This window comes from Actinomycetota bacterium (assembly GCA_040881665.1).
Lineage (GTDB): Bacteria > Actinomycetota > UBA4738 > UBA4738 > HRBIN12 > JBBDWR01.
The window spans coordinates 230,686-344,509 of the sequence record JBBECT010000005.1 but is presented as its reverse complement, the minus strand read 5'-3'; the positions used below and the strand labels follow the sequence as shown (position 1 = coordinate 344,509).

Here is a 113,824-nt window from a genome sequence, read left to right as displayed (position 1 = left end):
CGGTCCACCCACGTCGAGAGGGACGAAGCCCTCGAAGCGCAAGTCGTAGACACGCTCGAGGCCCGGCAGGCAGGTGGGACGGAGAGGACACTCCGGGGGTCCCCCCAGCACGAATCGCGGACCGAGATCGTGCAGATCGCTCACCCTGCGCAGGTCGTGCTGTTCGGCCGTGGCGCGGGTGACGGCGAGCGCATCCCGGTCCTCGGCGGGGGCGGCGGCGAGCGCCCGCAGTCCGATCGGGGCCAGCGCTTCCGACAGCCGCGCGCGCGTTCCCTGGGTGCCGATCCCCGATGCAAGCCGGTCCGAGTAATACTCGAGGGCTGCCCCCGCGTACTCGGGGACCAGCTCGAGCATCCCGAGCTCGAGCGCCGGGAGGACGATCTCGCGCGGTCCGATATCCAGCCGCCGTTCGACGCGGAATCCCCCAGCCTCGAGCGCCTGACCGTAGAGCTCGGCGAGCAGGAGACTCTCGTTGAAGTTGAAGGCGCCGATCGTGACGGTGTCATCGCCGAGGGCGCTCCCGGTCGTCCCGACGGGGGCGTCGTTCGCGTCGTTGCTGAGGCCGGCCGTGCACCCCGCCCCCACGAGTGTCACGAGGGCGAGGGCTGCGAGCATCCGGCCGAGTCGATTGAGAGGTCCGAGCATCCGCACCGATGGTAGGCGCTCGGGCTCGACCGGGCGCAGACTGCTCTCGGGTACCCTGCCCGGCGATGGGAACCGGCCGGATGCACGTGCACCGCGGGCTCGACGCCTCGCCGCTCGACGTCCCGGCATCGGTGGTGACGATCGGGTTCTTCGACGGGGTCCACCTCGGCCACCAGACGGTCCTTCGCACGGCGGTCCGCGCGGCCCGGGCCCGCGCGGTTCCGGCGGTGGCGGTGACCTTCGACAAGCACCCGCGGGAGATCCTTACGCCGGGCAAGGAGCCGCGGCTGCTCACGACCGTCGAACGCAAGGCCGCGCTGATCTCGGAGACCGGTATCGATCACCTCGTGGTCCTCGAGTTCAGCGAACGCCTCTCGAGGTGGACGCCCGAGGCATTCATGCAGCGGGTCTTGAGCCAGGGGCTCCACGCGTGCCATGTGGCGATCGGAGCGAACTTCACCTTCGGGCACAAGGCCTCCGGCACGATCGAGACGCTGCGAACCGAGGGCGAAAGATTCGGATTCACCGCTGAGGCGGTCGATCTGATCGACGTCGACGGTCGCCGTGTGTCGTCCTCCTCGATCCGCGAGGCGCTGGCGGCGGGCGACCTGGACTGGCCGACGACGGCTCTCGGACGTCGATTCGTGCTCGACGGCGAGGTGGTTGCCGGCGCAGGTCGTGGAAAGGGGCTCGGGTACCCCACGGCCAACCTTCGGACCTGGCCGCGGCTGCTCCTACCCGGCGCCGGGATCTACGCGGGCGCCGCGAACGTCGCAGGCGGTCGGTTCGTTGCGGCGATCAGTTGCGGGACCAACCCGACGTTCGGGTCCGAACCCCTGCACGTCGAGGCCTACCTGCTCGACTACGCGGGGGGCGAGCTCCGTGGTGGTCCGATCGCCGTGGAGTTCCACGCGCGGCTGCGCGACGAGACCCGCTTCGACTCAGCTGATGAGCTGACCCAGGCGATCGCGGTCGATGTGGCTCGCACCCGAAAGCTCGTAGACCTCGGCGGGGAATGAGAGCCGTTGACCTGCGCTGAGCGCGAGTGCCGACCGTCTACGGGAGCTTCACGTACGACTTCAGGAACGAGCGCACCCCGGTCGTGTCGAGCCGCTGGGTCTGGTCCAACGCCTGGCAGGAGCCGTCTCCCCAACTCGTGACCGAGGCGATCACGGTGCCCGTCCCGACGAAGTGCGGGCCGCCGGAATCGCCGAAACATGTGCCGCCACCGCCGGTCGCGGCGTTGTTCATGTGCAGTCGCAGGTGGACCGTGTCGAGACCGAGGGCGGGCGAGGTCGAGTACCGGCGTGTGCCGTCATAGACGATCGTGGACGGAATCGTGGATGCGTCCAGCGTCCCGCCGTATCCGACATTGGTGAAGCTCTGGGAGGTCAGAGTCCCCATCTTCTTCATCGTGCCGAGCAGATCGGCCTTCGGCAACGACGCGGGCGTGATGCCACGAACGGCCTTGTCCAACAGGACGACGGCGACGTCGTTCTCGCCGCGGGCCTCATCGAAGCCCGGGTGCGAAACGTATCTACCACCGAAGAAGGTGCCGCGCGTGGGGTCGAAGACCGGATCGAAGGTGACCTTGATATCGTGCACGCCGAGCGCGGGCAGCCCGACCGTGCAATGGGCGGCCGTCAGCACGATCTTCGGCGCGATCAGTGTTCCGGTGCACCACGCGCGCATGCCTCCCTGCGGGTCCGGGATCGCGAGCACACCGACGTTCGGGTGCGCCTTCCCATCCACCGTTCCGTGGGTGATCGCCGATGCGGGGAGTGCGGCCGACACGACGAGAGACGCCATCGCCAGGACAACGGTCGAACGGATCGTTCCACGCACTGGAAGTCCTCTCGGTGAACCGGGTCAGGGGAACCGCTGGGCATCGGAACCGTCGATCGCCGCCGATCGCGTCTCCGAGCCGCCGAAGGACACGGTACTGCAGCGGTGGGGCGGAGCGCTTCCGCCGCAGGTCGATGATCGCTAGGTCGTCGGTCCTGGGCCGCCCGAGGGACGCGGGCCGGGAACGGACCAGGATGAGGCACGGGCCGGCGACCCTCCCCGGTCACCGGCCCGCTCAGCTCCCCCTGGGGCTCAGCTCAGGAGGCCTGTCCCCCGATCGTAGCGAGCCGAGCCCGGCTCGGCCTCCGGCGGAAGGCTCGATCGCCTCGGTCCTTCGTCCCTCGGTGTCCGGGACCCCTGCCCTGCACGTCCGTCCCGGATCCGTGCGCGCGACCGATCGTGGGCCAGGCGTGAGCTGGTAGCCTTCCCCCTGCATATGGCGCTGACGACGGAAGAGAAGACCCAGCTGATCGGTGAGCACCGACGGTCGGACACCGACACCGGTTCCGCCGAGGTACAGATCGCGATCCTGAGCAAGCGGATCGCCGACCTCACGGAGCACCTGAAGGCCCACGCCAAGGACCACGCGTCCCGGCGCGGGCTGCTCCAGATGGTCGGTCGCCGCCGAAGGATGCTCGAGTACCTCAAGGGTGAGGACATCGAGCGCTACCGCGAACTGATCGCCCGCTTGGGTCTGCGGCGCTGACGCGGCTGCCGGGGCGACCCCGAGAGGCCCGTCGCACGAGGAGGAGATGCCGCAGGACCAGCCCTGAACCATCCGAGGGCGGACGGTACCGGGTCGGTTCTCAGTAGCGAGTCCCCGAACGCGCCCCCGCGGCGCTCGGAGATTCACCACTGACAACTGGCCGCGCCGCCGCTTCTCCCGCAGTCCACCCACCACCATCGCGCGCCGGACGGGTGCGCCGCTATCCAAGGAGGAATGGCCGATGGCCATCACCAAGCTTTCCCGACAGATCGGGAACCAGACGATGACGCTCGAGACCGGGCTGCTCGCACCGCAGTCCCAGGGAGCCGTCGTCGTCACCTACGGCGAGACGCAGGTGCTGTGCACCACGAACTCCGCCAAGCCCCGCGAGGGCCTCGACTTCTTCCCGCTGACGGTCGACGTCGAGGAGAAGATGTACGCCGCCGGGAAGATCCCGGGCAGCTTCTTCCGCCGCGAGGGACGCCCCGGCGAGACCGCCATCCTCACGGCGCGTCTGACCGACCGCCCGCTGCGGCCAAGTTTCAAGGAGGGCTACAACGACGATGTTCAGGTCGTGATCACGGTCCTGTCCGTCGACATGGTGAACCCCTACGACATCCCGGGCATGAACGGCGCGAGCGCCGCGACGGTGCAGGCGGGGTTGCCGTTCGAGGGGCCGATCGGCGCCGTCCGGATGGGCCTGATCGCCGACGGCTGGGTCGTGAACCCGACGTTCCAGGACGCCGAGGAGGCGACCTTCGACATCGTCGTCGCCGGCCGCCGCAACGACGCGGGTGAGATCGACGTGCTGATGATCGAAGGTGAGGCGCCCGAGAACACGTGGACCCTGATCGGCGACGGTGCGACCGCCCCGACCGAGGAGATCGTGGCCGAGGGACTCGAGGCCGCGAAGCGCGCGATCGCCGAGGTGATCGACTTCCAGAGCGAGTTCATCGGGATGCTCGACGTGGAGCCGCAGCCGTTCGAGCCGAAGAAGGCGTTCACCGACGAGGTCTGGGCTGCGGTCGAGGCCTTCGCCAAGAGCCGCCTGCCGGGCGCGCTCGTGCCCCAGAAGAAGCAGCGTGAGACGAAGCTATCCGAACTCAAGGACGCTCTGAAGGAGCACCTGCAGCAGACCTGGGGCGAGGAGAAGTTCGGGGAGGTCTCCTCGCAGATCTCTCCCGCCTTCAAGGATCTGCAGAAGAAGGTCATGCGCAGGAAGGTGATCGACGAGGGGATCCGGCTCGACGGCCGGACGCCGACGGAGCTGCGGCCCCTGTCGGCGATCGTCGGCCTGCTCCCCAGGGCGCACGGCTCGGCCGTCTTCCAGCGCGGTGACACGCAGGCGCTGAACATCACCACGCTCGGCATGCTGCGGATGACCCAGATGATCGACACGCTCGATCTCGAAGAGACGAAGCGCTACATGCACCACTACAACATGCCGCCGTTCGCGAACGGCGAGACCGGGCGGATCGGCAGCCCGCGGCGTCGTGAGATCGGTCACGGCGCCCTCGCCGAACGTGCGTTGATGCCGGTGATCCCCTCCGACGAGGAGTTCCCCTACACGCTGCGTCTCGTATCCGAGATCCTCAGCTCGAACGGGTCGACATCGATGGCGAGCGTGTGCTCGTCGGCGCTCTCGCTGATGGATGCGGGGGTGCCGATCAAGGCGCCGGTCGCTGGCATCGCGATGGGCATGATCGCCGAGGGAACGACCTACGTGACGCTCACCGACATCCTCGGTGCGGAGGACGCCTTGGGCGACATGGACTTCAAGGTCGCCGGCACCGACGAGTTCGTCACCGCGATCCAGCTCGACATGAAGGTGACCGGGCTTCCCTCGGCCGAGCTCGTGAAGGCGCTCGGCCAGGCGAAAGAGGCGCGGACGAAGATCCTCCAAGTGATGCACGACGCGATCCCCGGTCCGCGCACCGAGGTGAACCCGAAGGCTCCGCGCATCCTCACGGTGACGATCCCGGTCGAGAAGATCGGCGAGGTGATCGGACCGAAGGGCAAGCGGATCAACGAGATCATCGCGATGACCGGAGCCGACATCGACATCCAGGACGACGGCACGGTGTTCATCGGCTCGCGCGAGGGAGCCGGGGCCGACGAGGCCGCGAAGATGATCGACGAGATCGCGAATCCCCGTCCCTTGTCGGTGGGTGAGGAGTTCGACGGCCATGTGGTGAAGACGACGACCTTCGGGGCGTTCGTGAACCTCGTTCCCGGACGCGACGGGCTGGTCCACATCTCGAAGCTGGGCAAGGGAAAGCGCCTGAACAGCGTCGAGGAGGCCGTCAAGGAGGGCGACACGATCCGTGTCCGCATCGAGGACATCGACGCGATGGGCAAGGTCAGCCTGAAGCCGGTGGGTCCCGAGTGGGACGCGCCCGAGGGATCCGGCGGTGACGGGGGAGATCGTCGGCCGCGCGATCGAGACCGGGGCGGGGATCGCGGCGACCGTGGCGGCGATCGCGGTGGAGATCGCGGCGACCGTGCCGGTGACGGACGACGCCGACGCCGCCGGCGGCCGGGCGGGGACCGCTCCGAAGGCGGGGCGCCGTCGGGCGAGTCCGGTGGCTCCGGCGACGTGGAGAACTGAGCCCGGCCCGGCGTGGCGATCCAGCGAACGGGGTTCGACTCCGGACTGCGGGTGGTCACCGATCGCATGCCCGCCGTGCGATCGGTGGCGATCGGCTTCTGGGTGCTGGCGGGCTCGCGCGACGAAGAGCCCCGGATCAGCGGTGCGTCCCACTTCCTCGAGCACCTGCTGTTCAAGGGCACGAAGACGCGTAGCGCGCTCGATATCGCCGAGGCGTTCGACGCCGTCGGCGGTGATCTCAACGCGTTCACGGCGAAGGAAACGACGTGCTTCTACGCCCGTGTCCGCGATCGCGATCTGCCGATGGCGATCGATCACCTCGCGGACATGCTCCAGCACAGCACGGTCCGGAAGGCGGATCTCGACGCCGAGCGGCAGGTGATCCTCGAAGAGATCAACATGCACGAGGACGCGCCCGACGAGGTCGTCCACGACCTGTTCACCGAGACCCTCTGGCCCGGCCACCCCTTGGGACGGCCGATCCTCGGGACCCGCGACACGATCGAGAACGCCACCGGTGAACGGATCCGCCGGTTCTACGGGAAGTACTACGTGCCCGGGAACGTGGTGGTCGCGGCGGCCGGGAATCTGCAGCATGACCAGCTGATCGCCGAGTTGCGTCGGAGGGTGGACACCGGCCGCATCCTCCGCGGGGGCGGGACGTTCAACCGGCGGGCCGCAGGGGAGGCACCGGTCTCCTCGGCTGCTTCACTCGTCCGCCGCCGGAAGACCGAACAGGCACACATCTGCATCGGAACCGATGGCCTGTCACGCACCGACCCCGATCGGTTCGCGTTCCTGGTCGTGAACACGGCGCTCGGGGGCGGGATGTCCTCGCGGTTGTTCCAGCAGATCCGTGAGAAGCGCGGGCTCGCCTACGCGGTCTACAGCTACCAATCGCAGTTCACCGAGGCAGGCCAATGGGTCGCCTACGCCGGCACGACACCCTCCCGAGCGCAAGAGGTCGTCGGGCTGATCCGGGCGGAGATCGATGCACTTGCCGGCGGGGGTCTGCTCAAGGACGAGTTCGAACGCGCGAAGGGGCACGTGAAGGGATCGATCGTCCTGTCTCTCGAGGACCCCAGCAGCAGGATGTCGCGGATCGGAAAGTCGGAGATCGCACAGGGCGAGATCCTGACGGTCGACCAGACCCTCCGTCGGATCCAGGCGGTGACGATCGACGATGCGCGCCGGGTCGCGCAGCGGGTACTGTCGCGACCGATGACCCTTACCGTCCTTGGACCGTTCGGCGCGCGGGCGTTCGCGAGCGCAACGCCGTCCCGGCGCGCCGCGAAGCGGAGCTCGGAGGGGAGCGGCCGAGCATCGTGATCCGGGTCGGGGTGATCGGGGCGTGCGGGCGGATGGGGCAGATGGTCTGCCGCGCGGTCGTCGACGACCCGGAGCTGGCACTGGTCGCCGCCGTCGATCGCTCTCGGACCGGAGAGTCGATCGGAACCCTGATCGGCCATCCGAAGCTCGACGTCCTCGTCACCGACGAACTGGACGTGTTGCTGCAGGAGGAGGTCGAGGTCGCGGTCGATTTCACCCATCCGGATTCGGTGCTGGACGACGTGCGGTGGTGTGTCGCGCACGCTGTGAACCTCGTGGTCGGCACGACCGGCCTCGGGCCCCGCGACCTCGACGACGTCGCGAGCCAGCTCGCATCCGAGGGCGGCGAGTCGAACGTGGTCGTCGCTCCCAACTTCGCGCTCGGCGCCGTGCTCATGGAACGGTTCGCAGCGATGGCCGCCCACGTGTTCCCGGCCGTCGAGGTCATCGAGCTCCACCACGACGGGAAGGCCGATGCTCCGTCGGGGACGGCGATGGCGACCGTGCGACGGCTGCTCGACGAGCGAGGCGAGCCCTACCGAGGACCCGAGGGTGAGGTCGTCCCCGGCGCTCGAGGCGGGGACGTGGACGGGGTCCGCGTGCACTCCGTGCGGCTCCCGGGGCTCGTGGCGCACCAGGAGGTCATCTTCGGAGGGCAGGGCCAGACGCTCAGGATCCGACACGATGCGATGGATCGTTCGAGCTTCATGCCGGGGGTCCTGCTCGCGGTCAAGGCCGTTTCGACCCGCCCGGGACTCACCGTCGGACTCGAGCCGCTGCTCGAGCTTCCGGAGGGCGGAGGACGGAACGCGTGAGCGGGGGCTTCGCCGTGGTCCTGGCCCACCCGGACGACGACACATGGGGGATCAGCGGAACGGTCGCCCAACACGCGGACGACCCCGGCTTCGCGTTCACCCTGATCCTCGCGACGAGTGGGGACGCTGGCGAGATCGCCGACGGGAGCCTGGCCACGCCCGAGACCCTGGCCGGTGTGCGCGAGGAGGAGGACCGGGCCTCGTGGAGGACCCTCGGTCGCGAGCCGGACCGGCTCGAGTTCCTGCGCTACCGGGACGGCGCGCTCGCGGACGCGGATCGGGGCGAGCTCGTCGGACGGATCGCGGACATCCTGCGCGAGGCTCGTCCCGATGTCGTCGCCACGTTCGGTCCCGACGGGATCACGGGCCACGCTGACCACGTCACGATCGGCGAGGCCGCGACCGAGGCCTTCCACACGATCCGGGCGGAGGGCGGCAGCGGATTCTCCCGGTTGCTGTGGAACGTGGTGAGCCAGAGCGAGATCGATGCGATGAACGAGTGGCTCGTCGCGAGCGGGCAGGAGCCGTTCGATCCCACGCAGCCGTTCACTCCGCGCGGGGTTCCCGACGAGACGCTCGGTGTGCTCGTGGACACCTCGTCGGTGTGGCCGCGCAAGCTCCAGGCGCTGCGCGAACACCGCACCCAGGCCGACGGGCAGGGGTTCCCCGACGGGATCTGGCCCGAGGTGTTGGGCCGCGAGCGGTTCGTGATGGCGTGGCCCGAACGCGCCCCCGGCGCTCCGGTGCTCGGCGACGTCTTCGAGGCGCTCTGAGCCGGGTCAGACCGTCCGTAACTCCTCGACGCGCAGCACGTCGCCCTCGGTCGTCACGAGGATCCCCTCGCATTCGGCGAGCGCCTCGATCGCCGAGCCGGTGAGCCCCTCGGCCGCATGCTCGATCAGCGGGGTGTGGGAGACGGCGAGGGCGCGGCCACCCTCGGGCATCTGATCCAGCAACGCGCGGACCGTTGCCGACATCCCCTCGGGGGAGGGGTCGCCCGGCTCGGCGCCGGCCAGTCCCGGGACGACGGCATGGTCGGCGGGAAGCGGCTCGCCACGTCCCCGCAGGAACCACGCCAGCGTCTCGGCGGCGCGCTGCGCCGGTGACACGAACGCCGCCGTGTAGCCTCCCGGCAACTCGCGCCCGACGTCTTCGGCTTGGGCGCGTCCCTCGGGCGAGAGCCGGTCCGCGTTCGGATCGCGCCTCGCGTGGCGGCGGAGTTCCAGCGATTTGATGGTGGCGTGCGCTCCTTCGGGTCCGTTCCTGTGGAGGGGACGGGAAGTCGTGTAGCATGCCCGCCTCGTGAGCACTCTCCGCAGGTACCTCGCGTTCTCGGTCGCCCTCGCGGCGGTCGTCGCCCTCGTCGCGGGATGCACGGACGAGGCCGAACCGACGCCCAACGACTCTCCCTCCTCGACCGCTCCCGAGACCCCCGGACCCGAAGGATCGGTCGCGCTCAAGGGTAAGTACCTGTATCAGAATGCCGGACTCCGTGTGACGGCGGACTTCGACGGTAACGTCGGCACGCTGCTGATCATCAACAAGACGGGGCGCGACGTTCCCGAGCCCTCCCTCTACATCCGAGCCGCCGACGACGGCGCCCGCGTCCAGGGGACGGTCGAGGCTGCGAGCGGGATCGAGGACGACAAGCGCAAGGAGTTCGCCTTCGAGTTCCCGCCGACCGTGAACCCGAACACGATCGGGTTGCTGTTCCTCGTGATGGGCGAGGACGACTACGGCGCCTTCGTTCCGCCCACCGCGGGCTGAGCCCTCAGTCGTTGGCGCGGCTCGCCGGCTCGGTTTCTCCGGCCGCCCATCGAGCGAGCACGAAGAGCAGATCGCTGAGCCGGTTGAGGTACCGCTGCACCTCGGGGTTGATCCCGCCCGGCGGCGCATCGAGCAACCCTGTGGTGAGGCGCTCGGCGCGCCGCACGACCGCACGGGCCAGATCGATCCCCGCGCTCGGCGCGTTCGTCCCCGGAACGATGAAGACGTTCGGCAGCGGATGTTGCGCCACGAGCGCGTCGATCCGTCCTTCCAGGCGCCGTGTCATGTCCTCGGTCACGAGCGAGACGCCCGGTTGCAGCTTCTCGCGCTCGGACGGATTGGTTGCCAGGTCGGCGCCGACGACGAACAGCTCGCGCTGGAGCGTCAGGAGGTCGCCCGCGAGCGCCGGATCCTCACACGCGGCGCGCGCGAGGCCGATCGCGGCCACGGCCTCGTCGATCGTCCCGTACGCATCGGTGATCGGGTCGGACTTCTGCACGCGCCCGCCGTAGAGCAGGCCCGTCGTGCCGTCATCTCCGGTCTTGGTGTAGATACGGGGCATCGGCCGCTAGGATAGCCCCCGGGGCACTCCCCGGAGCGGTGCCCCCGGAGGGAGGGAGCCGCATGGCCGGCAGGTTCGGAGCGGTCGTCACCGCGATGGTGACGCCCTTCCACGAGGATCACACGCTCGATCTCGACGGCGCCCAACGACTCGCCCGCCGTCTGTTCGACACCGGGACCGATGCGATCGTCGTCGCGGGCTCTACCGGTGAGGCCCCGACGTTGACCACCCGCGAGAAGCAGGATCTGTTCACGGCGGTCGCCGAGGCGTCGGCGGACAAGGGCAAGGTGATCTGCGGTGCAGGCACCTACTCGACCGCCGAGACACTCGAGCTCAGCACCGCGGCGCACGAGGCCGGCGCCGACGGGTTGCTCGTCGTCACGCCTTACTACAACAAGCCTCCGCAACGCGGGCTCGTCGCGCACTTCGAGGCGGTCGCTGCCGAGACCGATCTCCCGATCATCGCTTACAACATCCCGGGCCGGACGGCGACGCGTATCGAACACGAGACCCTGCTCTCGCTCGCCGAGATCACCAACATCGTCGCCGTGAAGGACTCGACCGGCGATTTCCAGGGGATCTCCAAGCTGATCGACCAGGCGCCGCCCGACTTCGAGGTCTACTCGGGGGACGACTGGGCCACGTTCGGCTACATGTGTCTTGGTGCGAAGGGTGTGGTCAGCGTCGCGAGCCATCTCGTGGGTTCTCGGATCGGACAGATGATCGACCTGATCGAGACCGGAGACGTCCCCGCGGCGCGGAAGATCCACCAGGAGCTGTCGCCCCTGTACAACACCCTGTTCATCACCTCGAACCCGATCCCGATCAAGGCCGCGCTCGAGATCCTGGGGCAACCGAGCGGTCCTCCCCGCCTCCCGCTGGTTCCCGCCACCGAGCAGGAACGCCAACGCGTCCGTGTCGCGCTGGCCGACGCGGGGCTCATCTAGGAGCTGGGAGCGGCCGGCAGGGATTGCCTTGTCCTGCATCGACCGGGTAGCGTTCCCGCCATGCCTACTCAGAGCAACCCTCACCCCTCGCGTCCGATCGGCCTCGGGAGATCCGCTCGCGGTCTGCTGATCGCGACGCTCGCGTTCTCGGTTTCGCTCGGCCTTCTGGCAGCACCGGCGTCAGCGGGGATCGGCGATCTCGATCTGCAAGGAACGACGGGCCGAGAGCTCTCGCCCGCAACCCCGATCGCGGGCGGTCCGGGCGGCGACCCCGCGCCCCGCGGGTCCCAGGACCTGGTGCTCACCGCGACGCCGGTGAAGGTTCCCCTCGGTGGGAAGACCGAGTTGGAGGTCGAGCTCGCCGCTTTCGACGGCACGAATCTCGAGGTCGAGCTGTACCGCCGCACACACGGAGGCTCGGAGCAGTTCCTTCGCACGATCACCGTCGGAGCGCAGGGCAGGGGCACGGCGACCGTGAAAGACCTCAAGTACGACACGCGGTTCCGCGCGGCATGGACGGGTGACGCCACCTACGGCCCGGCCGAGGACATCGCGAACGTTCGCGTGAAGGCGAAGGTCACCGGCAAGCTGCTCCGCTTCCAGAGGAAGCAGGGCAGGACCCGCTTCTACAAGCAAGGCAAGCCCGTCTTCTACGTCGCGAAGGTGGCCCCGAACCACGCGAACGACCCGGCCGTGATCCGCCTGCAGGCGCGCGTCAACGGCAGATGGCGCAACCTCGACGTGTTCAAGGGCAGGCTGAACGCCGACAGCTTGATCGGTGTCAAGCTCGGGGGAACGAGCGGGGCACCGACGGGGGTCACGTTCCGGTTCCGGTGCGAGTTCGGTGGGGGGCACGGGAACCTGCCCGACAACAGCCCCTGGGCGAACTTCCGCTTCTTCGCCTGATCGCGCCTTCGGTCGGTCGGCGTCCGGGAGCGTACCCAGCTCGGGCGGTCCTGGTCGCGCGAGCTAGGATGGGCGCCGATGAGTGACCGTCCCCAGCGTGGAACCGGCCGGCACCCGGCTGCGCCCGCGCAGCTGGTGTTCCTGGGTGGCGTGGGCGAGGTCGGCAGGAACATGGCTTGCCTCGAACTGGACGGACGGATCCTGTTGATCGACGTCGGGCTGTCATTCCCGAACGCGGACATGCCGGGCGTCGACCTCGTGCTCCCCGACTTCGAGTACGTGCGAGATCGTGCCGCCGACATCGAGGCGGTCGTCCTCACCCACGGGCACGAGGACCACATCGGAGCCCTGCCGTATCTGCTCCGCGAACTCGACGATCTGCTCCCCGTCTACGCGACACCCTTCACACTCGCGCTGCTGCACGGCAAGCTCGAGGAGCACCAGGTGCGCGACCACGCGGACTTCCGCGAGGCCGAGGTGGGGGGTGGGGCCAGCATCGGTCCGTTCACGATGCGCTTCCTCCACGTCACGCACTCGATCCCCGACGGGATGGCGGTGGCGATCGACACCCCGTTCGGCTCGATCCTCCACACGGGCGACTTCAAGATCGATCAAACCCCGCTCGACGGGCGTCCGACGGACCTGCACGGGATCGCGCGCGAGGCAGAGCGGGGTGTGCACCTGCTGCTGTCGGACTCCACGAACGCGGAGGAAGCCGGGTACACCCAGAGCGAACGCAGCGTCGGCCCCGTGCTCGACGACATCGTCGCGGGCGCCGAGCAGCTCGTGGTTGTCGCGTGCTTCTCGAGCCACATCCACCGCGTGCAGCAGGTGGTCAACGCAGCCCGCGAGAACGAGCGCGTCGTCGCCTTCCTCGGTCGATCGATGCACCAGAGCGTGCGTGCCGCGCGCGAGCTCGGCATCCTCGACGTGCCCGAGTCGGATGTGATCCTTATCGAGGATCTCGACAAGATGGACCCCTCGCGTGTCGTCGTCGTATCGACGGGGTCACAGGGTGAGCCGTTCTCGGCCTTGTCGCTGATGGCCGCGCGCGAACACAAGTGGGTGAAGCTGTCGGCGGGGGACACAGTGGTGCTGTCCTCGTCGCTGATCCCCGGCAACGAGCCCGCGATCCATCGCGTGGTCGACGGGCTCTATCGCACGGGCGCCGACGTGTTCCACGTCCCGGCAGCGCAAGTGCATGCGTCCGGACACGCGAGCTCCGAGGAGCTGCGATTGATGTTGAACATGGTCCGCCCTCGTTGGTTCATCCCGATCCACGGGGAGCGCCGGCACCTCTCGCACCATGCGCGCATCGCGGTCGAGACGGGGGTCGAGGCCGACCACGTGCTGATCGCCGAGGACGGCGACATCGTCGACATCGACGATCAGGTCCGGATCACCGGCCGGGCGCCCGCGGGGATGACCTTCGTTGACGGTCTGGGGATCGGAGATGTCGGAGGAGAGGTGCTGCGCGACCGCCGCAAGCTGTCGGGGGACGGGGTGGTCGTGGCGGTCGTGACGATCGATGCCCACCACGGTGAGCCGGTCGGCGATGTGGAGCTGGTCAACCGGGGGTTCGTCTACGACGAAACCTCCGCGGACATCCTTGAAGAGGCACGGAATCGCGTCATGCTGTCCTTGGAGGGAAGCGCCAAGGACGAGGTGACCGACCGCACGGTCCTGCAGCAGAACGTCCGGCGCGTCCTCGCGAGATACTTCTTCGAGGTCACCAAACGCAAGCCGGTGATCCTCCCCATCGTCATGGAGGTGTAGGTGTCCCCGAAGCGGAAGGCTTCCCCCAAGCGCTCCTCCGCTGCGTCGAAGAAGGGGTCGGGACGCTCGAAAGGCTCACCCAGCCGCACTCCCGTCCGGGCCCACCTCGCCCCGTGGGCGCGCGATGCGTTCGGGATCGCGCTCGTGGTCCTCGCGCTCCTGTCGGTGCTCGCCCTCTGGTTCGACGCCGCCGGGGTCGCGGGCCGCGGCATCGAGTGGGCGCTCGAGGGAGCCTTCGGCCTCGCGGCGATCGTGTTCCCGGTCGTCGGGATCTGGTGGGGGATCGTGCTCCTGCGAGGATCCGAGGAGGAGGAGCGTCTTCGGATGTTCATCGGCTTCGCGCTGGCGACCGCCGGCATCCTCGGCATCGTGTCGATCGTGAACGGCAACCCCGCGCCCGCCGACGGCTGGGACGGTGGCGGCGGAACCGGGATCGCCGAAGCGGGCGGTCTGCTCGGCGCTCTCGTCGGATGGCCGCTCGCGACGACCCTGTCCGCGCTCGGGGGCGGCATCGTATGCGGCGGACTCGCGTTCCTCGGACTGCTGATCTTCTTCGGGACACCGCTGTCGCAGATCTGGGTGCGCGTCAAGGAGATCGCCGCGAGTGAGGCGATCTCCAGGGCGTTCGGCTTGCGGGCGGGCGACGACGAGCAAGGGCTGATCGACGACCCGACCGAACCGGTCCACGGCCGGCGCGTGCTGCGCAGCGACGAGGACGACGCGTCGAACACGATCATCGTCCCGGATGCGGGCGATGCCGGGGTCGTCGCCGAGCCCGCTCCCGCGAAAGTCCCGCTCCCGGTCGACGAGCTCGAGTCCGAGTCTCCGGCGCCCGTCGCTCCCACCGTTGCCGCCGCCGCCGCGACGAAGATCCCGCAGGACGCCTACGAGCTCCCGCCGTTGGACCTGCTCCGCGCGGCGCCGTCCAAGGAGGCCGACACCAGCGACGAGGAACACACGATGGACGCCCTCGAGCGGACCTTCTCCACGTTCGGGGTCGAGGCACGAGTTCCCACCGCCCACCGCGGGCCGACCGTAACGCTGTACGAGGTCGAGGTCGGTGCCGGAACGAAGGTGAACAAGGTCCTGAACCTGTCGGACGACATCGCCTACGCGCTCGCGACACCCGACGTGCGCATCATCGCCCCGATCCCCGGCAAGTCGGCGATCGGCGTCGAGGTGCCGAACAAGGTGCGCGACTTCGTCACCCTCGGCGACATCCTCCGGAGCAAGGTGGCTCGCGACGACACGGCACAGCTCGCGGTGGCGCTCGGCAAGGACGTCCACGGCCGGGCGCAGATGGTCAACCTCGGGAGGATGCCGCACGTGCTGATCGCCGGGGCGACCGGAGCGGGCAAGTCGAGCCTGATCAACTCCTTCGTCACGTCGATCCTGATGCGGACCGATCCCGACGAGGTCAAGCTCGTGCTGATCGACCCGAAACGCGTCGAGCTCTCGCACTTCGCGGATCTGCCACACCTGCTCTCACCGGTGATCGTCCACCCCAAGCGCGCAGCCGAGGCGCTCGGATGGGTCGTCCGCGAGATGGAGAACCGGTACGAGCTGCTCGCGATGTGTGGCGTCCGCGACATCGACGGGTACCGCGAGGGGCTCCAGGAGGGGACGCTGCGGATCCCGCCCGGCCAAGAGGAGAAGTTCGTCGATTTCCCCTACCTCGTCGTGGTGATCGACGAGCTCGCCGACCTGATGATGGTCGCGCCGCGCGACGTCGAGGACGCGATCTGCCGCATCGCGCAGATGGCGCGGGCCGTCGGGATCCATCTCGTCGTCGCCACCCAGCGGCCGTCGGTCGACGTGGTCACCGGGTTGATCAAGGCGAACATCCCGAGCCGGATCGCGCTCATGACCTCGAGCCAGGCGGACTCGCGGGTGATCCTCGATTCGAACGGAGCCGAGAAGCTCGTCGGTCACGGCGACATGCTCTACGCGCCCGCGAACGCGAGCAAACCGAGCCGCCTGCAGGCCGCCTGGGTGACCGAGAAGGAGATCCACGCGGTCGCCGAATGGATCCGCGCGCAACGGGAGGTCGTCTACGAGGCGACCGTCGAAGGCCTGGGCAAGGCGCCGACCGCCGAGGAGGAGGCCGCCGCTGTCACCGGGGGAGTGGGGGACGACGATGACCTGCTCCGCCAGGCCGCCGAGCTCGTGATCCGCTCCCAGCTCGGCTCGACCTCGATGCTGCAGCGCAAGCTGAAGGTCGGCTTCGCGCGCGCCGGCCGGCTGATGGACCTGATGGAGGAGCGGGGCATCGTGGGCCCCTCCCAGGGGTCCAAGGCCCGCGATGTGCTCCTCACGTGGGAGGAGTGGGAGCAGTCCCGCTCGACCGCCCGCAGCGCCTGAGCGGCTACGCGTTCGTCGCTTCGGCCGGCTCGGGACGTGCGGCAGCACGGTCCGGTGGGTCGATGAATCGAGGTTCACGAAGGTCCAGTCGCATCCTCCGTGCGGCGCGGTCGAGCGCTCCGAGCAACGGACGCCCGAGCACGAGGACCATCGCCGCGTTCCCGAACGCCCGGAACGTGTCCCACACGAACGATGTGGTCATGTAGTAGGTCGCGTAGTGCTGCACGTTCTCGGACAGATCCTCTTGGGGGACCCAGCCGATCGCGGTGCCCGCAGTCGTGAACGGCCACGACCACAGGTTCATCACGATCCCGAACGCGTAGCCGACCACGAACCCGTACGCGGCCAGCGCGCCCAGGCGGACTCGCCAGGATGTCTCGGTCCCGGGTAACAGACCCGCGCCCAGACCGACCCACCCGACGGCAGCCATCTGGAACGGAAGCCAGGGTCCGATCCCGCCGAGGAACAGCCCACTCGCGAACAGCCCGATCGCGCCGAGCACGAACCCGAACGCCGGTCCGAAGGCGTTCCCGGCGACGAGCACGATGATGAACATCGCCGAGAATCCGGCCACGAACCCCGGGAGGCGGAGCGCGACCATCGCGGCGCCCAAGACGCCGATCAACGCCACGCCCTTCGGGCCGATCCCTCCCCGCCCCAGGTCGAGGAACAGCACCACGGTGAGACAGCCGAGGACGGCGAGCAGCAGGAACGGGGCGTCCTCCGCGTGCGGGGAGCTCTCGCCGAGCAGTCCGGGAACCAGGAACGGCCAGAGGAACGCGAGCGCGGCGATCACGTTCGCGAGCACGAGCAGCGCGATGCGAAGGCGTGTACCGCGAACGGTTGCGGTCGCCGCCACGCTCACCGGACGACCTCTGTCGGTTGCCCGCGCGCCCCGGTCGCCTCGGCGACCTGCTCGGGGGTCAGCCAGCCCGGGCCGAACACGCGGGTCATCTGCGGCGCGAACACGTGGGAGTCGCCGAGCACCTCCGAGGGGCTGCCGTCCGCGATCACCTCGCCGCCAGCCAGCAGCACCACGCGCGTCGCGAGGGCCGCCACGAGCTCGACGTCGTGGGTGGCGAACAGTACCGTCCCTCCCTCCCGCGCGTGGGCGCGCAGGAACGTCGACAGGCGCTGCTTCGCCTCGGGGTCCAGACCTCTGGTCGGCTCGTCGAGCAGCAGCGCGGGAGCGCCCGACGCCGCCACAGCCGCCGCGGCCACCAGCAGGCGCTGTCCGGAGGACAGGTCTCTGGGATGGCGCCCCGACAACCCCTCGAGGGCGAGCCGTTGGAGGTGAGGGGCGGGTTCGCCGCTCCGGCCTCGGGCTCGCAGCGACGCGTGGATCTCGTCCTCGACGGTCTCGGCGAACAGCACGGTCTCGGGCTCCTGGGGGCACAGCGCCACGTCGATGCCTGGTCGGGGTGGTCGTGACGGGACCTCGACGCTTCCGCGCGCCGGCGCGTGCACGCCCGTCAGGCAGCGGAGCAAGGTCGTCTTGCCGGCGCCGTTGCGGCCCATCAGTGCGACGATCTCGCCCTCGCCGAGCTCGAGGTCCACGCCGTGGAGCACTCCCGCGCCCGAGTAGCCCGCGTGCAACCCGCGGGCCCGCACCAAGGGAGCTCCCGGCGTCACGGTCGGTGGGGACGGACCGACTCCGAGCGCGAGCTCACGCGCCAACGCTCGAGCCTCGCGGACGGTGATCGGAGCGGGATCCCATCCTAGGAGATCGCCGAGCCGTGTTACGGGCGGTCCACCGACGACCCTTCCGAGGAGGTCGGAGGGCGCGCCGGAGGTGACCGCTCCGTCGTGGACCGCGACGGCGATATCCGCGAACCCGGCCACCCGCTCGAGGCGGTGCTCTGCCAGCAGAACCGTCATCCCGAGGTCGTGCACCATGCGCTGGAGGGCGGCCAGGACGTCCTCTGCCCCCTGGGGATCGAGCTGACTCGTCGGCTCGTCGAGGACGAGCAGGCGCGGACCCGCCGCGAGCGCCGCCGCGATCGCCACACGTTGGCGCTCGCCACCGGAGAGCGTCCGGACGCTGCGGTCACGGAGCGGAGCGATGTCGAGCAGATCGAGCGTCTCCTCGACCCGGCGCCGCATCCGACCGGAGGGGACCTGGAGGTTCTCCATCCCGTAGGCGAGTTCCTCCTCCACCCGGTCGAGGACGAACGACGCGCCGGGATCCTGCGGGACGAACGCGACGGCGTCGGCGAGGTCGCGCGGTCGGTGCGTCGTCGTGTCGCGGCCGGCGACCGTGACCCGGCCGGCGAAGGCCCCGCCGGTGAAGTGAGGAACGAGTCCGTTCGCGGCGCGCAGCAAGGTCGACTTGCCCGCACCCGTCGGTCCCGCCGAGAGCGCGAAGGATCCCTCCGCGATGTCGAGGTCGACGTCGGTGATCGCGGATCGCTCCGAATCGGGGTAGTGGAAGGTGACCCGTTCGTAGCGCAGCGCGGGGCTCATCGTCGTTCGTCTCTCCGGGGGAGCAGCCCGGGGACCGCCAGGAGGAGTACCACGCCGACGAGCCAGGGGGTCGCCTCCGGCCAGGTGAGGGGATCGGTGATCGGGATGAGGTCCGGACGATGCGCGATCGCCTGCGAGACGAACACGCTCCCCGCGATCAGTCCGGATGCGGCGGTCACGACGGCGCCGGGGCTCCAGCGCTCGGGGCGGTAGCGCGACCGGCGCCCCCGGCCGTGACCGCGGGCGTCCATGCTCTCGGCCAGCGTCATCGCCTCTTCCATGCCCGTCTCGAGCACCGGGACCGCCAGCGCTGGGAGCGAGCGCCACTTCCGCAGTCGGAACCCGCGCAGCTCCTGTGCCTCACGGACCCGTCCGGCGGCGGCGATCGTGCGCGGCGCGATCGACAGCGCGAGCGCCGCCGCCAACGCCGGCTCGTGGAACCTCCGCGGCGCGAGCCGCAGCACCCCGAACGGATCGGTCACCGAGTTGAAGGTGCCGAACACGACGAGGAGCACGCCGAGGCGGAGCCCTTCGTAGGCCGCGTACACGACGTTGGACGCGTTCACCGTGCCGAACAGAACTAGTCCGGTCCGCAGGACGATCGCGATCACCGCGAACGTCAGGAACATCCGGAACGAGCGCGCCCATGGTCCATCTCGCTGGTGCGCGGCGTGGACGAACCAGGCGACGCCGACGAGCGGGAGCAGGTACCACGGGTTCGCCGTGCTGAACGCGACGAAGGCCGCTCCGCTCGCCCACGCGATCCACGCGACCGGGTACATCGTTAGCCGACGCGGCGCTTCCAGGTTAGGAACGCACCCGCCCCGATCAGCACCGCGAGCGCGACGAGGCTGACCACCGCGCCGGCCGCACCCGAGCTGCCGTCCTCAGCGTCGCCGAGCGCGACCGCGTTCACCGGTGTGGCGGAGGCGGCGACCGCTTCGTCGGTCATTGCCGTGTCGTCGACCCCCGTTCTCGGAGGCCGGTCGTCCTCGGGGCGGGCGTTTCGATCGTTACCGTCGTTGCGTTCCTCGCGTCGCCGCTCGTCGTCGGAACCGTTCTGGTTCCCGTTACCGTTCGCGGGTCCGCCGTTGCCACTCCCGCCGGCGTCCGATGCGGTTCCGCCCGAGCCACCGCTCGCCCCGCCAACGTTCGATCCGCCGTTGCCCCCGTTCCCACCGTTCCCGGGCGGGTCATCCGGTTCGCATACCGAGGTGAACGGGGTGACCGGGGGAGCGGGGTGGTTGGAGCCGTCCTGCCCGCTGCCCCAGCTCCATCCCTGGACGTCTCCCGGAGAGACCGAGACCGATCCGGCCCCTACGCTCGACCAGCTCCATCCGCCGGAGGGCGCGCCGCGCCAGTAGCCCCAGAAGCGAGGGAAGTCCGCGAAGCAGTCGCCGCCGCTGACCCCGACGCCCGCGATCATGCAGACGGCTTCCCCGCCGAACCCGAGGGAGTACGAGAGTCCGTACTGGCGGCTCGCGAGGCGCAGCAGCTCGATCCCGTCGACGGTTCCGGGGATCGCCACGCAGTAGGAGAGCTCCTGACCGCCCGTGTCCACGACGAGGGCGGCGTGCTGATCGCTGTCGGCACAGGCGGGCGCGGCCGAGAGCAGGGCCGGTGCCGGTGCCAGCAGCGCGACGAACAGGACGGCCGCGAGGAGCCGGCCGAGTCGCCGGCCCCCCGCGGATGTCGTTGCTTCGATCGGGGTCTGCATCGATCCGCTCCTACGCTGGGCAGGCGGGCGTCGAAGGTGCGGCCTTGGTCACCGCGGCTTCGGCGATCGGATACGGGCGACCGAGCAAACCGACGATGCCCGAGATCGTGGCGCCGGGGTCGGGTGGGGTCTTCGCCGCGCCGTTCCAGGTGAACGCGAACGCGCCGCAGCGCTTGTACTGGAGCGCCTTCAGGGCCTTCACACTGCCCGCCGGGGTTGTGGTGGCAGCAGCGGCGTACGCCTGCAGGACCAGCCCCGTGGAGTTCGCGTCGGTCGTCTGGAACCCCCACGTGTAGCCCCAGCCGCCACGAGCCGGATCGCGGATCTCGGTGAAGAACGCGAACGGGTTCTCGTCGGGCGCACCGGCGCCGGCCGCCTCGAGCGCCATCACGGCGTAGGAGGTCGTGTTCGTATCGGAGGAGAAGAAATCGTTGCCGGGATCGGCGATGCTCGTGCAGTGCTCGTCGTTGCCCGCGGTCCATCGGGCCGAGTACTCCCATCCGCCGTCCGGGCACTGCGCGTCGACGAGCCAGTCCTTCGCGCTCGCGGAGGCTCCGGAGCCCGATGCCTCCAGGGCGAGGATGCCGAGGGCCTGATCGAACACGGCGGTTCCCGCACCGAGCCGGCCGTTCGGCCGTTCCCTGTCCGCGATCGCGCCGACGAGGTCCTCTCCTCCGAAGTTCTCGGGGTTACGGCCGCCGGCCACCGCGGCGAGCGCCACCTTGGCCTGGAGCCCGGTTCCGGTCGTGTTGCCGTTCTCGGTCTGGAGCGCGAGGAAGTTCAGGGCCTTCGTGATGTTCCCCTTGCCGCGCTTGACCGCGACCAGTGAGGTGACGGCGTCGGCGGTGGAACCGATCGGGGAGAATCCGGGGAACGATCCGTTCTGCTTCTGCTGCGAAGCGAGGTAGCCCGCTGCGGTCCGTGAGCGTTTCACCTCGTCGGATGGGGCCGCGGTGGCCGGAACGGCGGTGGCCAGCGAAAGTGCAGCTACGACGAGCAGGCCGAACGACCTTCGGAGGGCGGTGCGCATGTGGAGCTCCTTCCCGGGCGTGTCCTCGCGCCCAACGGGAACGACCCTCCGCGATGGGAGGGTCGGCGCGTCGGGCGGGGCCCGGGGGCGCGACCTTCCTCCGCGGGAAGTCGTTCAGCCCTCGTGACCGACAGGGCGACCGGGCTCGCCCACCCTCGCGGATGGACCTACCGTTGCGGGACAGCGCCGGACTCTGACCGGACTTCGCCTGTCATCACGTGGAATATGTGGTTCGTGGGGAGCCTAGCAGCATCGGCACGACCTTTGCACGACCTACGAACCGGCCTGTAGACGTGCGCGCGCTTCGGCGATCACGTGTAGGGCGGCCTCGCGTCCTTCGAAGCCCTTGGTGTCGACCTTCTTGTCCTCCAGGTCCTTGTAGACCTGGAAGAAGTGCTCGATCTCGTTCAACAGGCTCGGGGGGATGTCTTCGATCCGCTCGACCTGGGACCACATCGGATCCTTGAGGGGAACGCAGAGGATCTTCTCGTCGGGACCCTTCTCGTCGGTCATGCGGAACAGTCCGACCGGTCGCGCCACGATGTGACACCCGGGGAAGGTCGGCTCACCGACGAACACGAGCGCATCGAGGGTGTCGCCGTCGCCGCCGAGGGTGTCGGCGATGAAGCCGTAGTCCGCCGGATATTGCATCGACGTGAAGAGCATCCGGTCGAGCACCATCGCTTGGGCCTCGGCGTCCCACTCGTACTTGTTCCGCGATCCCTTGGGGATCTCCACGACCACCTTGACCAGGGCATCCTCGCGCATGACCGGGAGTCTACCCTCGGGGTCGGCGCGGCCCTCGCGCTATCATCGGCGGCGTCCGAGACGTGGAGGAGAGACACGAGCCCGTGGCGAACCCGATCGGCGTCGGACCGGCGCTGCGCAAGGCCCGACTGCGACGCAACGTCACGATCGACGAAGCGAGCCGCGGGACGCGGATCAGAGCCGACTCCCTCGAGGCGCTCGAGGATGAGCGGTTCGGCGCGCTGCTGGGCGAGGTGTACGTGCGAGGAGCTCTCCGCACCTACGCTGCCTACCTCGGGCTCGATCCGGACAAGGTGTTCGAGGTCTATCAGCGTGGCACCGGCGTAGGGGCTCCCTCGCGGCCCGAACCTCCCACGCAGATCCGGCGCGCGATCGGAACCCACCGGCGGCGGGGAACGCATCGGCTCGCCTGGCTCGTCGTGGCGATCGTCGTGATCGTCGCCGGTGCGTTCGGGTTGCTGTCGCGCTCGGGTTCGACGCCCGCCCCCGCGGCGTTGCCCGCGTCGCCGGTTCTCGTCGACCCCGAGACGTCGAACGTCGTCGTGGGGATGACCTCGCGATCGGATCTGACCGTCGAGGTGGACGCCGACGGCGCCACGAGCACCGTCGAGGTTCGCCGGGGGGAGGAACGCACCTTCGAAGCGGACGATCTGTTGACGCTCGGGCTGCCGGACGGCGGTCCGGCGACGATCACGATCAACGGGACCGGGCCGATCGAGGTCGCGAAGGGGGAACGCGCGTGGAGCGACGCGTTCAGCGATACGAGCGTGATCCCTCCTCCGGAGGATGGACGGATCCGGGCGACCCGTGCCCTCGGAGCGATCGCCGCGGCTCGAGAGGCCGCCGCGGAGGCCACGTCGGATCCCGACGGCACCAGTCCCACCGCCGATCCGTCGATGCCCGCGGAGGATCCGGCGTGAGGGCAGAGCTGATTGGGGTCGGGACCGAGCTGCTGCTCGGACAGATCGCGAACACGAACGCGCAGTGGATCTCGCAGCGACTCGCCGCGGTCGGCGTCGACGTGCTCCACCATCGGGTCGTGGGCGACAATCGCGAGCGGATCGTGGATGCCCTCCGCGGCGCGGCCGCCCGTGCCGACGTCGTGGTGGTGACCGGCGGGCTCGGACCGACCGAGGACGACATCACGCGAGACGCACTCGCGGAGGTGCTCGGCACGCCGATGGTGCGCCGCGCCGAGATCGAGACCTATCTCCGCGAACGTTTCGCAGCTCTCGGTCGCGAGATGCCGCTACGCAACCTCCGACAGGCCGACGTCCCTGAGGGGACGCGCTACCTCATGCCGACGCGCGGGACGGCGCCCGGACTGATCGCGGACGTTCCGTCGGGCGGCACCGTGTACCTGTTGCCCGGCGTTCCCTCGGAGATGCGCGAGATGATGGACGACCCGATCCTTCCCGAGCTCGCCTCGGCGACCGGTTCGGTGATCGTGTCGCGGATCGTGCGGTGTGCGGGGATCGGTGAATCGTCCGTGGCCGAGCAGCTGGCGGATCTGTTCGACGTGTCGGAGAACCCGACCGTCGCCTACCTCGCGAGCCTGGGCGAGGTGAAGGTGCGGCTGACCGCCAAGGCCTCCACGACCGCAGAGGCCGAGGAGCTGATCGCACCGGTGCTCGCGCAGGTCCTCGACCGGCTCGGCGACGTCGTGTTCACCGTCGATGACGAGACGTTGGAAGAGGCGGTCTCCCGGCTCCTGTTGGCGGCGGGGACCCGGATCGCGGTCGCGGAATCCCTGACCGGAGGAGGCGTCGCCGAACGTCTGACCCGCGCACCGGGGAGCTCCCGGACGTTCGTGGGTGGCGCGGTCACCTACGACGTCGATGCGAAGATGCGCGTGCTCGGCGTGACTCGCCTCACGGTCGAGACGCACGGGGTGGTGAGTCGCGCCTGTGCCCTGGAGATGGCGTCGGGCGTTCGCAAACTGCTCGGAGCGCCGCTCGGCCTGTCGCTGACCGGTGCGGCCGGTCCCGAACCGCACGACGGTGCCGCGCCGGGAACGGTGTGGATCGCGCTCGTGGACGACGCCACGGTGCACGCCCGCGGGTTCGCCTCGCCCGGCGAGCGCGATCAGGTACGGCGCTGGGCAGAGCAAGCGGCCCTGGACCTCGTCCGACGCCACCTCGAGGCACGGCCCCTCCCGGGATCGGACCTCGACGCCTAAGGCGGGACCGGGATGCCGAGCGCCCGCACCGGCGAGGACAAGCGCGTTCGGCTGTTCGTCGGGGTGGAGCTGCCCGACGCGGCTCGCGGCGATCTGGCGACGTCGATCGAGGTGCTGCGAACATCGGTTCCGGTCGGTCGTTGGACCCCCGCGGCGAACTGGCACGCGACCGTCAAGTTCCTGGGATGGGTCCGGCCGTCGATCCTGCCGATGGTTCGGGAGGCGGCCGAATGGATCGCGCGTTCCGAGCCCCGCTTCACGACCCGGCTCACCGCCCTCGGGACGTTCCCTCCGGGGCGACGGCGCTCGCGTGTGCTGTGGGCGGGGATGGACGACGAGGGTGGTGGGTTCGCGCGGCTCTCGGCCGCGCTCAACGCCGCGCTCACCCCGGTGATCGAGCCGGAGGGGCGCGCATTCACCCCCCACGTCACGCTCGCCCGGTTCGACCCGCCGATCGCGTTGCCGGCCGAGCTCCCGCCGCTCGTCTCGGAGCCGTTCGAAGTGGCCCACCTGGTGCTGTTCCGCAGTCACCTGCGGGGCCGGGCACCCATCTACGAACAGATCGCCTCGTTCCCGCTCGGGGTCTGAGTGAACCGAGCCGCGCGCGGGGATCACCGCCCGCCGAGCTGAACCCATCGGGGACACGAGCGCACGTGGTCGTTGACCATCCCGACCGCCTGCATGAACGCATAGACCGTCGTCGGTCCGACGAATCCGAACCCACGGCGCTTGAGTTCGCGGCTGATCGTCGCGGACGTCGGTGTCTCGGAAGGGATATCGTCGATCGTGTCGAACCGATCGATCAGGGGCGCTCCACCGGCGAGCCCCCAGAGGAACGCGTCGAACGAGCCGAACTCGCGCTGGATCTCGAGGACGCGAGCCGCGTTGTTCACGGTCGAGGAGATCTTCCCCCGATGCCGCACGATCGAGGGGTCGGCGACCAGGCGGTCGATCGCGTCCTCGTCGAAGCTCGCGACCCGGGCGGGATCGAACCCGGCGAAGGCTGCGCGATAGCCCGCACGCTTGTGCAGGATCGTCGACCACGACAGCCCCGCCTGCGCCCCCTCGAGCGTGAGCATCTCCAGGAGGCGCGGGTCCTCGTGCACCGGGACGCCCCACTCATCGTCGTGGTAAGCCACGTATGCAGGATCGTCGCTCCGCGCCCAGGCGCAGCGCACCCCGGACGAAGGAGCCTCACTCGGCATGGGGCAACGCTAGCGCGCACCGACGACACGCGGGCGAGGGCTACGGGCCGGGAGGCGTCGGGTCGGAGGCCACCACGTCGTCGAAGTTGTAGGTCGCCGTCTTCTCGTTGTCGTCGCCGATCTGGACCCGGCCGATCCCGAGCGCCCCGAAGTCGGCCGCGAACGTTCCCAGCGGCGTGTCGTTGAGCTCAGCCGTGATCTGACCGGCGGGGCCGTCGCCGCACAGCTCGAGCGTGTTCCAGCCCGCGGGAAGCTTCACTCCGGCAACGGTGTAGGTGATGTCGGAGAGGTCGGCGCGGACCCGGATCCTGCGGTCCGCGTCGATGAAGATGCGTGCGAGTCCGGTTCCGTCCTGCTCGCGGAGCCGCAACAGCGTCAGGGAGTCCGCGTGCGAGACGACGTTGACCGCCGCCTCGAAGCACACGTCCGGCTCGGGAGCTCCCAGGTCGCGGAACGCGAACGCCTTGTCGAGGGTGAGCGCACTCCCCGCGCTGGGGGTCGCGGCACCGAACGATGCAGCGTCGATCGAGAAGCCCTTCACGGAACTCCAATGCTCGAAGGCGTCGGTGAAGTCGTCGGCGAAGGGCAGACCCTGGCCGGGTTCGGGGAGTGCTGCGCCCTCCGCGAAGGCCGCGAATCCGCGGCGAGGAGCGCCGGAGACGATCGTGAAGTCCCCGCCGATGAACAGATGGGTACCGCCCGACATCGCGAAGACTCCGTGCACGCTGTTCGCGAACGCTCCCCATTCGACCCGCGCGCCGTCGGTCGAGACCGCGGCGATCTTGTTCTCCGGCTGTCCGGTGAAGATCTCGAAGTGTCCACCGACGTACACGATCCCGTCCTGCGCGTGGACGGCCTGGACGTCACCGTCGCCTCCGACCGCCCACATCTGCTGACCGGTCGTCATCACGTGCTTGGTCACTTCGTTCGAGCGCGAACCCACGTAGACGTGCTCGCCGAGCGCCGAGAGCGCGAGCACCTGATCGAGAGGGGGCGTCGCCCACGGCTTCACCTTCGCGCCCGTGTGCGTGACCGTGGCCACGAACGGCCGGGAGAACGCGCCGATCGATCCGAAGGTCCCTCCGATCACGAGCCGCGTCGGCGTGACGGCGAGCGCCCGCACGCTGCGGTCGACGTCGCCCGGGTACCACGTCTTCATCACCTTGCCCGTCGTCGCGTTGAGGGCCGCGAGGCCGCGCCGGGTCGTTCCCGAGATCGTTCCGAACGTTCCTCCGAGGTACAGACGCGTCCCCCAGGTCGCCAGCGCGCGAACCGGAGCGCTCACCTTCGGCCGCCAACCCGCCACCGCCACACCGGTGATCGGGTCGACCGCCGCGAGGTTGAACACCTCGGCGCCGCCGACCGAGCGCAGCTGCCCGCCGATGAAGATCCGCGAGCCGTCGGGCGCCGCCGCGAGTGAGAACACCTCATCGTCGGCGCTCGGGTCCCAGGCGGTCGGCTCGCCGGTCGTCAGGTCGATCGCGGCAAGCCGGGAACGCGGGAGGGAGTTTCCGTTCCCGTCGTGCACCTCGGTGAATCGGCCGCCGAGGTAGACGGTCGTGCCGACCTGGACGATCGCGTTGACGCGTCCGTTCGTCTGCCAGGTGGGATCCGGCGCCGCCTCGACGAACGCGGGCGCCGGCCCCGCCATGATCCCGGCGAGCAGCAACGCGGACACCAGCAGACCGCCCGCACGCAGGCGTCGTCGAGATGGGGTGGTCGTCACTGCCGCGCTCCTCTCGGCCCCCCGAGCCGCCTCGGGGGACGCCCCATCGTGCGGGATGGAGGGGGATGAGGACAACCGGCCTCGGCCCTAGGGCCTGTGCGCTCGACCTGCGGAGTTGGGAGATGCTTGCCTTCGAACACGTGTTCGACTAGCTTCGGGCTTGCCAGTTCGCGAATGACAGGGGTGTAATCCATGTCAGACCCCCTCGGTAGCGTTCGCCGCGATCGGTTCCTCGCTCGCGAGGCGCAGAGGGTCACAACGGTCTCGGAGGCGCTCCGCGTGCGTCGACGAGGGGGATGAAGGAGGACCGCATGGATCGGGACAAGATGCTCGACGTCACGCTCTCCCAGATCGAGAAGCAGTTCGGCAAGGGTGCCGTGATGAAGCTCGGTGAACACTCGATGAGCGACGGCATCTCGATCATCCCGACGGGGTCGATGGCGCTCGACATCGCGCTCGGCGTCGGTGGCATCCCGAAGGGGCGTGTCGTCGAGGTCTTCGGTCCCGAGGGCTCGGGCAAGACGACCGTCTGTCTGCACATCATCGCCGAGGCCCAGAAGAAGGGCGGCATCGCCGCATTCATCGATGCCGAGCACGCGCTCGACCCGACCTATGCCAAGGAGCTGGGCGTCAACATCGACGAGCTGCTCGTCTCGCAGCCGGACTCGGGGGAACAGGCACTCGAGATCTCCGACATGCTCGTGCGTTCGGGAGCGCTCGATCTCGTCGTGATCGACTCCGTCGCGGCGCTCGTCCCGCGTGCCGAGATCGAGGGCGAGATGGGCGACACCCACGTCGGTCTGCAGGCGCGCCTGATGTCGCAGGCGATGCGCAAGCTCTCCGGCTCCCTCTCGCGTTTCGACACCACCGCGATCTTCATCAACCAGCTCCGGGAGAAGATCGGCGTCATGTACGGGAGCCCCGAAACCACCCCCGGCGGTCGCGCGCTGAAGTTCTACGCGTCGGTGCGACTCGATGTTCGCAAGATCGAGAACCTGAAGGATGGCACCGAGGTGGTCGGATCACGCACGCGGGTCAAGGTCGTGAAGAACAAGGTGGCCCCGCCCTTCCGTCAGTGCGAGTTCGACATCATGTACGGCAAGGGCGTGTCGGCCGAGGGCAGCCTGCTCGACGTCGGGGTCGATCTCGAGATCGTCAAGAAGTCCGGCGCGTGGTTCACCTACGAGGGTGAACAGCTGGGACAGGGTCGTGAGAACGCGCGGCAGTTCCTGGTCGAGAACACCGATGTCCGACAGGAGATCGAGCGCCGCGTTCGCGAGGCGGTCGGACTCGATGTCTTCGGCGCCGAGGACGACAAGCCGATCGAGATCCCCGACAGCGAGGCGCCTCCGGCGGCCGAGTCCGCCACGCCGACGGCGGATGCACCTGCACCGAAGTCCAAAGGGAAGCAGCCGGCCGACGCGTCCGCCAACTAGCGGGGCCGTGATGAGCGCCGACATCGGCACGCAGACGGGCTCCGACCCTCAAGCAGGGTCCGATACCCGGGCCGCGCGGGGTAGTCGGAAGCTCGGGCTGCATGACCGAGCGCTCAGGCTCTTGGCGGTGCGGATGCGCAGCCGCCGCGAGCTCGAACAGCGGCTGGTCCGCGCGGGATTCGAACGCGACGAGGTCGCCGCCGAGCTCGTTCGACTCGAGGAGGCCGGCCTGCTCGATGACGAAGCCTTCGCCGACGCGCTCACCGAGCAGGCGATCACCAGCCGAAAGGGTGGTCGGGCGATCGCGAACGCCCTGTATGCGAAGGGCATCGATCGTTCGACGATCGACCGAGCGGTGGAGGGCTCGCGCGAGGGAGAGTTCGACCGAGCAATGGAGTTCGCCGAGGGCCGTGCGCGACGGATGACCGGCCTCCCGGATGCGAAGGCGTTCCAGCGCCTGTCTTCCGCCCTGATGCGGCGGGGTTTCTCTCCCGACACGTCGCGGACCGTCGCGCGGAAGGCGCTCGACGTGGAGGGCTCGGACGAGGCATAGCCGGGTTCCGGCGGAGGCAACCCTTGCCCGATCCGAGGGCCGGGCGTATGTTGGTCGGACAGAGAGAATGTCCTACGACCTGATCGACATACGCGATGAAAGAGCGCTCTTGACCAGCGGAAACGACCATCTGGGACACAGCGGAAGCGGAGGGCGCGCGACGCCTCGACGGCAGTTGAACACCTAAGACCCTCCACCCTCATTCGCGTACGCCGAGGACGGCCGATGGGCCCTCTCCTCGGCGTTCTTTGCGTTCTGAGGAGGCAACGATGACGGAGGCATTGGTCGCGGTCGCCGCGCTCGCCGTCGGGGTTGCGATCGGCTTCCTGGCACGGAAGGCGATCGCTTCATCCCAGGCGCACAGCGCTGAGGCGACCGCTCGGAAGGTCGTCCTCGATGCGGAGGTCGAGGCCACGACGATGTCGCAGGTGGCGCTGACCGAGGCGAACCAGGAGATCGTCTCGATGCGCCGCGAAGCGGAGGAGGAGTTGCGCCTTCGCCGCGAGGAGCTCCAGCGCCAGGAGCAGCGCATGTCCCAGCAGGAGGAACGGGTCCACGAGAAGGACGAGCACCTCGAGCGCAAGCTCCTCGAGCACGAGGAGCGTCGTCAGGAGTTGAACGATCGCGACAAGGCACTCGCGGAGGTGCGGGAGGCCCTGGAAGCGCAGGTCGAGGTCCAGCGCGCCAAGCTCGAGCAGATCGCGAGCCTGACCGCGAGCGAAGCCAGAGATGCCCTGGCGGACCAGGTGGTCGACGAGGCGAAGCGACGCGCGATGTCGACCGTCCGCGAGATCGAGGAACGCGCCCGCGAGGACGGCGAGCAGCGCGCCCGCAAGATCGTCACGATCGCGATCCAGCGGGTCGCCTCGCAGCAGACGGCCGAGTCGACGGTGTCGGTATTCACGCTTCCGACCGACGACATGAAGGGACGCATCATCGGCCGGGAGGGACGAAACATCCGCGCCTTCGAGGCTGCGACCGGGGTGAACCTGATCATCGACGACACGCCCGACACGGTCGTGCTCTCGAGCTTCGATCCGGTACGCCGCGAGGCCGCGCGTATGACCCTCGAGAAGCTCGTCGGCGACGGCCGGATCCAGCCCGCCAGGATCGAGGAGATGCACGCGCGCTCGATGGAGGAGATCGAGGAGCAGATCCGCCGGGCGGGGGAGGAGGCGGTGCTCGAGGTCGGGATCCCCGACCTCCACGCGGAGCTGGTCCGCCTGCTCGGGGCGCTCCAGTTCCGTACCTCCTACGGGCAGAACGTGCTGAAGCATCTGCTCGAATCGGCGCACATCGCGACCTCACTGGCGGCGGAGATCGGGATCGACCCGACCGTGGCCAAGCGCGGCGCGTTCCTTCATGACATCGGCAAGGCCGTGACCCACGAGGTCGAGGGCTCGCACGCGTTGATCGGCGCGGAGATCGCACGCCGGCTCGGTGAGGCACCCGAGGTCGTGCACTGCATCGAGGCCCACCACGGCGAGGTGGAGCAACGCACGGTGGACGCCGTGCTCGCCCAGGTCGCCGACGGCATCAGCGGCGGTCGTCCGGGCGCGCGCCGGGAGAGCCTCGAGACCTACGTGAAGCGCCTCGAGCGTCTCGAGGAGATCTGCCAGGCGTTCGAGGGGGTCGAGAAGGTGTTCGCGATGCAGGCCGGCCGTGAGGTCCGCGTGATCGTCCAGCCCGACGGGGTCGACGACCTCGCCGCCGGCGTGATGGCGCGCGACATCGCCAAGCAGGTCGAGGAAGAACTCCAGTACCCGGGGCAGATCAAGATCACGGTCGTGCGCGAGAGCCGCTCGATCGAGTTCGCCCGCTAGCTCCGGTACGCTCGTAGCGCCGTGGAGCAGCGTCGATACCTCCTTCGCACCTTCGGGTGCCAGATGAACGAGCACGATTCCGAGCGGATCGCCGGGTTGCTGCAGGCGGACGGGATGGTGCCCGCCGCCGACGCGGCCGCCGCCGAGGTCGTGGTGTTCAACACGTGCGCGATCCGGGAGAACGCCGACAACCGGCTGTACGGGAACCTCGGACACCTGCGACCGCTGAAGCAGGCGAACCCCCGGATGCGGATCGTCGTCGCGGGATGCCTCGCGCAGAAGGACCAGGGAACGATCCAACGCAAGGCTCCCTGGGTCGACGTGGTCGTCGGCACCCACGCCCTTCCCGGTCTGCTGGAGCTGATCGAGCGATCGGCGACCGAGGGACCGCAGATGGACGTCGCCGAGAACACCGAGACCTTCCCCTCGGCCCTGCCGGCGGCCCGAGGCAACGACTTCAAGGCCTGGGTCTCGATCGCGCCCGGGTGCGACAACGCGTGCACGTTCTGCATCGTGCCGCTCGTCCGTGGGCCGCAGCTATCGCGCTCGGTCGGCGACATCCTGGCCGAGGTCCAGGGGTTGGCCGCACGCGGGGTGGTCGAGATCACCCTGCTCGGACAGAACGTGAACACGTTCGGCCGCGACCTCACGGTTACCGGATCCAGCCGCCGCCCTCTGTTCGCCGATCTTCTGCGGCAGGTCGACGCGGTGCAGGGGATCCGCCGCGTGCGCTTCACGAGCCCCCATCCGCACGACTTCACGCCGGACGTGATCGATGCGATGGCATCGAGCGAGAGCGTGTGCGAGCACATCCACTTCCCGCTGCAGTCGGGATCCGATCGGATTCTCAGGGTGATGCGGCGCTCCTACCGCAGCGAGCGCTACCTCGATTGGTTGCGACGGATCCGGGCGGCGATCCCCGACGTCGCGGTGTCCACCGACCTGATCGTGGGCTTCCCGGGCGAGACCGAGGACGACTTCGCGGCAACGCTCGCGGTCGTCGAGGAGGCGCGCTTCGACTCCGCCTACACCTTCCAGTATTCGCCGCGTCCCGCAACGGCGGCGGCGGCGATGCCCGATCAGATCTCCAAGGCCGTCGTGCAGGAACGGTTCGAGCGACTCGTCGCTCTCCAGGAGTCGATCTCGTTCGAACGCAGTCGCGCCCAGGTCGGACGCACGGTCGAGCTCCTGATCGAGGGCGACGGGAAGAAGGGCGGCGGGACCCAAGGCCGGACCCGGACGAATCGGATCGTGCACCTGGACGAGGAGATCCTGCCCGGCACGTTCGTCCCGGCAACGATCACGCGCGCCGCTCCCCACCACCTCACAGGCACGCTCGCCGGCCGCGACATCCAGCCAACGCCCGCCGGCGCCACGGCGCGCTGAGCCGATGTCGGAGCCCCTCCTGGCGCTGGTGGGTCCCACGGCGTCGGGCAAGACCGAGGCTGGGATCGAGATCGCCGAGCGGCTCGGCGCGGAGATCGTCTCGATCGACTCGATGCTCGTCTACCGGGGGTTGGACATCGGCACCGCGAAGCCGACCGAGGCCGACCGGGCACGGGTTCCCCACCACCTGATCGATGTCGTGGATCCGAGCGAACCCTTCACGGTGCAGCGGTTCCAGCAGCTGGCCCGGGCAGCGATCGAGGCGATCCGGGGCCGCGGCTCGACCCCGTTGCTGGTCGGTGGATCCGGCCTGTACATGCGTGCGGTCGCCGACGACCTCGAGTTCCCCGGAACCGATGACCGGACGCGCCACGAGCTCGAACGCAGCGCGGCGGCGCTCGGGCCGGAACGACTCCATGCGCGCCTGGCCGACCTCGACCCGGTGGCGGCGGCGAAGATCGAGCCGGCGAACCAACGGCGGACGATCCGTGCGCTCGAGGTCGCCGCGATCACCGGGCATCCGTTCTCGGACTTCGCCGCGGCGTGGGGGCGCTACCCGCAGGAGCGCCTGCATGCCGCCGGCATCGAGATCGCACGTCCGGCGCTCGCCGCCCGGATCGGAGCCCGCGTGGATGCGATGATCGATGCCGGGTTCGTCGGCGAGGTCGCGGGGCTCCTACGGGACGGGTTCGGCGGACGGCTCACCGCGACCCAGGCGATCGGGTACGCCGAGATCGCGCGGCACCTGGCCGGGGAGCTGACCCTGGAGGAGGCCGTCGCCGCGACCGCCAAGCGCACGCGGAACCTCGCTCGGCGCCAGATGGCCTGGTTCGCCAAGGATCCACGTGTGCGCTGGGTCACGGTCGGAGAAGGTGGTGCGACGACGGCGGTGGATACCCTCCGGGACATGTTGATCGCGGTCACGCCCTCGGCGCTCCGGGGATCGATCTGATGAGCGACGAACTCCGGTTCTCGAAGTACCAGGGCACCGGGAACGACTTCGTCGTGGTGGAGGATCTGCTCGACGAACGGCGGATCCATGCCGACGACGCCGTGGCGCTGTGCCACCGGCGCTACGGCGTCGGGGCCGACGGTACGATCCGGATCACCGGGCCCGGCTCGGCTGCGGCTCGGGAGACCGCCGCGACACAAGACGTCGACCCCGAACGGGCACAGTTCTTCATGGACCATCGCAACGCGGACGGGACCACCGCGGAGATGTGTGGCAACGGGATCCGATGCCTCGCGGCGTACGTCCGTGACAAGGGGCTGGACGGAGGAGACCATCTCGACGTCCTGACGCGGTCTGGGATCAAGCATCTGCGCGTGGGTGATCGTGACGGGGAGCTCTCGGTGAGCGTCGGCATGGGTGTTCCGCGATTCCCACGCGCCTCGATCCCGATGCGCGGACCGGCGTGGGAGCCGTTCCTGAACGAGCCGTTCGAGCTCGGGAGCGGGATCACGATGAAGGCGTCGGCCGTCTCGATGGGCAACCCGCACCTGGTGCTGTTCACCGACGACGACCCGGCCCGCGTCCACGTGTCCCACATCGGCGCGGCACTCGAGCAGCACGAGCTGTTCCCCGAGAGGACCAACGTGGAGTTCGTGGCAGTGGACGGCGACGAACTGTCGGTCCGCGTGTGGGAACGGGGCGTCGGCGAGACGATGGCCTGTGGAACCGGCGCGTGCGCGGCCCTGGTTGCGGCGAACGAGGCGGGACTGATCGGGCTGCGAGCGGTCGTGCGGTTCCCGGGCGGACCCGTGACGGTGGAACGCCGGGATGACGGAGACGTCACGCTGACCGGACCGGCGGTCCACGTCTACGACGGCATCGTGAACCCGGCACGTCTGCTGCGTCCCAGCTGACCTCGCGATCGGGCACCGGGCGTGGCTCGGCTGGTCCGCACTCTAGGATGGTCCCGTGCAGACCGACACGGCCCTCGCCGAACGCCTCGCCGAACGGACCGCCGGGCTCGTGGCGATCCCGTCGGTCAGCGGGAGTGAGGCGGCGATCCTCGATCACATCGATCGGGAGATCGGGGCCCTGCCGAGGCACGGGGACGAGGCAGATCCGGGCGTGCGTTTCTACGCGCACGAGTCGCCGGGTGACCGGCCGTTCGTCGTGCTGGCCGGCCACGTAGACACCGTGCCGGGAGGCCCGCCGCTCACTCGGACCGCCGACGAGGTCTCGGGACGGGGGAGCGCCGACATGAAGGCCGGGCTCGCCGTGATGGTCGAGCTCGCGAGAGTCCTCGGCAGCGCCGGCCGCGACGACCTGCCGGTCGACGTGGGCTACTGCTTCTTCGGCCGTGAGGAGCTTCCGTTCGCCGAGAGCGCGCTGCTGCCGTTCCTGCGGGCGACGCCGTTGATCGAGCGCGCGGCCCTTGCGATCGTGCTCGAGCCGACCGGGAACGCGCTCGAGGTCGGGTGTCTCGGGAACCTGAACGCGGATCTCGTCTTCTCGGGTCGGAGCGCCCACTCCGCCCGCCCGTGGCACGGTGAGAACGCGATCCACGCCGCGATCCACGGCCTGCGCGAGATCGCCTCCACGCAACCCCGGGACGTCGAGATCGACGGCCTCGTGTACCGAGAGGTCGTCAACGTGACATCGATCGCGGGGGGAACGGCCCGGAACGTCCTCCCGGCGGAGGCACGCGCCGGGGTCAACTACCGGTACGCGCCCGATCGGAGTCCCGGGGAGGCCGAGGAGCAGCTCCGCCGCTGGGTGATCTCGGCCGGTGTGCGCGTCGAGGTGATCGGGAACGCGCCGGCCGGAGCGGTCCCCGAGGGCAACGAGCTCGTGGAGCGTCTCCGGTCGGAGGCCGGATCGGAACCACGGCCGAAGCAGGCCTGGACGCCGGTGGCCGAGTTCGGCCTGGTCGGGGTGGACGCGGTCAACTTCGGCCCCGGCGACCCGGCGCTGGCCCACACCGACGACGAGCGGGTGCGGGTCGGCGACGTCGTCGGCTGCTACGACGTTCTGTACCGGCTCCTCACGGGCCGGTCGCCGGGGGAGTCCCCCTAAGATGCCGCTCTCGCACGGGATTAGGCGGATCGAGCCGTATTCGTTCGAGGCGCTCGACCGGGCGAAGGCCAATGCGCTCACCGCGGGACGCGAGGTGATCGACTTCGGCGTCGGCGATCCCCGCGAGGTGACACCCGCGTTCATCCGACAGGGACTGATCGACGCGATCGATCCGATCTCCAGCTATCCGCGCGCGGCGGGACTTCCCCAGCTGCGGGACGCGATCGCCGCCTGGGCCGAGGGTCGGTTCGGGGTGCGGCTCGACCCGGCGACCGATCTCTTCCCGACGCTGGGATCGAAGGAGATCGTCTTCTCCCTCGCCTCGGCCGTCGTCGACCCGGCGGCGGGCAAGGATCTGGTGATCGTCACCGCTCCCGGCTACACGATCCCCGAGCGGGGCGCACGGTTCGTCGGTGCCGACGTGCTCCGGTTGCCGTTGACCGAGGGCGGCGCGTTCCTCCCCGATCTCGACGGCATCGACACCGCAACGCTGGACCGTGCCGCCCTCGTATGGACGAACTATCCGAACAATCCCACGGGGGCGACCGCTCCGCTGCCCTGGTACGAACGGCTGGCGCATCTCGCGCGTGAGCACGACTTCGTGTGGGCCTCCGACGAGGCGTACTCCGAGCTGTGGTTCGAGGGCGGGCCGCCGGCATCCGCGCTGCAGGTCGGCGACCTGAGCAACGTGATGTGCATCAACACGCTCAGCAAGCGCTCTTCGATGACGGGCTATCGCAGTGGGTTCGTGGCGGGTGACCCCGAGCTGATCGCCGGGCTGAAGAGGCTTCGGCCCTCGACGGGGGTCACGCCGCAGGAGTTCGTCCAGCGGGCGTCGGTGCTCGCATGGAACGACGAGACCCACGTCGAGGAGAATCGCGCCCGGTACGCCGAGAAGCGGCAGGTCTTCCTGGACCTGTTCGCGCGCAAGGGGATCCGGGTGGTGGGATCGACGGCGACGTTCTACCTGTGGGTGGAGGTGCCCGGTGGAGCCCCGTCCGCGGAGTTCGCGATGCACCTGCTCGACGAAGCCGGAACGGTCGTGGCTCCCGGGTCGTTCTTCGGCCCCGAGGGCGAGGGGTACGTACGGATCGCGATGGTACCGACCCAGCACGAGTGCGAACGGGCCGTCGCAGTGTTGGACGGCGTCCTGGAGGAGGTAGGCGGATGACCCACGAGGAGCTCCGTGACCGGATCGAGAAGAGCTTCGACGCGCCGTCGGAGCCGCCCGACGCCGAGGCGGTCGAGCGTGCGATCGAGCTGTTGGACCGGGGCGAGATCCGCGTCGCCGAGCGGGCCTCGGACGGATCGTGGACCGTCAACGACTGGGCCAAGAAGGCCGTCCTGCTCTTCTTCCGGGTCCGCGGGCTCGAGACGCTGGAGGCGGGTCCGTTCGAGTATCACGACAAGCTTCCTCTGAAGACCGATCACGCGGCGAACGGGGTTCGCGTCGTACCGCCGGCGGTCGCCCGGTACGGCGCGCATCTGGAACCGGGCGTCGTGCTGATGCCCAGCTACGTGAACATCGGCGCCTGGGTCGGGGCGGGAACGATGGTCGACACGTGGGCCACGGTCGGCTCGTGCGCCCAGATCGGCAGCGGCGTGCACCTGTCCGGGGGCGTGGGGATCGGCGGCGTCCTCGAGCCGATTCAGGCCGTGCCGGTCGTGATCGAGGACGACGCGTTCATCGGATCGCGCTGCATCGTGGTCGAGGGGGTGCGCGTGGGCCGGCGGGCGGTGCTCGGAGCGGGGGTCGTGCTGACCTCGAACACCCCCGTGATCGACGTGACCGGTGACGACCCGGTCGAGTACCGAGGCGTCGTCCCTCCGGAAGCCGTCGTCGTGCCGGGAACGCGGCCGCGGGCGTTCCCGGCCGGGACCTACCAGCTCCCGTGCGGGCTCATCATCGGCTACCGCGGTGAGGGAACGGATGCGAAGCTGCAGCTGAACGACGCCCTTCGTGACATGGGTCTCTCCCTCGAGGGCGCGTAAGCTCGTCGGGTGAGCGACGACACCCCCCAACTCTCGACGACAGATCCCTCGTGGACACGTTCGCGTGGCACACACGCCGGCGCCGGCGCCCTCGAGTCGCCCTTGGCCGCGACGTGGCGTCCTGCCGTGCGCGAGAAGGCCGTGCTCGTGGGTGTCGCGCCCGGCATCGTCGAGGAGGACCTCGACGAGCTTGCGGCGCTCGCCGACTCGGCGGGCGCGGATCCGGTGGCGCGCGTCGTGCAGCCGCGGAACGTCCCCGACACGGCGACCTACGTCGGCAAGGGCAAGGTCGAGGAGATCCACCGGACGCTGCACGCGACCGGCGCGGACGCCGTGATCCTGGACGGGGAGCTGTCGCCGGGCCAGCTCCGAGCGCTCGAGGAACGATTCCGTGTCCGCGTGATCGATCGCACCGCGCTGATCCTCGACATCTTCGCGCTGCACGCCCGCTCGCAGGAGGGCAAGGCCCAGGTCGAGTTGGCGCAGCTGAACTACCTGCTGCCACGGCTCCGGGGCTGGGGTGAAGCGATGTCGCGGCTCGGCGGTGGCATCGGCACGCGGTTCGGGGGCGGCGAGACGAAGATGGAGATCGACCGCCAGCACATCCGCAAGCGCATCGCGAAGCTCAAGCGCGACATCGTCGCGCTCGGCAAACAGCGGGCGATCAAGCGCGCGAGCCGCGAACGATCGGGAGTTCCCCAGATCGCGATCGCCGGCTACACGAACGCCGGCAAGTCGACCTTGACGAACGCGCTCACCGGAGCCGACGTTCTCGTCGCCGATCAGCTGTTCGCGACCCTCGATCCGACGACGCGCAAGCTTTCCTTGCCCGCCGGCCGGCAGGCGACGATCACCGACACGGTGGGGTTCGTGCGTCAGCTTCCGCACGATCTCGTGGAGGCGTTCCGGTCCACGCTCGAGGAGGTGACGCTGGCGACGATCGTGCTCCACGTCGCGGACGCCGCCTCACCCGAGATCGAGCGCCAGATCGGAGCCGTCCGCGAGGTGCTCGGGGAGATCGGCGCGGGACAGATCCCCGAGCTCCTCGCGCTGAACAAGGTCGATCGGCTCTCGGACGTGGAGCGCGCCCGACTCGCCCGTCGCTATCCGGACGCGGTGCAGGTCTCGGCCGTGACCGGAGAAGGTATACAGACGCTGCTGGAGGCCGCCGAGGAACTGTTGCGTCCCCCGCTCGAGATCGCCGTGCTGGTTCCCTACGGGCGCGAGGACGTCGCCGCGCGGCTCTACCGAGAGGCGGAGGTCCTCGGAACGGACCCGAGCGACGACGGTGTCCACATGCGTGTACGGGTGACCGACTCCCAGCGCACCTGGCTGGCCGCGCACGGGCTCGGATCGGATCTGCTCGGACCCATCGCGACACCAGATGGACAGGCTGTTTCGCGGGCCGCGGACCGGCGTTCCGAACCCGCGTAGCCCCGCCTGCGTAGACGCCGCATCACGGTTCGGTCGGGGCGCCGATCTCCCACAGGCCCTCGTCGGCCCAGGAACCGGTGATCACGTGGTCGGGATCGACACCGCCCTCGATCGCGAGCCGCAACGCGAGCACCTGGAGCCGCGCCGTCAAGGGGATCTGCGCAAGCAGATCCGGGAGCCCGTACGGTTCCCGGATCCACGAGACGGGGACACTTTCGCGTTCGGCCGCGGTGATAACCCCCGTCAGGAACCCTTCGCCATCCTGAGGTGGCGCGATCGCGAGCACTCGGTCGCGTCCGTCGAGAGGAACGGCCGACCCGTGGAGCAGGTACTCGGCGTCGTAACCCTCGGCGAGGGCCCGAGCCGCTTCGCGGACCTTGAGCGCCCCCTCCCGTGCGGTCACGCCGCCGGCGCCCACACCGGTCACGACGAGGAGCCGTTCGGGCCGCGGGACGTCGAAGGGGGTCTCGTCCGCCAGCGCCGCACGCACCGCGTCCGGGATCCGTGTGAGCGCGTCCTCGGTGATCGCCTCGCTGCCCATGGCGCGGACGAGCATCGCGAGCGCGAGGAGCGCGGTCGTATAGCTGACGGTGTAGGTCTCCGAGGTCTCCTTCGAAACCGTCGGGATCGCATCCGGGATCCGAACGCCCTCTCGGGCGATCGGGATCACCGTCAGGCCCGCGAGGAACGACTGGGCACGGGCCGAGAGGGCGTAGGCCGTCTCGGCGGTATGGCTGATCACGATCACCCCGTCGCGGGGCCCGAGGACCGGGGCCCAATCGACGAAGGGCATCGATGCGCTCCAGCTCGCGGCGCGGCCGGCCTCGTGGAACATCGCCGCTCCGAGCTCGGCCGCATGCTGGCTCGTTCCGGTCCCGACGAGCCACAGACGGTTGCACCGCTGGAGTCCCTCGGCGGCAGCGTGGATCGCGTCGAGGGTCGGGCGGTCGCCGAGCATGCGTTCCAGCTCGTCGGGTTGGGACCGGATCTGCTCTTCGAGCCGCGTCTGCGGCGTGGCAGGCGTGGACCCCTCCGCGCCCATCGGTCAGAGCTTGCGGAGAACCGCGACCACGGTCCCGAGGATGCTGCCGTCGGTCATCTCGAACGGCTCGAGGCGAGGGTTCTCGGGGACGAGCATCACCCGGTCGCCATCGCGGTGGAAGCGCTTGACCGTCGCCTCGTCTTCGGCGGGACCGGGCAACAGCACCGCGACGATGTCGCCCTCGTCGGCCGAGGCCTGGCCGCGCACGATCACCGTGTCGCCGTCGTGGATGCCCGCGTCGATCATCGAGTCGCCGGTGACCTTCAGCGCGAAGTGTTCGCTGTCGTCGACCCAGTCGCGCGGGACCGTCAGGTACTCGTCGACGTGCTCCTCCGCGAGCACGGGGGCACCCGCTGCGATCCGGCCGACCAGAGGGACGACGGCGCCCTCGGGTCGTGGCGCGTCGAGGATCAGCGCGCGGGGCTTCGTGGGGTCTTTGTGGAGCAGGCCCTTCTTCTGGAGGTTCTCGAGCTGGCTGTGCACGCTCGAGGAGGAGGTCAACCCCACGGCCTCGCCGATCTCGCGCACGGTGGGGGGGTAGCCGCGGTCACGGACGGTGGACTCGATGAACTCGAGGATCCGACGCTGGCGAGCGGTCAGCTCGTGTTCGGCGGTCGTGGTGGCCATGGCTGCCTGCTCCTCTCGGCGTCCGGCCCCTCCCGGCCGGATCGAGGCGACGCTAGCACGGGGGCGTGCCGGATTCAAACATACGTTCGGTTCGGTGCTTGACCTCGAACGGGTGTTCGGGCACACTGCGGGGCATGTCTCGAACGTCTGTTCGTGTTCACCGCCGCCGCCTCGCGGTTCTCGTGGGGGTTCCGGCCCTGGTCCTAACCCTATGGGGTCCGGCCGCGGGAGCCTTCAGCGGGCCGCCGGCGCACACCTCTTCCCACCGGCACGTCGTGGTGTCGGGGGAAACCCTGTGGTCGATCGCACGGTCCGAGGCGGATCCCGGGGTCGATCCCCGGCCACTCGTCGACGCGATCGTCGAGGCCAACTCGATCGACGCCGACGCGATCGTCCCCGGTCAGGCGCTCGCCATCCCTGCGGGCGCCTGACCGCCCCCCACGCCCCGCCCTCGTTTGACGACCCCAGATGTCGGGGGTAGCTTTCCCCTGCCACAAGATGTTGTGGCCGACCCCATGCGATGTCCCTGGTGCCACCACGAGGAAGACCGTGTCGTCGACTCTCGCCCTGCCGAAGCGGGCGTGGCGATCCGTCGGCGCCGCGAATGCCTGTCCTGCTCCCGCCGGTACACCACGTTCGAGCGGATCGAGGGGCTCGGGGTTATGGTCGTCAAGCGTGACGGAACCAAGCAGGCGTACTCGCGGGACAAGGTGCTTTCCGGCCTGCACCAGGCACTCGCCGGCCGTCCCGTGGATGAGGAGCGGGTGCAGAAGGTGGCCGATCGGGTCGGGGAGCGGCTCCGCCGCCACGGTCCCGAGGTGACCTCCCAGGAGGTCGGGGTCGAGGTGCTCCGCGCGCTCAAGAAGCTGGACGACGTCGGCTACCTGCGGTTCGCGAGCGTCTACAAGGGGTTCGAGGACATCGAGGATTTCCAGCGGGAGCTCGGTCGGATCCAGAAGTCCGAGCCGGCGAAGAAGGACGCGAAGCGTTAGGCGACCGCCCGTCGCGCCTCCGAAGAAGACCGTCAAGAACCGGCGGCCAGCCCCTTCGGACCCGGCCATGTCGGTGCCCCCCGGTAGCCTGAACCTCGGCGGTCGGCGGCTCCCGTGGCCACCGCGACGTGACCTGCAAGTTTCGGCAGGACCACAATATCTAGTGGTATGATTTGAGTTGTGACACTACATCTTCGGTCCGAGGGTCTTGACCCCGAGGGGGATGCGCGACAGAATCACGATCCTGTAATTCCACGGTCGTTCCTTCCCTGCGACCCACGGCCCACGGCAGCAACACGACGAAGAGAGGGGGTCTCCTGGTGGCAACGAGAGAGGGCGACGTCCAGGTCATCCGCAACGGTCTGACGTTCAAGCGCTTCTTCACAACGGACGGTACGCATCCGTTCGACGAGATCGAGTGGGAGCGGCGCGACGCGGTGATCCCGAACTTCAAAGAGGGCGGCAACGCCTTCGAGCAGCGCGACGTCGAGTTCCCCACGACCTGGTCGCAGAACGCCACCAACATCGTCGCCCAGAAGTATTTCCGGGGCACCCTGGGCACTCCTCAGCGCGAGACCTCGGTCCGTCAGCTCGTCGGTCGCGTGGTCGACACGATCCGCGGCTGGGGCGCGAAGGACGGCTACTTCGACACCCCGGCCGACGCGCAGATCTTCGCCGAAGAGCTCAGCCACTTGCTCATCACCCAGAAGGCGGCGTTCAACTCCCCGGTGTGGTTCAACGTCGGGGTTCCCGACACCCCCCAGCAGTGTTCGGCGTGTTTCATCCTCGCCGTCGACGACAAGATGACCTCGATCCTCAACTGGTACGTCGAAGAGGGAACGATCTTCAAGGGAGGCTCGGGGTCGGGCATCAACCTGAGCCGGATCCGCTCGTCGAAGGAGCCCCTGGCCGGCGGTGGAACGGCGAGCGGCCCCGTGAGCTTCATGCGTGGCGCCGACGCGAGCGCCGGTACGATCAAGTCGGGCGGGAAGACCCGCCGCGCGGCCAAGATGGTCGTCCTCGACGTCGATCACCCCGACGTCCGTGAGTTCATCTGGTGCAAGGCCGACGAAGAGCGCAAGGCACGTGTGCTGCGCGACAACGGCTTCGACATGGACCTGGACGGCAAGGACTCGCACTCGATCCAGTACCAGAACGCGAACAACTCGGTGCGCGTCAACGACGAGTTCATGCAGGCGTTCCTCGACGACCGCGACTGGAAGCTCAAGGCCGTGCTCGGAGGGGAAGAGCTCGAGTCGGTCCGCGCCCGTGACCTGATGCGCGAGATCGCGCAGGCCGCGTGGGAGTGCGCCGATCCGGGCATGCAGTACGACACGACGATCAACGAGTGGCACACGTGCCCGGCCTCGGGTCGCATCAATGCGTCCAACCCGTGCTCGGAGTACATGCACCTGGACAACTCGGCGTGCAACCTCGCGTCGCTCAACCTGCTGAAGTTCATGGAGGCCGACGGCACGTTCGACGTCGCGGCCTTCAGGTCGGCGGTCGACACCGTGTTCACCGCGCAGGAGATCATCGTCGGCAACTCCGACTACCCGACCGAGAAGATCGGGCGGAACGCCGCGGCCTTCCGTCAGCTCGGTCTCGGGTACGCGAACCTCGGCGCGCTGCTGATGGCGCGGGGACTGCCGTACGACTCCGACGGTGGACGCGCGTGGGCGGGAGCGCTCACGGCCTTGATGACGGGTCAGGCCTATCGAACGAGCGCGCGGATCGCGTCGGTGACCGGTCCCTACGCGGGCTTCGGTCCGAACCGGGACGCGATGCTGCGCGTGGTTCGCAAGCACCGGGGCAAGGCGGACGAGATCGATCCCGAGCTGGTCCCCGAGGGGCTCCTGTCCGCGGCGAAGAGCTCCTGGGACGAGGCGATCGCCCTCGGCGAGCAGCACGGGTACCGCAACGCGCAGGCGTCGGTCCTCGCTCCGACCGGAACGATCGGTCTGATGATGGACTGCGACACCACGGGCATCGAGCCCGAGCTCGCGCTCGTCAAGACGAAGAAGCTCGTCGGCGGCGGCACGATGCAGTTCGTGAACCAGACGGTTCCCCGCGCGCTCGAGCGTCTCGGCTACACCGCGGCGGAGCAGGAGGACATCGTCGCCTACATCGCCGAGCACAACTCGGTGGCCGACGCGCCGCACCTCAAGGCCGAGCACTACCCCGTGTTCGACACCTCGATGGGCGCCGAGTCGATCCACTACATGGGGCACGTGCGGATGATGGCGGCGGCGCAGCCGTTCATCTCCGGCGCGATCTCCAAGACCGTGAACATGCCCGAGAGCGCGACGGTCGAAGACGTCGAGGACCTGCTCGTCGAAAGCTGGAAGCTCGGCCTGAAGGCGGTCGCGATCTACCGCGACAACTGCAAGGTCGCCCAGCCGTTGTCGGCCGACAAGAAGAAGGGCGTGGCTGCCGAGGCGCCGGAGCCCGCACAACTGGCCCAGCCGGTCCGCAAGCGCCTGCCGCAGTCGCGCCCGTCGCGCACGACCTCGTTCGCGGTCGGCGAGGCCGAGGGCTACATCACCGCGGGGGAGTACCCCAACGACGGCATCGGTGAGGTGTTCCTGAAGGTCTCCAAGCAGGGGAGCACCCTGTCGGGGATCATGGACGCCTTCGCGATCGCGGTGTCGCTCGGACTCCAGTACGGCGTTCCGCTCGAGGCGTATGCGTCGAAGTTCGTGAACATGAAGTTCGAGCCCAGCGGCCTCACGAACGATCCGGACATCCGGCTCGCGAGCTCGCTCGTCGACTACGTGTTCCGCCGCCTGGCTCTCGACTACCTGACGCCCGAGCAACGCGCGGGCATGGGGATCCAGTCGATGGACGAGCGCAAGCGGTATACGCAGTCGCAGCTGTCCGGTCAGGTCGAGGCGCCGGCGGATGCGGTTCCCGAGGCTGAGGTTCCGGCCGACACCGCCCGGCCGATCGAGCTGCAACCGCGTCCCGATCAGGGGAGGCCTCCGGACGACAAGGTCGAGGCGCACACGGCCGACGCGCCGCTGTGCTACTCCTGCGGCTCCAAGATGCAGCCGGCGGGCTCGTGCTACGTCTGCTCGAGCTGCGGCTCCACCAGCGGCTGCTCCTGATCCCGGTCGACGACGCCCCCGGGCACTACCCCCGGGGCCGTCGTGTGCCCACCCGCCGGTCCCGCCCGCCTGCGTACAATCTCGCTCTGTCCGCCCGAGCGGGGACGGTGACCGACGAGTGCTCGACCGTGGGAGGGAGGGGTCATGGGGACCGACGACATCCGCCTGGTGGGGATCCACCACGTACAGCTCGCGATGCCCGACGGGGAGGAGCACGACGCCGTACGGTTCTACGGCACCGCCCTCGGTCTGACGCAGGTCGACAAGCCGCCGAGGCTCTCGCCCCGCGGCGGGGTGTGGTTCCGTTCCGGCGACCTCGAGGTGCACCTGGGCGTCGAGGAGGTCTTCCGCCCCGCGGTGAAGGCCCATCCGGCGATCCTGGTCGAGGGACTGGAGAAGATCCGCGCGCGGATCGAAGAGGCCGGCTACAAGGTCACCGACACCGTCGAGATGGAGGGCTACGACCGTGTATATGTGCGGGACCCCTTCGGGAACCGGCTTGAGCTGATCGAGGAACGTGAGTGATGGAGCTGCGGTTCACCAAGACCGAACGGCGCGGCCACCTGCCGAAGCAGGCGCGCCCGGGCGACGCCGGTCTGGATCTGGACGCCACGGAAGATCATGAGCTGCAGCCCGGCGAGCGCAAGATGATCGGAACCGGGGTCGCCGTCGAGATCCCCGAGGGCTACGCCGGGCTGGTGCTGCCCCGTTCGGGGTTGGCGACCCGGTACGGGCTCACCCTGATCAATTCCCCCGGGCTGATCGACCCGGGCTACCGCGGCGAGATCCTCGTCGCCGTCGTGAACCAGGATCCGAGCCAGGCTGTGAAGATCAAGCGCGGCGATCGCATCGCGCAGCTCGTGGTCGTCGGCCTTCCGGGGATCGAGCCCGTGCTCGTGGAAGCGTTGTCAGACACCGAGCGCGCCGACGGAGGCTTCGGCTCCACCGGGTCGTGACCTGCGGTTTCCGCCGCGACGAGGCGGTTCCGGTTGAAGGGGTCGGCGGCCGCTCCTAGACTGCATGTTGCAGCACACGCGGACGTGGCTCAGTTGGTAGAGCACCACCTTGCCAAGGTGGGGGTCGCGGGTTCGAATCCCGTCGTCCGCTCCAGATCCCCCGGGCCGGTCCGGAGCTGCACAGGTATTCCCACGGCGCTCGCGTAGACTCCTCGTGCGTTCGGCCGCATCCGGAACGCATCGCCGCCCGGCGGGGTGGCCGAGTGGTTAGGCAAGGGCCTGCAAAGCCCTGTACACCGGTTCGATTCCGGTCCCCGCCTCCAACGATCCCTCGTCACAGTGCATCACACAAGGTCACAGCACTCGTGTGGTATCGAATGGCGCGACCGACTGCACGGCCGAGTCGGAGGTCGCACCGCGACGCTTGTTCACTCGACGCTGCACCAGCACGCCGAGCGTGATCGCCAGCATCGAGCTCACCAGGATGAACGTCGCCGCGGCGTTCAGCGCCGGGGTGGGGCCGGTACGGGCGGACTCGTAGATCAGTATCGGGACCGTGACGGAATCCTGGCCGCCGACCAAGAAGGCCGAGATCACGAAGTCGTCGATCGAGATCGCGAACACGATCATCGCCGCAGCGAAGATCGCCGGCGCGAGCAGCGGCAGCAGCACGCGACGGAGTGCCTCGAACGGCGACGCGCCCAGGTCCATCGCCACCTCTTCTTGTTCCCGATCGATCGTGAACAGCCGGCCGCGCACGACGATCACGACGAAGACGATCGAGTAGGTCACGTGCCCGAGGACCTGCGCGGACGTGCCGAAGTCCACGAAGTGGTAGAGGTTGATAAAGACGAGGAACAGCGCCGTTCCCAGCACGAGTTCCGGCGTCACGAGCGGCACAATCATCAGAAGGTTCGCCGAGCCCGATCCGCGGCCCCGCCACCGGGCGAGCCCGAGAGCGAGTGCGACGCCGATCGGGGTGGCGATCAGCAGGTCCGCGAACGCGAGTTTCAGCGACTGGGCGAGCGCGCCACGCAAGTCGGGGTCGTTGAAGATGCCCCCAACCCGCTCTCCGGTCTCGAGCTCGCCGCCGATCCACCACGCCAGCGACGGACCTGTGACGAACGTCGTCGATCGGTTCGAGTTGAAGGAGACCAGGATCGCGATCACGAGAGGAACGACCAACCACACCACGAACGCCCATGTGAGCAGGGCCAAGAATCGCGGCTTCCCCCACGGGTTCGCGAACCACGCGCGGATCCGGCCCTGCGGGGCGGCGGCGCTCACGTCTCGTACTCCTTCGACGCCTCAGCGGTGCCATAGAATAGCCCATGAACACGAGTAGGAAATCACTCATGGCCGATGTCTGACCGGGCAGACCTGGCTCACAACCCCGGGAGGCAGCTCGTGAACAAGGTCGATGTCATGATCCTCATCGACTACATGTACTGGGTGAACGCTCGCTTGCTCAAGATGGCGAGCGAGCTTTCCACGGATGACTTCGTTGCTCCGAGCTCGGTCACAACGCGCGATCTTCGCGGAACACTCGTCCACGAGCTCGATGTCGAATGGAGCTGGCGGCTCAACCTCCAGGGCAAGACCGGCCCCGCGGACGAAGAACTTGATCCCGGGTCGTTCCCCGATGCAGCCTCGCTCGTCACGCGGTGGCGGGAGGACGAGGCTGAGATGCGTGCGTGGCTGGACACGATTTCTGACGAACGGATAACCGAGCGGGTTCGATCGAGGCAAACCCAGGACGAGCGCCCGCTCTGGCACTACCTCGTCCATATCGTGACGCATGCTGCACAGCAGCAGGCCGACGTCGCGACCCTGCTGTCGCTGGCCGGTTCTTCGCCCGGTGAGTTTGGGTTCCTCGACTACCTATGGTCACTCGAGGGATGACTCACAACCGGACCGTGCCCTGCCGATAGGGAGCCTTCCATCCCATCGAGCGGGGACAGGCCGAGTACGCGGAAATCATCGCCCGACGCAGCTTCCCTGGTCGTCTTGGGCTGGCTGAGTGCCCCCGTGAGCTGGGCCGAAGGGCCGTCGGACGCTCGCCTGTATCGTTCTGACGATGGCTTCCGATTCTCTGCGCGGCGTGTTCGTACCGGTCATCACGCCCTACGCGCCTGACGGATCGGTCGCGCTCGATGCCCTGGAGGGGCTCGGTCATCGCCTCCTGGAGGGGGGAGTGGCGGGGCTCGTCGCCCTTGGGACCACGGGAGAAGCGTCGCTCCTGGAGGTGGAAGAGAAGCGGGCCGTCGTCGATGTGTGTTCCCGAGTTTGCGTCGACCGCGGTGTCCCACTCATCGTTGGCGTCGGCACCAACGACACGGCGGAATCGATCGCCTCCGCTCGGGCGATCGCCGATGTCCCGGGCATAGTCGCCGCGTTGTGCGTCGTGCCGTACTACCTTCGACCCAGCCAGGAGGGGATCGTCCAACACTTCAAGGCGATCGCGGCCGCCTCCTCCGTACCGATCGTGCTCTACAACATCCCGTACCGGACGGGAACGCTGCTCGAGCCCGACGGTCTGCTGCAGCTAGCTCACATGCCCGAGGTGATCGGCGTGAAACATGCCGTGGGCTCGATCGACGGCTCCACGCTTCGCATCCTTGCCGAGAAGCCCGAAGGCTTCGCGATCCTCGGCGGGGATGATCCGTATCTGTTCCCGATGATGCTGCTCGGCGCCTCGGGAGCCATCGCGGCGTCCGCCCACGTGTGTACCGAGCGGTTCGTGGACATGGTCGAGTGCGGGATGGCGGGCAAGGTCGAAGAGGGCAGGTCGCATCACGAGGAGCTGCTGCCCGTGGTCGCCGCGTGCTTCGCCGAGCCTAGTCCGGCCGTCTTCAAGGCCGTCCTCCACGCGCAAGGCGTGATACCCACGCCGGACGTTCGCCTGCCTCTGGTTGCGGCCTCGGCTGAGGCGCTGGAGCGAGCCCTCCACTCGATCGACGCGGTGCCCTGACCGGTACTGGGGAATCGCTGCGGGACGCCGCCGGAGAGAATATCGGTCGCCGTCGACCCAGGTTTACGTCGACGTAGCGAGCTCGACACGCGGAGTCGTGCGCATCGCGATCGCGTCGGCGATCCGGGCGATCGTGCTTCGGTTGCCCGTTCTCGATGATCGGCAGCGAGTCCACGAGAAGCCGGGGGTGAAACCCGTGCACCGACCACGTTCGTGGCGTCGACCACCCGTCCGTCTTCGAGCAGCGGTCGTCCGTCCCGGGCGCCCACGACACGTGGCGCGCGCTCGATGCCCGCGCGCGTCAGGTCCTTGGGCTTCGTCCGGACCAGCTCCTCGCCGACCACGAGCATCTCCGGTCGGACCTTCCGCCCGATCCGGAACGGTACGTGTCCCGTGTCCGGACCCGACACGATCGTGCTGTGTCTCCCGTCGAGGTCGAGCGCGGCCCCACGCCGGTCCGCGGTCAGACCGGCTGGATCGAGACCCTCGGGGAGAACTTGCTGACCTTGCCGATCGCGGTAACCGACTTCTGCGATCGGGCCCTGATCTGGTAGGTCGCGCCGGGCGCGATGGCCACCGGATCGTCGTTGAGACCGAACACGGCCGAGGTCTGCGTCGTGTCCGTCTTCCACGGCAGCCAATCTCCGGCGGCTCCGACCCGATACTCGACATCGAAGGCCTTGCCAGTGTTCGTCGCCGCCCCCGCCCAAGCGACCGTGAAGGGTGGCCCCGTGGGGGACGGATCGAGGGTCGGCTTGATCCTCAACGTTCCGCGCATGCCGCTGGTCGGGCTCCCGTGGACCTCGCAGTAGTAGGGGAACGTGCCGGCGGAGAGCGTGCGCACGAACACCGCGTCGTCGTTGCTCGTCGGGGCCCCCGAGATGAACAGGCCCTTGTTCTGGCGGACGTTGTGCTGGCGGTTGGGCGTGAGCCAGTCCCAGGCGATCCCGCCGCCTTGGATGCCGCTGACGGTGCTGGGATTGAAGAAGTTGTCGTCGATCCCCACCGTCGCGATCCCGGCGTCCGCCGAGGGTGTGAGTCCGAGGACGATCGTGACCAGCAGCACGACCGGGCCTGTGCGTGCGCGCATCGGGGGCTCCTTCCGGGGAGATCGCTCCGAGCGTAGTCCCGGGCCTGAGTCGGCCGCAAGCCCGGACGGGATTGACGCCCGGCGAGACTTCCAGAAGGATGCGGGGGGTGCCCCTGCCTCGCGCGATCCTCGCCACCCTGATCTCCGTGACCGTCCTCGCCGGTGTCGGCACCGTCCCGTCGAGCGCGGCCGACACGTGGGGTTCCACCACGTTCGAGGTCGATCGGGTGCAGATCGGCGGCTCCGGCTCCGGCGTTCGCTTCTCCCGGATCCTCCAGAGGCTCAATGGCAGGAACGTCCGCGCCTTCGTCCTCGAGATCGCCCCGTTCGGCAATCCGGCGAGGATCGACGTCGGTGCGGGGGGAACGAAGCTTCCGATCTCCCAGAAGCTGTCGACGATGGGGCTCGCCCACGGAGCGATCGCGTCGATCAACGCCGACTTCGGGATCAAGCGGCCCGACCATGTGTTCATCGAGGACGGCAAGGTGTGGTCGAGCGGGCTGCGGAACGGCGGGACGATCTTCGGCGTGCGCAAGGACGAGACGAGAGCGTTCATCGACCGGCCGAAGACCGCGATTGACCTCCACGTCGGCGCGAAGGTGCGACCGATCGAAGCGTGGAACGCCGCCAAGCCCGGCGCCGGTGAGATCACCGCCTACTCGTTCGAGGGCGGCAATCCAAGCCCGCCCCCGGGGAACGCGTGCTCGGTGCTGTTGAGGGATCCGACCGCCCCCGCGTGGACGACGAACCAGCGCCAGATCAAGCGTCGCTACACCGTGGAGGCACGACGATGCGGCAGCGCGATGGCCTCGCCGTCCGGTGCGAAGGTCGTCCTCGCTTCGAAGCAGCGGGGCGCGGGGGCGAGGGTCCTGAAAGGTCTGTCCGCGGGGAACCGAGTGACCCTCCAGTGGGGAACGAGTGCGCGCGGCGCGATCGACGTCGTGGGGGGCCGGCAACAGCTCCTCGAGGCCGGTGCGCTGGGGCAGGTGACCTGTGATCCGGACGTGAACCGCGATCTATGCAGCGCGAATCCCCGTTCGGGGGCGGTCGTCAATCGGGCCTGCGCGCAAGGCCCCGCCTCCGAGTGCCGGGTGTTCCTCGTGGTGGTCGACGGGCGGCAGGGAGAGTGGTCGTCGGGGTTCACCCTGAAGCAGTTCGGGACGTTCCTGCGGCGCACTCGGTTCGACCACAGCGGGGACGCCGCGAGGAAGACCTGGAACGCGATCAACTTCGACGGCGGCGGATCAGCGGAGATGTGGCTGAAGAAGGTGTCCGGTGTGACGTCTTCGATGTGCGGCTCGAGTCGGGCGAACCTCAACACCTCCGGATGGTGCACCGCGAACCGCCCGAGCACGAACGGCAGCGTCCTGGAGGAGCGCGGGAGCGAGAACGCCGTGCTCGTGAAGACCGGCACCGATTCGCACCCCAACCCCGAACCCGGGGGACTCTGAGGCCGCCCCGCCGTGAGGATCGCTACAGGCGTTCCTCCAGACGCACGGTCACCGTGTCGCCCTCCTCCTTGCCGATCGCCTGCCGTACGTCGGTCTTGATCGGGAGCTTGTGGGTTCCGTCACCCATCGCCATGAAAGAGCTTCGGAAGGGGTGCCCCTCCACGGTCCCGCGTACCTTCACGAGGTCCCGCGTGCCGAAGAACTCGACTGAGTCGGGCATCACCACATAGGTCCACCCGCCCTTGTTCGGGCTCTTCAGCAGGGGTGCCGTGAACTCCTCACCCAATGCCTCCATCCCGGCCTCCTTTCTCGCCATGGCTCCATCAGATCAGACTCGTGTCTGCCGTCAGACTAATCTCCACCTCTAGCACGCAAACGGGGGACACGCAGCGTCCTGCACGACAGCCGAGATCGCGTGACCCGCCTGGTTCACGAAGACGACGCGATGGGTCGGGCAGCCTTTCCACTTACGGTTGGCCACGCGGCGGGTATCTAGACTGAGGGAGAGAGTTGTGCGCTCCAGGCTGTTCGGACCAGCGACCGGGTGCGGCCATCCGGCGCAGGTCACCTCCATTGGCAGCCCGGCAGCTGGGGTGGCTCCGCGGAAGCGATAGAGTTTGTGTGCAGCGCACGGGCGGTTAGCTCAGGGGGAGAGCGCTTCCTTGACACGGAAGAGGTCAGAGGTTCAAATCCTCTACCGCCCACCACAAAAGGCCTGCTCAACGAATCGCCTCTCTCGCGCGACGAAGTCATCGGGTCCTGGATGTCACTCATTGTCAGTGCGGGTGAAGGAATCTCGCCCCGATCGTGCTAGCTCGGGTGTCCCAGGGTCGGGACGGGTAGCCGTTCCGCCGGTTCGTGCGCTCGTGGGAGTGCTCCCGTTAGCCGCGCCGCACAGGGCGTCTGCCTCGGCTCCCATCAGCTGCGATGACCTTCACCATCTCCTGCAGCAGGTCGGGGTGCGCCCGATCAGCTGCCTGCGCAGCCATTCCAAAGCGTCCATGGTTGGTTCGACCACCGTGCTCTCCTCTCCGAGTTCCTTTGAACAGATCTCGTTGAGGATGACGCGGAGGTCTTTGCGTCCAACGACCCTCAGGCGATTCGTACGCTACGTGCGCGGACGCTACTTTCCGAAGGGCCCGACGTTTGGACCTTTGAACTGCAAGGTGCCTGCCGGAGTCAGCTTTCCGCAGTCCCGCTAGCGGAACCCACGGACTCAGCCACGTCCAGAAGTTCCGTGGTGGTTAGATCGCCTCCTTGAAGCGACACTTCCACCCCATCCGTTACGAACAGGACGAAGGCCTCTGTGGGATAGCCGGGTTGTTGACCGTCCTTCGGTACAGCCCATCCAACCTGTCCCCTGATCGATACCAATTCGCCCGCCCCGGTTTCCTTCTGGGAACTGGAGTAGAAGTCGACCGGGTCAGACTCTTCCGGCCAACCCGCAAGGTAGACGCGAAGGCCGGACTCGTACCGATAGGCGATCTCACCTCCGCCGACCCATGCTTCCGAAAGCGACTCATCGGACGCTAGCTCGTGATTTGGGCGTATTGAAGGAAGGCCAAAAGACCCGTCAGCCTGACTAAGGGGCACCTGTTCCCCAGGTTGAAGCAAGGGGGCACGTTCGTCACTTGGATCGAATGGCCGCAGATCGAACGGTGTTTCGCTGAATGCTTCTTGATCTGCGCGCTCAGATGTGCTCTGGGAGGCGCGTACCCAGACGATGGCTCCAGTTACGGCGATCAAAGAGAGCGCAATGATGATCCGGTTTTCAGAGAGGCGCCTTTGGGCGTTCATGAACACTGCTCAGGCATCTCAATATGGATGGGAGACCGGAGGCACCCACTAAAGTCTGGATCGCTGACCCCCGTTCTGATCGCTTCTTGCACCGCCGAGAACAGCCGATGATCCTCGCCACCAGCGGTCTCTGGGGAGAAGGGCGTAATCACGAAGACGTGGGACACGGGGAGAGTCTATTTCAAGGAGGTGTGCTCGGCCCCTGGTCACGGTGTGGTCACAGAGCCCCGATATCCAGGCGTCTGCTGCGTGTCGTAGAGTAGCGAAGAGATAGCAGGTGACATGCGGATTGGCTGGTCAGGGCGTCGGGCTTCGCTTCCTTGACACGGAAGAGGTCAGAGGTTCAAATCCTCTACCGCCCACCGGGTTAGGTTCGGCGTTTGCCCCGGCCCTGCGCAGGGAACCCCTCTCTAAGGGATCGATAGGAATCGATCACCCACCGAGAGGGGAGAGCCTGATGGACGTCACCCAGCTGAAGGAGCGCGCCAAGGCGCGCGTGAACGAGACCCGCCTGGACAAGTCCGGAACGGACAACGAACGGCTCCGTGCCCAGAACGAGGTCCTCCGGACCGAGCTCGATCGGGCCGCGAAGGACCGCAGCCGGTTCCTCGACGCGATCGAGGGACTGCAGCCAACCACCAGCGCACCAAAGAAGCATCGGCTCCGTCGAACGATGACCCTGGCGATCGCCGCCGGAGGCGCCTATGTCGCCGGGACGAAGGCCGGACGTGAGCGGTACGAGCAGATCCGCGCGTGGTGGGATCGCACCCGAGAGCGGGGCAACGGGGTCGTTCCCGAGGGCTTCAGCGACCGGGCGTCCGACGTCACGGCCGAGGTGAAGGAGCAGACCGCGGCGTTCAAGGACCAGGTCACCGACGCGGCGGCATCGGTGGCGGACACGGCGAAGAAGAAGGGTTCCGGCAACTCGAGCAAGAGCTCGTCTCGCACCACGAGCTGACGTCCCGGCGCTGCTACCGTGACCGACGATGGGCACGGGGAACGGATCCGGGACGAACGGCGGAACCCGCCACGAGCCGCCGTCGCTGGGCGAGGTGCTCGGCACGCCGGAGGTCGAGCAACTTCGACGTGAGCGTGGCCCGGCCCCGAGCGAGCCCCGGCCCGGCACCACGGCGGTGCTCGTACGCGCGCTGCGGGTTCGGTGCCCGCGATGCGCGAGCCCGGGGTTGTTCGCCTCGGTGTTCTCGATCAAGCGCGTCTGTCCGACGTGCGAGCTCCCGCTCGAGCGAGAGGAGGGCGGGTTCCTCGGCGCGATGACCGTCAACTACCTGGTGACGGCCGTCGCGTTCGTGGCGGTGTTGGTCGCGTGGTTGATCGCCGACCTTCCCGACGTCAGCACCGCGGGCCTTATCGTGACGAGCGCGATCGTGGTCGTCGCCGTCCCCCTGTTGTTCTTCCGGCGCGCCAAGGTGATCTGGGCAGGGATCGACTACCTCGTGTGGCGCACCCAGCCGGGCTACGTTCCGCGGGCTCGATGAGCCCGACGATCCGACGGATCGCGGCCGCGGCCGTCGGTCCCGACATCCCGCGCGAGCGCTACACCGAGGCGCTCGACGCGCCGTACACGACCACGACCATCGTCTGGGTCGAGGACACCGAGGGTGCCGTCGGGATGGGTGGGTTCGACGCCGACTCGTTCGGCGACTTCGATCTGACCGGGCTCGAACAGGTCCGCACCGCCGCGCGCCCGCTGCTCGGCCGGGAGGCGGACGATCGGAAGGCCGTCTTCGACGCGATCCGCTGGCATGGGGTGAACCCGTTCCCGCCCGCGGCGGCGGGTGCGATCGACGTTGCGCTCTGGGATCTGGCGGCGCGACGTGCCGGACAGCCGCTGTTCCGGTTCCTCGGAGGAACGCGCGACGAGATCCCCGCCTACGCATCGGTACCGACGTTGCCGGACCTCGAGGCCTACCTCGGCGTGCTGGAAGAGGTCGTCGAGCTCGGGTTCCCGGCGGCGAAGCTGCACGCCTCCGGCGATCCCGCACGAGACGCGTCGCTGCACCGCGCCGTGCACGAACGCCTTCCCGCCCTCGCGCTGATCCACGATGCGGAGGGTGTCTACGACCTCGAGGGCGCGATCGAGGTCGGACGAGCGCTCGACGAGACGGGGTGCCGATGGTTCGAGGCGCCGCTCAGCGACTTCGACCTCGAAGGTTACCGGCGCGTCCGTGCGGCGATCCGGACCCCCGTCGTTGCGGCGGGCGATGCCGTGTGGGAGGTGCGTCAGTTCCGGGAGGCGCTCGGTGACCCTCCGTGGGACGCGCTGCGGTCGGAGGTGGCGCATCTCGGTGGTGTGACCCCCGCGATCGCGCTCTGCGAGCTCGCGACGGAGCGCGATCTCGAGGTCGAATGGGTCAGCTACGGGATGCCGCTGGTGCAGGCGGCGAACCTGCACGTGATGCTCGCGTTCGACCGCAGCTCCTACTACGAGCAGGCGTGGCCGGCCGAGCCGTGGGAGTTCGGTGCGATCGATCCGATCCGGACGACCGGCGGCAAGGTTGTCGCTCCCTCTGGTCCCGGCTTGGGCATCGAGATGGATCCAGACGCGGTCGCGCACGCCACGGTGGGAGCGTTCGAGCTGCTCGCGCCCTAGGGCATGGCTCCAGATGCGTCCGTCGCCTGCGCGGCGGTGGTTCTGCTCGACCGGCGCGAGGTATCGACGCGGCGTCCCCGAGCTACCAGCCGCGTTCTCGCCAGGTCTCGACGTAGGGGCGTTCGCGGCCGATCGTCGTGTCGAGGCCGTGACCCGGGCAGACGCGCGTGTCGTCAGGGAGCTCGAACAGCCGATCGAGACCGCTCATCGTCTGGGCGAACCGCGTCGGATCGCCGTCGGTGTTGCCGGGACCTCCGGGGAACAGGGTGTCGCCCGAGAACAGGAACCCGCCGGGCTCGAGCAGGTAGCACGTGCTCCCGGGAGTGTGGCCGGGAGTGTGCATCGCGCGCAGCGACGCGGCGCCGATCTGCAGCGCCTGCCCATCGAGGATGTCGAGCGTGGGGACGGGCATCGCATCGGCGGGGTGGGCATAGACCGGGGCCCCGAGGTGAAGGGTGAGCTCGCGGAGCGCGCGGGTGTGATCGCTGTGGTTGTGCGTCTGGACGATGGCCCGGACCTCGTACCCGTCCACCTCGCCCAGGATCCGGTCCGCTTCGTCCGCGCCGTCCACGATCGCGGCCTGGCCCCGGGAGCGGATCACGTAGACGTCGTTGTCGAGTCGACCGACCGCGAACTTCATCACCTCGATCCCGACGGTCTCCGCGTAGGCGTGTATCGGTCCGCCCGCCCGGACGAACCCGAACTCGGGCGTCTCGGAGGGTCGGGGAGTGACGGGGTGCTCGCTCACCGGCCCAGCCTCGCCCGGCGGGGGTCTTGCGGCAATCGAACGTATGTTCTATCGTCTGAACCCGATGCCTCCCGACCAGCAACTCTTCGAACTGCGGCGCATCGAGGCCGATACGCCCGAGTTCCGCGGGGTGACGTTCATCGAGGCGGAGTGCAAGACGATCATCAACCGGGTGCCCGGCGGGGCGCTGCCGTTCTCGTGGACGATCAATCCCTACCGAGGGTGCACGCACGCGTGCGTGTACTGCTTCGCACGACCGACCCATGCGTTCCTCGATATGAACGCGGGGCGCGACTTCGAGACGAAGGTCGTGGTGAAGGTCAACGCTCCCGAGGTGCTGCGCGCCCAGCTCTCCGCCAAGCGCTGGAAGGGCGAGTGCATCGCGATGGGCACCAACACGGACCCTTACCAACGCGCCGAGGGTCGCTACCGTCTGATGCCACGCATCATCCAGACCCTGCGCGACTACCGGAACCCGTTCTCGATCCTGACCAAGGGCACACTCGTGCTCCGCGATCTCGATCTGCTCGTGGACGCGGCGCGGGTGAGCGAGGTGAGTACCGCGTTCTCGATCGGTACGCTCGACGACGAGGTGTGGCGACGCACCGAGCCCGGTACGCCGCATCCCCGGGCGCGCATCGAGGCCGTCGCGAAGCTGAACGCGGCGGGGATCGGGTGCGGGGTGCTGATCGCGCCCGTGCTTCCGGGGATCAGCGACGACCCGCGGATGCTCCGCGAGGTGGTTCGCGCGGCGATCGACGCGGGTGCGACGCACGTCTCGCCGATCCTGCTCCATCTGCGACCGGGGGTCCGCGAGGAGTTCCTTCCATGGCTCGCCGAGACATATCCCGACCTCGTTCCGCGCTACGAGGCGATGTATCAGCGCCCGTATGCTCCCTTGGCCGATCGGAAGGCCCTCGGTCGCACCGTCGGGCGGATCTCCCGGGCGCTCGGCGGGTTCCGGTCCGCAGGAGGGGATCGGCGGGGGCGGTTCGGCCGTGGCGATCGAGCCGAACGGTCCGGAGCCGACGAGCCGCGACAGCTGACGATCGTTTGAGCCCGCACGTTGCGTCCGCCGCGTCCGGAGCGACGAGGCGGGTCGGGTACCCTGTCGCTCCGATGCGTGGCGAAGACCGATTGCTGGAACTCCAGGGGATCGACACGTCGATCCTCCGGCGGGAACATCGTCATGACGAGCTCGAGGGCGGCGAGGCGGTCCGTACGGCGAAGCAGGCAGCCGACGACGCCGAGGCCAGGCTCGGCGAGCTGCGCATGGCGATCGACGTGGAGCAGCGCGAGCAGCGGCGCCTCGAGGCCGAGATCGAGCAACTCGAACGCACCCAGGCGGCCGAGGAGAAGCGGATGTACGACGGCTCGATCGTCAACCAGAAGGAGCTCGAGGCGCTGCAGCACGAGATCACCGGGGCGAAGCAGCGCCGCGGCGGATTCGAGGACCAGGTCCTCCAGCGCATGGAGACGATCGATCAGCTGACCGCGGGCGTCGCGGACGCGGAGAAGCAGAGCGCCGAGGCCCGCACACGCTGGGAACAGGCGGGGGAGGCCTCCGCCGACGAGCTCGCGACGATCGCGACCGAGCTCGAAGCCGCACGGGCGCAGCGCGAGCGTCTCGTGCCCGAGATCGACCCCGAGCTGCTCGATCTCTACGAGGACCTGCGCGCCTCCAAGAAGGGGATCGGCGCTGCCGCCCTGGTCGACGGTGCGTGCCAGGGGTGTCACCAGACGCTGTCGGCGGTCCAGGTCGACCGGTTGAAGAAGACCGAAGGCATCAAGCGGTGCGAGCATTGCCGACGGATCCTGGTGATTGAGTGATCGTCGCGTGCGACGGAGCCTCCCGCGGGAACCCCGGACCCGCCGGGATCGGCGTGCAGATCACGGGCCCCGACGGAGCGGTGCTCGCGGAGATCGCCGAGGGGATCGGGGAGACGACGAACAACGTGGCGGAGTACACGGCGGCGATCGAAGGACTGAAGAAGGCGAAGCAGCTCGGCGCCCGCGAGGTGCTGCTGCGCTCCGACAGCAAGCTGCTGATCGAACAGCTCGCCGGCCGGTGGCGCGTCAAGCATCCGAACATGAAGCCCCTGCATGCAGAAGTCCTCGCGATCGCGCGCGGGTTCGACGATGTGGGGTACGAGCACGTGCGGCGTGAACGCAACACCGAGGCCGACCGGCTCGCCAACGAGGGTGTCGACGCGTGGCTCGCGGGCCGCGCGAACGCCGACGGGTGGGAGACATGACCCGCACGACCCTCGTGGGTGTTCCGATCGACTCGGTGGGCATTGCCGGCGGGACGGAACTCGGCCCGCGGGCGCTCCGGGAGACCGGGATCGTCGAGGCCGTCTCCGGACGCGATGCGGGTGACCTCGACGTTCGGGTGGTCGGGACCGAGCGCGACCCCGAGAGCGGCGTCGTCGGGGTCGATTCGGTGGCGCGGACAACAGTGGTCCTGCGCGAGCGCATCCACGAGCTCGCCTCTGCCCAGGGCCGACTCCTGGTGCTCGGCGGGTGCTGCACGATGGCGGTCGGAGTCGCGGCCGGCTTCTCCGATGCGATCGGTCCGGTGGGTGTCGCCTACCTGGACGGGCACACGGATCTGTACGACGGAGGGTCCTCACCGAGTGGCGAGGCGGCCGACATGCCCCTGTCGGTCTTGTTCGGCCGGGGCCCGCGGGCGTGGCAGCGAGCGGCCGGGGGAGTTCCCGCGCTCGACGCGCGGCGGACCGCTCTGCTCGGGTACCGCGACCGCGACGAGGCTCGGGGGTTCGGGGCGACCGACCCGTCGGAGGTTCCCGGCCTGACGTTCCGCGATCTCACCGAGGTGCGCGAGGATCCGTCCGCGACCGGTGCCGCGACCGCCGATGCGCTGGGGCGGCAGGGGCCGTTCTGGATCTTCGTGGACCTGGACGTGCTGTCCACCGAAGCGTTCCCCGCGACCGACGCTCTCCAGCCCGGCGGGATGGACTGGTCGGAGCTGGCCGCCGTGCTCTCCCCGCTGGCCGCGCATCCGTCGTGCGTCGGGTTGGGTCTGGCCTGCTACAACCCCGAGAAGGACCCCGATCGCGCGAGCGCGCGCGAGATCGTTTCCCTCGCGCGGACCGCGTTGACCGGTTGAGACCGGGAGCGCGCGGTAGGCTCGATCCGGAGGAGTCGGCCGGGCGGCCGCGGGCGGCGTTCGCGCCGTTCGAGGAAAGTCCGGACTCCGCAGAGCAGGGTGCTGGGGCGATCCCAGGCGGGGGCGACCTCGCGGACAGCGCAACAGAAAGCAGACCGCCCGGCGCGAGCCGGGTAAGGGTGAAACGGTGCGGTAAGAGCGCACCAGCGGAGCGGGCGACCGTTCCGGCTCGGCAAGCCCCACCCGGAGCAAGGCCAAGCAGGGAGCGTTCGAGGGCTGCTCGCCCGAGCTCCCGGGTCGGCCGCACGGGCTTCGGCCCGGAGCGCCTCGGCGCTCAGACAGATGGCCGCCGGTCGTCGCGAGACGGCCACAGGATCCGGCTTACAGGCCGACTCCTCCGATCCCCTCAGTACCAGCCCTCGGGGGGACCCTTGAACTCCTGGATGTCGTTGCCGCCGTCGACCACGAGCGAGGCACCCGTCACATAGCTCGCGCCCTCCGACGCCAGGAACGCGATCGCCTCGGCGACCTCGTCCGGCCGTCCGGAGCGGCCGGCCGGCGTGTGCCGCCCGGCGACGGACTCGTCGTCGGTCTGCGAGCCGGAGGCGATCCACCCCGGCGCGACCGAGTTCACGGTGACCCCGCTCCGCGCGGTCTCGATCGCGAGCGTGCGCATCATCCCGTCCATCCCGGCCTTCGCCGCCGCGTAGCCCGTGTCACCGGGGTTCGTCGTCTTCGGCCCGGTCACCGACGACACCATGACGATGCGTCCGTAGCCCCGCTCGATCATGCAGGGGAGCACGGCTCGGGTGGTGAAGAAGGCGGTGTCGAGGTTGAGCGCGAGCTCGCGACGCCAGGCCTCGTCGGTGATCTGCGAGAAGCGTGTCTGATCGAACGTCGACCACGCGGTGCCGGTCTGCACCATCCCCGCGTTGTTGACGAGAACGTCGATCGCGACGAACCGTTCGAGGACCTCGGTGGCGAGGCGAGAGGCCTGGGTAGGATCGGTGAGGTCGGCGATGGACCCGGCCGCGTCGATCCCCTCACCCGCGAGCTCGGCAGCACGCTCGTGGATTCGGTCGGTGGTTGCGGCGACGGCGATGCGCGCCCCCTCGCGACCGAGCTGACGCGCGGTCGCGAATCCGATCCCGGTCGGGCTCCCGGCCCCGGTCACCAGCGCCACGCGGCCGGCGAACCTGCCGTTCATCGGGCAGAGGTTAGGCGGGCCGCTGCCGCCGCGTACTGCTCGCCCGCGTGATAGCTGCTGCGGACCAGCGGACCAGACTCGACGTGGGCGAAGCCGAGCTCGTCGGTCCCGAACGCCGCGTGCTGCGCGAACTCCTCGGGGGTGACCCAGCGGTCGACCGGCAGGTGATGACGGCTCGGCTGCAGGTATTGCCCGATCGTGAGGATGTCGACGTCCGCATCGCGGAGGTCGGACATCGCCTCACCGACCTCCTCGGGGCGCTCGCCCATCCCGAGGATCAGGTTGGACTTCGTGACCTGACCGGCTCGCCCGGACTTCGCGATCCGCAGCGCGTCGATCGAACCCTCGTAGTCGAACGCGGGACGGATCCGTGGATGGAGCCGCCGGACCGTCTCGAGGTTGTGGGCGAACACCTGCGGCTCTGCGTCGATCACCACGGGGATGTCGCGTTCGCGTTGCCTGAAGTCGGTGGGGAGCACCTCGATCCCGCACCCGGGAACCGCGTCACGAACCGCACGGATGCATGCCGCCCAGACGCTCGCGCCGCCGTCGGCGAGATCGTCGCGAGCCACGCCGGTCACGACGACGTAGTGCAGGCCCATCGCGCGAACGGCGTCGGCGACGCGCGCAGGCTCGCCCGCTCCGTCCTCGATCGGCTTGGCGGTCATCACGTCGCAGAAACCGCATCGTCGTGTGCAGCGATCGCCGAGGATCAGGAACGTGGCTTCCCGTGCGGACCAGCACTCGTAGATGTTCGGGCAGCTCGCCTCCTCACACACGGTGTGCAGATCGCGATCGCGCATCAGGCGCTTCAGCTCGAGGTAGTCCGGGCTCGTCTTCGCGCGCACCTTGAGCCAGGGCGGCCGGCGGCCGGCCGGCGACGGGGGTGGTGCGCCGTCGGTGGTCGCGACGATCGGCAGGTGCAGGCGGCGTCCGTGCGGATTGTGGTTCGTCGAAGGCATCCGGGGCAGTCTATCGGCGGCAGGGACTCACCCGGCGTCCGCCGGATGGAGACGGGTGACGGTGGCGCCCTCGCCGCCTCCCGCGTCCTCGCCGGAGGTCGCTCCGGCGTACCGGGGCGGTTTCCCCGGCAGGAACACGTGGAACGACGCGCCACCGCCCTCGCGCTCGGTGGCCCAGGCGCGACCCCCGTGCAGCTCGGCGAACCGAGCGACCAGGGAGAGCCCGATCCCGGTTCCCGGCTGCGCCTTCGACACCGTCGGCCCTTGCCGGAACGGCTCGAACACCGCCTCGCGGATGTCCTTGGGGATGCCCGGACCGTCGTCCTCGATGGTGAGTTCCGCGCCGCTGTCGCGTGCCTGGAGGCGCACCCAGATCGTCACGTCGTTATCGGTGTGCCGGGCCGCATTGGACACGAGGTTCTCGACGATCCGTTCGACCTTCGCGGGATCGACCGGCACGACGACCGGCTCGGTCTGGACGATCACCGTCCGGCCCCCGAGGGAGTCGAGCGACTCGATCGTCCGGCGCACGAGGGCGCCGACGTCGGTGGTGCGGTACTGCGGTTCGACGATGCCGCGGGAGAGCCGGTCGATGTCGAGCAGGTCCTTGAGCAACCGGTCGAGCTTGCGGGCGTTGGCCGCGAGCCGGGCGAGGAGGTCCTCCTTGTCGTCGTCGGACAACTGCTGTTGCCGCTCGAGGGTCAGCGACAGACCGAGGATCGAGGTCAGTGGGCTCCGGAGCTCGTGGGAGACGGCGGCGAGGAACGTGTTCTTCATGTCGTCGAGGGCGCGCAGCCGGTCGGCCGCCTCCCGCTCGCGCTGCTCCCGATCCTTCAAGGTCTGCTCGTAGAGCTTCTGCTCGGTCACGTCGAACATGAAGCCGAGCGTCAGGCGAACCTTCCCGTCGTCGTCGCGGAGCATCTGGGCGCGATCGTTGATCCACACCTCGCGGCCGTCGGGACGGATCAACCGGTACTCGATGCTCCACGGTTCCTCCGCCGAGAGCGCCGCCCGGTACTCCGCGTCGGCGCGCGCTCGATCGTCGGGGTGCAGCAGACGCTCCCACATGGTCGCGTCCGCGAGGTACTCCTCGGGGGTGATGCCGGCGAGCTCGGTCAGCTGCGGACTCACGTACAGGCTCGGCACGTCGGCGTCGGGCAGCTCGATGTACAGCGCCGCGGGGATCGTCTCGACGAGCGCACGGAAGCGTTCCTCGGTCTCGCGCAGGCTCTCCTGCGTCTCGCGCTGATCGGTGATGTCGAACATCACGCCCTGCGAAGCGATCGGCGTGCCGTCGGGAGCGTGGACGACCTGGGCCTGGTCGCGGATCCAGCGCCAGGATCCGTCGGCGTGCCGGAACCGGTACTCGACGTCGTACAGGGCTCCCTTCGTGTTGTGCTCGTGCAGGGTCGCGAGGACGCGCTTGTGATCGTCGGGATGCAGGTTCCGCAGGAACAGGTCGTCGTCCTCGAGCCACGCCCGCTGGCTGATGCCGAGCATCGACTCGACCTGCGGGCTCACATACATCGTGTGCAGGTCCTCGACCGAGTCCACGTAGGTGATCGCGGGGACGGTCTCGACGAGCGTTCGGAACCGCTCCTCCGCCTCCTGCAGTTGCTCCTGCGCCTGCCGGCTCTCGGTGACGTCGTACATGATCCCCTGCCAGAAGAGGGGGTCGCCGTCCGGCCCACGGACGACCTCGGATTCCTCGCGGATCCAGACGATCGTCCCGTCCTTGCGCACGAAGCGGTACTCGGTGCGGAAAGGCTCGAGCGTGTCGTCGGTGCGGTCGCTCTCCGCCATCACGTCCTGGCGGTCGTCCTCATGGATGCGGGACTCGCCCAGCATGGGATCGGTTTGCCACTCCTCGACGGTGAACCCGGTGAGCTCGATGATCTGCGGACTGATGTAGAGCGAGGTGGGGGGACGACCCACCGTGTCGACATAGGTCACGGCCGGCAGCTGCTCGACGAGCATCCGGTAGCGCGCTTCGGTGTCTCGGAGCTGGCCTTCGATCTCCTTCTGCGCGCTGATGTCGATCAGGATCCCCTGCCAGTACTGGGGGATGCCGTCCTCGTCGCGGATCAGTATCGACTGGTCGCGCACCCAGACGATGCGGCCGTCGCGCGCGATCATGCGGTACTCGTCCGCGTGCGGGTTCCCCGTTGCGATCGCCCCTTCGGAGACCTGGATCGCCCGCTCGCGGTCGTCGGGATGCAACAGTCGTTCCCACAGGCCGGGCGTCTGCATCCGTTCCTCCGGGGTGTAGCCGAACATCGACTCGTATTGCGGGCTCACGTAGAGCGGGACGACGCCCTCGCTCACGGCGTCGAGGTAGGTAACGGCAGGGATCTGTTCGACGAGGTTGCGGAACCGGCGTTCGGTCTCGGCGAGCAGCAGGCCTGCGCGCTGGCGCCCGATCGCGGTGCCGAGGATGTCCGCAGCAGCACGCAGGGATTCCAGTTCGGGCGAGCTCCACCGACGAGCCTCGACACAGTCTTCGAGACCGATGAACCCCCACCACACGTCGTCGACGAATATCGGCACGACCGCGAGTGAGCGGATCCGCTCGCGTTCGAGATTGTTGCGCTCGGACGCGGGGAACGCATCGATCGTCCCGTAGAGCACTTCTCCCCGGCCGAGCGCCTCGGGCCAGCGCGCGAAGTTCGGTTCGTACCGCCACGGGGCATCCGGCGGGGCCGGTTCGCTCGGGGCGATCCCTTCGGCGAGCCATTCACACCGGGCGGTCGCAGCGCTGTGTTCGCCGGCATCGGGCAGGTTCTCGTACACGTAAACCCGGCTGACGGCGGTGGCCTCGCCGATCTGCGCGAGCACGCCGGGCGCGTCCTCGTCCCACGAGGAGGACTTGAGGAAGCGCTGCGCCGCGTGGCCGACCGCGCCGAGGATCGCGTCGCGACGGCGGAGATCGTCCTCTGCCCGCTTGCGTTCGGTGATGTCGAGCAGCACCCCCTGCCAGCGTCGCGGTTCGCCCTCGTCGCCGCCCACGAGCGAGGCCTCGTCGCGCACCCAGACCCAATGGCCGTCTCGGTGTTGCATCCGGTACTCGATGCTGAAGGGTTCCCCGGTCCGGTTCGTCCGCGCCGACTCCTCGAGGACGCGATCACGATCCTCGGGATGCAGCAGGCGGATCCACATGTCCCGATCCCGCATCCGTTCCTCGGCGGTGTACCCGGTGATCTGCGCGTAGCGGGGGCTCATGTAGAGGGGGGTGGCGACGTCGTCGGGCTGTTCGAGGTAGACGGCGGCGGGCAGGTGCTCGATCAGGGTCCGGTAGCGCTCTTCCGCCTGGCGCAGCAGGTGTTCGGCGCGCTTGCGTTCGGTGATGTCGGCGCGGATCCCGAGCCAGAATTGCGGCTCGCCCTCCTCGTCGCGCACGAGCTCCGCGTGTTCGGAGATCCACACTTCGCGCCCGTCCTTCGCGAACTGCCGGTACTCCGCATCGAAGGGCTCGAGGGTCTCGTCGCATCGGCGATCGGCCGCGAGGACCCAGTCGCGATCGTCGGGGTGGAGATAGTTCCGCCAGGGGTCGAGGCTGCGGTACTCGTCCGGGGTCCACCCGAGGATCGTCGTGATCTGCGGACTGACATACAGCAGCCCCGTGTTATCGAGCGACTCGATGTAGGTGATCGTCGGAACGCTCTCGACCAAGGTCCGATAGCGCTCCTCCGCGTCGCGCAGGGCGTGCTCGATCCGCACGCGTTCGGTGATGTCAAACATCACGCCCTGCAGCACCGCACGCCCGCCCTCGCCCCGCACCGAGACCGCCTCGTCCCGGACCCAGACGATGCGCCCGTCCTTCGCCTCGATCCGGTACTCCATCCGGAACGGGGCGCCTTCGTCGAGGGCTCGCCGCCAAGCCTCGATCACGAGGTCGTGGTCCTCGGGATGGACGAGCCGGTCCCACAGACCCGGGTCGGAGGTCCACTCCTCGGGCGTGTAGCCGAGCAGGGTTTCCAGCTGCGGACTGATGAAGTCGGCCGGGTCGCTCCCTTGTTCGTTCTCCGCGTCCCAGACGTAGGTGATCGCGGGAACGCGCTCGACCAGCTGGCGGTAGCGCGTCTCGGCCGCTTCGCGTGCGCGGGACTCGGTGCGACGCTCGTTCCACCTGAGCAGGGCGAACACGCCGAGGCCGAGCGCGAGCAGCGCGAGGACGATCGTCAGCTCGTCCGCCTCGATCGACTCGTTGTCCTGCAGGAACGCGTGCAGGCGCTCCGCGAGGTCGTATCGGGTGGCGGCGACGAAGCCGACCACGACGAGCACGGAGACCAGGATCAGGTCTCGCGTGGCCGTTCTCCGGGGCTTGGGTCCTCCCGGCTCGGGCTCCCCGGGCGGGCCGGGATCGGCACTGGTCGACATCAGCACACCATCGTCCCTGCCCACAAGGGCGTTCTGCAAGCGCCGGACGGGGAGATCCGCGGCGCGGTCGGGGGATTGGTTCCTGACCCATCCGGACCGGGTGAGGATCGATCCGCGCAGGTCAACGCGGACCGGGCGCATGTCGTGGCCGCGGGTAGGCTGGAGGAGGAGGTACAGGCCGATGGCAGGACCAATGCAGGGACACGTCCTCGAACGTCCCGAGCCCACCACCGTCGACGTCACCGACGCCGACTTCGAACAGAGCGTGATCGAGGAGTCCAAGCGCCGGCCGGTGGTCGTCGACCTGTGGGCGGACTGGTGCCAGCCGTGCAAGACGCTCGGCCCGATCCTCGAGCGGACGGCCGAGAAGCACGCCGGGGCGTTCCTGCTGGCCAAGCTTGACGTGGACGCGAACCCGATGGTCGCCGGCGCCCTGGGAGTGCAGAGCATCCCGACGGTCGTTGCCTTCAAGGACGGCCAACCGGTCGACGGGTTCGTCGGCTCCTACCCCGAGCCCGAGGTGGAGCGATTCGTCGCCGGCCTGGTGCCCTCCGAGACGGAGGCGGCCGCCGAGCAGGCGGTTGCACAGGCCGAGGCGGGTGACGTCGTCGTCGCCGAGGCAGAGCTCCGTGAGGTCCTCGCTCGCGACGCCGACAACGAGCAGGCGCGGCTCGGGCTCGGCGCGCTGCTCGCCGAGCGAGGGGATCTCGACGACGCCCGGGAGCTCGTGACACCCCTGCTTCCGTCCGCGGAGGCCGAACGGATCCTGTCGAAGGTCCGGGTGGGGGAGTGGGCGGCGATCGACCCCGCGGCGACCGGTGTGGATGCCGCGAAGGTGCGCGCGGTCAAGGGGCAGATCCGCGAAGCGCTCGATGATCTCCTCGAGCTGGCGCCGACCGACGACGAGGCGCGGACCGCGATGCTGGACCTGTTCAACGCCCTCGATGAGGACGATCCGCTCGTGGGCGAGTACCGGCGCAAATTGTCCAGCGCCCTGTTCTGAACCCGCTCGAAGGAGGTCGCACATGTCCGACGTCCACGACGAACTGCGCCACTGGTGGAACCGTGACGCCGAGACCTACGATCGCTCGCCCTCGCATGGTCTGTCGGATCCGGTCGAAGCGGCGGCGTGGCGCGCCGTGATGTCCGACGTCCTGCCGCCTCCGCCGGCGCGGGTCCTGGACGCCGGGGCGGGAACGGGCTCGATGAGCCTGCTCGCCGCGGAGCTCGGCCACGAGGTCACCGCGCTCGACCTCTCCGAAGGGATGCTGGAGCAGGCCAAGCGGAAGGCGGCGGAGCGTGGCCTCGACCTGTCGTTCGTCCAAGGCCCGGCACACGAACCGCCGGAGGGGCCGTTCGACGCCGTGATCGAGCGGCACATGCTGTGGACCGCCCCGGACCCCATCACGATCCTGCACGCGTGGCGCGAAGCGATCGCCCCGCAGGGGCGGCTCGTCCTGTTCGAGGGGAGCTGGGCGGCGGCCGGCCCGGTGCGCGTCCTCCGCGAGAAAGCTGCGGACCTGGTTCGGCGCGCGTATCGGATCCCACACGACCATCACGACGAGTACGCGCCGGACCTGTGGGAGCAGCTCCCCTTCGCGCAGATGACCGGCCCGGCACCCTTGATCGAGGCGCTCTACCGATCCGGGTGGCGGGGTGTGCGCATCCGTCGGTTGCGCGACGTCGAGTGGGCTCGGATCGAGGCCGGACCACCGGTGCTCTCGTGGTTCGAGACGACCCCGATGTGGGTGCTGGTGGCCGACGCATAGCCGACCGGAGCCTCCCGCTCACGACACCCCGGCGGGGATCGCACCGAACGCGGTGGATTCGGCGTCCGGACCAGGGCGCAACCGCACCCCGAGCAGATCCTCCATGTGCGCCACGACCAGCGGCTCGAGGTCGCTCACGGTGATCGAGTGGCCGGCGAGCGCCGACAGCGACGTGACCCCCGTGTGCGCGAGGCCACAGGGAACGATCGCGTCGTACCAGCTCAGATCGGTCGTGCAGTTCACCGCGAACCCGTGCAGGCTGACGCGCATCCGCTTGATGCGCACGCCGATCGCGCAGACCTTCCGATCGCCGCTCCACACGCCGGTCTGAACCTCACTCCGGTGCAGACGCAGGCCGAGATCGGCTCCGGCGCGGATCACGATCTCCTCGAGCGCCCGCACGTACCCGACGACATCGGGACGGGGGCCGAGATCGACGATCGGGTAGCCGACGAGCTGCCCGGGTCCGTGGAACGTGAACGACCCGCCTCGATCGATCCACCGCACGGCCCCTCCCGCCTCGTGGATCCGCGCTTCGCTCCACACCGCATGCTCCGGTTTCGCGGTTCGGCCCGCCGTGAACACCGGGGGGTGTTCCACCACGACCAGTGTGTCGGGAACGTCGCCGGCGAGCCGGCGCTCGGCGAGGGCGTGCATCGCCTCGTTGGCCGCGTCGTAGTCGACGAGACCGTCCGGTTCGGGAGCCGGTCGCAGCAGCCAGCCGTCGCGCGTCATGTTCAGCGCTGCAGATCCTCGTCCCAGTCCCACTTCTCCAGATGCTCCTTGATCCGGACCAGGAACTGGGTCGCCAGCGCTCCGTCGATCACCCGGTGGTCCCACGACATCGACAGGTAGACGCGGTGTCGGATCGCGATCGCGTCGTCGATCACGACCGCGCGGGGTTCGATCGCATCGAAGCTGAGGATCGCCGTGTTCGGCTGGTTGATGATCGGTACCGAGGCAAGCGAGCCGAAGGCCCCCGGGTTCGTGATCGAGAAGGTCGAGCCGTGGACCTCGTCGGGCTTCAGCTGCTTGGAACGCGCCCGGGTCGCGACGTCGTCGATCGCGCGGGCGAGGCCCACGAGGTTCAGCGATCCCGCGTCCTCGATCACGGGAACGATCAGACCGCCTTCGATCGAGACCGCGATCCCCATGTGGAACTGACGGCGCATGACGAGCTCCTCGCCCCGAAGCTCCGCGTTCACCATCGGGAACTCCGCCAGGGCCTCGTTCGCCGCGCGCGTCACGAACGGCATGTAGGTGAGCTTGAACCCTTCGCGCTCGAGGAAGCCGTCCTTCACGCGGACGCGCAGGCGGACGATGTTCTCCATGTCGACCTCGACGACGGTCCACGCGCGGGCCGCCGTCTGGCTGCTCGCGACCATGTGCGACGCGATCGCCCGACGGAGGTGGGAGAGCGGCTGGACCTCCTCACCCTCGGACGGCGACGACACGGGGCCGGCGGCGGCGACGGCGGGAGCGACGGCGGGTGGCTCGGCGCTCGGCGGCTCGGCGGCGAGGCGCTCGGCGGGGGTGGGTGCCTGGGGAGCGGCCCCAGGGACAGGTGCCTGGGTAGGTGGCGACGCGACCGCCGCCTCGACGTCGGCGCGCGTGATCCTTCCTCCGGTCCCCGTTCCGGTGATCCGGGACAGATCGATGTCGTTCTCGGCCGCCAGTCGCCGCACGACGGGCGACAGGACGGCGCTCCTGGCACCGCGATCGGCCGGTTCGTTACCGCCCTCGTCGATCCGCACGACGGGCGGGGCCGGCGGAGTCGGAGGGATCGCGGGCGTGGCCGGCGGACCCGCCGGTTCGGCCGGGGGGGCTGCGGGCCCCCCCGCAACGTCCGGCACCGGTGTCGCGGGCTCGGCCGGCGCGGCCATGCGGGGAACCTCGTCCCGGAGCTCTCGGTCGGCGTCGCCGGTGGATCCGGCTGCTCCGATCAGTGCGAGTTCGGTGCCGACGGGGACGGTCTGCCCCTCGGCGACGAGGATGCGTTCGAGGGTTCCGGCCGCAGGCGAGGGCACCTCGGTGTCGACCTTGTCGGTCGAGATCTCGAACAGGGGCTCATCGAGCGCGATCTCGTCACCCTCGGCCTTGAGCCACCGGATGATCGTTCCCTCGATCACGGTCTCGCCGAGTTGGGGCATCACCACGTTCGCCATCTCGGATCCTCTCTCGCACTCCGTCGGTCGGGGGGTGTTCCGGGGCTCGGGCTCACCAGGCCGCGAGCCGATCCACCGCCTCCTCGATGTCCGCCACATCCGGGAGGAACGCGTCCTCGAGCGCCGGAGAGAAGGGCACCGGGACGTTCGGAGGCGCGAGTCGCGCGACCGGCGCGTCGAGGTGCTCGAACGCCTCCTCGGCGATCGTCGCGGCCACCTCGGCACCGGCTCCGAGGAACCGGTGGCTCTCGTAGAGCACGAGCGCGCGCGACGTCTTCTCGACCGACCGCAGCACGGTCTCGGTGTCCAGGGGAGTGATCGTGCGCAGGTCGACGACCTCGGCGGACACTCCCTTCTCAGCGAGGTCATCCGCCGCCTCGAGCGCCTTGTGGACCATCGCCCCGTAGGTGACGATCGACACGTCCGCGCCTTCACGCCGCACCTTGGCTGTGCCGATCGGCACGGTGTAGTCGGGTTCCTCCGGCACCACCTCTTTGATCCTCCGGTAGATCCACTTGTGCTCGAAGAAGATGCAGGGGTTGTCGTCCCGGATCGCCGACTTCAACAGGCCCTTGGCATCGGACGGAAAGGCCGGACAGATCACCTTGAGTCCCGGCGTGTACGCGAACCACGGTTCGGGATTCTGCGAATGGAACGAGCTCGCGCGCACACCGCCCCCGCTAGGCCCGCGCACCACCATCGGCACCGGCACCCCCGAGCGGTAGTGGTTCTTCCCGGCGACGTTCACCAGCTCGTCGAAGCCGTTCACGATGAAGTCGGCGTACTGGACCTCGGCCACGGGGCGCATGCCCTCCATCGCGGATCCCACCGACATGCCCATGATCGTCTCTTCGCAGATCGGGGTATCCATCACGCGCTCGGCGCCGAACCGCTCGATGAATCCCTCGGTGACCTTGAAGGCGCCGCCGTAGACGCCGATGTCCTCGCCCAGCAGGTACACGCGTTCGTCGCGTTCCATCTCCTCCCAGAGCGCTTCGGCGATCGCGATCAGGTAGGTGGCCTCGCCGGTATCGGTGCGTTTGCCGCGCGGCTCGTTCCCGTGGCCGGCGGCGCCGGACTCGACCGGTGCGGAGGCCTGGCTCATGCGTCGGTTCCTCCCTCGCGGCCGGGTTCGCCGCTCCAGTAGCCGTCGTCGGTGTACAGGCCCCGTGTGACGTCGCCCCCCTCGGGGAACGGGGACGCTTGCGCGAAGTCGTAGCCCTCGGCGAACTCGGCATGGATCCGGGTCTGCAGCTCGTCCAGCTCCCCCTGCGCGATCACGCCCTTGTCCAGCAGGAGCTGCTCGAATCGCGCCACCGGGTCCCTGTTCTGCTGGTGGTCGTCGAGCAGTTCCTTCGGGACGTACTTGGCGGCGTCGTGTCCCGCGTGGCCGCGCCAGCGCAGCGACACCGACTCGATCAGGGTCGGGCCTCCGCCGGTCCGTGCCTTCGCCGCGGCCTTGGCGGCGGCCTCGTAGACCTCGAGCACGTTCGCGCCGTCGACGCGAACCCCCGGGATCCCGTACGCCACAGCTCGCTCGGCGACCGTCGGGACCTTGAACTCGAGCTCGTTCGGCGTCGAATAGGCGTATTGGTTGTTGTTCACGAAGAAGACCACGGGCAGCTGATGGATCGCGGCGACGTTCAACGATTCGTGCCACCGTCCGTTCGACGTCGAGCCCTCGCCGCAGATCGCCATCGCGATGTTCGGTTCGCGCCTTCGCTTGTATGCCAACGCCGCGCCCACGGCGACCGGGTGGGAGTTCGGCAGCATCGACACGACCGTGAAGGTCTTCGAGCCCGACCAGTCGCCGATGTGGCTGTTGCCGTCCCGCCCGCGCGTGTAGCCGTCGATGCGGCCCCAGAACTGCGCCATCACGCGCTTGAGCTCGAGCCCCTTGGTCAACTGCGCCGAGAGGTCTCGGTGGGTCACGAACAGCGAGTCCTCGGGCTGCAGCGCGGACGCCGCGCCGATGTGGGTCCCCTCCTGCCCCCGCCCGGAGTAGATCGCGCCGGGCAGGCGCCCCTGGCGATACAGCGACTCCATGCGCTCGTCGAAGTGGCGGCAGAGTTTCAGGAGATAGAGCATCCGCTTGAGCTGGTCGTCGGACAGGCCGGCGAACTCGCCGGGACCTTCCTGTGCGCCGGTCTGCGAGGACATCGCCGTGGCCACGGGGTCGCCTCCTTAGGCGGAGTGGAGGGGCTTGCCGGCGAGTGCGAGGAACGACTCGCCGAAGGCTTCGGACAGGGACGGGTGCGGATGGTGCAGCTCGGCCAACTCGGCGGCCGTCGCCTCCCAGTTCGTGATCAGCATCCCCTCCGCGATCAGGTCCGTCGCGTGCGGGCCGACCATGTGGATGCCGAGGATCGGTCCGTCGGTGCGAGCGACGACCTTCACGAGGCCGCCTTCGCCGAGGATGTTGGCCTTGCCGATCCCCTTGAGGTCGAGGAGCTGTACCTGCACGTCCTCCCCACGGGCTCGCGCCTGCGCCTCGGTCAACCCGATCGACGCGATCTCGGGGCTGCAATAGGTGACCCGCGGCATCTGGGTGTAGTCGATCTCGGGCACCTGTTGCCCCGCGATCCGCTCGGCGGTGGCGAATCCTTCGGTGAATGCGACGTGCGCGAGTTGTAGCGGTGTCGCGGCCACGTCGCCGACCGCCCAGACGTGGGAGGCGGTGGTCTGCAACTGGCTGTCGACCTTCACGAACCCTCGTTCGAGTTCCACTCCGGCGGCCTCCAGTCCCAGGTCGTCGGTGACGGGCTCTCGGCCGATCGCGACCAGACACACCTCAGACGAGACCGTGGTGGGAGTGCCCTCCCGTTCGTAGGTCACATCGACCCGGTCGCCGGCGTCCTTGACCTCGGCGACGTTCACCGAAGTGGTGGCGGAGATCTTCCGGCGACGGAACCCACGTGCGATCTGTGTGGAGCTCTCCTCGTCCTCCAGAGGCGCGAGACGCTCGGCCGCTTCGAGGAGGGTGACCTCCGCCCCGAACGAGCGGTACATCGAAGCGAACTCGAGGCCGACGGCCCCGGCCCCGACGATCACGACCGAGGCCGGGATCCGGTCGAGCCAGAGCGCCTGATCGCTCGTGAGGATGCGCTCGGTCACCGGGACACCGGGGAGAAGTCGCGGCCGCGAGCCGGTCGCAATCACGACCTCGCCGGCCGTGATCGCGTGTCCCGCGACGTCGATCGCGCGACGGTCACCCGTCCCCGGGACCAACGTGGCGGTGCCGCGCACGACCTCGATCCGCCGCAGGTTCACGAGGGTGGTCACGCCCGAGACGAGCTTGTCCACGATGCGGTTCTCGAACGCCACGACCGCGGGCCAATCCACGTGCCCGTCGGCAACGACACCCCATTCCTCGGAACGCTCGACGGTGTCGGCGACCTCGGCCGAGCGCAGCAGCGCCTTCGTCGGGATGCAGCCGCGCAGGAGGCAGGTGCCGCCGAGGCGCTCGTCGCGGTCGATCAGCACGACGCGAGCGCCGAGTTCGGCGGCCCGGAGAGCACAGGAGTAGCCCCCCGTGCCGGCGCCGATGACCGCTACGTCGTAGTCGTCGGACATCGTCCCGATACTACCGTCCTCTGTGCCGGACCCTGGGCGTCCGGCCGGTCCAGCAGCTTGAACCCGGGGTTCGAACGGCTGTTCAGTGGCTTCGGTACGCCCCCCGCTAGGATGCGCCCGTCGTGATCGATTCCACCGTCCTGAAACGCAGCCCGCTCGAGAAGATCCACCGGGAGCTCGGCGCCAAGCTCGGCCCGTTCGGAGGCTGGGACATGCCGATCGAGTACGAGGGTGCCCTCGCGGAGCACCGAGCCGTCCGCGAGCGTGTCGGGTTGTTCGATCTCACGCACCTCGGCAAGGTCGACGTGACCGGCCCGGGGGCGCTGGAGATGCTGCAGCACGTCGTCACCGGGGATCTGGAACGTGTCCAGATCGGGGAGGCGCTCTACAACCTCGTGCTGAACGATCGAGGCGGGGTCGTCGAGGATCTGATCGTGTATCGGCTCGGGGAAGAGCGCTACTTCGTCGTCCCGAACGCCGCGAACGCCACGAAGGTGCTCCGGATGCTCGAGGAGGCGCGAGCGAGCCAGCCTCTGCACCTGCTCTACCACCAGGACTGGTGCTTCCTGGCCGTGCAGGGTCCGCGCGCCACCGAGGTCGTCGCCGGCCTCTTCGACGGTGCCGACCAGCTCGGATTCATGGAGTGCCGGGAGAGCGAGTTCCGCCGCCGCCCCGTGATCGTCACGCGATCCGGATACACGGGCGAGGTCGGGTTCGAGCTGTTCACCTACCAGGACATCGCCGAGGATCTGTGGAGCGCGCTGATCGCCGCCGGGACACCGGCGGGGATCGCGCCGTGTGGTCTCGCCGCTCGTGACGTCCTCCGGCTCGAGATGGGATACCCGCTCTACGGGCAGGATCTCTCCGAGGACCGCACCCCGTTCGAAGCGGGACTCGGGTGGACCGTCGACCTCGACAAGGGGGACTTCCGGGGCCGCGAGGCACTGCAGCGCCAGCGCGAACACGGCATCCCGGGCCGGTTGCGAGGACTGATGATGGACGAACGGCGCCACATCCCGCGTGCCCATCACGTGGTGCTCGACGGGGGCGATCCGGTGGGTGAAGTGACCAGCGGCACGTTCTCTCCTCTGCTCCAGCGGGGGATCGCGTTGGCGTACCTGACCGAGCCCGACCGCTTGTCTCCCGGCGATCGCATGGAGGTGGACATCAGGGGGCGCCGCGGAGCGGCGCAGATCGTGCGGCCCCCGTTCGTCGACAGATCTCCTCGGTAGCCGGGGATCTGCGGGGGATCGAGGCGGTTAGCGCGGGGCGGAGGCTCGTGCGGCCGCGATGAAGTCGCGGACACCCGCGTTCCCGAACCGAGCGCCCTCCACGAGGCGTCGAACGAGCCCGTTGCCCCGCCGCGTGTCCGGTGCGACCGCGACCACGATGTACAGGCCGGACGAGGGGATGCCGATCCTGCGCATGTCGCCGTACCCGGGTGCCGCGACGAAGTAGGCCCATCGGGTCGGGGCGCCCTTCACGTGGCACGCACCCTCGGCCGTCGCGAGGTAGTCGCCCGGGGAGCCACGTCTCCCGTCGAGGAACCTCGGCCGGTTGTCCACCACCACCCGCCGGGTATCCGCGCGGCAGTCGTGGGAGCGGGTCAGTCGCCGCAGAGCGGGTCCCGTCGCGGCGAGGTAGAAGTAGTCGGACGGCACGCCCGTGCGTCCGGTATCGACGTAGGTCGCTGCCATCCCGGCCACCGATCCGTCGATCCGCGGCCAGGCGTCGGGACGAGGGGATGCCCAGACCCCTTGATGCAGTGCAGAGCCCGTCGGCATCGTGTTCCATTCGTCCGGCACGAGCGCGCGCACCGGTCCCGCCGCGATCTCGTCGAGGGTCGAGGGGCGATCGGGAGCGAGGACCGAGAGGGCGCCGACGGGCGCGCTGACCTGCCCGTCGCGGCATCCCGCGGCGACCAGGGCAAGCACGATTCCCGCGACGATCTTCCGCACCCTGTCGGCCTCTGGCGCGAGGATAGGCCGGGCCTGCCGGGGACGCCAGACGTGGGCGGTGAAGATGTCGTTCTGACCGGCGAGTCAAGGCCTAGGGGTTGGTTCTGCTCGCCGCAGGGTCAGGAGACCGCGGCGTCCGCCTCCGCGGGTTCGGCGGGCAGTGCCGGGGGACGGGTCATCGCCTGACCCGGCCGGGCCGGCAGGCAGAAGGACACACGCGTACCGCCCCCGGGCAACGGGTCGGCCCACATCACGCCCCCGTGCTCGATCACGAGCTTGCGGGCCATGTGGAGCCCGAGCCCCACACCCGCACGCTCCTTGCGGATCGTTGCCTCGCCCACCGAGAAGGGCTCGTCGAAGGCACGGTTGACCATCTCGCGCTGGATCCCTTCGCCCCGGTCGGTGATCGAGACGACCGCCCCCTCGTCCATCGCCCGGGCCCGGACGGTCACCGTTCCTCCCGCCGGCGAGTAGCGACAGGCGTTATCGACGAGATGTCTGAGGACTTCGGCGATGCGCGGAAGATCACAGTTCGCGGGGAGGCGAGGTGGCAAGGCGTGTTCGATCGAGACGTCATCGTACTTCGCTCCGACATCCGTCGAGATCTCCTGGAGCACCGGCACCAGATCCACGTCCGCGCGTTCGAGCTCGAGGCTGCCCTTGTCGAGCTCGGCGATCGTGAGGATGCCGTCGACGATGCCCATCAGCTTCTCGAGCGATTCGTCGAGCTTGTCGAGGAACTCCTTGCGCGCCTCTTCCGGCACATCGCGATTCGCGAGCACATGGGCGATGCCCTTGGCCACGGTCACGGGTGTCCGCAGCTCGTGGGAGATGTTGGCGAGGAACTCTGCTTTGGCCGTGGTCATCTGTTCCAGTTCGCCGACGCTGCGGGCGAGGGTGTCCTCGAGTTCGAGCTCGCGCAGGCGGGCCCGAGCCTGCTGCTCGGCGAGCATCGAGCTCACAGACGGCGAGAGGGCGATCCCTCCGCGGACGACCGCGTCGATCGCGCGGACCACGATCTCCGCGGCGTCGGACTTCAACAGGTAGCCGGCCGCCCCGGCTCCGAGCATCGTGAGGGACGTGTCGGCGGCGGCGAGCGTCGTCCACACGAGGACGCGGGTACGTGGGGCCGCCTCGCGGAAGCGGCGGATCAATTCCACGCCCGCGACGCCCGCGAGGTCGACTTCCGTGACGACCACGTCGGGTTGTCCCGCGTAGGCGAGCTCGACCGCCCGGTAGCCGTCCGTCTCGATCTCGACGACGGCATCGGGATGCTCGGCGCGGACGAGGTGCTGGAAGTCCGCGAGGACGTTGCCACGGTCACAGAGCAGGATCTTCATCACGGTCGTTGGGGGTCGGTCGATCGCAGCCCGCCACTCGCGGGGACCACGGCGCACGCGCCCCATGGATGTATCGTCTCCGGCCCTCGGAAGTTGAGGGGGATGCGTCGCAGGTCGGATGGGGGAGTGCGCCCTCACCCGAACGGGCCGCTACGCTCGGACGCGTTCGGAGGCAACGGGAGCCCGTCGCCCCGCGCGGCTACTCGACGATCCCGTTGCGGATCGCGATCGCGACCGCTTGCGCCCGGTCGTTTGCGCCGAGCTTCTCGAAGATCCGCTCGAGATGGGTCTTCACGGTGTGCGGTGAGATCTCGAGGTCGCGGGCGACCTCCTTCGTGGTCGCGCCGTACGCGACCTTCTGGAGGATCTCCGTCTCACGCTTGGACAACGGCGCGACCTCGGGGCCCTTGTCCTGGACCTGCACCTCTTCGATGAACGCGCGGGTCAAGGTCGGGTGGATCACGGCCTTGCCCTGGAGCGCGTGCTTCGCTGCATCGACGAGCTCGTCGGCGGAAGCATCCTTCAAAAGGTATCCGGAGACCCCCGCCTGGATCGCCTCGGTGATGGCCGAGCGCGACTCGTCCACGGTGAACAGGATCACATGTGTCGTGGGCGAGGCCTTGCGGATCTCGCGCGTCGCCTCGATCCCCCCGATGCCCGGCATGCGGACGTCCATGAACACGATGTCCGGATGCAGCTCGTCGACCTGGATCAGTGCCTCCTCGCCGGTCCCGGCCTCGCCGACGATGACGACGTCATCGGAGAGCTCGAGCGCGGTGCGCAGACCGTCCCGGGTGACCGGGTGGTCATCGACGATCAGGGCGCGGATGTTGGACATGAGACTCCGTTCGACGGATGCGGCTATAGGATAGTCGTACCGACCCGAGGGACGTGTGATGGACGAGCAAACGATCGCGGGGACCCCTCCCGCCTCCGGTGCTGCCGACAGCGGTGCGCCCGAGGGCATCCCAGCGACCGCGGGCGCCGAGGCCGTTCCCGCATCCGCCGATGCCGCCGACGGCCAGACCTCGGCCGATCGGGGCTCGGCCGACGGGCCGACACGAGACGCGGTGCTCGAAGCGCTGAAGAACGTCTACGACCCTGAGCTGGGGATCAACATCGTCGACCTCGGTCTCGTCTACGAGGTCGATCTTTCGGGTGGGGATGTCGACATCACCTACTCGCTCACCACGATGGGGTGTCCGATCGGTCCGATGATCGAGGATCAGATGCGGGCCTTCGTGGGCAAGCTCGAGGGCGTCGGCGAGATCCGGCCCGAGATGGTCCTGCGGCCGGCGTGGAGCCCGGAGATGATGTCGGACGAGGCCAAGGCAGCGCTCGGCGTCTTCTGACCCCCCGAGGCGATCCCGGTCCTCCCGGAGCGGGTTCCCGCACGCGCTCGAGACGTGTCGTCGCAGGTCGCGTGGTTGACACCGCACCTGCAAAGCCGCTAGAACACTTGAACGTCACCGAAGGGGACGGTCGATAACCGTGGTTCGGACGAGATGCATCGGGGTGGTGGCGGCGATGATCCCCTCGCGCCTGTGCTGTATGCCTTCCGGCGCCCTCGCATAGACGCCCGCCGGCCGGCCCTGATCCTGCGGGGCCGACGACACCCGAGACTACGGATCGAGGGCCGTCGAGCGATCCGCCCGATCGATGCATCCGATATGGATCACGACACGATCCGATCCGAAGCACGATGCGAGAGGAGTTGAAACCGATGGCGGACTACGCCAAGCCTGACGTGCTGGTCGACACCGACTGGCTCGAGGAGCACCTGGGCGACGAGAAGGTGCGCGTGATCGAGGTCGACGAGGACACCTCGGCCTACGACAAGGGCCACATCCGAGGCGCGGTGGGGTGGGACTGGTCGACCGATCTACACACCGATGTCGGTCGCGACTACATCGACCAGGAGGGGCTCTCCGCGCTCCTTCGCGATGCGGGGGTCGACCAGGACACGACCGTCGTTCTGTACGGCGGCAACAACAACTGGTTCGCCGCCTACGCGTATTGGATCTTGAAGCTGCGGGGGTTCGACGCGGTGCGACTGCTCAACGGGGGCCGCAAGAAGTGGGAGCTCGAGTCCCGCGAGCTCGTGCGCGAGGTTCCCAGCTACCCGGCGACTCAGATCGCGGTCTCGGGCCCGGAGCGTCCCGAGATCCGTTCGCTGCGCGACGACGTGATCGCCAAGGTTGGCTCCGGCGTCGAACTCGTGGACGTTCGATCTCCCGAGGAGTTCCGCGGAGAGAAGCTCGCGCCCGACCATCTCCCGCAGGAGCAATCGCAGGTGCCCGGGCACATCCCGGGGGCTGCGAACATCCCGTGGTCGCAAGCCGCGAACGAGGATGGCACCTTCAAGTCGGCCGATGAGCTCCGCGAGCTCTACGCCGAGCAGGGCATCACCGGAGAGGCGGAGGTGATCGCCTACTGCAGGATCGGAGAGCGATCGAGCCACACGTGGTTCGCCCTCCAGGAGCTCCTCGGGTTCGACAACGTCAAGAACTACGACGGGTCGTGGACCGAGTACGGCTCCCTCGTCGGCGCGTCGGTCGAGAAGGGGTAGCGCCCGACCGCGACGCCGCACCGCGACGACGCACGGCGACGATCGATCGGAACCCCGCCTTCGGGCGGGGTTCCTTGCGTCGTGGTCCGCGACCGCCCCCTCCGGGCAGACCCTCTAGGATGAGCCGGTGCCCGACGCTCCGGATCAGAACCCCCTCGACCAGGCAGGACACCGTCCCGATCCAGCAGGGGCGAAGCGAGGGATCGGTTCGAAGCAGATCATCGGCGGGATCGTCACGATCGCGATCGTGGTGCTCGTGTTCGTGGGGATCTTCCCGCGGATCGCCGACTACGGAGAAGTCTGGGCCACGATCCGGGCGATGACCGGCCTCGAGGTGGCGAGCCTGATCGTCGTCTCGATCTGGAACGTCCTCAGCTATCTGCCCGTCCTCGTGAGTTGTCTGCCCGGCCTGCGGCTACGGGAGGCGTTCGTCGTCACGAACGCCACGACCGCCGTGTCGAACACCGTGCCGGCCGGAGGCGCGGTCGCGGTCGGCCTCACCTACGCGATGTTCACCTCGTGGGGGTTCACCGTGGCCCAGATCGTTCGGCTCGTGCTGGTCTCGGGCGTGTTCAATACCTTCGTCAAGCTCGGAACCCCGGTCGTGGCGGTCGCGCTCCTCGCGATCCAGGGCGATGTGTCCTCGGCGCTGTTGCTTGCGGCGCCGATCGGCGTCGCGGTGCTCACGGTCTCGATCGTCCTGTTCTGGCTCGTGCTGCGGAGCGAGGAGCTCGCCCGTCGCGTCGGTGACACGCTCGGGCGCGCGGCCGGGTGGGTCGTTCGCCTGTTCCGCCGTCCATGGACGCGCGACTGGGCGGTGTCGGCCGTCGAATTCCGCCGGAACACGATCGACCTGCTCCGCGGCCGGGCGTGGAAGATCACGATCGCAACGATCGTGAGTCACCTGTCGTTGTTCGTGGTGCTGCTCGTGACGCTGCGCCATGTCGGAGCGTCCGAAGCCGAGGTGAGCACGACGAAGGTGTTCGCGGCGTTCGCGTTCGCGCGACTGATCTCGGCCCTGCCGATCACGCCCGGCGGTGTCGGGATCGTCGAGCTCGGATATGTCGGCGCGCTGTCGGTCGGCGTCGATCGCGAGCTTGCCTCGCAGATCGTGGCCGCGGTGCTGGTCTTCCGAGCGCTGACCTACCTCGCTCCGATCCCGATCGGCGTCGGTACCTGGCTGTTCTGGCGCACGAACCGATCGTGGCGGCGTGAGACCGGAGCGATGAAGGACGTAGAACAGTCGATCCTTCGCGAGGGCGATGCCGCCGCCGGGGTCGGTGGAGCGGGCGGGTGAGCGCGACCGGCGAGCCTCCGATCGCGGTGATCGACATCGGCTCGAACTCGGGACGGATGGTGGTGTTCCGGTTCCGCGAGGGGGGGCATCTGGATGTTCTCGAGGATGCGCGGGCGCCGCTGCGTCTCGCGCGATCGCTGCGGGACGGCGATCGGCTGGGGTCGGATGCGATCGAGCGCGTGCTCGAAGCCCTGCAGGACTTCCGCGCGGTGGCGCTCGGAGCCGGGGCGACCCGAACGCTGGCCGTCGCCACCTCCGCGGTACGCGAGGCCGAGGACGGGGACGAGTTGTTGCGCCGCGCGGATGAGGAGGTCGGGATCGACCTGCAGGTGATCGGGGGCGATCGGGAGGCCGCGTATGGGTTCCTGGGTGCGGTCCACGACCTTCCGGTGTCCGCGGGTCTGGTGATGGACGTGGGTGGCGGGAGCATGGAACTGACCCGCTTCAGCGGCCGCGTGCAGCACGAGGCGTGGACCCTGCCGTTGGGGTCACTGCGGGTGTCGGATCGGTACCTGATCTCGGATCCACCTACCGACAAGGAGATGCGCAAGCTCCGTCAGGACGCTGCGAAGGCCGTGCGCAAGGCCGGCGTTCCGCGGCTCGAGGACGGCGAGGCGCTCGTCGGTGTCGGAGGAACGATCCGCAACCTCGCGAAGATCGACCGTCGCCGCATCGACTACCCGCTTCCCCTGCTGCACGGTTACGAGCTTCCGGAAGCACGTCTGCAGGAGCTCATGGAGTTCCTCGCGGGACGCGGGATGTCACGTCGCGCGAACACGCCGGGGTTGAACCCCGATCGTGCCGACACGATCGTCGGAGGCGCGCTCGCGGTGCTCGCTGCGATCGAGGTCGTCGGTGCCGAACGGGTTCTCGTGTCGAGCCGCGGCATCCGCGAGGGGATCGCGCTGCGCGAGGTCTCCGATGAGCTTCCCTCGCCGCCGCGGGTCCGGACGGCCTCGGTCGCGAACCTGGCCGGCCGCTTCGCCACCTGGGAGCAGCGCGCCGCCTCCCGCCGCACGCAGATATCGGAACGGCTGTTCGAGGTGCTTGCGCCGGAAGCACGAGACGACGTGCGGGAGATGCTCGGGCATGCCGCCACGATCGTCGACGCCGGGCGCGCGATCGACTACTACGATCGTTTCGAGCACGCGGCGATGTTGACCACGGCTGCCGATCTCGGCGGGTTCTCGCATCACGATCTGGCGCTGCTGACCGCGATACTCCGTCAAGCCGATGACGATGTCCGTCTCGGTCCGTACCGGGGCCTGCTCGACGAAGAGGATCGTGATCAGGTCGTGCGCGCGGCGACGGTGCTCGCGCTGGCAGACGAGCTGAATCGGCGGATCCCGCCCGCGGATCGGGCGGACGTCGCGTGCGGGTGGACGCGGGACGGGTTCGAGGTCCGGGCGCCCGTACCGGCGGGGTGGCGACCGAGAGCCGTCGGCGAACGGTTCCTGCAGGTGTTCGGAAGGCCGCTGTCGGTCGCGCACGTCGTCGACCGGTGAAGCCGCGGGTGACGATCTGGACCTCGATCGTTTCCGGTCGTGGGATTTGTCGCCGTCCTGGCGACCTCGGATGGATCGTCGGTGGCATCGGCGTGCTGTGGGCATCCACCCTCTTCGTGGACGCGGAGGCGGTCGGCGGTCTCGAGGTGACGGTGTTCGGTCTGGCGAACGATCTGCCCGGATCCCTCTATCGGCCGATCTGGCTGCTGATGCAGGGCGGCACGTTCATCACGATCCCCCTGGTGGCGGTCGCCGCGCTCCTGGCACGCCGTGTGCGTCTCGCGTGCGAGGTCGTCGTGGCCGGTGTCGGGGTGTGGATCCTCGCGAAGCTCGTGAAGGACATCGCTCCCAGGGCGCGCCCGGGGGGGTTGCTGGACGGGGTGGAACTTCGGGGGATCGGGTCCGGTGGGAGAGGGTTCCCCTCGGGCCACGCAGCGGTCGCCGGTGCGCTGGCCTTCGTGTTGTTCGCCTTCCTCCCCCGAGGGTGGAGGTGGGTGCCGGTCGGGCTCGGGATCGTGGTCTGCGTCGCCCGGGTGTACGTGGGGGCGCACCTGCCGCTGGACGTGGTCGGTGGTGCGGGGCTCGGCGTGGCGGCGGGCGCCCTGGCGACCCTGGTCGGCGGCGTGCCCACCAGGGAGGCCGGCGACCGCCAGCCGATGCGGTCTCCGTCAGGCGAGCCTGACGGGGGTTCGTAGGCCGTCCTACCTGCGAGGATGCGCGGGTCGGGCTTCTGCCGGAATCGGACGGAATCCGACTCAGACGGTAGACTTTGAGCACGAGGTCTCCTGGAGACCAGCATCGCGTCCGCCGCACGCTGGGCGACGAGGCCGTCACGACCACGAGCGAGAGGGACCAGCCGCATGGCGATCACCCAGGAAGAGCATCTCGACGAACTCGCCAAGGGGTACCGGTTCGACTGGAAGGACCCGTCGCATTCGGTGTTCGAGCCGAAGCGCGGCCTGTCTGCCGCCGTCGTCGACGAGATATCCGCGCGCAAGGGCGAGCCCGAATGGATGCGCAAGTTCCGCCTGAAGGCGCTGCGGCATTTCGAGGGTCGCCCGATGCCGTGGTGGGGCGCCGATCTGTCCGGCATCGACTTCGACAACATCTACTACTACATCAAGTCCACGGAGAAGCAGGCCGCCGAGTGGGAGGACCTGCCTGACGACATCCGCGGCACCTGGCAGAAGCTCGGGATCCCCGAGGCCGAGCAGAAGTACCTGGGTGGAGTCTCCGCGCAGTACGAGTCCGAGGTCGTGTACCACAAGATCAAGAAGGAACTGGACGACATCGGCGTGCTCTTCACCGACATGGACACGGCGCTGCGCGAGTACCCGGACCTGGTGAAGGAATACTTCGGCACGATCATCCCGCCGAACGACAACAAGTTCGCGGCGTTGAACTCGGCCGTGTGGTCGGGGGGCTCGTTCATCTACGTGCCGCCCGGTGTCCACGTCGACATCCCGCTGCAGGCCTACTTCCGGATCAACGCCGAGAACATGGGCCAGTTCGAGCGCACCCTGATCGTCGCCGATGAGGGCAGCTACGTGCACTACGTCGAGGGATGCTCCGCTCCGATCTACACGAGCGACTCGCTGCACTCGGCGGTCGTCGAGATCGTCGCGAAGAAGAACGCCCGGGTGCGCTACACGACGATCCAGAACTGGTCGACGAACGTGTACAACCTCGTGACCAAGCGCGCCGTCGCACACGAGGACGCCGTGATGGAGTGGGTCGACGGCAACATCGGCTCGAAGGTGACGATGAAGTACCCGTCGATCTACTTGATGGGCAAGGGTGCGCGGGGCGAGGTGCTGTCCGTGGCCTACGCGGGCAAGGGCATGCACACCGACGCCGGCGGCAAGGCGATCCACGCCGCGCCGTACACGACGAGTGTGATCACGAGCAAGTCGGTCTCCAAGGACGGTGGCCGCACCGGGTACCGCGGTCTGATCCGGGTGGAGCCCGATGCGCACCACGCCAAGAGCAACGTGCGGTGCGACGCCTTGATCCTCGACGAGGACTCCCGCTCGGACACCTACCCCTACATCGAGGTCGAGGACGAGACGGCCTCGCTCGGCCACGAGGCCACGGTCTCCAAGGTCGGCGAGGACCAGCTCTTCTACCTGATGAGCCGCGGCCTCTCCGAGGTCGAGGCGACCGCGATGATCGTGAACGGCTTCATCGAGCCGATCACCCGCGAGCTCCCGATGGAGTACGCCGTCGAGCTGAACCGCCTCGTCGAGCTCCAGATGGAAGGCTCCGTCGGGTAGCTCATGCCGCACAGCGCCACCGACACCGACATCAACGTGCCCGTCACCAGCTTCGATGAAGCGGCGCTCGCGGCACTCCCGCCGACCTCGCCGTTCGTGGGACAGCTCCGTAAGGACGCGTTCGCCGAGTTCAACGCCCTGCCGATCCCGTCGCAGGAGACCGAGGAATGGCGGTACACCGATCTGTCCGCGCTGGAGCTGTCCTTCGCGCCGTTCACGCGCGGAGGAACGGCCGCGAGCCTGGACGAGGTGCCCGAGGAGATCGTCGCCGGCGCCGCGATCGTCGGTGATCGATCCGGGCTCCAGATCCAGCGCAACTCCGAGGTGCTGCTGACCAACCTGGACGCGAAGCTCGCGGAGCAGGGGGTCGTGTTCGGCGACCTGGCCACGGCGATCCTCGAACGGCCCGATCTCGTCGAACCGTACCTGCACGCGATCGTCCCGACGGGGCGCTCGAAGTTCACGGCGCTGCACGCCGCGTTCCGGACCGGGGGAACGTTCCTGTACGTGCCGGAGGGCGTCACGATCGAGGTTCCGCTGCAGAGTTTGACGTGGGTAGACGTGGACGGAGCGGCGGTGTTCCCGCACACCTTGATCGTGGCCGGACCCGATGCCGAAGTGACCTTCATCGACCGGTACGCCTCGCCCGATCTCGAGGGCGCGTTGTCCGACGCGGTCACCGAGATCCACGCGGATGCGTCCGCGCGCGTGCGCTACGTCTCGATCCAGGACTGGGGCGCGGGCATGACCCACCTGGCGGTCCAGCGCGCGCACCTGAGCCGCGACGCCGACCTGCGGACCACCTCGGTCGGATTCGGCGCGGATCTCGCGCGCGTCGAGGCCGAGAGCGTGATGGCCGGGATCGGCGCGTCCAGCGAAGCGCTCGGCCTGTTCTTCGCCGACGGCGACCAGCACTTCGATCATCGGACCGAGCAGGACCACGTCGCAGCGAAGTGCACGAGCGATCTGTTGTACAAGGGCGCGTTGCGTGACACCTCGCGCGGGGTGTACTCGGGATGGGTCCACGTCCGGCCGGGTGCTCAGGGAACGAATGCGATGCAGACCTCGCGCAACATCATGCTCTCCGAAGGTGCGTTCGCCCGGGCGATCCCGAACCTGGAGATCGAGGCGAACGATGTCCGATGCGGACACGCGGCGAGCGCGGGCCCGGTCGACGACGATCAGCTCTTCTACCTCGGGACGCGGGGGATCGCCCGGGCCGAGGCCGAGAAGCTGATCGTGAAGGGTTTCTTCCAGGAAGTGATCGACCGCATCACGATCGAAGAGGTCCGCGAGAGTGTGGCCGCCGAGATCGAGGACGAGCTCCAGCGGGAGGACGTCTGATGCCGCTGGTGAAGGTCGCGGCCGTGGGCGACGTCCCCGAGGGCGAAGTGATCCGCGTCGAGGCCGGCGGTCGCCAGATCGCGATCGTCAACCTCGGAGCCGAGGGGTTCCGGGCGATCGACGCCGTCTGCTCGCACGCGCACTACTACCTGGACGAGGGCGAGGTGGACGTCGAGGACGCGACGATCGAGTGCTGGAAGCACGGCTCCACGTTCGACCTCGAGACCGGCCGACCGACCACCCTTCCCGCCACCATCCCGGTGGACGTCTTCCCCGTGAAGGTCGAAGGCGACGACATCCTGATCGAGGTGACCCCATGAGCGAGACCGACAGCGCCGACGGCGCGATCCTGGAGATCCGCGGCCTGCAGGCCGAGGTCGAGGGCAAGCAGATCCTGAAGGGGATCGACCTGACCGTGCACCAGAACGAGACCCACGCCCTGATGGGACCGAACGGATCTGGCAAGTCCACACTGTCGAACGTGATCATGGGCCGGCCCGGGTACGTGGTCACGCACGGCGAGGTGCTGTTCAAGGGTGAGAACATCCTGGGGCTGACGCCCGACGCTCGGGCGCAACGCGGGCTGTTCCTCGCGATGCAGTACCCCGTCGAGGTGCCCGGGGTCTCGGTGGTGAACTTCCTGCGGACGGCCTACCAGTCGATCAAGGGCGATCAGGTCTCGGCCCTGGCGTTCCGTAAGCATCTCAAGGAGAAGATGAACCTGCTCGGCGTCGAGGACGCCATGGTGAACCGGTACGTGAACCAGGGATTCTCAGGCGGCGAGAAGAAGCGGAACGAGATCCTCCAGCTCGCGGTCCTCGAGCCCCAGATCGCTATCCTCGACGAGACCGACTCCGGTCTGGACATCGACTCGCTCAAGCAGGTGGCGACGGGGGTCGCTCAGCTCGTCGGACCCGATCTCGGTGTGTTGCTGATCACGCACTACCAGCGGATCCTCGACTACATCAGGCCCGACCACGTCCACGTGATGATGGACGGTCGTATCGTGAAGTCCGGAGGCAAGGAGCTTGCCCTCGAGCTCGAGGACAAGGGTTACGAGGGCATCCGCGACCAGCTCGGACTGCCCGAGGCCGTCGGCGCCTCGACCGAGTAGGTCGGCCCAGGAGAGGGACGAAGGAGCGAGGCTCATGGCGGTCGGCGAGCAGGCGATGGGCACGGCGGGAGCGAGGCTCGACGTCGCGAAGCTCCGCGAGGACTTCCCGATCCTGACGCGACAGATCGAGGGGCATCCGCTCGTCTACCTCGACAGCGCCGCCACCTCCCAGAAGCCTCGCCAAGTGCTGGAAGCCGAACGCACCTTCTACGAGCGTCACAACGCGAACGCCCACCGCGGGATCTACCAGCTCTCCGAAGAGGCCACCGAGCTGTACGAGGGAGCCCGCGCGTCGATCGCCCGGTTCCTCGGTGCACCCGATCCCGCGACGATCGTGTCGACGCGCGGGACCACCGAGGCGGTGAACCTCGTCGCGCACGGCTGGGGCCGCAAGTTCCTGCACGAGGGCGACGAGATCCTGCTCACCGAGATGGAGCACCACTCCAACATCGTTCCCTGGCAGCTCGCGGCGAAGGCGACCGGAGCCGTCCTGCGGTACATCCCGATTACCGACGACGGCGTGCTCGACCTCGACGCGCTGGAGGGGCTGCTGACCGAGCGGACGAAACTGCTGGGTGTGACGGGCATGTCGAACGCCCTGGGGACGATCACCCCGCTGCCGCGCCTGATCGAGGCCGCGCATGCCGTCGGAGCCGTGGTCGTGGTCGACGGTGCGCAGCTCGTGCCGCACGCGCGGGTCGATGTGACCGCGCTCGACGTCGATTTCCTCGGGTTCAGCGGCCACAAGATGCTGGGACCGACCGCCTCCGGCGCGCTCTACGGCAAGCGCGAACTGCTCGAGGTGATGGATCCCTTCCTCGGCGGAGGGGAGATGATCCACGAGGTCTTCCCCGACCACAGCACCTACAAGCCGATCCCGCTGAAGTTCGAGGCGGGAACGATGAACGTCGCGCAGCAGGTCGCCCTCGGTGCCGCGATCGACTACCTCGAGCGGTTGGGGATGGATGCCGTGCGGCAGCACGAGCGCGAGATCACCGCGTACGCGCTCCAGCGCCTGCTCGAGGCCGGCGCGACCGTGTTCGGTCCGACCGATCCCGACCTACGCGGAGGGGCGGTGTCGTTCTGGTACAAGGACGTGCATCCCCACGACATCGCGACGATCCTCAACGAGCAGGGGGTCGCCGTGCGAGCGGGGCACCACTGCGCCCAGCTCGTGATGCGGCGTTTCGGGACGCCCGCGACGGCGCGTGCGTCGTTCTACGTGTACAACACGCCCGCCGAGGTCGACGTCCTGATCGAGGCGCTGGCGAAGGCGGAGGACGTGTTCGCCTTCTAGTAGGCTCGCTCGGGCTCGCGATACGGGCCGCGTGATGGAGAGAACGGACGAACCTTGGCACTCGACGATATCTACAAAGAGGTCATCCTCGACCACTACAAGAACCCGCGGAACAAGCGCGAGCTCGCCGGGGCCGACCGATCGAACCATCAGAACAACCCGCTGTGCGGGGACGAGATCACCGTCTTCGTGAACACCGACGGGGACGCGCTCGCAGAGGTGGCGTTCCAGGGTGCGGGGTGTTCGATCTCGCAGAGCTCTGCGTCGATGATGACCGAGGCCGTCCAGGGCGTCGATGCAGCCGCCGCGCTGAAGCTCGCGTCCGACTTCCGAGGCATGATGGCCGGCGAGCTTGAGCCCGACGAGGACGAGTTCGGAGACCTGATCGCGCTGAAGGGCGTGGTCAAGTACCCGATCCGGATCAAGTGCGCGGTGCTCGCCTGGGACGTGCTGCAGGAGGCGCTGACCGGAGCCGACGGTGAAGCATCGGGCGCTGCGTCGCACACGGTCGGCGGGTAACGCGCCCGGCGCGATCTCGCGTCCGGTACGCACGCCCGTCAACGGACGCCGGAGTGATGTGTCAGCGAGGTGCTCGCACGATCCGCGAGGCCTGCGCCGCGACGTCGTCGCTGCCCGCCACGAACGCCAGCAGAGTGAGCCTGTGGTTCTCCCCGTCACACGGGAGATCGAACTGCGCGGACCCCTTGTTGGGGAAGCCACGACTGGACAGATCGGCGCCGTCGAGATCGAACCGGACCTCATCGGCCCGGACCACGCGGTAGCGGATCGTGATGAGCTCGGACACCGGGTCGTTGCAGGCGAGCCGCGAGGGAGCGTCGAAACGCGTGATCTCCGGGACGGGTAGCGGAGCCTCGCTCGCGTTGGGTGATGCCGTCGGAGACGTGGTCGGATCCGGATCGTCGCTCTGTGTCGGCTCGGCGGGGGACGAGGCGGAGGGGCTTGCCGGCGTGCTCATCGCCGGAGAGGTCGAAGCCGCCGGCTCGGACCCACCCGTTCCGCACCCCCCGACGAACACGGCGAGCACCACGAGCACGAGCGAGGAGCGGGCGATCACGGCGGAACCTCCGGTCAGGGCGGAAGAGCGCGAGGATAGCAGTGCAGTTGTGGCAACCGGGGGAGCGGTCGTGCATCATCCACACCCGTGAGGGGAACTCGATCGGGCCGGCGGATGAGCACCGCGACGCATGCCGTGCTCTGGTACCCGCTCGCCGCGGTCGTGGTGACCGGAGCGATCGCGGCGTGGGCGTGGTCGGATTGCGGTTCGGCCAACGACGTCGCGGCATGCCGGGAGGCCGTCGTCCCGGGGTCGTTGCTGCTGCTGACCGTGATGCTGATCGCCGGTCTCGTGATCCTGGCCTTGATGTGGGTCGTCCTCCGGCTGCTGCGACCAATGCTGAGCAGCAGACCGACCGATGAGGAATCGGGCTGGGCACCCCACGGCGCCGGGTGGACCGACGAGCGCCGGCCCGGGAGCCCCGACCCAGAGGGCGGCGCCACCACGCGCGGCGGTCCGGAGCCCGACACCGATGATCCGCGAGGCGATCAGGATGCGACCTCGATCGTCGTGCCCTCTCGTGTCCGGCGTCACGATCAGCGATCCCGTCCCTGAGACCGACGGCGCCGTCCGCGATCGGACCTCTATCATCTGCGCATGACAGCGGCCTCCGGCTCCCCGATCGACGCGACCTCCCACAGCGGAGACACCGACCCTGGCCCGATCCGGGTCGTCTTCTCAGAGGACGGCAGGGACTTCGCTCGCCGTGATTGGACCGATCTCGTCGATTCGGACCCCGCAGGAACCTTCTTCCACACGCCCGGGTACCTGAAGTTGTACTGGGAGGAGTTCGGGGAAACGCCCGACCATCTCCTCCTCGCCTTCGCCGAGCTCACCGACGGCAGTCAGGTCGGCGCCGTCGCGTTCGAACGGTTCGGTGACACGCTGCGGTTCCTCGGCGGAACGGAGGTGACCGACTACCTGGGTCCGGTCGCGCGGGACGGTGTGCAGCGCGCGGTGGCCGCGGCGCTGTTTGCCGCGCTGGGGGCGCGCGAGGACTGGCGCAGCGCCGATCTCCGGGGGCTGGTCGAGGACGGTGGCTGGCCCGACTGGTTGGCGGAAGCGGCTGCAGCACAGGGCATGGCGGTGAAGGTCGGCGAGGATCAGAACGGGGTCGCACCGTTCCTCGCTCTGCCCGGCGATTGGGATACCTACCTCGCATCCCTTCCGTCGAAGATGCGACACGAGATCAAACGCAAGGCGCGAAAGCTCGAGGCCGAGGCCGGACCGTACGCGATCGAGTTCGCGGGACCCGAAACGCTCGTGAGCGACCTCGACGTCTTCGTCGCGATGCACCGCTCGAGCGAGGGGCCGAAGGGGAACTTCATGCAGCCGGGCATGGAGATCTTCTTCCGCCGGCTCGGGGAGGCGTTCCTCGACGACGGGGTCTTCGCGCTCTCGTTCCTCACGATCGACGGAGCCAAGCTCGCGGGAACGATCGGGTTCCGGTACGGGGGGCGGTTCCTGCTGTACAACTCTGCGTTCGACCACGAACACCGGTGGTCACAGCTCGCGCCGGGGATGGTGCTCGTGGCAGAGGACATCAGGCTCGCGATCGACGGCGGGTGCGACGCGTTCGATCTGCTGAAGGGGGACTACGCATACAAGTACCGGTTCGGCGCGGTGAAGCGGATCGTGAAACGGCTCGTGATCGAGCGCTGAAGGCGCGAGCTCAGGGGTAGGCGCGTAGCGCCCGGAGGACGGCGATGCCGAGTTCCTCTTCGCCGCCCACGACGAGGTTGCCGACATCGAGCACACCATCGAGGTCGAGCCGGCGGGCGGCCACGAGGGCGAAGGACTTCGCCCGTCCGGAGATCCATGCGTCCGGCTTCGCGTCAGGGTCGGGAACCTCGCCGGCGCCGAGGCCGTACCGCCACGAGCCGAGACCTGCACCCTCGAGGTCGATCTGGACCGAGAGTCCCCGCAGATCAAGACCCGCCTGGGACAGCGACCATGGCAGCATCCGGATCGCGAGATCGCTCGTGAGGTAGATCGGCCAATGTTCCACGCGTTCGGGCATCCCGGCCCCCGCGCGAACGTCCTCGCCGTGGACCCACCATTCGACGACCCGTGACTGCAGCAGATACGGGATCCCGATGTCTCCGGCCAGCCAGTCGACCCGGCGGTCGTTCCAGTCCTCGTCCGGCAGGTCGGCGGCGCCTTCGCACACGAGATCGGCCGCGCGGCCCCAGTGGGTGAGGACTTCCCGGTAGGCGAGCCCCGATCGTGCGTTCACGACGCGCTCGTTGAAGCCGTCGGTCGTGAAGGGCTCGTCGCCGAGCGAGGCCCGGTACTCGACGAGCTCGGTCGGGTCCTCTCCCGCAAGCAGCTGTGCGGCGGCATAGTCCTGCGCGGCGAGATGGGCCATCACGTCGCGGTTCCACCAGCCGGGGCATGCGCTCGGCTGTTCCCAGGACTCCGGCGGGGCGTACTGGATCGTCCGTCCCAGTCCCGCACGCTCGGCCCTGGCCGCCGCGACCAACGTCGTCCTGTCCACGCCCACCTGTGTCCGCTCCCTCGCCCGATCGGCCGGTGCCGTCGCGGCGGGATTGTACCCTCGGGTGCATGCAGGTTCTCGTGGCGCCCGACAAGTTCCGTGGAACGCTGACCGCGGCGCAGGCCGCCGAGGCGATCGCGACCGGGTGGCAGCGTGCACGACCCGACGATCGGGTCGTGCGGGTCCCGATGGCCGACGGGGGCGAGGGTACGCTCGATGCGCTCGTTGCCGCCGGCAAGGGTGAGATCGACAGCGCCACCGTTTCGGGCCCGCTCGGCGATCCGGTCACCGCCGAGTTCGGGATCGTGCCGACCGCCCAGGGGCGTTCGGTGGTGATCGAGATGGCCAGAGCCTCCGGGCTGGAGCTCGTGTCCGAGGGGCGACGTGATCCCTTGCGCGCTACGACGTACGGGACCGGCGAGCTGATGCGAACCGCGATAGAACGTTACGCGCCCACCTCGATGCTCGTATGCATCGGGGGCAGTGCGACGACCGACGGCGGGGCCGGGATGGCGCGGGCGCTGGGGGCCCGGCTGCCGAAGGCGGACGGTACGCCGATCGAGCCGGGCGGACTCGGCCTCCTCGACCTCGCGACGATCGATCTCGGGGAGCTGCCGCGCGTCACCGGGGCGATCCGGTTCGATGTCGCAAGCGACGTGGACAACCCGCTCGTCGGCCCGACCGGCGCGGCAGCCGTCTATGGCCCGCAGAAGGGTGCGACACCCGAGAACATCGCGCTGCTCGATCGGGCCCTCGGGCATTTCGCCGCGATCTTCGGGCGGGATCTCGGTATCGACCTCCGCGACTCGCCCGGCGCGGGTGCCGCGGGGGGACTGGGTGCGGGGCTGATGGGGTTCCTCGGGGCTCGACTGCGTCCCGGTGTCGAGGTCGTGATGGATGCCGTGGGGTTCGCCGAGCGCCTCGGCGATGCCGACCTCGTGATCACCGGCGAAGGACGCTTCGATGCGTCCTCGATGCGCGGGAAGACGGTCGGGGGGGTCCTGACGACCGCCCGCCTCTCGAAGGTGCCCGTGGTGGTCGTCTGTGGACGGGCCGACATGCAGGTTCCCGACATCCGGGTCCGGTCCCTGGTCGAGCGGTTCGGACTCCCTCGGGCCATGGAGGACACGCGCCGGGCCCTACAGGATCTCGCCGCCGAGATGGCGGCCGACCCGGTGGACCCGGCCGGGGTCTGACGAGCTCAGGCGCCTGACGGAGCGCGCCGAACGAGGTTCCCCGCCGATCCCGCCGGACGGCGGTACCATAGGGAGCAGATCACCCCCGACGGAGGTTGCAGCCACGATGATCACGATCACCGAGAACGCCGCCGGCAAGGTCCGGGACCTGCTCGTCGAGGAGGGCCGGGACGACATCGCCCTCCGCGTCGCCGTCCAGCCGGGCGGATGCTCCGGGCTACGGTACTCGATGTACCTGGACGATCAGGTCGGAGAGAAGGACCTCGCCGAGACCCAGTTCGGGGTCCGTGTCGTGATCGACAAGATGAGCGTTCCGTATCTGTCCGACGCCAAGATCGACTTCGTCGACTCCCTCGAAGCCTCGGGCTTCACGATCGACAACCCGGCCGCCCAGGGCGGCTGCGCCTGCGGCAGCTCGTTCAGCTGACCTGCGGCTCGACCGCGTCCAACGCCTGCGAGATCCCGCCAACCAACTCGTCTAGGCCCTCGTGCTCGATCACGAGCGCCGGAGAGATCTGGAGCGCACCGGTCGCGAGGGAACGCGTGATCACGCCCGCCTCGCGACATGCCGTGACGAGCCGCGACGAATAGGCTGGATCGGCGAGCGCCTCGGAGACGGGCTGGACGGCGGCCAGGACCCCCGTCCCGGCGCGGACCTCCTCCACGAGTGGGTGGGCCTTGAGGGGTCGCAGCGTCTCGGCGAGCTGCTTCTCCAGCTGGAGGGACCGAGCGGGCAGGTCCTCGCGCGCGAGCACGTCGATGTTGGCGAGCGCGACCGCCGCGACCGTCGCGTGTCCGCTGTAGGTGTAGCCGTGCCGCCACATCGCCGACCCGGCCGCGAACGGTTCGTAGACGCGTGGCGCGGCGATGACGGCTCCCATCGGGAGGTAGCCGCTCGTGATGCCCTTGGCGCAGGTGATGAGGTCGGGCTCGAGCTCCCACCGGCCGCTCGCGAACCAGTCGCCCGCGCGACCGAATCCGGTGATGACCTCGTCGGCGACGAACAGGACGTCGTGGGTGCGGCAGATGTCGCGGACCTCGGCGAGATAGCCCGGCGGCGGGGCGAACACACCCCCGGCACCGATCACCGGTTCGCAGAAGAAGGCGGCCACGCGGTCGGGGCCGAGCTGCTCGATCGTCGAGCGGAGCGCGGAGGGGTCGTCCCACGCGACCCGCGAGACCTCCCCGACGAACGTGCCGTGGCCCTGCGCGTTCGCGTCGATCCCCGCGAGACTCGTCCCGCCGAGGTGCATCCCGTGATAGGCGCGCTCGCGGTTGATGAAGATCGTGCGCTCCGGGCGATCGCGCAGCTGCCAGTAGCGCCGTGCCATCTTGGTCGCGGTATCGATCGAGTCCGAGCCGCCGCTCGTGAGGAACACACGGGAGTCGGGGACGGGAGCGAGCTCGCTCACCCGGTCTGCGAGCGCCTCGGCGGGGCGGTTCGTGAGATCGCCGAAGATCGAATATGCGGCGAGCGTGCGCAGCTGAGCCTCGGCGGCTTCGGCGAGTTCCCCGCGTCCGAATCCGACGTTGCAGTACCACAGCGATGCGGTCGCATCGAGGTAGCGTCGGCCCTGTTCATCCCACACGTGCACGCCCTCGCCGCGCTCGATCACGAGGGGTCCTGCGGTGTCTACGGCGCGCATGTCGGCGAACGGATGCCAGAGATGGCTCATCCGGGCACGGTACCAGCGGTTCCGCGGAGTCAGTCGGGGTCGTAGGCGAGGTTCGGGCGCAGCCAGTGCTCGACGTCGCCGAGCGGCTCGCCCTTGCGGCGCGCGTAGTCCTCGACCTGATCCTGTCCAAGCCGGCCGACGTTGAAGTACCGCGCCTCGGGATGGGCGAAGTACAGCCCGCTGACGGAGGCGGCCGGCATCATCGCGAAGTGCTCGGTCAGCTCGATCCCGGTTTCCGGCGCGCCGAGCAGTTCGAAGAGCTTGCGCTTCTCGCTGTGATCGGGACAGGCGGGGTAGCCGAACGCCGGGCGGATGCCCCGGAACCGCTCGGCGGCGAGGTCCTCGGCCGACCGCTGGTCGGTCTCATAGCCCCACTCCCGCCGGGCGCGCTCGTGGAGCCACTCCGCGAACGCCTCGGCGAGTCGGTCGGCGATCGACTTGACCATGATCGCGTTGTAGTCGTCGTGGTCGGCCTCGTAGCGCTTCACGAGCTCGTCGACTCCGAGTCCTGCCGTCACCGCGAACCCCCCGATCGAATCGTCGAACCCGCTCTCCGGTGGCGCGAGGAAGTCCGCGAGACAGCGATCCGGACGGTCGTCTCCGTGGTCGGTCTGCTGGCGCAACATCGGGAAGGTCACGCCGTTCCCGAGGACGACGTCGTCGCCCTCTCCGTGCGCGGGCCAGAACCCGTAGACGCCGCGCGCCTGGAGCGCTCCGTCGGCGACGATCCCGTCGAGCAGCTGGTTCGCGTTGTCGAACAGCTCTCGCGCCGCCGCTCCGTGATCGGGGTGGTCGAGGATCGCGGGGTAGCGTCCCTTCAACTCCCACGCGGTGAAGAAGAACGTCCAGTCGATGTAGCCGCGCAGGGTCTCCAGGTCCGCCTCGACCGAGCGCGCGCCTTCGAACGGCCGAGCCGGGACGTCCTCGGCGCGCCACTCGATCGGCGTCCGTCGCTCGCGGGCCGCGCGGATCGGGAGCAGCGGTGTGCGCAGCCGTTCCTCGTGCTGCTCGCGCAATCGCTGCTGTTCCGCCCGGTTCTTCTCGTCGAGCGTCACCTTGCGGCCGTCGTCGAGCAGGTCGGAGACCACGCCCACGACACGGGAGGCGTCGAGCACGTGCACCGTGGGCTGGGCGTAGGCGGGAGCGATCCGCACGGCGGTGTGTTGCCGGGAGGTCGTCGCGCCGCCGATCAGCAGCGGGAGCTGCATCCCGCGACGTTCCATCTCTTTGGCGACGTTCACCATCTCGTCCAGCGACGGCGTGATCAGTCCCGAGAGGCCGACCGCGTCGCAGCCCTCGTCCTTCGCGGTGTCGAGGATCTGGTCCGCGGGGACCATCACACCGAGGTCGATCACCTCGTAGTTGTTGCAGGCCAGGACGACGCCCACGATGCTCTTGCCGATGTCGTGCACGTCGCCCTTGACCGTCGCCGTGACGATCCTGCCCTGACCCGTTCCCACGGGGACGCCGAGACGGATCTTCTCCTCCTCCATGAACGGTTCGAGGTAGGCGACCGCCTTCTTCATCACGCGCGCGCTCTTGACGACCTGCGGGAGGAACATCTTCCCCGAACCGAAGAGGTCTCCGACGATCTTCATCCCGTCCATCAAGGGCCCCTCGATCACCTCGAGGGGGCGGTCGTAGGCCGTCCGTGCTTCCTCCGTGTCTGCCTCGATGTGATCGATGATCCCGTGGACGAGGGCATGGGAGAGCCGTTCCTGGACCGTTCCCTGACGCCAGGTGTCGTCGACGACGCGCTGGGCGCCCTCTCCTTTGAACGAGTCGGCGAAGGTCACCATGCGTTCGGTGGCGTCCTCGCGGCGGTTGAAGATGATGTCCTCGACGTGCTCGAGCAGATCGGGCGGGATGTCTTCGTAGACCATGAGCTGTCCGGCGTTGACGATCGCCATGTCGAGCCCGGCGCGGATTGCGTGGTAGAGGAACGCGGAGTGGATCGCCTGGCGCACGGGCTCGTTACCCCGGAAGCTGAACGACAGGTTGGACACCCCGCCGGACACGTGCGAGCCCGGGCAACGCGCCTTGATCTCGCGCGTCGCCTCGATGAAGGCCTTGCCGAACTCGCTGTGCTCCTCGATCCCCGTCGCGATCGCGAGGATGTTCGGGTCGAAGATGATGTCGGCCGGGTCGAACCCGGCGCGCTCGATGAGCAAGCGATATGCGCGCTCGCTGATCTCGACCTTGCGCTTGACCGTGTCCGCCTGGCCGGTCTCGTCGAAGGCCATGACGACGACCGCGGCTCCGTACCGCTTCGCGCGGGCCGCGTGGTCGAGGAACGCGTCCTCGCCCTCCTTGAGGCTGATCGAGTTCACGACGCTGCGGCCCTGGAGACACTTGAGCCCGGCTTCGAGCACCTCCCATTTCGACGAGTCGACCATCACGGCGACGCGCGCGATCTCCGGTTCGGTCGCGATGAAGTTGAGGAAGGTCGTCATCGCGTCGGCGCCCTCGAGCAGGTCGGCGTCCATGTTCACGTCGAGCAAGTTGGCGCCGCTGCGCACCTGGTCGAGCGCGACCTCGACGGCGCCCTGGAAGTCGCCCGACTCGATCAGCCGGCGGAACTTCGCCGAACCGGTCACGTTCTGCCGTTCGCCGATCATCACGAAACCGGTCTCCGGCGTGATCGTGAAGGGCTCGAGGCCACTGAACGCGGTCATCCGTTCGGCAGGCGGCTCCGGGATCGGGCGCGGGGGCAGCTCCCGGACCGCATCGGCGATCGCGCGGATGTGGTCGTCGGTCGTTCCGCAGCACCCACCGACGACGTTCAGCAATCCGTCACGGGCGTACTCCCCGAGCCATCGGCACGTGATCTCGGGCACCTCGTCATACCCGCCGAACGCGTTCGGCAGTCCGGCGTTGGGGTGGCACGTGGTCGCGGCGGGCGCCAGACGCGACAACGTTTCGACGTAGGGCCGCATCTCCTCGGCGCCGAGGGCGCAGTTGACGCCGACGCTGAACGGATCGGCGTGCATGATCGACAGCCAGAACGCCTCGATCGTCTGCCCCGACAGTGTTCGGCCGCTCTTGTCGGTGATCGTCACCGAGATCATCCGCGGCACGTCGGGTGCGACGTCGAGCGCCGCGGCGATCGCGGCCTTCGCGTTCAGCGTGTCGAAGATCGTCTCGATCAACAGGAGGTCGGCGCCACCGTCGACCAGGGCGCGGATCTGTTCCGCGTAGGCCTCGTAGACCTGATCGAAGGTATGGGAACGGAACGCGGGCTCGTTCACGCGCGGAGATATCGACAGGCTCACGTTCGTCGGACCCACCGATCCGGCGACGAAGCGATCGGGGCCGGTGGCGTCGCATGCCTCGCGCGCGATCCGGGCGGCCTCCAGGTTCAGGTCGCGAACGGCATCCGTCAGCCCGTAGTCGGTCTGGGAGATCGCGTTCGCGTTGAACGTGTCGGTCGACACGATGTCCGCGCCGGCACCGAGGTGGCCGCGATGGATCGCGCCGATCACGTCCGGGCGCGTGAGCACCAGCAGGTCGTTGTTGCCCCCCAGCTCGGAGGGGTGGTCGGCGAATCGCTCCCCGCGGAAGTCCTGCTCGGTCAGGCCGTGATCCTGGATCGCGGTCGCCATGGCCCCGTCGAGGACGAGGATCCGTTGGGCGAGGAGCGCGTCGAGGCGGTCGCGGACACCGGTCACGGTGCGGAGGCTACCCTCGGAGGGTGGCGGGATGACGGTCGGGTCTTGTCGTGCGGGTCACAGGAGGCATCCTAGTCGCCACTGGTTGCAACTGACCAACGGTCAGGAGCGAGGCGCCTCGCGCCGCGTCGCTGCTCTGGGGTAGGCTCCGGCCAATGAGCAAAACGCCGATCGACCTGCTGACGACGCGATCGAAGCCCTCCACCCGGGGGCCGGTCACTCCCAAGCCCGTCGCTTCCAAGGTGCGGCGCCGCAGCGCGGACGCCCTCGCCGGGGTCCCGTTGTTCTCCGGCCTGTCCCGTCGGCACCTCAACCAGCTCGCCGACGTGGTCGACGAGGTGCGGTTCCGTCCGGGCACCGCGGTGATCCGGGAAGGCGACCTGGGGCAGACCCTGTTCGTGATCCTCGAGGGCCAGGCGAAGGTGACCCGAGGGGGCCGGACCCTGACCAAGCTCGGCCCCGGCGAGTTCTTCGGCGAGATCTCGTTGCTCGATCGCGGGCCGCGCACGGCATCCGTCGGGGCGCAGACCCCCCTCGTCACCGTGCGCCTGTTCCGCCGCGAGTTCCTCAAGCTGGCTCGGTCCGAGCCGAAGATGGCTGAGCGGGTACTGGAGACGCTCGCGGGTCGCCTGCGGGCGGCCGAGAAGCTCCTGACGAGCTAGGTCGCTCGTCGCTTCGTCACCCCGAGCGGGGATCGCCGCGTTCCGAGCGGCCGATGCGTCACCAGGTTCGTCCGGATTTCTGACGTGTCCGGCTTCGGAAGCGGAAGCGTTCGATAAGGTGGAAGTGTCCGAACGATCCAGGATTCGATCCGATGTTGTGAGGAGGCGCCCAGGCGGTCGCTCGCGGCCCGCCCGAACCGATGTCGAAAGCTGTTGAGCAGCGCGATCGCGTGATCATCCGGTTCGCCGGCGATTCCGGTGACGGGATGCAGCTCACGGGAGACCGGTTCACGAACGCAACCGCGGTCCTCGGCAACGACCTCGCCACCCTTCCGGACTTCCCTGCGGAGATCCGTGCTCCGGCCGGCACCGTCCACGGCGTCTCGGCGTTCCAGATCCAGTTCGCCTCCGAAGACGTCACGACACCGGGGGACCATCCCAACGTCCTCGTCGCGATGAACCCCGCCGCGTTGAAGGCCGATCTGCACACCGTGACGAGCGGCGGCACGGTGATCCTGAACGAGGACGCCTTCACCCAGCGCAACCTCGAGAAGGCGGGCTACGACGGCGATCCGCTGGCCGACGGCACGCTCGAGGGCTACCAGGTGTTCAAGGTCCCGATGACCACGATCACGGTTCGCGCGACCGAGGGGCTCGGTCTCACGAAGAAGGAGGCGGAGCGTTCGAAGAACATGTTCGCGCTCGGCCTGCTCAGCTGGATGTACGGACGTCCGCCCGAGACCACGCTCGACTGGCTCGAGCGCAAGTTCTCGGGCAAGGAACAGATCCTCGAAGCCAACGTCGGCGCCTTCAAGGCGGGATACAACTTCGGCGAGACCACCGAGCTGTTCGCGCAGAGCTACGAGGTCAAACCCGCTCCCGCGACGCCCGGCCTGTACCGCAACGTCGCCGGCTCGACCGCGCTCGCGTGGGGGCTGGTGGCCGCGAGCGATCGTAGCGGGGTACCGCTGTTCTACGCGAGCTACCCGATCACTCCGGCCTCCGAATTGCTCCACGAGCTGTCGCGTCACAAGAACTTCGGCGTCGTCACCCTCCAGGCCGAGGACGAGATCGCGGCGGTGAACATGGCGCTCGGGGCCTCGTTCGCTGGCAAGCTCGGGGTCACGGGGACCAGCGGCCCGGGTATGGATCTCAAAGCCGAGACGCTCGGTCTCGCGGTCATCATGGAGCTGCCGATGGTGATCGTCGACGTGATGCGGTCCGGACCGTCGACCGGCATGCCGACGAAGACCGAGCAGACCGATCTGCTGTTGGCGCTGTTCGGTCGCCACGGCGAGTCCCCGATGCCGATCGTCGCGGCGAAGTCTCCGTCGCATTGCTTCGATGCCGCGATCGAGGCCTCGCGGATCGCGGTCACCTACCGCACGCCCGTGATCCTGCTGTCGGACACGTTCCTGGCGAACTCCTCGGAGCCGTGGCTGCTGCCACAGGTGGACGACCTCCCGACGTTCTCACCGGACTACGCGACCGGCACGAACCACCCGGATGGGTTCCTCCCGTACCTGCGTGACGACAAACTCGCGCGTCCATGGGCCCTTCCCGGCACGGAGGGACTCGAGCACCGCATCGGAGGCCTCGAACGCGAGGAGGTCACGGGCAACATCTCCTACGAGCCGGAGAACCACGAGGCGATGACCCTGCTCCGGGAGCGGAAGGTCGAGGCGGTCGCCGGTTCGATCCCCGAGCTTGAGCCCGAAGCTAACGAGGACGCGGATCTGCTCGTCCTCGGCTGGGGCTCGTCGCACGGCACGATCCGGGCAGCGGTCCGGCGCGTGCGACGCGAAGGGGGCAAGGTGGCCCACGCGCACCTCGTGCACCTGAACCCGTTCCCGCCCAATCTGGGCGAGGTGCTGCGCCGGTACCCGAAGGTGCTGATCCCGGAGATGAACCGTGGTCAGCTCGCCTTGCTCGTGCGAGGCCGGTTCCTGATCGACGCGATCAGCTACACGAAGGTGCAGGGGATCCCGATCTTCGCGGGCGAGCTCGAGGACGAGATCAGGCGGGTGCTCGATGCCTGAGACGACCGAACACGCGGAGCGCGCGCCAGCGCCCGACGGCGGGCAGCCCTCACCCGGGGCGACCCTGACGAAGAAGGACTTCACGAGCGACCAAGAGGTCCGCTGGTGTCCCGGGTGCGGCGACTACGCGATCCTGTCGGCGGTCCAGGGGTTCATGCCGGAGCTGGGGATCGAGCCGAAGGACACCGTCTTCGTATCCGGGATCGGGTGCTCGGGGCGGTTCACCTACTACATGGACACCTACGGGATGCACGGGATCCACGGGCGCGCACCCGCGCTCGCCACCGGGATCGCCGTCGCGAACCCGAACCTGTCGGTGTGGGTGGTCACCGGCGACGGCGACGGTCTGTCGATCGGGGGGAACCACCTGATCCACGCGCTCCGCCGGAACGTCAACCTGAAGATCCTGCTGTTCAACAATCAGATCTACGGGCTCACCAAGGGGCAGTACTCGCCGACGAGCGAAGAGGGCAAGATCACGAAGTCGACACCCTTCGGCTCGCTCGATCATCCGTTCAACCCGATCGCGGTGGCGCTCGGCGCGGAGGCGAGTTTCGTCGCGCGAACGGTCGACAACGACCGGCAGCACCTCACCGGCGTGCTCCGCGAGGCGGCGGCGCACCGCGGGACGGCGTTCATCGAGATCTATCAGAACTGCAACGTCTTCAACGACGGGGCCTTCGACCTGCTCCGCGACAAGGAGGCGGGCAAGCACAACCAGATCCGCCTCGTGCACGGTGAGCCGATCCTGTTCGATGACGGGGAGCGCGCGGTCGCCGTCGGCGAGAACGGGCGGCTGCAGATCGTCGAGACCGACAGCGTGGACGCCGACCGGATCATCGTGCACGACGTCTTCGGCGATCCGTCGCTGGCGTTCTCGCTCGCCCATCTGGCGAAGGGACCTACCGAGCCGACCTGCATCGGCGTGTTCCACCAGGAGGACCGATCGGTCTACGGCGAGGCCGTTCGAGCGCAGATCGGCGCGGCGACCGAGCGCCTCGGCGCCGGCGACCTCTCCAAACTCCTCCGCGGCGGGGACACGTGGGAGGTCGGCGCTCCCGAACGCTAGTCAGCCGCGGTCTGCATCACCGGGAACCCGGAACCGCCCGAGTGCCTCGGACGAGGTCGCCTCGACCCCCTGGAGTTGCGAGACGAGTCCGGGAAGCACCTCGAGCAGGGCGTCGACCGAGGCCTCGGTCGTGTCGAACCCGACCGAGAGCGGGAACGAGGGTGTTCCCGGCACGCCGATCGCTTCGAGGACGGGGGAGGGCTCTCCGGGGGCACCGGAGCACAGGGATCCGCCGCCGATCCGGAAGCCACGGTCGTCGAGGGCCATCATCAGGGTCTCCGGATCGAGGCCGACGACCGAGAAGCACGCGATGTGCGGCACGCGGTGGGTGCGATGTCCGTGGAGTGCGGCGTGCGGGACCCGTTCGGCGATCCCGGACCCGAGACGCTCGGTGAGTGCCCAGAGCCGGGCGGCTTCGTCGCCGAGCTCCTTGAGAGCCGTGGTGAACGCGACGGTCATCCCGGCGACGCCGGGCAGGTTCTCCATCCCGGCACGCCGCTTGCGTTCCCGATCGTCGCCGCACGGATAGGCGGCGACCCCCACCCCGCGGCGCACGAACAGGACCCCCGCGCCCGCGGGCCCACCGAACTTGTGGGCCGACAGGGAAAGCAGGTCGACGTCGAGCCGGGAGACGTCGAGGGGGAGGCGGCCAGCCGTCTGGCACGCGTCGGTGTGGAACAGCACCTTGGCTTCACGGCAGATCCGGGCCGCCTCGCCGATCGGTTGGATCGTGCCGATCTCGTGGTTGGCATGTTGGAGCGATGCGAGCACCGTTCCCGGCACGCGCACCTGCGATGCGAACTCGTCGAGGTCCACCCGGCCCGTGTCGTCGACCCGAACCCGCACGACCTCGAACCCGTCGGTCTCCAGCGCGTGTCCGACGCCGTAGACCGCGGGATGCTCCACGCCCCCGACGACGATCCGGGTGCCGAGCTCGCGGATCGCGCGCACCGTTCCCCAGATCGCGAGGGACACCGACTCCGTGCCGCCCGACGTGAACACGATCTCGTCGGGCTGTGCCCCGAGTCCCTCGGCGATCGCCGCGCGCGCGCCCTCGAGGAGGGTCCGCGCCGTTCTGCCGGCGCCGTGGATCCGAAGGGGGTCGCCGAAGGTGTCGAGGGCCGCCTGTGCGGCGGTGCGTGCCGCGTCGCGCAGCGGCGTGGACGAGGCGTAGTCGAGGTAGGTGGAGTCGTCGGTCATGGGATGGCGAGGCTAGCACCGCCCCGGGTGGTCCCCGGCGGGGTGCCGGGGACCACCGCGTTCCCGAGCGTGGTTCAGGGAGTCGCCGGCTCCTTGTCGCGGAGGAACACGCCCCAGTAGACGACACCGGCGATGATCCCCCCGGCGATCGGGCCGACCCAGTACACCCACCAATCCGTCCAGGTGCCGGAGGCCACCGCGGGGCCGAACTGCCGCGCCGGGTTCATCGCGGCGCCCGTGAATGGGCCGCCCACGAGGATGTCGAAGGTGAGCACGAGTCCGATGACCCAGCCGGCCGTCGCGAGCGGCCCTTTGTCGTTGACGGCTGCACCGTAGACGGCGAAGACCAGGAAGAAGGTCAGCACCGCCTCGAGGAGCACGGCTTGGCCGACGCCGAACCCGGTGATCGCCGTGTTCACCGTCGGGGTGCCCCCGCTCCCGGCGTCGAAGATCTCCGCCGGGACGATGGCCTTGAGCACGAACGCCCCGGCCACAGCACCCAGCAGCTCGGCGCCGACCAGGATCCCAGCGCGCGGCGTCCGGATCTGGCCGGTGACCCAGAGTCCGATCGTCACTCCGGGGTTCACGAGACCTCCGGAGATCGGCGCGGTGACCGCGACCATGATCGCGAGGACCAGGCCGTGTGCCAAGGCGACCCCGACCAGGTCCCCTCCCGAGACGAGCACCGAACCCGCCCCGATGAAGATGAGTGCGAACGTGGCGATGAACTCCGCCACGGCAGCCTTGCCGATGCTCTCCAACCTTCCCTCCTTGGTCGTGACGATCACGACCGCGCTCGGCCGAAGGGGCCGGGGCGAACGTCGGCGCACCGAGGTTCGGGGGAAGGGACGCGCGCGCGGCAGCCGCGTCCGCTGCCGACGATAGCGGAGCACCTGGTCCGGGGCAAAGTCTGGGGAGCGGTTCGGGTACGATGCCCGGCGTGAAGGTGCTGGTCGTATCCCCGGACCCGAAGTCGCGCCAGGCGATGGGCTTGGCCGTGCGCGGGATCCGGCGCGCACTGGGAGCGGCTTCGATCGAGCTCATCGAGGCGAGCGACGGCGAGCGGGGGATCGCGCTCGCGCGCTCCGAGGTCCCGGACGTGATCGTGGCCGACGAGATCGCGTCGCGGGCCGGAGCCTTCGCGCTCGCTCACGATCTGCGCAACGACGCGGCTCCGTTCCCGGGCGTGATCGTGATCCTGCTCGATCGCCCGCACGACGCATGGCTGGCGCGCTGGTCGGGTGCCGACGCCTGGTTCGACAAGCCCGTAGATCCGTTCGCGCTCGCCGATCGGGTCCTGGAGTTGACGCGAGCGAAGGAGACCGCGTGAAGATCAAAGGAACGTCCACTCGCACCGGCCGTGAGTTCCTCATCGACCAGGTGATCGACGCCGGCGGCGACGATCCTTGGGACGGGCGTCCGCTGCAACCCGACTACGCCGCGACGCTCGTCGAGGCGCTCAAGGCCGCCGAGGCTGCGGGCCAGCAGCTCGAAGAGGCGCTCGAGCGGGTCTCGGATCTCGAACCCGGGTTCGTCTTCCAGAAGGAGTCGATCCTCGGGCCGCTGCGCGACAGCATGGACCGGCTGGAGAACGTCCGGGTCGGGTGAATGCGGTGATGGCTCCGCGTTACGACGTCGTCGCACACGAGCGCGAGGGAGCCTGGTGGGTCGCGATCGTCGAACAGGACGGAACGACCGTCGCCGAGCGCGCGTGCAAGGACGCCGCCGAGGCACGGACGTACGCCTCGACCGTTCGACAACACCGGTACTGGCTCTCGGACGAACGGTTCCGCGAGTACTACGGACTCGGATCGGAAGCGGGGTGAGGGATGGGCTTCAACGCGATGCAGCCCGGCAAGATCCGCAAGGGTGATTGGATCATGCTCGGGGCCGCCGTCGTGATCATCCTCGCGCTCGTCGTCTGGGCGATCCGGTAGGGCCTTGGACACCCGGTCCGAGCTCGCAGAGCTGGACTATTGCTACATCACCACGACGGGCCGTCGGTCCGGACACGCGCACACGATCGAGATCTGGTTCGCCCTGCACGAGGACACCTTGTTCGTCCTGTCGGGCAACGGCGATCAGTCCGACTGGGTCAAGAACCTCCTCGCGAATCCCACCGTCGGGCTGCGTCTGGGAGAGCACGACATGATCACGAAGGCGCGGATCGTCACCGATGAGGCGGAGGACGCCCTCTCTCGCCGGTTGCTGCTCGACAAGTACATGCCACGCTCGAGCGATCAGCTCGGAGAGTGGGGAGCGACCGCGCTGCCGATCGCCATCGCGCTCCAGGGCTGAGTCGAGGCGGGGGCGGTGCTTCAGGCGCGCTCGAGGACGACCGCGAGTCCCTGGCCTCCGGAGATGCAGAGCGTGGCCAGCCCGAGTGCGGCATCGCGTTCTCGCATCTCGTAGGCGAGCGACAGGATGATCCGCGCGCCGCTCATGCCGATCGGGTGCCCGACCGAGATGCCCCCTCCGTTGACGTTCAGCCGGTCGCGATCGAACTTCAGCTCCCGCTCGCACGCGATGACCTGAGCCGCAAAGGCCTCGTTGATCTCGATCACGTCGATGTCGGGCAGCGACAGACCGGTGCGTTCGAGCACCTTGTGCGTGGCGGGAACCGGTCCGATCCCCATGAACGCCGGATCCACGCCGGCCCAGCTCATCCCGGTGATCCGTGCGAGGGGCTCGCGTCCCTCGGCCTTCGCGCGTTCCGCGCGCATCAGCACGAGTGCCGCGGCGCCGTCGGTGATCCCCGAGGAGTTCCCGGCGGTGACGCTGCCGCCCTCCCGGAACACCGGCTGCAATCCCGCGAGCTTTTCCAGCGTCGTTCCGGGGCGCGGGTGCTCGTCCTCGACCAGCTCGACCGCCCCTTTGCCTTTCGGGTTGGGTGCGGTGACGGGGAACAGCTCCGCCGCGCGGCGTGACGCCCCGTCGGCGGCCTTGCTCTGCGACTCGAGGGCAAACAGGTCCTGTTCCTCACGCGAGATGTCGTAGCGATCGACGAGGTTCTCCGCGGTCTCGCCCATCAGCAGGCCGCACAGGGGGTCGAGGAGCCCGTCGCGGTACATCGCGTCGTAGACGGTCCCGTCGCCGATCCGGTACCCGGTTCGCATCCGGTCGAGCAGGAACGGCACCCGGCTCATGTTCTCGATCCCGCCGGCCAGCACGACCTCCGCGTCGCCGAGCATGATCTGCTGGGTCGCGAGCTGTGTGGCCTTCATCCCGGAGCCGCATGCGATGTTGACGTTGAAGGCGGAGACCTCGTTCGGGACGCCAGCGCGGATCGAGACCTGACGACCCGTGTTCGGCCCGTTGCCCGCCTGGCGCGCGTGTCCGATGATCGTCTGATCGATCGAGCCGGGATCGACGTCGGCCCGACGGAGCGCCTCTTTCGCGGCGAGCTCACCGAGCTCGACCGCGGGAACCTCGGAGAGCGACCCGAGGAACCGACCGATCGGAGTCCGGGCGCCTTCGACGATCACGACCTCGTGCATGCATCCAGTCTACGCACGCGGTGGCGAACGCTCCGGTGAAACCTCCGGGCGGGCTCAGGCGACGTGGCGGGTGATGCGGCGACGCTCTTGCTCGGTCGTGCCGCCCCAGACCCCGTAGCGTTCGCCGTTCTTGAGGGCCCAGGCGAGGCACTCCTCGCGGATCCGGCAGCCCGTGCAGTGACCGAGGGCGGGCGCGGCCTCTTCCTCGGTGGTGGGGAAGAACACGTCGGGGTCGACGCCGAAGCAGGCGGCCCGTTCTTGCCACACGTCGGGTGGGGAGGGGTTCTCGGGCAGGAGCCCGAGGTCGATGTCCCCGAACCGGTTCCGTCTCACGTGGATCCCCCTCAGGTCCGTGGCGGTCGCGGGCGACGGGGGCGTCCGCGAGCCCCCTGTGTACCACCCCTGGACGGCCGAGCGGAAGGCCCCATCCGGTGCAATTGTCACTCCTGGAAAGGTGATGCACGACCGAGTCTTCCGGTCGTCGGGCGATCGGCGTACGGAGCCCGGCGGAGGTTTCAGACCAAGGTGATCGCCTTGCCCGCCGCGGTCAGTGCCTTCTCCCGGTCGGCCCAGCGGATCCGGACGATCATCCGGGTACCGCCTCCCGGCCGGGGGGCGGCGCTCGTCACGAGCCCGGCCGCCGAGGTGGGGTCGGCGACCGCGTGGATCGGCGTTCCCGCGAGGACCGTTTCCGCGGCATCGGCGGCCACGAGCACCCTCCGTGGGTGGCCGAAGTTGCGGATCTTCGCGACCGACTCCTGACCGAGGTAGCAGCCCTTCGAGCCGTCGATCACGCCAGCCTCGGGATCGTCCAGCCCGGCCTCCGCCGGCAGCGACTCCTCGTCCAGGTCGAGACCGAAGCGCACGTCGCCGCGCCGGGTCCGCCACAGGTCGACGGCCTGCCAACCGACGGTCGCGAACCCCTCCGGGAGCGGAACGTCGGGCGCCAGGAGCAGGTCGGCACCATCGCCACCGTCCCGTCCGGTCGCGAACAGCTGGGAGGGGCGCCAGTGCTCCCGTGCGGGTTCTCCGGGCCCGAGCACGCACACGACCCCGACCCCGGCCGGCTCGAGGACCACGTCCGAGGAGAGCACGTAGGGGGCGAGCAGCTCCTCGATCGGACGTCCGTGCGCCGGGTCCTGAGAGAGGACGACGTCCTCGGGGCGACGGTAGACGTGGACCTCGCCTCGGATGCGACCGGTGGGCGACAGGAGCAGCGATCGGATAGTCGCGCCGGGAGCCAGCCCCTGGATATCGGCGGTGAGCAGGTCGTGCAGCCACGCAACGGCGTCGGCGCCTCCGACCCGGATCGCTCGCCGGTTCCGCCGATCCACCACGACCGGCGCTTCCCGTTCGAGGAGTTCGAGCTCGCGAGCAGTGTCGTCGTCGAGGGTGTGCATCCTTCTGCGAGGATACGGCTCCGTGGATGTTCCCCGGACCCTCGTGGTCACGAACGATTTCCCTCCGCACGTCGGCGGCGTCCAGACGTTCGTCCACGCGCTCACGGCACAGCTCCCTGCCGATCGCGTGGCGGTGCTCGCGCCCGGCGCGGCCGGCGACACGGGATACGACCGCACCCAGTCCTTCCGCGTCGAGCGGATCGGATCGCGCCCCCTCTGGCCCACGCCCGGGGTGCGGGAACGCGTGCTCTCGCTCGCTCGCGAGCACGCGGCCGACGTGATCCTGTTCGGCTCGCCGGTACCGCTCGCCGGGATCGGGCCGGCGCTCGCGGATCAGGGATTCCCGTACGTCACGCTCGCCCACGGGTTCGAGTACTGGATGTCCCTCGCGCCCGGGGCGCACGCGTTCCTACGCCGCGCGACCTCGCGCGCCTCCGGGGTGCTCGTCTGCTCGCACTTCGTCGCGCGCGTGGTGCGCACCGCGGTCCCGCAGGCCGTGCCGGTCGCGGTGCTCGCGCCGGGCGTGGACCCCAGCCGGTTCCGCCCCGACCGGGGCCCGGAGGTGGAGGAGCTGCGGCGCAGGCTGGGTGTCGCGGGCAGACCGGTGGTGGTGTGCGTCAGCCGGCTCGTGCCGCGGAAGGGGCAGGACATCCTGATCCGGACGATCGCCCGGGTGCGCGAGCGGGTTCCCGACGCCGTCCTCGTGCTGGTCGGCGGCGGACAGGATCGGACCCGGCTCGAGCGGCTCGCCGCCGACGTGCCCGCGGGCTCGGTGGTCTTCGCAGGGCAGGTGACCGACGAGCAGCTTCCCCTGGCGTACGCGCTCGGCGACGTGTTCGCGATGCCCTGCCGCGACCGGCTGGGGGGGCTGGAGGTCGAGGGGTGGGGGATCGTCTTCGTCGAGGCGGCGGCGAGCGGGCTTCCCGGCATCGCCGGCCGGTCGGGCGGCGCTCCCGAGGCGGTCCTCGACGGGCAGACCGGGCTCGTCGTGGACGGGACCGACGCCGGGCAGATCGCCGACGCCGTCGCCGGGCTGCTCGCCGATCCCGACCGCGCCTCGGCGATGGGACGGGCGGGCAGGGCACGAGTCGAGCAGCAACTCTCGTGGACACGCGTGGCCGATCGACTGGCGGGGTGGCTCACGCGCGCCGCGATCAAGGGACCCGCCTGAGGCTTGGCCTCACCGGGACGGCACACGCCTCGGGGTAGTCTCCGCGGTATGCAGCCGTGCGGAGCGCGCCGCCCGTGAGCGAGCGCCGGTGTCCCAACTGCGGTGCGCTCGTCGCCGCCGACGCGGAGTGGTGCAGCCAGTGTTTCCACTCCTTCGCCGCGCGGGCGGCCGCTCCGGAGGTCCCCCCGCCGCCTCCGGGCGCCGCCGACGCCGGAGGCACCCCCGCGACGGGCGACCAGGCCGCCGCCGCCGCGCCGCCGCCGCCGCCGGTCCCCGTCGCTCCCGGCGGGACCACGGTTCCCGTGACCGGGACGTCGGGGCAGGAGCAGCCGACGTGGACCTGTCCGTCGTGTGGCGAGGTCAACCTCCTGGAGGACAACGCGTGCAGCGTGTGCGGCACGCCGTTCTTCGCGTTGTTCCAGCAGGCCGACGAACGTCCCGACGTGGTGCCACGCGACGCGATCCTGCGGTCGCTGCTGTTTCCGGGGCTCGGTCACTCGATGCTGGGGCGAACGGGGGACGGGGTCGCACGAGGCGTTCTGTTCGCATGGACGCTGGGGACGGCGCTGCTCGTGCTCCTCAGTCGCGGAGATCGATCCCTCGGGCCGCTGCTCGGCATCGTCGCCCTCTTCGTCGTCTTCGCCCTCGTCGTCTACGTGGGAACCGCGGTTGAGGCGGCCCGGATCGCCGAGGGTGGCGCGCCGTTCCTCTCGCCGAGGGGGCTCGCGTGGGCCTCCGCCGGCCTCGTGATCGTCACGCTGGGACTCGCGTTCGTGCTCATCACCGGCTCGAGCGATGCCCGCGAGGAGGTGCCCGCGGTGGTGCCGGGCGAGCCGGCGCAGCCTCCGCCGACGATCGTCCTGCCCACGCCGTCGCCGACGACCACGCTCGAGCCGACCCCGACCACGCCGGTGACGCCCACCGCCGGTGCGAGCGAGGCCCTCTAGGATGCTGCGGGATGAGTGAGTACGCAGAGGGTTCGATCGTCGTGGACGGGCTTCCCTGGGACGTGATGGAGGTCATCACCGACTACGAGTCCTACCCCGAATGGACCGAGGTCGTCTCGGCGCAGGTGGTTGCACGCGGCGAGGGCGGACTCGGTTCCGAGGTGGCCTTCGAGGTCGATGTGCCGTTCCTGGGGACCGCCGGCTACACGCTGTCCTATGTCTACGCAGGTGATCAGGGTCTGTCGTGGTCGACGAAGGAGGCGCGCGGCGCCGTCCGGGACATCCGGGGGGAGTACCTGCTGCGCGAGCTCGAGGACGGCAAGACGGAGGTCACGTACCGCCTCGCCGTCGACCTCGGGGTCCTCGTCCCCGGGTTCGTGCGCACCCAGGGCTCGCAGCGCGTGATCGAGAACGCGCTCGAACGGCTCAAAGGGCGCGTCGAAGCTCGCTAGGACCCCTTATCCTGGGCGTGATGCGCGTCCTTCTGTTCACCGGGAAAGGCGGGGTCGGGAAGACGACCGTCGCCGCTGCCACCGCGGTTCGCGCTGCCCGCGCTGGTATCCGGACGATGGTGATGAGCACGGATCCCGCGCACTCGCTCGCGGACTCGTTCGATGTCGAGATCCCGTCGGAGTCCACCGAGATCGAACCGGGCCTGTGGGCCGAACAGATCGACGCCCAGGAACGCCTCGAAACGAACTGGCGGGACATCCAGGAGTACTTCATCCAATTGATGAACTGGGCCGGTGTCGAAGCGGTCCAGCCCGAGGAGCTCTCGGTCATCCCGGGGCTCGACGAGATCTTCAGCTTGATCGACGTGAAGAAGCACACGGAGTCGGGTGACTACGACCTTCTCGTGGTCGACTGCGCACCGACGGCCGAAACGCTTCGGCTGCTGTCGCTGCCCGAGGTCATGAACTGGTACATCGAGAGGATCTTCCCGGTCGAGAAGAGGATCGTGAAGACGGTGCGTCCGCTCGTCTCGCGGATGACCTCGTTGCCGATCGCCGGCGACCAGTTCTTCGCGGCGATCGAACAGCTCCACGGCAACCTGGAAGCCGTCCGCCGGATCCTCACCGACGAGACCACCTCGACCGTGCGTCTGGTGGTGAACCCGGAGAAGATGGTGATCTCCGAGGCTCGCCGGACCTACACGTACCTGTCGTTGTTCGGCTATCGCGTCGACGCCGTCGTGGTGAACAGGATCTTCCCCGACGACGTGACGGATCCGTACTTCGGGAAGTGGAAAGACATCCAGGCCGAGCACCTCGCGACGATCCGGGAGTCGTTCGAGCCCGTTCCGATCCTGACCTCGAAACTCTTCGATCGTGAGCTCGTCGGGGTCGGACTGCTCGAACAGATGGGCGAGGAAGTCTACGAGGATCGTGATGCTGCCGCGATCCTGTTCCGCGACGAGCCGGTGCGGGTGCGCAAGCGTGGAGAGCACTACGTGCTCGGGATGCGGCTGCCGTTCGTCTCGCGCGACGACATGGATATCCATCGTCGGGGGGAGGAGCTGTTCGTGCGCGTCGGAACCTACAAACGGAACCTGATCCTGCCGCAGACGTTGCAGCGTCTGGAGGTGCGCGAGGCGAACTTCCGCGGCGAGCATCTCGAGATCCTCTTCGGTCGCGCCTCCCCGGACGCGGCCGCCGGTCCGCAAGGAGGAGCGTAGATGGCCACGATCCACGAGCCGAGTGACGCCACGGAGGGCACGCCACACGCCGTGCCCACGGAGGTCGGCGCCGCGACGACCACCTCCACGAGCGAGACCGCAACGCAAGGAGAGCCCGACACCGCCCGGAAGGAGGGTGGACACGTGTGTCCCGTCGGCTTCTGTCCGATCGGTGCCGCGGTGAACTCCCTCGGGGCGGTCCGTCCCGACGCGATGGCACACCTGCTGGTCGCCGGACGCGAGTTCCTGCTTGCCGCTAGAGCGGTCGTCGATGCACGCGCGGACGAGGTCGACGAGGCTGTCGACGAGGCGGTCAACAGGTTCCAGAAGATCGACATCGGGTGAACGCGTCCCACGCCGCCGCATCGATCCCGGCTCAGGCCGTCGGGGTCGACGTCGGTGGGTCGTGGATCTCGGCGTATCGGGTGAGTCCGGAGGGGGAGATCCTCGCGCGCGCCGAGGTGCCGTCTCCGGCCGACGACCCCGAGGCGCTCGTCGCGGCGAGCGTCGGGATCGCTCACGGCCTCGCGAACGCGGACGTCGTCGCCGTCGGGATCGGCGCCGCCGGCATGGTCGATCACACCGGGACCGTGCGCTTCTCCCCGAACCTCGCGTGGCGGGAGCTCCCTCTCGCCGCGCGCGTCGCGGACAAGATCGGCCTGCCGGTGCTCGTGGGCAACGACGCGAACGTCGCCGCCTGGGGCGAGTTCCGCGTAGGAGCGGGACGCGACGTCGAACATCTGCTGCTGGTGACTGTGGGGACCGGGATCGGCGGTGGGATCGTGAGTCAGGGCGCACTGGTTCGCGGGACCCATGGCTTCGCCGCGGAGATCGGTCACATCATCGTGGAGCCGAACGGGCCGGTCTGCGGCTGCGGCAACCGCGGGTGCTTGGAACAGGTGGCGTCGGGAACCGCGATCCGGCGCGCGGGGGTCCAGGCGGCACAGGAGCACCCGCGGAGCCTGTTGGCGTCGCTGGTCGATCAAGACGCGGAGAGGGTCACCGGAGAGCTCGTGACCCGTGCGGCGCGCGAGGGAGATTCGGTCGCGCGCAGCGTCCTCGCGGTCGTCGGGCGCAGGCTCGGCGAGGGGATCGCCGGACTCGTCAACGTCCTCGATCCCGAGATCGTGGTGATCGGTGGCGGTGTGGTGGATGCGGGAGATCTGCTGTTGGCGCCGGCCCGCGCCGCGTACCGGGACGCCGTCGAGGCGGTCCAACACCGGCCGTCCCTGGCACCGATCGTGCCGGCGGCGCTCGGGAACGACGCCGGGGGCGTCGGAGCGGCACTGCTCGCGCTCGAGGAGCTCACGGACCTCGGATGAAGCTCGGACTGCTGCTCCCGCTGTTCTCCGGAGATCCCCGGCGCGTCCGCGAGGCCGGGATCGAGGCGGAGGAGCTCGGGTTCGACGGGGCCTTCGCCTTCGACCACCTGTTCCCGCCGTGGGCCGATGTCTCGCGACCCTCGATCGAGGTGTTCACGACGCTCTCGCTCGTCGCGGAGGCGACCACGAGGCTCGCACTCGGTACGCTCGTGGCTCGCGTCACGCTCCGATCGCCGGCGATGCTGGCGAAGCACGCCGCGGCCGTCGACCAGATCTCCGGCGGTCGGCTGATCCTCGCGCTCGGCACCGGCGACGCGGGCCGGGATCCCGAGGCCGAGACCTTCGGGTTCGCCTCGCCCCCGGCGTCCGAGCGCCGCGAGCTGCTGGAGGAGACCGTCGGCGCGTGCCGGCACCTGTTCAGCGGTGAGCCCTGGCCGGGCGGTGATCGCGTGCC

110 protein-coding genes, 4 tRNA genes, 1 other RNA gene, 1 pseudogene and 1 riboswitch (2 of these 117 running past the window's edge) are annotated in these 113,824 nt (G+C 69.0%); of the genes and pseudogenes, 76 read left to right on the top strand and 40 right to left on the bottom strand.

Going from position 1 to position 113,824, the window contains the following annotated elements; all coding sequences use genetic code 11:
• On the bottom strand, positions 1-645 hold the 5' portion of the coding sequence (locus WEF05_07380; GenBank protein ID MEX1101704.1) for an ABC transporter substrate-binding protein. Its footprint begins 324 nt before the window's first position; the window shows 645 of its 969 coding nt (coding positions 1-645); its start codon is at positions 643-645; its stop codon lies beyond the left edge, outside the window.
• Between the two features lie 65 nt (positions 646-710).
• Here WEF05_07380 and WEF05_07375 point away from each other — a divergent pair, with 65 nt between their 5' ends.
• The gene (locus WEF05_07375; protein MEX1101703.1) at positions 711-1,664 is read left to right on the top strand and encodes a bifunctional riboflavin kinase/FAD synthetase; all 954 of its coding nucleotides are present in this window, start codon (positions 711-713) and stop codon (positions 1,662-1,664) included.
• Positions 1,665-1,701: 37 nt separating this feature from the next.
• Here WEF05_07375 and WEF05_07370 read toward each other — a convergent pair whose 3' ends face one another.
• Complete coding sequence (locus tag WEF05_07370; protein MEX1101702.1) at positions 1,702-2,454, bottom strand: trypsin-like serine protease; 753 nt, start codon at positions 2,452-2,454, stop codon at positions 1,702-1,704.
• 472 nt (positions 2,455-2,926) lie between these two features.
• Between WEF05_07370 and rpsO the strand changes: the two genes are divergently transcribed.
• The 5 genes from rpsO to WEF05_07345 all read left to right on the top strand — a co-directional run bounded on the left by rpsO (position 2,927) and on the right by WEF05_07345 (position 8,721).
• Positions 2,927-3,196 (top strand): 30S ribosomal protein S15, encoded by a 270-nt coding sequence (rpsO, locus tag WEF05_07365; GenBank protein ID MEX1101701.1) that lies wholly within the window; start codon positions 2,927-2,929, stop codon positions 3,194-3,196.
• Between the two features lie 241 nt (positions 3,197-3,437).
• Complete coding sequence (locus WEF05_07360; GenBank protein MEX1101700.1) at positions 3,438-5,804, top strand: polyribonucleotide nucleotidyltransferase; 2,367 nt, start codon at positions 3,438-3,440, stop codon at positions 5,802-5,804.
• A 12-nt stretch (positions 5,805-5,816) separates the two neighbouring features.
• Positions 5,817-7,133 carry a pitrilysin family protein gene (locus WEF05_07355; GenBank protein MEX1101699.1) on the top strand — a complete coding sequence of 439 codons (1,317 nt, stop codon included), beginning with the start codon at positions 5,817-5,819 and terminating at the stop codon, positions 7,131-7,133.
• A complete protein-coding gene (gene dapB / locus WEF05_07350) occupies positions 7,130-7,948 on the top strand; it encodes a 4-hydroxy-tetrahydrodipicolinate reductase (GenBank protein ID MEX1101698.1) in 819 nt (272 codons plus the stop codon). Before WEF05_07355 ends, dapB begins: the two co-directional genes overlap by 4 nt.
• Complete coding sequence (locus tag WEF05_07345) at positions 7,945-8,721, top strand: PIG-L family deacetylase (protein ID MEX1101697.1); 777 nt, start codon at positions 7,945-7,947, stop codon at positions 8,719-8,721. The genes dapB and WEF05_07345 overlap by 4 nt, the downstream gene beginning before the upstream one ends.
• A gap of 6 nt (positions 8,722-8,727) precedes the next feature.
• Here WEF05_07345 and WEF05_07340 read toward each other — a convergent pair whose 3' ends face one another.
• On the bottom strand, positions 8,728-9,258 hold the full coding sequence (locus WEF05_07340) for a histidine phosphatase family protein (GenBank protein MEX1101696.1): 531 nt from the start codon (positions 9,256-9,258) through the stop codon (positions 8,728-8,730).
• Between WEF05_07340 and WEF05_07335 the strand changes: the two genes are divergently transcribed.
• On the top strand, positions 9,251-9,715 hold the full coding sequence (locus tag WEF05_07335; protein ID MEX1101695.1) for a hypothetical protein: 465 nt from the start codon (positions 9,251-9,253) through the stop codon (positions 9,713-9,715). The genes WEF05_07340 and WEF05_07335 overlap by 8 nt on opposite strands.
• Positions 9,716-9,719: 4 nt before the next feature.
• On the opposite strand, the gene WEF05_07330 is transcribed toward WEF05_07335, so the two are convergent.
• Entirely contained in the window at positions 9,720-10,277 is a 558-nt protein-coding gene (locus WEF05_07330; GenBank protein MEX1101694.1) for a cob(I)yrinic acid a,c-diamide adenosyltransferase, read from the bottom strand.
• Positions 10,278-10,339: 62 nt separating this feature from the next.
• Between WEF05_07330 and dapA (WEF05_07325) the strand changes: the two genes are divergently transcribed.
• The 4 genes from dapA (WEF05_07325) (at position 10,340) to WEF05_07310 (ending at position 16,267) form a co-directional block, all read left to right on the top strand.
• On the top strand, positions 10,340-11,224 hold the full coding sequence (gene dapA, locus WEF05_07325; GenBank protein ID MEX1101693.1) for a 4-hydroxy-tetrahydrodipicolinate synthase: 885 nt from the start codon (positions 10,340-10,342) through the stop codon (positions 11,222-11,224).
• Between the two features lie 60 nt (positions 11,225-11,284).
• The gene (locus tag WEF05_07320) at positions 11,285-12,130 is read left to right on the top strand and encodes a hypothetical protein (GenBank protein MEX1101692.1); all 846 of its coding nucleotides are present in this window, start codon (positions 11,285-11,287) and stop codon (positions 12,128-12,130) included.
• 78 nt (positions 12,131-12,208) lie between these two features.
• Positions 12,209-13,906 (top strand): ribonuclease J, encoded by a 1,698-nt coding sequence (locus WEF05_07315; protein MEX1101691.1) that lies wholly within the window; start codon positions 12,209-12,211, stop codon positions 13,904-13,906.
• On the top strand, positions 13,907-16,267 hold the full coding sequence (locus tag WEF05_07310; protein MEX1101690.1) for a DNA translocase FtsK 4TM domain-containing protein: 2,361 nt from the start codon (positions 13,907-13,909) through the stop codon (positions 16,265-16,267).
• A 4-nt stretch (positions 16,268-16,271) separates the two neighbouring features.
• Here WEF05_07310 and WEF05_07305 read toward each other — a convergent pair whose 3' ends face one another.
• The 6 genes from WEF05_07305 to WEF05_07280 all read right to left on the bottom strand — a co-directional run bounded on the left by WEF05_07305 (position 16,272) and on the right by WEF05_07280 (position 22,245).
• Complete coding sequence (locus tag WEF05_07305) at positions 16,272-17,132, bottom strand: ECF transporter S component (GenBank protein ID MEX1101689.1); 861 nt, start codon at positions 17,130-17,132, stop codon at positions 16,272-16,274.
• Complete coding sequence (locus WEF05_07300) at positions 17,129-18,730, bottom strand: ATP-binding cassette domain-containing protein (protein MEX1101688.1); 1,602 nt, start codon at positions 18,728-18,730, stop codon at positions 17,129-17,131. Before WEF05_07300 ends, WEF05_07305 begins: the two co-directional genes overlap by 4 nt.
• Positions 18,727-19,512 (bottom strand): energy-coupling factor transporter transmembrane component T, encoded by a 786-nt coding sequence (locus tag WEF05_07295; GenBank protein MEX1101687.1) that lies wholly within the window; start codon positions 19,510-19,512, stop codon positions 18,727-18,729. Before WEF05_07295 ends, WEF05_07300 begins: the two co-directional genes overlap by 4 nt.
• A 2-nt stretch (positions 19,513-19,514) precedes the next feature.
• Positions 19,515-20,447: a hypothetical protein gene (locus WEF05_07290; protein ID MEX1101686.1), complete on the bottom strand. Its 933-nt coding sequence runs from the start codon at positions 20,445-20,447 to the stop codon at positions 19,515-19,517.
• A 10-nt stretch (positions 20,448-20,457) separates the two neighbouring features.
• Complete coding sequence (locus tag WEF05_07285) at positions 20,458-21,477, bottom strand: hypothetical protein (protein MEX1101685.1); 1,020 nt, start codon at positions 21,475-21,477, stop codon at positions 20,458-20,460.
• 116 nt (positions 21,478-21,593) lie between these two features.
• Positions 21,594-21,739, bottom strand: a riboswitch (cobalamin riboswitch).
• Positions 21,740-21,750: 11 nt separating this feature from the next.
• The gene (locus WEF05_07280; GenBank protein ID MEX1101684.1) at positions 21,751-22,245 is read right to left on the bottom strand and encodes an inorganic diphosphatase; all 495 of its coding nucleotides are present in this window, start codon (positions 22,243-22,245) and stop codon (positions 21,751-21,753) included.
• Between the two features lie 83 nt (positions 22,246-22,328).
• Between WEF05_07280 and WEF05_07275 the strand changes: the two genes are divergently transcribed.
• Genes WEF05_07275 through thpR form a run of 3 tightly spaced genes read left to right on the top strand, consistent with a single transcriptional unit; the run spans position 22,329 to position 25,012 of the window.
• Entirely contained in the window at positions 22,329-23,165 is an 837-nt protein-coding gene (locus WEF05_07275; GenBank protein MEX1101683.1) for a helix-turn-helix transcriptional regulator, read from the top strand.
• On the top strand, positions 23,162-24,424 hold the full coding sequence (locus WEF05_07270) for a competence/damage-inducible protein A (GenBank protein ID MEX1101682.1): 1,263 nt from the start codon (positions 23,162-23,164) through the stop codon (positions 24,422-24,424). The genes WEF05_07275 and WEF05_07270 overlap by 4 nt, the downstream gene beginning before the upstream one ends.
• Positions 24,425-24,436: 12 nt before the next feature.
• Positions 24,437-25,012 carry an RNA 2',3'-cyclic phosphodiesterase gene (gene thpR / locus WEF05_07265; GenBank protein ID MEX1101681.1) on the top strand — a complete coding sequence of 192 codons (576 nt, stop codon included), beginning with the start codon at positions 24,437-24,439 and terminating at the stop codon, positions 25,010-25,012.
• Between the two features lie 23 nt (positions 25,013-25,035).
• Here the strand turns inward: thpR and WEF05_07260 are convergent, their stop codons facing one another.
• On the bottom strand, positions 25,036-25,629 hold the full coding sequence (locus WEF05_07260) for a DNA-3-methyladenine glycosylase I (GenBank protein ID MEX1101680.1): 594 nt from the start codon (positions 25,627-25,629) through the stop codon (positions 25,036-25,038).
• 40 nt (positions 25,630-25,669) lie between these two features.
• Entirely contained in the window at positions 25,670-27,355 is a 1,686-nt protein-coding gene (locus tag WEF05_07255) for a hypothetical protein (protein MEX1101679.1), read from the bottom strand.
• A 311-nt stretch (positions 27,356-27,666) separates the two neighbouring features.
• Here WEF05_07255 and recA point away from each other — a divergent pair, with 311 nt between their 5' ends.
• The 10 genes from recA (at position 27,667) to hflX (ending at position 39,004) form a co-directional block, all read left to right on the top strand.
• Positions 27,667-28,791 (top strand): recombinase RecA, encoded by a 1,125-nt coding sequence (recA, locus tag WEF05_07250; protein MEX1101678.1) that lies wholly within the window; start codon positions 27,667-27,669, stop codon positions 28,789-28,791.
• A gap of 133 nt (positions 28,792-28,924) precedes the next feature.
• Positions 28,925-29,344, top strand: a complete 420-nt coding sequence (locus WEF05_07245; protein ID MEX1101677.1) for a regulatory protein RecX — start codon at positions 28,925-28,927, stop codon at positions 29,342-29,344.
• 269 nt (positions 29,345-29,613) lie between these two features.
• On the top strand, positions 29,614-31,167 hold the full coding sequence (rny, locus tag WEF05_07240; protein MEX1101676.1) for a ribonuclease Y: 1,554 nt from the start codon (positions 29,614-29,616) through the stop codon (positions 31,165-31,167).
• 21 nt (positions 31,168-31,188) lie between these two features.
• Positions 31,189-32,553: a tRNA (N6-isopentenyl adenosine(37)-C2)-methylthiotransferase MiaB gene (gene miaB, locus WEF05_07235; GenBank protein ID MEX1101675.1), complete on the top strand. Its 1,365-nt coding sequence runs from the start codon at positions 31,189-31,191 to the stop codon at positions 32,551-32,553.
• A 4-nt stretch (positions 32,554-32,557) separates the two neighbouring features.
• Entirely contained in the window at positions 32,558-33,505 is a 948-nt protein-coding gene (gene miaA / locus WEF05_07230; GenBank protein MEX1101674.1) for a tRNA (adenosine(37)-N6)-dimethylallyltransferase MiaA, read from the top strand.
• A complete protein-coding gene (dapF, locus tag WEF05_07225; protein MEX1101673.1) occupies positions 33,505-34,419 on the top strand; it encodes a diaminopimelate epimerase in 915 nt (304 codons plus the stop codon). Before miaA ends, dapF begins: the two co-directional genes overlap by 1 nt.
• A 55-nt stretch (positions 34,420-34,474) precedes the next feature.
• Positions 34,475-35,578 carry a succinyl-diaminopimelate desuccinylase gene (gene dapE, locus WEF05_07220; GenBank protein ID MEX1101672.1) on the top strand — a complete coding sequence of 368 codons (1,104 nt, stop codon included), beginning with the start codon at positions 34,475-34,477 and terminating at the stop codon, positions 35,576-35,578.
• A 1-nt stretch (position 35,579) separates the two neighbouring features.
• Positions 35,580-36,749: an aminotransferase class I/II-fold pyridoxal phosphate-dependent enzyme gene (locus WEF05_07215; GenBank protein MEX1101671.1), complete on the top strand. Its 1,170-nt coding sequence runs from the start codon at positions 35,580-35,582 to the stop codon at positions 36,747-36,749.
• The gene (locus WEF05_07210) at positions 36,746-37,570 is read left to right on the top strand and encodes a 2,3,4,5-tetrahydropyridine-2,6-dicarboxylate N-succinyltransferase (protein MEX1101670.1); all 825 of its coding nucleotides are present in this window, start codon (positions 36,746-36,748) and stop codon (positions 37,568-37,570) included. Before WEF05_07215 ends, WEF05_07210 begins: the two co-directional genes overlap by 4 nt.
• A 9-nt stretch (positions 37,571-37,579) precedes the next feature.
• Positions 37,580-39,004 carry a GTPase HflX gene (hflX, locus tag WEF05_07205; protein ID MEX1101669.1) on the top strand — a complete coding sequence of 475 codons (1,425 nt, stop codon included), beginning with the start codon at positions 37,580-37,582 and terminating at the stop codon, positions 39,002-39,004.
• A gap of 22 nt (positions 39,005-39,026) precedes the next feature.
• On the opposite strand, the gene WEF05_07200 is transcribed toward hflX, so the two are convergent.
• Together WEF05_07200 and lexA are read right to left on the bottom strand one after the other, a co-directional pair.
• Positions 39,027-40,046: a hypothetical protein gene (locus tag WEF05_07200; GenBank protein ID MEX1101668.1), complete on the bottom strand. Its 1,020-nt coding sequence runs from the start codon at positions 40,044-40,046 to the stop codon at positions 39,027-39,029.
• 3 nt (positions 40,047-40,049) lie between these two features.
• Positions 40,050-40,673: a transcriptional repressor LexA gene (gene lexA / locus WEF05_07195; protein ID MEX1101667.1), complete on the bottom strand. Its 624-nt coding sequence runs from the start codon at positions 40,671-40,673 to the stop codon at positions 40,050-40,052.
• A gap of 275 nt (positions 40,674-40,948) precedes the next feature.
• Here lexA and WEF05_07190 point away from each other — a divergent pair, with 275 nt between their 5' ends.
• The 7 genes from WEF05_07190 (at position 40,949) to WEF05_07160 (ending at position 46,051) form a co-directional block, all read left to right on the top strand.
• Positions 40,949-41,104 (top strand): LysM peptidoglycan-binding domain-containing protein, encoded by a 156-nt coding sequence (locus WEF05_07190; GenBank protein MEX1101666.1) that lies wholly within the window; start codon positions 40,949-40,951, stop codon positions 41,102-41,104.
• Positions 41,105-41,188: 84 nt separating this feature from the next.
• Entirely contained in the window at positions 41,189-41,665 is a 477-nt protein-coding gene (gene nrdR / locus WEF05_07185) for a transcriptional regulator NrdR (GenBank protein ID MEX1101665.1), read from the top strand.
• A 320-nt stretch (positions 41,666-41,985) separates the two neighbouring features.
• Positions 41,986-44,772, top strand: a complete 2,787-nt coding sequence (locus WEF05_07180) for a vitamin B12-dependent ribonucleotide reductase (GenBank protein MEX1101664.1) — start codon at positions 41,986-41,988, stop codon at positions 44,770-44,772.
• A 144-nt stretch (positions 44,773-44,916) separates the two neighbouring features.
• Positions 44,917-45,297, top strand: coding sequence for a VOC family protein (locus WEF05_07175; protein MEX1101663.1), 381 nt, complete (start codon positions 44,917-44,919; stop codon positions 45,295-45,297).
• A complete protein-coding gene (dut, locus tag WEF05_07170; GenBank protein MEX1101662.1) occupies positions 45,297-45,728 on the top strand; it encodes a dUTP diphosphatase in 432 nt (143 codons plus the stop codon). Before WEF05_07175 ends, dut begins: the two co-directional genes overlap by 1 nt.
• Positions 45,729-45,806: 78 nt before the next feature.
• Positions 45,807-45,882 (top strand) — tRNA-Gly (locus WEF05_07165).
• 95 nt (positions 45,883-45,977) lie between these two features.
• Positions 45,978-46,051: transfer RNA gene (locus tag WEF05_07160), tRNA-Cys, on the top strand.
• A 31-nt stretch (positions 46,052-46,082) separates the two neighbouring features.
• Here WEF05_07160 and WEF05_07155 read toward each other — a convergent pair.
• The gene (locus tag WEF05_07155) at positions 46,083-47,015 is read right to left on the bottom strand and encodes an ABC transporter permease (protein MEX1101661.1); all 933 of its coding nucleotides are present in this window, start codon (positions 47,013-47,015) and stop codon (positions 46,083-46,085) included.
• A 75-nt stretch (positions 47,016-47,090) separates the two neighbouring features.
• On the opposite strand from WEF05_07155, the gene WEF05_07150 reads away from it, so the two are divergent.
• Together WEF05_07150 and dapA (WEF05_07145) are read left to right on the top strand one after the other, a co-directional pair.
• The gene (locus tag WEF05_07150; GenBank protein MEX1101660.1) at positions 47,091-47,630 is read left to right on the top strand and encodes a DinB family protein; all 540 of its coding nucleotides are present in this window, start codon (positions 47,091-47,093) and stop codon (positions 47,628-47,630) included.
• A 175-nt stretch (positions 47,631-47,805) separates the two neighbouring features.
• On the top strand, positions 47,806-48,699 hold the full coding sequence (dapA, locus tag WEF05_07145) for a 4-hydroxy-tetrahydrodipicolinate synthase (protein MEX1101659.1): 894 nt from the start codon (positions 47,806-47,808) through the stop codon (positions 48,697-48,699).
• A 463-nt stretch (positions 48,700-49,162) separates the two neighbouring features.
• Here dapA (WEF05_07145) and WEF05_07140 read toward each other — a convergent pair whose 3' ends face one another.
• The gene (locus WEF05_07140) at positions 49,163-49,789 is read right to left on the bottom strand and encodes a hypothetical protein (protein MEX1101658.1); all 627 of its coding nucleotides are present in this window, start codon (positions 49,787-49,789) and stop codon (positions 49,163-49,165) included.
• 107 nt (positions 49,790-49,896) lie between these two features.
• Between WEF05_07140 and WEF05_07135 the strand changes: the two genes are divergently transcribed.
• On the top strand, positions 49,897-51,240 hold the full coding sequence (locus WEF05_07135) for a phosphodiester glycosidase family protein (GenBank protein MEX1101657.1): 1,344 nt from the start codon (positions 49,897-49,899) through the stop codon (positions 51,238-51,240).
• Between the two features lie 22 nt (positions 51,241-51,262).
• Here WEF05_07135 and WEF05_07130 read toward each other — a convergent pair whose 3' ends face one another.
• Entirely contained in the window at positions 51,263-51,556 is a 294-nt protein-coding gene (locus tag WEF05_07130; protein ID MEX1101656.1) for a DUF1905 domain-containing protein, read from the bottom strand.
• A gap of 316 nt (positions 51,557-51,872) precedes the next feature.
• Between WEF05_07130 and WEF05_07125 the strand changes: the two genes are divergently transcribed.
• A tRNA-Val gene (locus WEF05_07125) sits at positions 51,873-51,947 on the top strand.
• 96 nt (positions 51,948-52,043) lie between these two features.
• On the opposite strand, the pseudogene WEF05_07120 reads toward WEF05_07125, so the two are convergent.
• Positions 52,044-52,168: pseudogene (locus tag WEF05_07120) on the bottom strand (transposase).
• 251 nt (positions 52,169-52,419) lie between these two features.
• Positions 52,420-53,037, bottom strand: coding sequence for a hypothetical protein (locus tag WEF05_07115; GenBank protein ID MEX1101655.1), 618 nt, complete (start codon positions 53,035-53,037; stop codon positions 52,420-52,422).
• Between the two features lie 284 nt (positions 53,038-53,321).
• Between WEF05_07115 and WEF05_07110 the strand changes: the two genes are divergently transcribed.
• From WEF05_07110 to WEF05_07095, 4 genes are all read left to right on the top strand, one after another.
• A tRNA-Val gene (locus tag WEF05_07110) sits at positions 53,322-53,399 on the top strand.
• A gap of 95 nt (positions 53,400-53,494) precedes the next feature.
• On the top strand, positions 53,495-53,995 hold the full coding sequence (locus WEF05_07105) for a hypothetical protein (GenBank protein ID MEX1101654.1): 501 nt from the start codon (positions 53,495-53,497) through the stop codon (positions 53,993-53,995).
• Between the two features lie 28 nt (positions 53,996-54,023).
• Positions 54,024-54,533, top strand: coding sequence for a DUF983 domain-containing protein (locus tag WEF05_07100; protein MEX1101653.1), 510 nt, complete (start codon positions 54,024-54,026; stop codon positions 54,531-54,533).
• A complete protein-coding gene (locus WEF05_07095; protein ID MEX1101652.1) occupies positions 54,530-55,648 on the top strand; it encodes an enolase C-terminal domain-like protein in 1,119 nt (372 codons plus the stop codon). Before WEF05_07100 ends, WEF05_07095 begins: the two co-directional genes overlap by 4 nt.
• A gap of 82 nt (positions 55,649-55,730) precedes the next feature.
• On the opposite strand, the gene WEF05_07090 is transcribed toward WEF05_07095, so the two are convergent.
• Positions 55,731-56,396, bottom strand: coding sequence for an MBL fold metallo-hydrolase (locus WEF05_07090; protein MEX1101651.1), 666 nt, complete (start codon positions 56,394-56,396; stop codon positions 55,731-55,733).
• A 64-nt stretch (positions 56,397-56,460) separates the two neighbouring features.
• On the opposite strand from WEF05_07090, the gene WEF05_07085 reads away from it, so the two are divergent.
• The 5 genes from WEF05_07085 to rnpB all read left to right on the top strand — a co-directional run bounded on the left by WEF05_07085 (position 56,461) and on the right by rnpB (position 59,926).
• Positions 56,461-57,453: a radical SAM protein gene (locus tag WEF05_07085; protein ID MEX1101650.1), complete on the top strand. Its 993-nt coding sequence runs from the start codon at positions 56,461-56,463 to the stop codon at positions 57,451-57,453.
• Between the two features lie 62 nt (positions 57,454-57,515).
• The gene (locus tag WEF05_07080; GenBank protein MEX1101649.1) at positions 57,516-58,226 is read left to right on the top strand and encodes a C4-type zinc ribbon domain-containing protein; all 711 of its coding nucleotides are present in this window, start codon (positions 57,516-57,518) and stop codon (positions 58,224-58,226) included.
• On the top strand, positions 58,223-58,651 hold the full coding sequence (locus tag WEF05_07075; GenBank protein MEX1101648.1) for a reverse transcriptase-like protein: 429 nt from the start codon (positions 58,223-58,225) through the stop codon (positions 58,649-58,651). Before WEF05_07080 ends, WEF05_07075 begins: the two co-directional genes overlap by 4 nt.
• On the top strand, positions 58,648-59,526 hold the full coding sequence (locus WEF05_07070; GenBank protein ID MEX1101647.1) for an arginase family protein: 879 nt from the start codon (positions 58,648-58,650) through the stop codon (positions 59,524-59,526). Before WEF05_07075 ends, WEF05_07070 begins: the two co-directional genes overlap by 4 nt.
• A 31-nt stretch (positions 59,527-59,557) precedes the next feature.
• An RNA gene (gene rnpB / locus WEF05_07065) (RNase P RNA component class A) lies at positions 59,558-59,926 on the top strand.
• A 6-nt stretch (positions 59,927-59,932) separates the two neighbouring features.
• Here rnpB and WEF05_07060 read toward each other — a convergent pair.
• From WEF05_07060 to WEF05_07050, 3 genes are read right to left on the bottom strand one after another with little or no spacing between them, the layout of a single operon-like run.
• On the bottom strand, positions 59,933-60,733 hold the full coding sequence (locus tag WEF05_07060) for an SDR family NAD(P)-dependent oxidoreductase (GenBank protein ID MEX1101646.1): 801 nt from the start codon (positions 60,731-60,733) through the stop codon (positions 59,933-59,935).
• A complete protein-coding gene (gene lipA, locus WEF05_07055) occupies positions 60,730-61,695 on the bottom strand; it encodes a lipoyl synthase (protein MEX1101645.1) in 966 nt (321 codons plus the stop codon). Before lipA ends, WEF05_07060 begins: the two co-directional genes overlap by 4 nt.
• Positions 61,696-61,722: 27 nt before the next feature.
• The gene (locus tag WEF05_07050) at positions 61,723-66,072 is read right to left on the bottom strand and encodes a PAS domain-containing protein (protein MEX1101644.1); all 4,350 of its coding nucleotides are present in this window, start codon (positions 66,070-66,072) and stop codon (positions 61,723-61,725) included.
• A gap of 181 nt (positions 66,073-66,253) precedes the next feature.
• Between WEF05_07050 and WEF05_07045 the strand changes: the two genes are divergently transcribed.
• Positions 66,254-67,075 (top strand): tetratricopeptide repeat protein, encoded by an 822-nt coding sequence (locus WEF05_07045; protein ID MEX1101643.1) that lies wholly within the window; start codon positions 66,254-66,256, stop codon positions 67,073-67,075.
• Between the two features lie 22 nt (positions 67,076-67,097).
• Positions 67,098-67,841: a methyltransferase domain-containing protein gene (locus tag WEF05_07040; GenBank protein ID MEX1101642.1), complete on the top strand. Its 744-nt coding sequence runs from the start codon at positions 67,098-67,100 to the stop codon at positions 67,839-67,841.
• Between the two features lie 18 nt (positions 67,842-67,859).
• Here WEF05_07040 and lipB read toward each other — a convergent pair whose 3' ends face one another.
• Genes lipB through lpdA form a run of 5 tightly spaced genes read right to left on the bottom strand, consistent with a single transcriptional unit; the run spans position 67,860 to position 73,579 of the window.
• A complete protein-coding gene (gene lipB, locus WEF05_07035; protein ID MEX1101641.1) occupies positions 67,860-68,576 on the bottom strand; it encodes a lipoyl(octanoyl) transferase LipB in 717 nt (238 codons plus the stop codon).
• Positions 68,577-68,578: 2 nt separating this feature from the next.
• Positions 68,579-70,006: a dihydrolipoamide acetyltransferase family protein gene (locus tag WEF05_07030; GenBank protein MEX1101640.1), complete on the bottom strand. Its 1,428-nt coding sequence runs from the start codon at positions 70,004-70,006 to the stop codon at positions 68,579-68,581.
• A 52-nt stretch (positions 70,007-70,058) separates the two neighbouring features.
• Positions 70,059-71,111: an alpha-ketoacid dehydrogenase subunit beta gene (locus WEF05_07025; protein MEX1101639.1), complete on the bottom strand. Its 1,053-nt coding sequence runs from the start codon at positions 71,109-71,111 to the stop codon at positions 70,059-70,061.
• Positions 71,108-72,178 carry a thiamine pyrophosphate-dependent dehydrogenase E1 component subunit alpha gene (locus tag WEF05_07020; GenBank protein MEX1101638.1) on the bottom strand — a complete coding sequence of 357 codons (1,071 nt, stop codon included), beginning with the start codon at positions 72,176-72,178 and terminating at the stop codon, positions 71,108-71,110. Before WEF05_07020 ends, WEF05_07025 begins: the two co-directional genes overlap by 4 nt.
• Positions 72,179-72,190: 12 nt before the next feature.
• Positions 72,191-73,579 carry a dihydrolipoyl dehydrogenase gene (gene lpdA / locus WEF05_07015; protein MEX1101637.1) on the bottom strand — a complete coding sequence of 463 codons (1,389 nt, stop codon included), beginning with the start codon at positions 73,577-73,579 and terminating at the stop codon, positions 72,191-72,193.
• Positions 73,580-73,701: 122 nt separating this feature from the next.
• On the opposite strand from lpdA, the gene gcvT reads away from it, so the two are divergent.
• Positions 73,702-74,811: a glycine cleavage system aminomethyltransferase GcvT gene (gene gcvT / locus WEF05_07010; GenBank protein MEX1101636.1), complete on the top strand. Its 1,110-nt coding sequence runs from the start codon at positions 73,702-73,704 to the stop codon at positions 74,809-74,811.
• 27 nt (positions 74,812-74,838) lie between these two features.
• Here gcvT and WEF05_07005 read toward each other — a convergent pair whose 3' ends face one another.
• From WEF05_07005 to WEF05_06995, 3 genes are all read right to left on the bottom strand, one after another.
• Positions 74,839-75,537, bottom strand: a complete 699-nt coding sequence (locus tag WEF05_07005; GenBank protein ID MEX1101635.1) for a hypothetical protein — start codon at positions 75,535-75,537, stop codon at positions 74,839-74,841.
• Between the two features lie 119 nt (positions 75,538-75,656).
• Entirely contained in the window at positions 75,657-76,943 is a 1,287-nt protein-coding gene (locus tag WEF05_07000; GenBank protein ID MEX1101634.1) for a HAMP domain-containing sensor histidine kinase, read from the bottom strand.
• Positions 76,944-77,076: 133 nt separating this feature from the next.
• Entirely contained in the window at positions 77,077-77,715 is a 639-nt protein-coding gene (locus WEF05_06995; protein MEX1101633.1) for a response regulator transcription factor, read from the bottom strand.
• A 58-nt stretch (positions 77,716-77,773) separates the two neighbouring features.
• Between WEF05_06995 and WEF05_06990 the strand changes: the two genes are divergently transcribed.
• From WEF05_06990 to WEF05_06940, 11 genes are all read left to right on the top strand, one after another.
• Entirely contained in the window at positions 77,774-78,229 is a 456-nt protein-coding gene (locus WEF05_06990; GenBank protein ID MEX1101632.1) for a metal-sulfur cluster assembly factor, read from the top strand.
• Between the two features lie 371 nt (positions 78,230-78,600).
• Positions 78,601-79,446 (top strand): sulfurtransferase, encoded by an 846-nt coding sequence (locus WEF05_06985; GenBank protein ID MEX1101631.1) that lies wholly within the window; start codon positions 78,601-78,603, stop codon positions 79,444-79,446.
• Between the two features lie 127 nt (positions 79,447-79,573).
• A complete protein-coding gene (locus tag WEF05_06980; GenBank protein MEX1101630.1) occupies positions 79,574-80,743 on the top strand; it encodes a lysylphosphatidylglycerol synthase transmembrane domain-containing protein in 1,170 nt (389 codons plus the stop codon).
• Entirely contained in the window at positions 80,740-82,248 is a 1,509-nt protein-coding gene (locus WEF05_06975) for a Ppx/GppA phosphatase family protein (GenBank protein MEX1101629.1), read from the top strand. The genes WEF05_06980 and WEF05_06975 overlap by 4 nt, the downstream gene beginning before the upstream one ends.
• A gap of 8 nt (positions 82,249-82,256) precedes the next feature.
• Positions 82,257-82,943 carry a phosphatase PAP2 family protein gene (locus tag WEF05_06970; protein MEX1101628.1) on the top strand — a complete coding sequence of 229 codons (687 nt, stop codon included), beginning with the start codon at positions 82,257-82,259 and terminating at the stop codon, positions 82,941-82,943.
• A gap of 165 nt (positions 82,944-83,108) precedes the next feature.
• The gene (gene sufB, locus WEF05_06965) at positions 83,109-84,521 is read left to right on the top strand and encodes a Fe-S cluster assembly protein SufB (protein MEX1101627.1); all 1,413 of its coding nucleotides are present in this window, start codon (positions 83,109-83,111) and stop codon (positions 84,519-84,521) included.
• Positions 84,522-84,524: 3 nt separating this feature from the next.
• Positions 84,525-85,865, top strand: a complete 1,341-nt coding sequence (gene sufD, locus WEF05_06960) for a Fe-S cluster assembly protein SufD (protein MEX1101626.1) — start codon at positions 84,525-84,527, stop codon at positions 85,863-85,865.
• Positions 85,865-86,185 (top strand): non-heme iron oxygenase ferredoxin subunit, encoded by a 321-nt coding sequence (locus WEF05_06955; GenBank protein ID MEX1101625.1) that lies wholly within the window; start codon positions 85,865-85,867, stop codon positions 86,183-86,185. The genes sufD and WEF05_06955 overlap by 1 nt, the downstream gene beginning before the upstream one ends.
• A complete protein-coding gene (sufC, locus tag WEF05_06950) occupies positions 86,182-86,979 on the top strand; it encodes a Fe-S cluster assembly ATPase SufC (protein ID MEX1101624.1) in 798 nt (265 codons plus the stop codon). The genes WEF05_06955 and sufC overlap by 4 nt, the downstream gene beginning before the upstream one ends.
• A 34-nt stretch (positions 86,980-87,013) precedes the next feature.
• A complete protein-coding gene (locus WEF05_06945) occupies positions 87,014-88,276 on the top strand; it encodes a cysteine desulfurase (GenBank protein ID MEX1101623.1) in 1,263 nt (420 codons plus the stop codon).
• A gap of 54 nt (positions 88,277-88,330) precedes the next feature.
• Entirely contained in the window at positions 88,331-88,795 is a 465-nt protein-coding gene (locus WEF05_06940) for an SUF system NifU family Fe-S cluster assembly protein (GenBank protein ID MEX1101622.1), read from the top strand.
• Positions 88,796-88,856: 61 nt separating this feature from the next.
• On the opposite strand, the gene WEF05_06935 is transcribed toward WEF05_06940, so the two are convergent.
• A complete protein-coding gene (locus WEF05_06935) occupies positions 88,857-89,351 on the bottom strand; it encodes a hypothetical protein (GenBank protein MEX1101621.1) in 495 nt (164 codons plus the stop codon).
• A gap of 114 nt (positions 89,352-89,465) precedes the next feature.
• On the opposite strand from WEF05_06935, the gene WEF05_06930 reads away from it, so the two are divergent.
• Positions 89,466-89,906: a hypothetical protein gene (locus WEF05_06930; GenBank protein MEX1101620.1), complete on the top strand. Its 441-nt coding sequence runs from the start codon at positions 89,466-89,468 to the stop codon at positions 89,904-89,906.
• Positions 89,907-89,948: 42 nt separating this feature from the next.
• Positions 89,949-91,013: a GNAT family N-acetyltransferase gene (locus WEF05_06925; protein MEX1101619.1), complete on the top strand. Its 1,065-nt coding sequence runs from the start codon at positions 89,949-89,951 to the stop codon at positions 91,011-91,013.
• 10 nt (positions 91,014-91,023) lie between these two features.
• Here WEF05_06925 and WEF05_06920 read toward each other — a convergent pair whose 3' ends face one another.
• Positions 91,024-91,848, bottom strand: coding sequence for a maleylpyruvate isomerase family mycothiol-dependent enzyme (locus WEF05_06920; protein MEX1101618.1), 825 nt, complete (start codon positions 91,846-91,848; stop codon positions 91,024-91,026).
• A 68-nt stretch (positions 91,849-91,916) separates the two neighbouring features.
• Between WEF05_06920 and WEF05_06915 the strand changes: the two genes are divergently transcribed.
• The gene (locus WEF05_06915) at positions 91,917-93,044 is read left to right on the top strand and encodes a glycerate kinase (GenBank protein ID MEX1101617.1); all 1,128 of its coding nucleotides are present in this window, start codon (positions 91,917-91,919) and stop codon (positions 93,042-93,044) included.
• Between the two features lie 106 nt (positions 93,045-93,150).
• The gene (locus WEF05_06910; GenBank protein ID MEX1101616.1) at positions 93,151-93,471 is read left to right on the top strand and encodes an iron-sulfur cluster assembly accessory protein; all 321 of its coding nucleotides are present in this window, start codon (positions 93,151-93,153) and stop codon (positions 93,469-93,471) included.
• Here the strand turns inward: WEF05_06910 and WEF05_06905 are convergent.
• Complete coding sequence (locus WEF05_06905) at positions 93,464-94,720, bottom strand: aspartate aminotransferase family protein (GenBank protein ID MEX1101615.1); 1,257 nt, start codon at positions 94,718-94,720, stop codon at positions 93,464-93,466. The genes WEF05_06910 and WEF05_06905 overlap by 8 nt on opposite strands.
• Before the next feature lie 29 nt (positions 94,721-94,749).
• Entirely contained in the window at positions 94,750-98,388 is a 3,639-nt protein-coding gene (gene metH, locus WEF05_06900) for a methionine synthase (GenBank protein ID MEX1101614.1), read from the bottom strand.
• A 155-nt stretch (positions 98,389-98,543) separates the two neighbouring features.
• Between metH and WEF05_06895 the strand changes: the two genes are divergently transcribed.
• The 3 genes from WEF05_06895 (at position 98,544) to WEF05_06885 (ending at position 102,158) form a co-directional block, all read left to right on the top strand.
• Positions 98,544-99,050, top strand: coding sequence for a cyclic nucleotide-binding domain-containing protein (locus WEF05_06895; protein MEX1101613.1), 507 nt, complete (start codon positions 98,544-98,546; stop codon positions 99,048-99,050).
• A gap of 200 nt (positions 99,051-99,250) precedes the next feature.
• Positions 99,251-101,089 carry a 2-oxoacid:acceptor oxidoreductase subunit alpha gene (locus WEF05_06890; GenBank protein MEX1101612.1) on the top strand — a complete coding sequence of 613 codons (1,839 nt, stop codon included), beginning with the start codon at positions 99,251-99,253 and terminating at the stop codon, positions 101,087-101,089.
• Positions 101,082-102,158 (top strand): 2-oxoacid:ferredoxin oxidoreductase subunit beta, encoded by a 1,077-nt coding sequence (locus WEF05_06885; protein ID MEX1101611.1) that lies wholly within the window; start codon positions 101,082-101,084, stop codon positions 102,156-102,158. The genes WEF05_06890 and WEF05_06885 overlap by 8 nt, the downstream gene beginning before the upstream one ends.
• Here WEF05_06885 and WEF05_06880 read toward each other — a convergent pair whose 3' ends face one another.
• Together WEF05_06880 and WEF05_06875 are read right to left on the bottom strand one after the other, a co-directional pair.
• Complete coding sequence (locus WEF05_06880; protein ID MEX1101610.1) at positions 102,159-103,358, bottom strand: cysteine desulfurase family protein; 1,200 nt, start codon at positions 103,356-103,358, stop codon at positions 102,159-102,161.
• 74 nt (positions 103,359-103,432) lie between these two features.
• Positions 103,433-104,119: an aquaporin gene (locus tag WEF05_06875; protein MEX1101609.1), complete on the bottom strand. Its 687-nt coding sequence runs from the start codon at positions 104,117-104,119 to the stop codon at positions 103,433-103,435.
• Positions 104,120-104,298: 179 nt separating this feature from the next.
• Between WEF05_06875 and WEF05_06870 the strand changes: the two genes are divergently transcribed.
• From WEF05_06870 to WEF05_06855, 4 genes are all read left to right on the top strand, one after another.
• A complete protein-coding gene (locus WEF05_06870) occupies positions 104,299-104,688 on the top strand; it encodes a hypothetical protein (GenBank protein ID MEX1101608.1) in 390 nt (129 codons plus the stop codon).
• Positions 104,685-104,966, top strand: coding sequence for a hypothetical protein (locus WEF05_06865; GenBank protein ID MEX1101607.1), 282 nt, complete (start codon positions 104,685-104,687; stop codon positions 104,964-104,966). The genes WEF05_06870 and WEF05_06865 overlap by 4 nt, the downstream gene beginning before the upstream one ends.
• 8 nt (positions 104,967-104,974) lie before the next feature.
• Entirely contained in the window at positions 104,975-105,184 is a 210-nt protein-coding gene (locus tag WEF05_06860; GenBank protein ID MEX1101606.1) for a hypothetical protein, read from the top strand.
• 115 nt (positions 105,185-105,299) lie between these two features.
• The gene (locus tag WEF05_06855; GenBank protein MEX1101605.1) at positions 105,300-105,656 is read left to right on the top strand and encodes a nitroreductase family deazaflavin-dependent oxidoreductase; all 357 of its coding nucleotides are present in this window, start codon (positions 105,300-105,302) and stop codon (positions 105,654-105,656) included.
• A 20-nt stretch (positions 105,657-105,676) separates the two neighbouring features.
• Here WEF05_06855 and WEF05_06850 read toward each other — a convergent pair whose 3' ends face one another.
• From WEF05_06850 to WEF05_06840, 3 genes are all read right to left on the bottom strand, one after another.
• The gene (locus WEF05_06850; protein MEX1101604.1) at positions 105,677-106,855 is read right to left on the bottom strand and encodes an acetyl-CoA C-acetyltransferase; all 1,179 of its coding nucleotides are present in this window, start codon (positions 106,853-106,855) and stop codon (positions 105,677-105,679) included.
• A 54-nt stretch (positions 106,856-106,909) separates the two neighbouring features.
• Positions 106,910-107,188, bottom strand: coding sequence for a WhiB family transcriptional regulator (locus WEF05_06845; protein ID MEX1101603.1), 279 nt, complete (start codon positions 107,186-107,188; stop codon positions 106,910-106,912).
• Between the two features lie 182 nt (positions 107,189-107,370).
• Entirely contained in the window at positions 107,371-108,255 is an 885-nt protein-coding gene (locus tag WEF05_06840; protein ID MEX1101602.1) for a hypothetical protein, read from the bottom strand.
• A gap of 22 nt (positions 108,256-108,277) precedes the next feature.
• On the opposite strand from WEF05_06840, the gene WEF05_06835 reads away from it, so the two are divergent.
• From WEF05_06835 to WEF05_06805, 7 genes are all read left to right on the top strand, one after another.
• Complete coding sequence (locus WEF05_06835; protein ID MEX1101601.1) at positions 108,278-109,426, top strand: glycosyltransferase family 4 protein; 1,149 nt, start codon at positions 108,278-108,280, stop codon at positions 109,424-109,426.
• Positions 109,427-109,500: 74 nt separating this feature from the next.
• Positions 109,501-110,373, top strand: a complete 873-nt coding sequence (locus tag WEF05_06830; protein ID MEX1101600.1) for a Ran-binding zinc finger domain-containing protein — start codon at positions 109,501-109,503, stop codon at positions 110,371-110,373.
• Positions 110,374-110,384: 11 nt separating this feature from the next.
• Positions 110,385-110,825: an SRPBCC family protein gene (locus WEF05_06825; protein MEX1101599.1), complete on the top strand. Its 441-nt coding sequence runs from the start codon at positions 110,385-110,387 to the stop codon at positions 110,823-110,825.
• A 20-nt stretch (positions 110,826-110,845) separates the two neighbouring features.
• Complete coding sequence (locus tag WEF05_06820; GenBank protein ID MEX1101598.1) at positions 110,846-112,048, top strand: TRC40/GET3/ArsA family transport-energizing ATPase; 1,203 nt, start codon at positions 110,846-110,848, stop codon at positions 112,046-112,048.
• Positions 112,049-112,393 carry a hypothetical protein gene (locus tag WEF05_06815; GenBank protein ID MEX1101597.1) on the top strand — a complete coding sequence of 115 codons (345 nt, stop codon included), beginning with the start codon at positions 112,049-112,051 and terminating at the stop codon, positions 112,391-112,393.
• Positions 112,390-113,370 (top strand): ROK family protein, encoded by a 981-nt coding sequence (locus tag WEF05_06810; GenBank protein MEX1101596.1) that lies wholly within the window; start codon positions 112,390-112,392, stop codon positions 113,368-113,370. The genes WEF05_06815 and WEF05_06810 overlap by 4 nt, the downstream gene beginning before the upstream one ends.
• Positions 113,367-113,824, top strand: partial view of an LLM class flavin-dependent oxidoreductase gene (locus WEF05_06805; protein MEX1101595.1) — the 5' portion only. It continues 451 nt past the right edge of the window; the window shows 458 of its 909 coding nt (coding positions 1-458); its start codon is at positions 113,367-113,369; its stop codon lies beyond the right edge, outside the window. Before WEF05_06810 ends, WEF05_06805 begins: the two co-directional genes overlap by 4 nt.

Coding starts and splice junctions, on each gene's coding strand:
- WEF05_07375 (MEX1101703.1), top strand. CDS start 711: ATGGGAACCGGCCGGATGCACGTGCACCGCGGGCTCGACGCCTCGCCG.
- WEF05_07370 (MEX1101702.1), bottom strand. CDS start 2,454: ATGGCGTCTCTCGTCGTGTCGGCCGCACTCCCCGCATCGGCGATCACC.
- rpsO (MEX1101701.1), top strand. CDS start 2,927: ATGGCGCTGACGACGGAAGAGAAGACCCAGCTGATCGGTGAGCACCGA.
- WEF05_07360 (MEX1101700.1), top strand. CDS start 3,438: ATGGCCATCACCAAGCTTTCCCGACAGATCGGGAACCAGACGATGACG.
- WEF05_07330 (MEX1101694.1), bottom strand. CDS start 10,277: ATGCCCCGTATCTACACCAAGACCGGAGATGACGGCACGACGGGCCTG.
- dapA (MEX1101693.1), top strand. CDS start 10,340: ATGGCCGGCAGGTTCGGAGCGGTCGTCACCGCGATGGTGACGCCCTTC.
- WEF05_07320 (MEX1101692.1), top strand. CDS start 11,285: ATGCCTACTCAGAGCAACCCTCACCCCTCGCGTCCGATCGGCCTCGGG.
- WEF05_07315 (MEX1101691.1), top strand. CDS start 12,209: ATGAGTGACCGTCCCCAGCGTGGAACCGGCCGGCACCCGGCTGCGCCC.
- WEF05_07300 (MEX1101688.1), bottom strand. CDS start 18,730: ATGAGCCCCGCGCTGCGCTACGAACGGGTCACCTTCCACTACCCCGAT.
- WEF05_07295 (MEX1101687.1), bottom strand. CDS start 19,512: ATGTACCCGGTCGCGTGGATCGCGTGGGCGAGCGGAGCGGCCTTCGTC.
- WEF05_07290 (MEX1101686.1), bottom strand. CDS start 20,447: ATGCAGACCCCGATCGAAGCAACGACATCCGCGGGGGGCCGGCGACTC.
- WEF05_07285 (MEX1101685.1), bottom strand. CDS start 21,477: ATGCGCACCGCCCTCCGAAGGTCGTTCGGCCTGCTCGTCGTAGCTGCA.
- WEF05_07280 (MEX1101684.1), bottom strand. CDS start 22,245: ATGCGCGAGGATGCCCTGGTCAAGGTGGTCGTGGAGATCCCCAAGGGA.
- thpR (MEX1101681.1), top strand. CDS start 24,437: ATGCCGAGCGCCCGCACCGGCGAGGACAAGCGCGTTCGGCTGTTCGTC.
- WEF05_07260 (MEX1101680.1), bottom strand. CDS start 25,629: ATGCCGAGTGAGGCTCCTTCGTCCGGGGTGCGCTGCGCCTGGGCGCGG.
- recA (MEX1101678.1), top strand. CDS start 27,667: ATGGATCGGGACAAGATGCTCGACGTCACGCTCTCCCAGATCGAGAAG.
- WEF05_07245 (MEX1101677.1), top strand. CDS start 28,925: ATGCGCAGCCGCCGCGAGCTCGAACAGCGGCTGGTCCGCGCGGGATTC.
- rny (MEX1101676.1), top strand. CDS start 29,614: ATGACGGAGGCATTGGTCGCGGTCGCCGCGCTCGCCGTCGGGGTTGCG.
- miaA (MEX1101674.1), top strand. CDS start 32,558: ATGTCGGAGCCCCTCCTGGCGCTGGTGGGTCCCACGGCGTCGGGCAAG.
- dapF (MEX1101673.1), top strand. CDS start 33,505: ATGAGCGACGAACTCCGGTTCTCGAAGTACCAGGGCACCGGGAACGAC.
- WEF05_07215 (MEX1101671.1), top strand. CDS start 35,580: ATGCCGCTCTCGCACGGGATTAGGCGGATCGAGCCGTATTCGTTCGAG.
- WEF05_07210 (MEX1101670.1), top strand. CDS start 36,746: ATGACCCACGAGGAGCTCCGTGACCGGATCGAGAAGAGCTTCGACGCG.
- WEF05_07200 (MEX1101668.1), bottom strand. CDS start 40,046: ATGGGCGCGGAGGGGTCCACGCCTGCCACGCCGCAGACGCGGCTCGAA.
- lexA (MEX1101667.1), bottom strand. CDS start 40,673: ATGGCCACCACGACCGCCGAACACGAGCTGACCGCTCGCCAGCGTCGG.
- nrdR (MEX1101665.1), top strand. CDS start 41,189: ATGCGATGTCCCTGGTGCCACCACGAGGAAGACCGTGTCGTCGACTCT.
- WEF05_07175 (MEX1101663.1), top strand. CDS start 44,917: ATGGGGACCGACGACATCCGCCTGGTGGGGATCCACCACGTACAGCTC.
- dut (MEX1101662.1), top strand. CDS start 45,297: ATGGAGCTGCGGTTCACCAAGACCGAACGGCGCGGCCACCTGCCGAAG.
- WEF05_07150 (MEX1101660.1), top strand. CDS start 47,091: ATGTCTGACCGGGCAGACCTGGCTCACAACCCCGGGAGGCAGCTCGTG.
- dapA (MEX1101659.1), top strand. CDS start 47,806: ATGGCTTCCGATTCTCTGCGCGGCGTGTTCGTACCGGTCATCACGCCC.
- WEF05_07140 (MEX1101658.1), bottom strand. CDS start 49,789: ATGCGCGCACGCACAGGCCCGGTCGTGCTGCTGGTCACGATCGTCCTC.
- WEF05_07130 (MEX1101656.1), bottom strand. CDS start 51,556: ATGGCGAGAAAGGAGGCCGGGATGGAGGCATTGGGTGAGGAGTTCACG.
- WEF05_07115 (MEX1101655.1), bottom strand. CDS start 53,037: ATGAACGCCCAAAGGCGCCTCTCTGAAAACCGGATCATCATTGCGCTC.
- WEF05_07105 (MEX1101654.1), top strand. CDS start 53,495: ATGGACGTCACCCAGCTGAAGGAGCGCGCCAAGGCGCGCGTGAACGAG.
- WEF05_07100 (MEX1101653.1), top strand. CDS start 54,024: ATGGGCACGGGGAACGGATCCGGGACGAACGGCGGAACCCGCCACGAG.
- WEF05_07095 (MEX1101652.1), top strand. CDS start 54,530: ATGAGCCCGACGATCCGACGGATCGCGGCCGCGGCCGTCGGTCCCGAC.
- WEF05_07085 (MEX1101650.1), top strand. CDS start 56,461: ATGCCTCCCGACCAGCAACTCTTCGAACTGCGGCGCATCGAGGCCGAT.
- WEF05_07080 (MEX1101649.1), top strand. CDS start 57,516: ATGCGTGGCGAAGACCGATTGCTGGAACTCCAGGGGATCGACACGTCG.
- WEF05_07070 (MEX1101647.1), top strand. CDS start 58,648: ATGACCCGCACGACCCTCGTGGGTGTTCCGATCGACTCGGTGGGCATT.
- WEF05_07060 (MEX1101646.1), bottom strand. CDS start 60,733: ATGAACGGCAGGTTCGCCGGCCGCGTGGCGCTGGTGACCGGGGCCGGG.
- lipA (MEX1101645.1), bottom strand. CDS start 61,695: ATGCCTTCGACGAACCACAATCCGCACGGACGCCGCCTGCACCTGCCG.
- WEF05_07050 (MEX1101644.1), bottom strand. CDS start 66,072: ATGTCGACCAGTGCCGATCCCGGCCCGCCCGGGGAGCCCGAGCCGGGA.
- WEF05_07045 (MEX1101643.1), top strand. CDS start 66,254: ATGGCAGGACCAATGCAGGGACACGTCCTCGAACGTCCCGAGCCCACC.
- WEF05_07040 (MEX1101642.1), top strand. CDS start 67,098: ATGTCCGACGTCCACGACGAACTGCGCCACTGGTGGAACCGTGACGCC.
- lipB (MEX1101641.1), bottom strand. CDS start 68,576: ATGACGCGCGACGGCTGGCTGCTGCGACCGGCTCCCGAACCGGACGGT.
- WEF05_07030 (MEX1101640.1), bottom strand. CDS start 70,006: ATGGCGAACGTGGTGATGCCCCAACTCGGCGAGACCGTGATCGAGGGA.
- WEF05_07025 (MEX1101639.1), bottom strand. CDS start 71,111: ATGAGCCAGGCCTCCGCACCGGTCGAGTCCGGCGCCGCCGGCCACGGG.
- lpdA (MEX1101637.1), bottom strand. CDS start 73,579: ATGTCCGACGACTACGACGTAGCGGTCATCGGCGCCGGCACGGGGGGC.
- WEF05_07000 (MEX1101634.1), bottom strand. CDS start 76,943: ATGGGGCGCGTGCGCCGTGGTCCCCGCGAGTGGCGGGCTGCGATCGAC.
- WEF05_06995 (MEX1101633.1), bottom strand. CDS start 77,715: ATGTCCAACATCCGCGCCCTGATCGTCGATGACCACCCGGTCACCCGG.
- WEF05_06990 (MEX1101632.1), top strand. CDS start 77,774: ATGGACGAGCAAACGATCGCGGGGACCCCTCCCGCCTCCGGTGCTGCC.
- WEF05_06985 (MEX1101631.1), top strand. CDS start 78,601: ATGGCGGACTACGCCAAGCCTGACGTGCTGGTCGACACCGACTGGCTC.
- sufB (MEX1101627.1), top strand. CDS start 83,109: ATGGCGATCACCCAGGAAGAGCATCTCGACGAACTCGCCAAGGGGTAC.
- sufD (MEX1101626.1), top strand. CDS start 84,525: ATGCCGCACAGCGCCACCGACACCGACATCAACGTGCCCGTCACCAGC.
- WEF05_06955 (MEX1101625.1), top strand. CDS start 85,865: ATGCCGCTGGTGAAGGTCGCGGCCGTGGGCGACGTCCCCGAGGGCGAA.
- sufC (MEX1101624.1), top strand. CDS start 86,182: ATGAGCGAGACCGACAGCGCCGACGGCGCGATCCTGGAGATCCGCGGC.
- WEF05_06945 (MEX1101623.1), top strand. CDS start 87,014: ATGGCGGTCGGCGAGCAGGCGATGGGCACGGCGGGAGCGAGGCTCGAC.
- WEF05_06930 (MEX1101620.1), top strand. CDS start 89,466: ATGAGCACCGCGACGCATGCCGTGCTCTGGTACCCGCTCGCCGCGGTC.
- WEF05_06925 (MEX1101619.1), top strand. CDS start 89,949: ATGACAGCGGCCTCCGGCTCCCCGATCGACGCGACCTCCCACAGCGGA.
- WEF05_06915 (MEX1101617.1), top strand. CDS start 91,917: ATGCAGGTTCTCGTGGCGCCCGACAAGTTCCGTGGAACGCTGACCGCG.
- WEF05_06910 (MEX1101616.1), top strand. CDS start 93,151: ATGATCACGATCACCGAGAACGCCGCCGGCAAGGTCCGGGACCTGCTC.
- WEF05_06905 (MEX1101615.1), bottom strand. CDS start 94,720: ATGAGCCATCTCTGGCATCCGTTCGCCGACATGCGCGCCGTAGACACC.
- WEF05_06895 (MEX1101613.1), top strand. CDS start 98,544: ATGAGCAAAACGCCGATCGACCTGCTGACGACGCGATCGAAGCCCTCC.
- WEF05_06890 (MEX1101612.1), top strand. CDS start 99,251: ATGTCGAAAGCTGTTGAGCAGCGCGATCGCGTGATCATCCGGTTCGCC.
- WEF05_06885 (MEX1101611.1), top strand. CDS start 101,082: ATGCCTGAGACGACCGAACACGCGGAGCGCGCGCCAGCGCCCGACGGC.
- WEF05_06880 (MEX1101610.1), bottom strand. CDS start 103,358: ATGACCGACGACTCCACCTACCTCGACTACGCCTCGTCCACGCCGCTG.
- WEF05_06860 (MEX1101606.1), top strand. CDS start 104,975: ATGGCTCCGCGTTACGACGTCGTCGCACACGAGCGCGAGGGAGCCTGG.
- WEF05_06850 (MEX1101604.1), bottom strand. CDS start 106,855: ATGCACGAGGTCGTGATCGTCGAAGGCGCCCGGACTCCGATCGGTCGG.
- WEF05_06840 (MEX1101602.1), bottom strand. CDS start 108,255: ATGCACACCCTCGACGACGACACTGCTCGCGAGCTCGAACTCCTCGAA.
- WEF05_06825 (MEX1101599.1), top strand. CDS start 110,385: ATGAGTGAGTACGCAGAGGGTTCGATCGTCGTGGACGGGCTTCCCTGG.
- WEF05_06820 (MEX1101598.1), top strand. CDS start 110,846: ATGCGCGTCCTTCTGTTCACCGGGAAAGGCGGGGTCGGGAAGACGACC.
- WEF05_06815 (MEX1101597.1), top strand. CDS start 112,049: ATGGCCACGATCCACGAGCCGAGTGACGCCACGGAGGGCACGCCACAC.